Here is a 115343-nt window from a genome sequence, read left to right as displayed (position 1 = left end):
CACCCGGGTACGCGGCCACCTGCGCCTGGAGGACGTCACCTTCGGCTACCCGGGCAGCGACACCGCCGCCCTCGCCGGGATCACCCTCGACGTGCCCGCCGGCACCAGCCTCGCCCTGGTCGGCGAGACCGGCTCCGGCAAGAGCACCCTCGCCGGGCTGATCAGCCGACTGCACGACCCGAGCGCCGGCCGGATCACCGTCGACGGCATCGACCTGCGTGACCTGCGCCTGGCCGACCTGGCCGCGATCGTCGGCGTGGTCAGCCAGGAGACGTACCTGCTGCACACCACCGTCCGGGAGAACCTGCGCTACGCCCGGCCGGCGGCCACCGACACCGAGATCGAGGACGCCGCCCGCGCCGCCCAGATCCACGACCTGATCGCCGGGCTGCCCGACGGGTACGACACAGTGGTCGGCTCACGCGGCCACCGGTTCTCCGGCGGTGAGAAGCAGCGCCTCGCCATCGCCCGGACCCTGCTGCGCGACCCGCGCATCCTGGTCCTCGACGAGGCCACCAGCGCGCTGGACACCGAGACCGAACGCGCCGTACAGCGGGCCTTCGACGTACTCGCCCAGGGGCGCACCACGATCACCATCGCGCACCGGCTCTCCACGGTCCGCGACGCCGACCAGATCGCGGTGCTCGACCACGGTCGGATCGTCGAGGCCGGCACCCACGCCAGCCTGCTGGACCGCAACGGCCGCTACGCCACGCTGGCGACCTGAACGCCGGATCACAACCGTCTCGAAACCGTCTCGGAACTGTCTCGTTATGGCGCGGTCAGGTGGCGGTAGACGGTGGCCCGCGAGACTCCCAGCGCGGCGGCGATGGCGTCCACGGAGTGGGTGCCCGCCGCGTGCATGCGCCGGGCCGCCTCGACCTGCTCCCGGCCCAGAGCGGGCGGCCGTCCCGGCCGCCGACGACGGCTCGCCGCCCCGCTGGCCGCGCCCGCTGGCGTCGCCGGGGTCGCGCTCCCCAGGGTCGCGTCCGCGTCCGGCCCGGCGGCGGCGTTCGTGTGTGGCCCGGCCGAGACGTCCGTGCGCGGCCCGGCTGCGGCGTCTGCCTGTGAACCGGCAAAGGCGTCAGTGCGCGGCTCGGCTGCGGACCACGTGGGTGGGCCGGCCGCCGTGTCCGCGGGATGCGGGGCCAGCAGTCGGCGTGCGCCGTCGAGCATGTCGGCGCGCAGCACCTCGTCGGGCACGTCGGTGAAGAAGACGACCGGATCGCTGCACGCGCCCACCGCCTGGACCGCGAGAACCCGCTCGCGGCGCCCCGCGTTCGGTCCGGCGATGAGGTCGTTGGCCCGCATCGCGACCTCCATCAGGCGGTGGTACGTGTCGCCCCGACCGACCAGCGCGATGTCGTGGTAGAGCATGCCGAGCGGTCGACGATGAGCGAGTATGACGTCCACCCAGCCCTCCAGGACCGTCCACCGGGCCTGCTCGGTGGGTTGCGTCTGCGCGGCGTCGAGCAGCGTCTCCAGGTCGGCCAGCAGTGGCTCGACCAGGGCGGCGAGCAGATGCTCCTTGGCCGGAAAGTGGTACAGGATCGCGGTCTTGGTGAGCCGCAGCCGTTCGCCGATCTGGCGCAGCGAGGTGCGCTGGTAGCCGTGTTCGGCGAACAGGTCGAGCGCGGCGCGCAGGATCCGGGTGCGGGTGTCGTCCGCGGGATCGGCGGTCATGCGGCCAGCCTAGCGACGCCCTGACCGGTGGGCACGATCACCGTTGATTCCACTGACCGTCGGTCAGTACAGTGTGACGGTCGACGCACCCAACGGCAGGAGGGGTCATGCCCGTCATCTCGATCGGCAACCTGGTCAAGACGTTCGGCGCCATCCGGGCACTCGACGGTTTGGACCTGCACGTCGAGCAGGGGGAGGTGCACGGCTTCCTCGGGCCCAACGGCTCCGGAAAGTCCACCACCATCCGGATCCTGCTCGGGCTGCTCCGCCGCGACTCCGGCGACGCCCAGGTGCTCGGCGCCGATCCGTGGCGCGACGCGGTCCGCCTGCACCGCCGGCTGGCGTACGTGCCGGGCGACGTCAGCCTCTGGCCCAACCTCACCGGCGGGGAAGCCATCGACCTGCTCGGTCAACTGCGCGGCGGTCTCGACCGGCGTCGCCGCGACGAGCTGTTGCACCGCTTCGACCTGGACCCGACCCGCCGATGCCGCACCTACTCCAAGGGCAACCGGCAGAAGGTCGCCATCGTCGCCGCCTTCTCCTCCCCGGTGGAGCTGTACGTGCTCGACGAGCCGACCTCCGGCCTCGACCCCCTCATGGAGGCGGTGTTCCAGGACGAGGTCCGGCGGGTCAAGCAGGCCGGCGCCACATTGCTGCTCTCCAGCCACGTGCTCGCCGAGGTCGAGGCGCTCTGCGACCGGGTCAGCATCATCCGCGAGGGCCGTACCGTCGAATCCGGCACCCTCACCGAGCTGCGCCACCTCACCCGCACGGCGGTGACCGTCGAGACCGCCCGCCCTGTCACCGGCCTGGACGTGCTGCCCGGCGTGCACGACGTGCACGAGGTCGACGGCCGCACCCACCTGGAGGTCGAGCCCGCCCACCTCGACGAGCTGCTCGGCCAGCTCATCCGCTTCGGCGTCCGCGCGCTGACCAGCACACCACCCACCCTGGAGCAGCTCTTCCTACGCCACTACGGCGACGACCCCGCCGCTGCTGCCACGGGTGCTCCTGCCGCTGCACCGGGCTCTCCCGCCGCCGCTGCATCGGGCGCTCCGACCGTCGGTTCCTTGGACGCCGATGTGCAGGCTGACGCCCCGCAGGGCGGTGCCCGGTGAGCGCCCTCACCGGCACGACCCGGCTGGCCCGGCTCGTGCTGCGCCGCGACCGGATCCGCCTCGCCATCTGGATCCTCGGCACGCCCCTGCTCGGCTACGCCCTCGCCGGCAGCGTCGCCGGCATCTACCCGGACCAGGAGGCCCGGCTGGGTTACGCCACCACCTCGGCGTCCAGCCTGGTCGCCCGCGCCTTCAACGGCCCCATCCACGGCACCGACCTCGGTGCCGTGGTGGTCGCCGAGACGTACGTGACGCTGGCCCTGATCGTCGCGCTGCTGAGCACCTTCGCGGTGACCCGGCACACCCGCCAGAACGAGGAGACCGGCCGGGCCGAGCTGCTCGGCGCCAACGTGGTCGGCCGGTACGCGCCGCTCACCGCCGCGCTGCTCGTCATCGTTGTCGCGAACGCCCTGGCCGCCGTGCTGCTCGCGGTCGCGCTGGTCGGCGCTGGTCTGCCGCTCGCCGGCTCCGTCGCGGCAGCGGCCGCGATCGGCGGCGTGGGGGTCGCCTTCACCGCGATCGCCGCGGTCACCGCCCAGCTCTCCGTCACCGCACGCGGCGCCAACGCGCTCGCCGCCGCCACCGTCGGGCTCTCCTTCGTGCTGCGCGCCGCCGGAGACGTCCTCGGCGAACAAAGCGCCGACGGCACCCGCGTGCGCAGCGCCTGGCCGTCGTGGATCTCCCCACTCGGCTGGGGCAACCAGGTACGAGCCTTCGACGGTGAACGCTGGTGGGTGCTCGCCCTGCCCATCGCGCTGCTGCTCGCCGGGGTGGCGCTGGCGTACGCCCTCGCCGAGCGACGCGACCAGGGCGCCGGGCTGATCGCCCCCCGGCGCGGCCCCTCGACCGGCGCGCCGCGGCTGCTCAGCCCCACCGGGTTGGCCTGGCGGATGCAGCGCGGCACGCTGCTCGGCTGGGCGGTCGGGGTGGCCGTGCTCGGCTTCTCCATGGGCATCGCCGGCGACGAGTTCAACGACATGATCGACGCGAATCCGGCCGCCGCCGAAGCGATCAACGCGATGGGTGGCGGAGCCAACCTGATCAAGGCGTACCTGGCCGCGATGCTCGGCCTCTTCGCCCTGACCATCGGCGCGTACGTCGTGCAGGCCCTGCTCCGCGTACGTGGCGACGAAGCCGACGGGGTGCTGGAGGCCGCCCTCGCCACGGCGGTCAGCCGTACCCGCTGGCTCGGCACCCAGGTGCTCGCCGCGACGCTCGGCGCGGTCGCCCTGCTGCTCGTCGCCGGTGTGACCACCGGCCTCGGCTACGGCATCGTCACCGGAGACCCGCTCGGCCAGGCCGTCGAGCTGGGCGGCGCCGCGCTGCTGCGCCTGCCCGCCCTGCTGGTGATCGCCGGGGTGGTGACCGCGATCTTCGGGTTGCTGCCCCGCTGGTCGGTGGTGCTGTCCTGGACGGCGCTGCTGGTCTTCCTGCTCCTCGGGCAGCTCGGCGCGGTGCTGGAACTGCCCCAGGCCGCGCTCAACGTCTCGCCGTACACCCATGTGCCGGCCGTGCCCGCGGTCGACCCGGCGGCGCTTCCCCTGGTGGTGCTGGCGGCGGTGGCCGCGGCCCTGCTCGCCGTCGGTGTGGCCGCCTTCCGTCACCGCGACGTGCCGTCGTGAGCCCACGTTTCAGGCGTCCCGATGATCGTTGGCAGCTGAGCGACTCGACACGCCGACGTCAGCCCTGCTGAGCTGCCACCGATCGGTGGCGCTAGCACAGACCGGGGCGCGGCTGGCTGTTGTCCACAGACTGACTCTCGTCAACAGAGGGCTGTGTGGCGTGGTTGCGATCGGTTGGGGTGGGACGTCACGGTTCGTGATGTGAACTCGGTGCTTCGGGAATTGGTGGAGCGTGGTGGCGGGCTGCTGACGCTCGGGGTGGCCAGCCAGGTCGTGCCAACGTGGACGTTGCACCAGGCCTGCCGTAACGGTGAACTGATGCGGGTGTTGCCCGAGGTGTTCGTGGCGACGCATCTGATGGATGATCGGCGCGACGCCCCTGCCTTGAGTCGGCTCGACCCCGTCATGGGTCAGCGCGCGGCCCTCGCCTGGGCCGGGGGCTGCGGCGCGCTCAGCCACCTGAGTGCGCTCAGCGTCTGGGGGCTGCGCACGCAGGCGGTCGGTGATCTGGTGCACCTGAGCACATCGTCGAGCGCCAGCCTGCGCACCCGACCTGGACTGGTCGTGCACCGACGTCGAGGGCTCGTCTTCGAACCGCCGCAGGTGGTCGTCCGGAGGGGCCTGACGGTCACCCGTCTTGAGCAGACGCTTGTCGACTCGTGGCAGACCTTGCCGCCCGGCGAGCGGCGGGGACCCGTGATCCGGGCGGTCAACGACTGGCTGACCACACCCGAGCGGCTGTCGGTAGCCCTGGAACGCGCGCCGAAGCTGACCGACCGGGCAACGTTCCGGACACTGCTGACCAGGCTCGCCGATGACTGCCGCAGCCCGCTGGAGATCTGGGGACACGAACACGTCTTCACTGGACCGGGCATGCCAAGGTTCCACCGGCAGGTGCCTGTGCGCGTAGGGCGCACCACCATGTACCTCGACATGTTCGCCGAGCGGGAACGGGTCAACATCGAACTCGACGGGGCCACCACCCACGGCGACCCGCGCCAACGGGAGATCGACCTGCGCCGGGACGCGCTGCTGGCGACCGTCGGGATCGTTGTGGTCCGCTTCGCCCACCGCCGTCTGGTCAAGGACATCGACGCGGTGCGTCGGGAAACACTGGCTATCCTGGCGACCCGTAGGGCGGGCGCGACGATCCGAGCTGATGAGATGCTGGCCCCGTGAGTGGGCTTGCCGAGCAGGACGTGGCGCAGGTGCAGGGCTTGTGCGATCAGCGGGTGCCGGAGGGCGTACGGGACAAGGTGCGGGTGGAGTGCCAGGAGGCTCTCCGACACCTCACGATCGTCGAACGGCGGCCGCCGTGGGGAGCGAACGCTGGCCCTGAGTGGACCAGCTTCCCGATCGCACGGCTGCGATATACGAAGAAGACCGGCACGTGGCACCTGTACTGCCGAGACGGGGAGCTCCGCTTCCGCCGCTACGACCTTGCCCCACCAGCCGCCACCGTTGACGTTCTGCTCGATGAGATCAGCCGCGACCCGACCGGCGTCTTCTGGGGCTGACGGCATGGGTGTCGGCGCCAACTAGCGTGCGACTGCACCTGTTGGTACGTCCCGACCTCCTGGGTGGGACGCCCACCGTCCGCCATTGGCGCAGGCTGCGACCTGAGCTGATCATGGCCCTATGATCATCCGCTGCGGCACCGGGCTGGCCCCGGACGACCAGCGCGGATGAAGGGGTTGGCTGATGGCGAAGCACGACAGGGAATCAATGGCCAGTCGCTTCGACGCGGCCTGGAAGGCGCTCGAATCGGAACTGAAGCATCGTTGGAGGGAGCGGACCGGAGGCGGCTCCGGGCAGCAGCAAACCCCATTCAGCATGCTGACCTGGGCCCGGGACCAGAAGCTGCTCACCACCGATCAGGAGCGATTCCTGGACCGCTGCCGCAGCGTCCGCAACGCCTACACGCACGTGTCGTTCGAGGGCTACTCGGGGCCGATCGCGTCCCCGCCGCGAGAGATCGTGGAGCGCCTGGAGAAGATTCTTGGCGGCCTGCGGCATCCGCGGAAGGTCGGGGACATCGCCACCAAGGCCAGCACCTGCCTCCCGACCACGCCACTGCGCGAGGCGCTGCAGACGATGCACCGGGGCGACTTCTCCCAACTGCCCTACCGGGACGAGCGGCGCGGCTGGCTCCTCGTGACCCGGGAACAGGTCGGCCGATGGGCAGAGGCCAAGGCTGAAGCCGACGGAATGGTGCTGCTCGATCTGAGCGCAGCGGTGTTGGAACTCGCGGATCACCCAGAGGTCGGTCCGGTGCGGCCGACTCAACTCGACCCCTCGGCCACCCTCGCGAGCGCCGTGGCCGCGCTCGAGTCGGCTCTGCACCGGCCGGACGACGCCGACGGCGGTTACCCGCTGGTACTGGTGACGGACAAGGCCAACAGGGCCCCGGTGCAGGTGCTCGCCGTGGACGATCTCCCGCGGGCGTATCGCGAACTTGGCCGCTGACTCCTAATGACGCTGACTGATGGGAGAGCGCCGGGCGACGGCCCCCTGGTCACCTGGCCCTAGGATCTCTGGAATGCAGGAGGGCCGGTGGACGACGATCACGCCGTCGCAGTTCGCGCACGAGCGGGAGGCGCTGGCCCACGTCCAGGCTCTGCTACCGGACACCGAGCCCTACCGCGCCTGGTCGAACTTCACCTTCACCGCCCAGACCGGGCACCCCTACGAGGTTGACCTGCTGGTCGCAGCCCCGGGCGGGCTCTACCTCATCGAGATCAAGAGCCTGAACGGTCGGCTGATCTCCAGCGGCTCCAACTGGATCCTGCAGGGACCGTCGGGGAGCGCGACCCGTACCTTCGACAACCCGCTGCACCTGGCGGACATGAAGGCCAAGAAGCTCAAGTCCCTGCTTCAGGTCGCCGCGACCCAGCGCAAGGGGCCGCCGGTCAGGATCCCCTTCGTGCAGGCGGCGGTCTTCCTGTCGAAGCCCGGCCTGCACGTCGGCCTTTCCGAGCACCACCTGCACGGCATCTTCGGCCCGGAGCCGGCACCCGGCCACCAGCCTGGCTCGCTGCCGACGATCGGTTCGCTGCTGCAGCGGCCCCCACAGGACGAGCGCCAGCGGGTCACCAAGGAGATGTCGGCGGCGCTACCGGAGCTCCTCAAGGCGGTTGGCATCGCCCGTAGCCGCCGGCACTACCAGATCGGCGCGTGGGACCTCGAGACCCGTCCGTTCGACGTCGGCCCGACCTGGCAGGACCACCAGGCCCGGCACCGTGACCTGGAGCGGGAGCGCCGCCGGGTGCGCATCTACCTGGTCGAACGCAACGCCGTGCAGACCGAGCGGGCCAGCATCGAACGCGCCGCGAAGCGCGAGATGCTCGCGTTGCACGGCATCAACCACCCGGGCATCGTGCAGGTCGACTCGATGGAGTCGCACGAGGCCGGCCCCGCGCTGATCTTCCGGTTCGACCCCCGCTCGGTGCGCCTGGACCACTACATGGCCCAGTACGGCGACCGCCTGGACGCGCTGAGCCGGCTGGCGATGATCCGCCAGCTCGCCGAGACCGTGGCGTACGCGCATCGCCGGCGGCTGCACCACCGGGCCCTGTCGGCCCGCAGCGTGCTGGTCAGCCCGGGACGCGCCAGGAGAGGTGGCAGCGAGGACGAAGCATGGCTGATGCCCCAGCTGCAGATCAGCGACTGGCAGGCGGCGACCCGCGGCGCAGATTCCAGCGGTGGAAGCAGCGGTGACCCGGTCACCCTCTCCTCGCACGCGGCCTCGCACATCGAGCGCTCTGCGGAGGCGTACCTCGCGCCCGAGCTGACCGCGCCGAAGCCCGACGCGGTCGCGATGGACGTCTTCGGCCTCGGCGCGCTGGCGTACCTGATCCTGACCGGCCAGCCGCCGGCGGCCAAGCGCCCGGAGCTGCTCGCCCGGCTGGCCCGGGACAACGGCCTGCGGGCCGCTGCGGTCGCCGACGGCATCAGCGAGTTCGCCGATGAGCTGATCCAGGCCGCTACCGCGCCGGTGCCCACCCAACGGCTCACCACCGTCGCCGACTTCGTGGAGATGCTCCAGGTCGTCGAGGACGAGCTGACCGCCCCGCCCGCCCCCTCGGTGCACCCCGAGGAGCCGGAGCCAGAGCAGGTCGACCCTCTCGAAGCGCGTGGCGGCGACCGGGTAGGCGAGTGGAAGATCGTTCGCAGCCTCGGCACCGGCTCGACCTGCCGGGCATTCCTCGGCTTCAACGAGCGCACCCGGCGGGAGGAGGTGCTCAAGGTCGGGCTCTCCGACGAGAAGGGTGCTCGACTGGCTCATGAGGCCCGGGTGCTGGGCCCGCTCACCGACTCCCGGGTGATCCGGCTGGCCCGGCCCGAGCCGTTGCAGCTCGGCAACCGGACTGTCGTGGTGCTGGAGCACGCCGGCGACCACACCCTGGCCCGCAAACTGCGCGACGACGGCCGACTCACCGTCGACGAGCTGGAGACCTACAGCGACTACCTCTTCGGCGCCCTCGACTATCTCGAGGGTGAGGGCGTCTACCACCGCGACATCAAGCCCGACAACATAGCCATCCGGATCCGCCCCAACCGCACCAGGCAGTTGGTGCTCTTCGACTTCTCCCTGGCCGGGGTCTCGGTCAAGGAAATCAACGCCGGCACGCCGCGTTACCTCGACCCCTTCCTCGGTGCCGCCACTCGGCAGGTCTACGACAAGCACGCCGAGTGGTACGCCCTCGCGGTCACCCTGCACGAGATGGCCTCCGGCGAGCTGCCGGTCTGGGGCGACGGCGGCACCGAGCCGCAGCTCACCGAGGGCCCGCCGGTGCTGGCCGCCGAGGCGTTCGACCCGGCGATCCGCGATGAGCTGGTGGAGTTCTTCCAGCGCGCCCTGCACCGTGATCATCGCCAGCGGTTCGCCTCGCTGAAGGACCTGCGCGACGCGTGGCAGCAGGTCTTCCGCCGCTCCGACGCCAGCGCCCCGGTCGGCACCGACCATCCGGAGATCGCTCCCGACGGGCCGGACGTCGAGGGCGCCGAAGCGGCCCGCGACGAGGCGGCCACGAGGGCCACCCGGGCCACCGCGTTGGAGGCCGCCGGCCTCACCCCGCGCGCGGTCTCCGCCGCGCACCGGCTGGAGGCCACCACCGTCGGCGACCTGCTCGCCGTGGCCAACAAGCTCGCGCACCTGCCCGGCCTCGGCGCGAAGACCCGGCAGGAGCTGCAGCGCCGGGTCAAGGAGTGGCGCGGCCGGCTGGGGGAGCGGGAGACCATTCCCACCACGCCCGCCGCCCGCAAGGCCGCGACGGAGGAGGTCGCCGCCGAGGCCGCAGCCGGGGACGGTGACCCCGATCTGGTACGCGTCGGCCTGGACGCGATCGCCACGCTGCTCGTCCCGGCCAGCCGTAACCCCAACGACGTCGAGGCCACCAGGCTGGCGCTGCACCTGCCCGACGCTGCCGGCGCCCTGCCGGACCTGCCGTTGTGGCCGCAGCACCCGCAGGTGGCGAAGCCGCTGGGTGTCACCCCTGCCCGGGTCGCGCAGATTCTCGGCAAGCAGCGCAAACGCTGGGACGAGATCCCGGTGGTCGGCAGCGTGCGTACTCAGATCATCGAGTTGTTGCGCGACGGCGGCCGGGTGATGGGCGTCGCCGAGCTGGCCGCGGCGCTGCTGAGCAGTCGCGGCTCGGTGCGCACCGGGGATGCGCTGCGTCTCGCGGTGGCGGTCGCCGCGGTGCGGGCCGCCGTGGAGGTCGACGCGCTCGCCGAGGAGCCGCGCCTGCTGCTGCGCCGGCACGCCCGCGCTGACATTAACGGCAAGCCGCATCCGCGCGGGGACCGACTGCTGGTCGCGCTGGAGGCCGGTGAGGACGACGCGCCGGACACCCCGGCGGCGCCGGCCCTGCTGGACTACGCCGACGCGCTCGGCAAGGCCGCCGACAGACTCGCCGCCAGCGAGGTGCTGCCCAGCCCGGCGACGGTGCTGCGTACCCTCGCGGCGGTGACCGCGCCCGGCGGGGCGGCCGACGCCTTCGACGAGCGGCGGAGGGTGCTGCTCGCCGCGGTGGCCTCGGAGCGGGCCGCCGCGACCGCGCGCCTGGAGCTCTACCCACGCGACCTCGATCCGGTACGGGCGCTGCGGCTGGCCCAGGCCGGCGTGGTGCCCCCGGCCAGCGAGGGGCGGCGTGGGCTCACCCCGACGCAGGTCGCCGACCGGGTGAGCGCCCGCTTCCCGGAGCTGGATCCGCTGCCCCCGCATCCGAAGCTGGACCGGCTGCTCGCCGAGGCCGGCTTCGAGCTGCGCTGGGACCGCGACAGGTACGTGCCACCGCCGCCGCGAGCCGCCTCGTCGTCGGTGTCGATCCTGCAGCGGCGGCCGTCGATGACCGCCGCGCCGAGCCGGTGGACGGCCGAGTCGCCGGAGTTGGCGGCGGCGATGCGGGCCGAGGAGCGACTGACCGGCGTGCGGTCCGCCGGCGGGTTCCGGGCACTGACGGTACGACTGTCCCGGTACGCGCTGGCCCGGGAGGAGCTGGTCCGGCGCTTCGACGCCCGGCCGGTCAACGTGGCGGCCCGCTTCCTCGACCACCTGCACGCGCTGGTCGACGCCAGGCCGAAGCCGACCTGGGAGACGGTGCTCGGTGCGGACATCGCCGAGGAGGGCTCCCGGGCGGCAATCAAGCTCGGGGAGTACGTCGAACAGGCGTGGCAGCTCACCGTGCCGTCGCTGCACGCCTCGTTGTCGACCGCGACTGGGCCGGTGCTACTGCACGACGCGGCGGTGCTGGCGCGGTACCGGGCAATGGACCGGCTCTACGAACTGGCCGACGCGGCGCGCGGTGGGGTGGGGGGCGTGTGGGTGCTCTGCCCGATGGAGGATCCGGCGCTGCTGCCCAAGTTGGACGGTGCGGTGGTGCGGGTGGGCGACAACGAGTGGATCGGCTTGCCGGACGCCTGGGTGGTCAACGCCCACCGCAGCGAAGTTGCCGTCTGACGGACGGAACTACTGATCCAGCCGGGCAGCCACCTCGGTCCCCAGCGGCCAGGAGTCGGTGCACATCCGTTCGGCCAGGCAGGAGAGGCTGAACGTTAGCGGCCAGGAGGCCGCGTACCTGAGGTCCGGTGGCAGCATCTTCGCTGGTTCCTGCGGGTCCCAGGTGAGAATTGGCGCAAGATCCACGAGCATCACCTCGCCCACATAGGGGCGCTCGGCACGCCGAACGGAGCGACCGAGCACGCGGTCGCCGCTGACGTTGAGGAGGGTGATGGCGCAGAACTCGGGCGTGGCACCGCGGCTGAGCCAGCGACCGTAGCCCAGGAGGTCAGTGTCCTCGATCTCGGCCGGCTCTACGTTGCACTCCTCCTGCAGCTCACGCTCGGCGCCGTTGCGAATAATCTCCTGGAGCGTCGGGGCAGCCGACGGCGGCGGCACGTCCTGCGGTTCGAGTGCGCCCGAGCCGGAGGGGGCCAGGAGCCCGGGGCTGCCCACGTTGTCTTTGGTCTGGGCCACGACGAGTAGCCGGCCGTCTGTGGTGAAGGCCAGGGTGGAAACTCCGATGACGTTGGCGAGTCGGCTGCTTTTCAGGTTCCGCAGCCGACCGCGGCGGTCCACGATGAGATCACGCCCGCGTAGTGCGAGGCTTCGCCGACCGGCCTCGTGCACGTCGTACGGAGCGAGCACGTTGCTGCAGAAGAAGTCGAAGTACTGGGCGCGTCGCAGGGTGACGCCGCAGTCCTCATGCTCTCCGGGCAGGTCCGAGCCCAGCCCCAGCACAGCGGCGTTGTGCATCACCGACCGCCGGGCATGTCGGGCCAGGAAGTCGAACGACCAGGATTTCAGGTCCTGGTGCAGCACGTAGTCGGTGATGACGGGGTCGACCGGGACGGGCTGCTGCCGCAGCCGAATGCTCTCTGTCGCCATGACGATGCCGGTCTGCCGGCCGCTCTCCAGCAAGCGGCCCAGGTGGGCCGCCTGCTCGGCAATGTCGCGATAGGTGTCGCCCTCGCGCGCCTGAAAGCGCACCACCCTGGCTCGCTGCCGGTTGGCGCGGATCTCCAGGGCCGCGACCAGGGCGCCGGCCGTGGCGGCCACGATGCTCACCACCACGGGCGGGTTGTCGAGCGCGGTGGATGCGCCCAGAGCGGCCAGCAGGGCACCGGCTGTGGTGAGCCGGTACCGCCACAGCCTGCGATGCCAGATGGTCATTGTCGTCCTGACTCTTCTCCACGTCGCCAGCACTTGGCACCACCTTCGGCCTGACCCGGCATAGGCACCTGCAGGGTATCGGCGGCACCAAGCTGAACAATGGGCTCGGATCGATGGTCGGGGGGGCCTGTGCCGCCGGGCTGATTGTGATCGCCAGCGGGTTCAACGACGCGTCGAGCAGCGAGGGTGCGCTCGCGCAACCGGCATGCGCTCGCGTTGGCCGGGCGGAGGCCGGCGAGTTGGATGTAGACCTCGCGCCTGGCGGTCGCCTCGCCGCGCCGATTGAGGACGTAGCCGGTCAGCCAGATCCAGCCGTGGTACGTCGGCTGGGCGGACACCGACACGACGCGGAAGGTCAGGGCGCGGTGCCCGGCGAACTGCACCGAGGCCCGGCCGTCGACGATCAGCAGGTCGCCGGGGGAGGGGCGCGCGGTCACCAGTGGCCGGAGTTCGGTGGCCGGCACTCCCGCGCGTGCAGGGCCTGCCAGTCGCGCAGCGCCCGCTTGATCCGGTCGTTCTCCTGGCTGAGCAGCCGTACCGTCTCGTTGAGCATGGCCAGTTCATCCGACACCCGGGCCTGGAACTCGCGTACCTCATCGGGGTCGACGCCGCGCCGGCACGCGGCGAACTCGCGGGTCCGCACCTCGTGCGGCGTCAACCGGCCTGGGTAGCCGGCGGGGTAGGGCTGGCCACCTCGATACACCTGAGCCACGACGATCCTCTCTGAGGGCAGGCGGTAGCGCGGAAGGTCCTGGTGATGGGGTCTGGAAGGGCGGGCCGTCCGCTCGGGGGCCGCGGGCGACCCGCCCGCTCCGCCCCCGCAGCCCAATTCGGCGGTACGACAGCAGAGCAGTCCGGTGGGTCGGGACGGGCACACGCACCCGCCCCGACCAGGGGATGAGCCGAACTCGTTGCCACGCGAGGAGCGGCTCCGAATCAACATAGCTAGACATGTCAGATGAGTCAACGCTGCTTGTTAGGCGCGTCGCGTTGTGATCAAATCGGATTGCCACGCGAGGAGTGCCATGCGAGAAGTGCCGGACTACTGGCGCATCGCCGATGATGTGATCGCCGACGTCAGGTCGAAGAAGTTGAAGCCCGGGGACAAGCTGCCCTCGATCGTTGAGCTGCGTGCTCGCTACGACGTCAGCCACGGGACGGTGCAGATGGCCTACGCCCGGCTGGAGGCGCTGCGGGTTATCCGGAGGCAGCAGGGCAAGGGCGTCTTCGTGACCGACCCAAAGACCTGGATGCGGGAGCCGTAGGTAGCGACCTGTCAGCCGAAACGGGCCTTACGGGTAACACCGTCACACGAGCGGGACGACTAGAGTCGGCGCGTGATCGACCGGAAACTGCTCTTGTCCGACCTGCAGAAGCAGGTCAAGAACCTGGAAAAGGACCTGCGGGAGCAGGTCGAGTCGGTCGAGGAGGTGCGCCTCCGTCTGCGTGGCGAATACGACCACGCCTTCAAGGTCGGCCGCACCGCCGCCACCTGGGCTGCCTGGCGCGATGAGCGGGTCACTCAGGCCGCTGTCGCCTGGGTGCTCGGCACGGTCTTCGTGCGCTTCTGCGAGGACAACGGCCTGCTGCCCGACCCCTACCTGGCTGGCCCGGGGGACCGTCTGGTCCTCGCTGAGGAGGCCGAGGCACAGTTCTTCCGCGACCAGCCCGACAAGACCCTCCGCGACTGGCTGCACCAGGGCTTCGACGCCATCGCCAGCACGCAGGCCGGCAAGTCGCTCTTCGACAAGCGGCACAACCCGCTGTACCAGATCCCGCTGTCCCACGACGAGGCCAAGAACCTGATCGCCTTCTGGCGTCGGCGTGGCGAGGCCGGCGGACTGGTCCAGGACTTCACCGACCCGGAGTGGGACACCCGCTTCCTCGGTGACCTCTACCAGGACCTCTCCGAAGCCGCACGCAAGACCTACGCCCTACTCCAGACCCCGGAGTTCGTCGAAGAGTTCATCCTCGACCTGACCCTCACCCCGGCGATCGCCGAGTTCGGCCACGACGTGGTCAAGATGATCGACCCTACCTGCGGCTCAGGCCACTTCGTCCTCGGTGCCTTCCAGCGGCTGCTGAAGGAGTGGGAGCAGCAAGCCCCCAACCGCGACCCCCACGAGCGGGTACGCCTCGCCCTTGATGCTGTCCACGGCGTGGACATCAACCCTTTCGCGGTAGCCATCGCCCGCTTCCGCCTCCTGGTCGCCGCGCTGGGGGCATGCGACTTCAAGAGCCTCGCCGACAGCGCTGGGTACGCCTTCCCGCTCCACTTGGCGGTCGGTGACACCCTCATCAAGCACCGGCAGCTCGACCTCTTCGGCGGTGCGGACGAGTTGGCCGACTTCCGTTACGCCACCGAGGACGGGCAGGACTATCCCGGCATTCTCGAAGAGGGCCGCTACCACGTCGTGGTCGGTAATCCGCCCTACATTACTGTCAAGGATAAGCGCCTCAACGACCTCTATCGCGCCATCTATTCCGCCTGCCACATGCAGTACGCCCTCTCGGTGCCCTTCGCCCAGCGCTTCTTTCAGCTGGCGATACCGGCCGATTCGGACGGTAGGAGTGCGGGTATGGTCGGCCAAATCACCGCTAACTCGTTCATGAAGCGTGAGTTCGGTAGAAAACTAATTGAACACGTCTTTGGCCAAGAGGTTGACTTGACGCAAGTCATCGATACCTCCGGTGCATACATTCCAGGGCACGGCACACCGACGGTGATCCTGGTGGGTCGCAACCGCAAACGTAACCGCGGTGCAACCGTGCGAAGTGTGCTCGGCATTCGGGGGGAGCCCAGCGCTCCCGCCGACCCGAGCAGAGGACTTGTCTGGCAAGCCATCGTTTCCCAGATTGACCAGGTTGACTCTGAGTCAGAGTGGGTCAGCGTTGCGGACACTCCGCGGGAGCGTCTGGCGGCCTACCCGTGGAGTCTGAGCGGTGGCGGCGCTGTAAACGTCTTGCAGCACATCGTCAGCGCATCCGAGCAGCTCCTGGCCGGGGTCATCAGCTCGACCGGGTTCATGGCGGTTACACGTGCCGATGACGTGTACCTGGTCGAGCGGTCCCTCGGGCGGCGACTGGCGGCCGAGACCCGGATTGCTCCTTTCACCACCGGCACATCCCTTCGTGACTTTAGTAACGACCCCGAAAGCGATGTCGTTTTCCCATACTCCGCCGATGGTCGGACTCCAGCGATTGGAGAAGCCGCGCGGCGGGTTCTTTGGACCTGCCGAGCGCAGCTGCGCACGCGTCAGGCCCTTTCTGGGACTCAGGAAGATCGAGGGCTTTCTTGGTTCGAATATTCCGATTTCCATCCTTCGAGATGGTCCGCTTCGATGAAGATATCCTTCGCGGTTGTTGCGACACATAACCATTTTGTTTTGGATCGCGGTGGGAAGGTCTTCAACCGGCACGCCCCGGTGATCAAGTTGCCGGAGGTGGCGTCGGAGGAAGATCATCTACGGCTGCTTGGGTTGCTCAATAGTTCAACTGCCTGCTTCTGGCTTAAGCAGGTCAGCCACGACAAGGGAATTCGTGGTGAGGGCGGCGGCTTCACGAGTGATGACTGGGAACGGTTCTACGAATTCACCGGCACCAAGCTGCAAGAGTTTCCACTTCCCCCGGCGTACCCACTAGAACTGGGCCGGAAGATTGACGGCCTGGCGCAGCGGCTCGCCACGGTGACCCCGACGGCCGTCGCGGCCGCCGGAGCGCCCACCCGTGAGTGGCTAGCTGCCGCTCGCGACGACTGGCACTCGATTCGCGCGCGGATGATCTCCTTGCAGGAGGAGTTGGACTGGCAGGTCTACTCGCTCTACGGGCTGCTGGACGAGGAGTTGACCGCCACGGCCGGCTCGGTGCCGCAGTTGAAGCTGGGGGAGCGGGCGTTCGAGATTGTTCTTGCTCGCAAGATGGCCGCCGGTGAGGCGGAGACGCAGTGGTTTGAGCGACACAAGTCGACGCCGATCACGGAGTTGCCGGCGCACTGGTCGGACGAGTACAAGGCGGTCGTGGAGCGGCGGATCGCGGTCATTGAGGGCAACCGCAACATCGGGCTGATCGAGCGGCCGGAGTGTAAGCGGCGTTGGGCCACCGACGGTTGGGAGGTCATGCAGCAGAAGGCGCTGCGCGACTGGCTGTTGGACCGGTGTGAGGCGCGGGAGTTTTGGTACCAACACGTCGATGGCCTCGAACAGCCGCGCCCGCTGACCACCGCCCAGCTCGCCGACGAGCTGCGCCGCGACGGCGACGTGCTCACCGTCGCCGGCATCTACGCGCCCGGTCAGGATCTCGGCAAGGTGATCGCCGACCTGGTCGCCGACGAGCACGTGCCGCACCTGGCCGCGTTGCGCTACAAGGACACCGGCCTGTCCAAGCGCGCCGACTGGGAGCAGGTGTGGGACCTGCAGCGGCAGGAGGACGCGCTGCCCGACGAGGCGGCGAAGCGAGAGTTCCGCAAGCAGATCCCGGTGCCGCCGAAATACACCTCTGCGGACTTCCTCAAGACCAGCTACTGGCGGCACCGGGGCAAGCTCGACGTGCCCAAGGAGCGGTTCGTGTCGTACCCGGGTGCCAGCCGCGACGGTGACCCGTCGCTGCTGGTCGGTTGGGCTGGCTGGGACCACCGCGAGCAGGCCCAGGCCCTGGCCACCCTGATCGTGGCGCGGGAGCAGGAGGACGGCTGGGCCGACGACCGGCTGCTGCCGCTGGTCGCGGGGCTGCGGGAGATCCTTCCCTGGGTACGCCAGTGGCACGGCGAGTTCGACCCGGAGTGGGGTGCCTCGCCGGCGGACATCTACGACGGGTTCCTCTCCGAGACCACCAACCGCCTGCACCTCACCGACGAGGCGCTCACGTCGTGGCGCCCGGCGAAGGCGACCCGCGGCCGCAGAGCGAAGCAGTGACCAGAGCAGAGGGCGTCGCTGTCCACCCTTCCCGCACGTCAGGAGCCGATAATGGATAACGAGATTCAGCTGATCAGTGACGGCGACGGGCTGGCGGTCATCGGGCATCCGACGGCTGTCGAACGTTTCCTCGTCTCCGAGGGGCTGCCGTCGAAGGACCTCGGACTGCCTCGGCTCGGGTCTGTCCTCAGCACCGGGGCTGCAGCCGCACAGGCAGGCTCCGAGATTGCCGCCCACTCGGGTCGCTGGGTGCAGCTGACCAAGGAATCCGCGCAGATCGTCCACAAATACGGACTGATGCAGAGCAAGACGCCGGGCGTCAGTCATGCGATGGTGGGGAATCCCGGCTCGATCAAGTCATGGCTCCAGATCTCGAAGGCGCCGGGAGCGATTGCGGGCAACCCGGCGATGCTAGCCGGCGCTGCGGGGATCATGGCGCAGCTCGCCATGCAGCAGAGCATGAAGGAAATCACCGACTATCTCGCCACGATCGACGAGAAGGTCGACGATGTGCTCCGCGCCCAGAAGGACGCCGTGTTGGCCCGCATGATCGGAGTCGGCTTCGTCATCGAGGAGGCCATGACCATCCGAGAGGCGAGGGGCCGGGTCGACGAGGTCACCTGGTCGAAGGTGCAGGGCGCACCGGCGACGATCGCAGAAACCCAGGCGTACGCGTTGCGTCAACTCGACGCGCTCGCGGAGAAGCTGGAGCGCAAGACCACGATCGGTGACCTCGCCAAGGCGGCCAGGGAAGCAGAGTCCAAGGGACAGGAGTGGCTCGTCGTCCTGGCTCGCTGCTTCCAGCTGCAGGACGCGATCGCCGTGCTCGAACTCGACCGGGTGCTGGACGCGTCGCCGGAGGAGTTGGACGGGCATCGCCTCGGGCTGAGGACTGCCCGGCAGAACCGGCTGGAACTCATCTCCCGGTGCACCGAGCGCCTGCTGGCCCGCATGGACGCGGCCGCGGGCAGAGCCAACGCCAAGGTGCTGCTGAATCCGATGGACTCCCCGGCTGTGGTGAAGTCGAGCAACCATGTCTCGATCGCCATCGTCGAGTTCCACGGGCGGCTCGGAATCGAGGGCGATCGACAGTCATCAGAGGCGAGACGATGGACGGACGCGGCCAAGGAGGTGAGGGACCAGGCGCTCGACACGGGAGCAGACGGCGTTGGTGCCGCCAAGCGCCTTGGCAACGAGACCCTCGGCCGAGCCAAGTGGGCGACGGGCAAGCTCTCCAGCCGGATCGCCGAGCGAACGCTCCGTCGGCGCGGGGACGACGAGGAACGCGACGAGAAAGCCTGAGTAGGCGTGACAGAGGCCGGCTCATCTTGCCGGCCTGCCCGCACTGGCCGACCGGAGCAGGAAACGATCGGCTCGTAGATCGATTGACGAAAACGGATGCTGAGGGCCGACCGCTCACCTTGATTTCCCTTTGGCGCCTTGTCGGGTGTCACCCCGACACGTAGAAGTGTTTCCATGAGGGTTCCTCGCCCGGGTGGTGACAATAATCAATGGGAGGCGCGCGCCGTTGAGCTGTTCACGGACCGCGAGACCGAGGCGCAGGCGTTCAAGTCCACGTTGGCGAGTTTTCGGCGGCTGATCGACCAGGACGACGAGCTGGGTACCGAACGGCGCAATGTCGTCACCTTCCACGGCCTCGGCGGCATCGGTAAGACGGCGCTGTCGGAGCGACTGGAGGCGTGGGTCGAGCGCGACCTGCCACTCGTCAACGGCTGGGGCCCCCCGCCATCCACGAAGGTGGACGCGGTCGTCCGCTTCGATCTGCACGCCTCCGCCGGCCAGGTCGACATGACGGCACTGCTGCTCGCCCTGCGCACGGGCGTGGCAAGCATTCGCCGCCGGTGGCCGCTGTTCGATCTTGCGTTCGCGGCGTACTGGTCCGCCGTGCGCCCCGGCGATCCCCTGCCGAGCATCGACAGCCGCAGCGAGTACGCCGAGGTCGTCGCCGACACGACCAGCAACATCCTCAACGATCTCGGATCGGTGGGCGAGTACGTCACCGGCACTCCCGTCGGCCTCGGCGTGTGGGGAGTGCGCAAGATCGTCGGTGTCCTGCGCAGGCGGAGGGACATCCGGCTCGGCGTTGAGTCGTACACCGGCTTCGAGGACTTTCTCCTGCGCTGCGCGGACGAACCCAGCCCCACCGAGTCGCGGCCCGCGCTCGCCTGTGAGATCGCGGCGCTCCTGTCCTGGGAGCTGGCGAGGATGACACCGTCCCCGCTCGTGGCGGTGTTCATCGACACCACCGAGCGCCTCACGCTGGACCCGAGAAGAGTGGCCGAAAGCCATTTGAATAGGCTGATCCACCGCTCGCCCAACGTCCTGTTCGTGCTGACCGGGCGCTACGAGCTGGACTGGCACCGGGAGAGCCGGACCGACCTGCTCCATCGGGGCCCGTGGACCTGGCCCGGCCTGGTTGCGGGAGCGCAGAAGTCACCGCGACAGCACTCCGTCGATGATCTCTCACCAGCCGACGCGCGGACGTTCATCGAGCGTGCCCGGCGTCAGCTCGACCTGCCGATGAGTGACGAGGTGATCGAGGAACTGGTCCGATCGTCGGCCGGGCTGCCGCAGTATCTCGAACTCGCCCGCCAGGTGGCAATCTCCATCAAGCAGGCGGGTCAGGGCCGCATGGTTCAGATCGCCGACGTGGCGGGAGGGCTCGGCTCGCTGGTGATGCGCGTCCTCGACGACATTCCGGCCGACGAGCAGCGGGCGATCCGCGCCGCCTGCCTGTTCCGCGTCTTCGACACGGCACTCATCGCGGCGGCCGCCGACGTCGACCACGGGTGCGCCGAACGTGCCGTGACCCGTCCCATGATCGAACGGCACGACAGCGGACGGTTCCCGTACCGCCTGCACGACGCAGTGCGAGAGGCCATCCGCCGCACCGACCACCAGGTCACCGGCGGCTGGTCCGAGCGCGACTGGGAGTTGGCCGCCACTCGCGCCGCGGTGGCGGCGCGGCAGATGCACGATGACGCCAAGGCAATAGAGGAGAACACCGGGGTCCTCGATGCGATCGGCATCGCCATCGAACTGGTGTGCGAGCAGAACACGACCCTTGAGCCCTCGCGAAGTCCCTCCTACGCGGACTGGCTGTCCAGCGCTGTGGTCTTCAGCCCTGCCGTGCAGGGCCTGAGCACCCGGGTGCCAGCCGGGAGCAGGACCGAGTACGGCCGGCACGTCCTGAACTTCATCACCGCCAAATCGCTCGACACGGCCGTCGAGGAACGACTGCGGCTCCTGCGGGAGATCTCCCGCGCAGATCATCCGTTGCGCCAAGTCGCTCACCGGCATCTCGGCTACACCCTGAAGTCGCAGTGCCGCTGGGAAGAGGCGCTGGCGGTTTTCGACGAGCTTGTCGAGGAGGAGCCGTCTGAACTCCACCTCGGGCAGCGACCGCAGGCCCTGAGCACGGCGCGCCGATTCGTCGATGCCCGAGACGTCGCCGTGGGCCTTCGGGTCCGAGCCTTGATTACTCGTAGCCAGGAGTATGCACACGGTCGGCCTCGTCGGTACTTCGAGGAGATCGGCGAGAAGATGTTGAAGCTGCGGCGCTCCGGGCGCCAGCGTGAGTACCTCGAGGAATTCGGGCTCTACCTCGAACGTCGGGCTCTCCTGCATGACGACCTCGACGTCGAGGAGGTCAACAACTTCCGCGACGACGCCGAGCTGGCCGGCCATACCGTCGCTACCCGGTGCGCTCTGCTGGCCACGGTTCTTCTACACCGATCCGACCCGACGGAAGCGTCCATCCTGCTCGACCGGCTCAAGAGCCTCGATCAGGCGTCCGGGCTCACCGGCGCGATCGGCTTCCGATACGCGTTGGCGGAGTTCTGCGACGCGCGACTCGCCGACGACTGGGACCGGTTGGCAGCGTTGCGGCAGGAGATCGACCGAGTACCCATCCGTACCCGCCCGTGGGTTCCGGTCGAGTGCTTCCTTGAATCGGTCGGCCTGCCCGTACGTCCCGTGCCGACCCAGTGGACCGAGCCGTACGACGTCGTCCGTCGGCGATGGGAGGACCACCTACGCGCCTACCTGACCCGCCACGGGTCATAGATCTGCTGAGGGTGGAGAGGACGGGGTGGGCATGATGGGCAGCGGAGCAGGCGGACGAGCCGACGGCGGAACGAGGCTTGGACGACCAGGGGCCTTTCCTGACACCGCCTACATCAGGGAGCGGATGAGGAGGTGGTTCGCCTCAGTGGCGTTCCAGTCGTAGGGACGCCCCGTCACCCCGGCTGCGGTCAGTTGCTCGCGGCTCTGCCGTGCGATGACGGGCAGGTTCTCGACGATCACCTGCATCATTCCTGGTACGTCGTACAGGACCGAGGCGAGCGCCCGGTGCTGCACCAGGACGGCCCAGCCTGCCTCCGCGTCGTGAAGGAAGTGCGGGAAGGTGGGATTGTCGCGAGTGAGGACGTTGCAGATGCTGAGGACCTTGAGCGGGTCTTGAGGAAGGTCCTGGAGGACCCCCGAGGTCACGTTCAACATGGACTCGTTGCCGCCGCCGGAAACCGAGATGACGACGTAGTCTGCCGGCCCGAACGGGACTCCGACGCCGACCCCCATGACGAACGGATCGAGTTCGGTGTACCGCAGACCGATCTTGGTGAGGGCATTCTTCACCTGTTCGAGTTGTTGACGTGCCAGATCCAGCAGGTGGTCCATCGGTGATCCTTCGTAGACAGGGCAGAGGTTGGTTACGTGGTCAGCGGTCCAGAATCCGTTGTGCCGCCGCCTTCACCTCTGAAGAGATCGCGTATCCGGCATCCAGGACGTCGATTGCACATTTCATCCGAACGTCGCCGATCCGCACGGCACCACTGACATTGCCGACCACCTGCTGGTTCACGGCGTGATCGGGCAGGGCCAGCACCGCGACCGAGTAGACCTCCTGAGCGACTTCGGTCGGCGGGGGCGCCAACATCATGTCGGTCGTGTCGGCCAAGCCGACCTTGTCGCGCAGTTGGGTGTCCCAGATGTTGACGAACAGGGCGATGGCGGCGATGAGGGCCGCGTCTCCTGCCGAGCGTGCTTCTCGACAGACGGCGGCGAGCCATTGCCACGGGCGATCGATGCCCGTCTGGCCGGTCTCGTGGATGTTCCTCATCGCTGTTTCCAGATCCGCTGGGCCGCCGCCGGCGCGCGACACCGCCAGTGCTGTCCGCCGCATGCTCGCGTCGTTGCCGACCACCACGAGAAAGTCTTGAACGACTCGCCGGGCGACGTCCAGATCATCCCGGGTCGCCGACGGGGGCGGCGGTGGTAAAACCCTTGCGGTCTGCTTGTCTTTCCTGCCGAACAAACCCATCCATTCCTCCAGGCGTGTGGAGTCCTCTCCGAGCACGAATACTGAGCAGGTTTGCCCAGCTCCGAAGGCCCCTGACCTGGCCAGCTCGGACAGATCAGGGGCAGCTATGGCTCGGCTGTTCAGGAACAGGTTCCCCATTGACAGTTGTGGCCCGAGGGCTTCCGCCTGAGCCCTTCAGCCTCCTTGCACCACGCGCACTTCGATCTGCCTGCCTTGACGCATGCACAGCCCACGTTTGCCTCCTGTTTCACTTGGTGGCGCGTCACCCGCGCCAGTTCTTCTCGAAGACCAGCCGCCACGCCTGCTTCGTGTCGGCTTCGCCTGCCTGCCCTCGACGCGTCACGCTTCAGTACCGGTCGGCCCCGGTGAGAAGTTGCTCAAGGCGGTCGGCGGTCGAGGTCACGAGCGCCAGTGGCCGTTCGAACTCGTTGATGTTCAGGTTGAGCAGCGGCACGGCGTGGCGGAACGTCACCATGTCGCCCACGACGGACATCCCACCGCAGACCGTGTTTCCAATCTCGAGCAGCGCCTGCACCACGTTGACCGAGTGCAACTCCCCGAAGGGCGACTCGATCTGCACCCACTCCTCGGAGCCGTCCGCCAGGGTGACATGGCAGAGCAGCACCACCTGCGAACGGAGGTTCCCGGTCTCGAAGACGAGCTTGATCAGGTCTTGCTGGTCATCGGAAATCTTGTAATTCGACCGTACGTAGGATTTGAGGTCGGCCCAAGTCGCCATGTTGACCCTCCTATGCCGTTCTTGGCGGAGAAGGCGCATGCGTCAGAACTAATTGCTCGGTCGCACCGGCCTTCTGCCCATCGTCCGGGCAAAAGTGAGTGCACTCCACTTACAGGGAAACCGCAACCCCTGATTCACGCGCTATACAAGATCTGTCAATTCGACGACGACTTTCGGACGAAATTGCGTTGGAGCTTCGGGTGGCTCAATCGGCCGCTCGGTTGCCGTCGTCCGGACATTGCGGCTCTCCATCCCCATTGTGGCTGGATTGGCCGCGGTCGCGGGGCCGACCCGAGGTCAGCCGTTCGTAGAACGCGCGGCAGCGATTTTTCCAGTCCAATTCCGCCTCGCTCGTCAGGCAGCGCGTGAGCAGGGAACACACGCCGTCGACCACCTCGGGATCGGTGATGCGCTGCTCGTACGTCTCGAGGGTTTCGGCCAGCCGGCGGCGGGCACCGGACTCGACAAGTTCGAGCGTGGCCATCGCGCGAACGGCGGCGGGCAGATCGATGTCGACCAGCGCCGGGATGAGGCGTCTGGCGACGCCGACGTCAGCGGCCCGGTTCGCCACCGAGATGCAGTGCGCGAAGAAGTCCGGATCGGCGGGCCGGGGTGCGTAGAGCTGCGGTAGCAGCTCGATCGCGAGTCGCTGTACGCCCTGCTCCATGCTGGACATCAGCGCGATGATGATCTCCTCGTCTGCGGCACGGTGCGCGGCGAGCACGCGGATCGCCTGCTTACGGGCGATCTTGTTCTCGAACTCGTCGACCGCGATTTCAGCGCCGACCAGTAGTTCGGACCGGCTGAGCCGAGTGCGCTCATTGAACAGCCGGACCACCGCAGCCCGCTTGTTGCGCTCCTCCATCTGGCGTAGGGCCAGTTCCGTCAGTCTGGACAGCTGACTCTTGAAGCGGTCCTTGAAGCCTCCGTAAGAGAACGGGACGATGGTCAGCCGTCGCTCTGACTCCACCTCGCTGAGGATGTCGACAAGCTTCTGCTTGTCGGGGTCGAGGATTCCGGCAGCCTCTCTGGTGAGAGTCTTGTACACCTGGTAGGTCCGATCCAGGCAGAAGACCAGGGTCGGCTTCCCGATGGCCAGCGCCTCCCGCAGCTCCGTCCTCCAAGTGATCTCTCCGTACGCCTCGACGATGACGAACACGCACACATGTGCGTGCTGCACGGTGTCGCGCGAGTTGGTCTCCCAGCTTGCCTGCGCATGGTTGACGTGCAGGATGTCTCCGGACAGGTAGTGCCAGACCTCCGCGTCAAAGCCGTTGGCGACGTGGATGAAGTCCTCGCGGTAGCGCTCTGTGTCGTGGGCGCCGCACAACATGATCCGTAGCATCAGCCCACCGCCCACTTCACTACGCGCCGATGCGGAACTCGAACAGCGCCGCGGGGATGAAGTTCCACGAGAACTCCCTTCTGCTCTACATGTCCACACCGGATTTGGCGCAGCACTTCGCATCGCTTCTGGACGGAGCTCGAGGACGCTGAGGCGGCTGGCCGATGGCCTGCCCATCGGCCAGCGCAGCTGCGGTAGTGGCAGCGCGGGTCGCACACAGTGACCGGATCACGAGGGGCGACCGTCGGCTTGTGGCTGATCGGCGGCGTGGGAATGCAAAGTCTTGTCAGCTTCGTGACGCCCTGTCAATGACATGTACCGGACAGTGCCTCTGCCGATCGTTCATTGCCCCGGACGGTTCGTGTGAAGGGGTACGCCTGTTCGTACCAGAGCCCGTGGCGGTGTGGACCCGCTCCACACCCAGGGCGGATGCGATCAGCACCTCCCTCGGTACGGTATGCAGCATGTCTTCGCCCACCCCCGCGCCGCTGCTCCGGGACTACATCGACATCCCGGAGCGCACGAGCATGAGCGATTTCGTGCTCAAGCTTGCCGACAGTGTCGCCGACGCCGATGCCACCCTCCGCGACTACGTCGTCACGGACCGGCTGGTCGGCAACTTCGACGAGGCGCTCGGGTTGATCCGTTCTGCGGTCGAGGGACACGCCTCCAAGGCCGCCTATCTGCACGGCTCCTTCGGCTCCGGCAAGTCGCACTTCATGGCCGTGCTGCATGCGCTGCTGCGCGGCGAGCCCGCTGCCCGTGGCCGCGACGAGTTGGCCCCGTTGGTCGCCAAGCACAGCGTCTGGCTGGACGGCCGCAAGTTCCTGCTGGTGCCGTACCACCTGCTCGACGCGCGCTCGCTGGAGCAGCGGGTGCTCGGCGGCTACGTCGACCGGGTCCGCGCCCTGCACCCCGAGGCGCCCATCCCGGCGGTGCACCGCACCGATGCGTTGCTGGAGCAGGCCGCCTCGCTGCGCGAGAAGATCGGCGACAAGCAGTTCATCGACGGCCTGCCCGGCGGGGACGTCGAGGACGAGTGGGGCGAGAGCGAGACGTTCTGGACGTCCGAGCGGCTGGACCAGGCGTTCGCCGGCGCGTACTCCGACGAGCTGCGCCGCAAGCTCGTCAACGACCTGCTGACCAGCTGGAACAAGGGCTTCTTCAGCAACGCCCGGGAGGACGCCGAGGCGTTCGTCTCGCTCGACCGGGGCCTGACCGAGATCAGCCGGCACGCCAAGGAACTCGGCTACCACGGCCTGATCCTCTTCCTCGACGAGCTGATCCTCTGGCTGGCCAACTCCATCGGCGACCAGCAGTTCGTCTCCCGGGAAATCCAGAAGATCACCAACTTCGTCGAGGGCGGCGACACCCGCCGGCCGATCCCGGTGGTCAGCTTCATCGCCCGCCAGCGCGACCTGCGCGAACTCGTCGGTGAGGAGGTCACCGGCGCCAACGAGCTGAGCTACCAGGACACGCTCAACCTGGCCAGCGGCCGCTTCGACGTCATCAAGCTGGAGGATCGCAACCTTCCCGAGATCGCCCGCCGCCGGCTGCTCAAACCCCGCGACACCACGGCCGGCGAGGCGATCGGCAGGGCCTTCGACGCCACCACCAAGGTACGGCGGGAGGTCTTCGACACCCTGCTCGGCACCGACTCGGGCAGCGGCGCCGACATCGACGCCTTCCGGTCGACGTACCCGTTCAGCCCGGCGTTCCTTTCCACGCTGGTGCACGTCTCCAGCGCGCTGCAGCGCTCCCGCACCGCGCTCAAGCTGATGCGGCAGCTGCTGGTCGACCGCCGCGACACCCTGCGCCTCGGTCAGCTCGTCCCGCTCGGCGACCTTTATGACGTGATCAGCGGCGGCGGCGACCAGCCCTTCACCGAGAAGCTCAAGGCCGAGTTCGAGATGGCCCAGAAGCTCTACGACCTGAAGCTGCGCCCCTACCTGCTCGGCCAGTACGACCTCACCGACGACGACCTGGACGCCGTCCGACGCGGCGACGCACAGCCCGCCGAGATGGTCGGGCGTATCCGGGCCTTCACGGGCGACGATCGGCTGATCAAGACGTTGCTGCTCGCCGCCCTGGCCCCCAGCGTTCCGGCGCTGCGCAACCTCACCGCCCGACGCCTCTCGGCGCTCAACCACGGGAGCATCACCAGCCCGATCCCCGGGGGCGAGGTCGCCCAGGTCAACCGGAAGCTCGCCGACTGGGCCGGCCGGTTCGCCGAGATCCGCATCGGCGAGGGCGACGACCCGATCGTGTCGCTGGAGCTGGTCGGCGTGGACGTCGACAGCGTCCTCGCCACCGCCAAGCACTACGACAACGAGGGTGCTCGCAAGCACATCGTCCAGCGGCTGCTCTGGCAGCAGCTCGGCGTGCCGTGGAGCGACTCGTTCTTCGCCGAGGCGGGGCTGACCTGGCGGGGGAGTCGTCGCACGGTCGAGCTGGTCTACGGCAACGTCCGCGACCCGCACGACATCCGGGACGAGGCGTTCCACCCGAACGACCCGGCCGGCTGGCGGATGATCATCGACTACCCGTTCGACGACGGCAGCCACGGCCCGGCCGACGACCGGCAGCGCGTGCAGGAGCTTTCCAGCCGGATGAGCCCCCGCACCGTTTGCTGGATCCCCGCCGCGCTGACCATCGAACGCCGTACCGAGCTGGGCAAGCTCGTCATCATCGACAAGCTTCTCGAAGGGCAGCGCTTCGACAGCCACGCCGAGCACCTCAACCCCGACGACCGGCGCCGGGCGCACGCCGCGCTGACCAACCAGCGCAGCGCGCTGCTGGCCAAGATGCAGGCCGTGCTGCGCCAGGCGTACGGGTTGGCCGGCAAGCAGCCCACCGACGTGCAGCTCGGATTCGACGACCACCTCCAGTCCCTCACCCGCGCCCTGGAGCCGAAGCTGCCCATGGGCGCCACCTTTAACGACGCGCTGCGCAGCATCGGCGACCAGATGCTCGGCCAGCAGTTCCCGGCCCACCCGGACTTCGACCCCGACCGCAAGGGCGAGGCCGTACGTCTGCCTGACGTCAAGGTCGTCCTCGACCACGTCCGGCGGGCCGTCGAGTCACCGGAGGGACGCGTCGAGGTCGAGCGGGCAAACCGGCAGACCCTGCGCCGGATCGCCAACCCGCTTCAGCTCGGCACCATGCACGAGGCGGCGTTCGTCATCGAGGGGCAGTGGACCCAGCACTTTCACCGCCGGGCCGCCGCCGAGGGCATCACGGGCGACCTGCGGGTGGCCGACCTCCTGCGCTGGATCGACGACCCGAGCCCTCGGGGTCTCGACCCGATCGTCGCGCAGCTGGTGGTGGCGACCTTCGCCGAGCAGACCGACCGTGCGTTCCACCTGCACGGCAGCGAGGTGATCCCCGCTCCGGAGCTAGGCAGGATCACCGCCGATCACACGCTGCGCGAGCAGCGTCTGCCAGGCGAGGAGGACTGGGACATCGCCCGTGCCCGGTCCGCCGCGGTTTTCGGAGTTCAGCCGCTCGCCCTGCGCCGGGGTCGGCTGGTGGCGATGTTCGGCCGGGACCTGGTCACCAGTGCGACTCGTCATCGTGAAGCCGCTCACGGGTTGGTCGCTCGCCTACAACAGCACGCCAGCTGGCTGAAGATCGATCAGGAGTCCGGCCGGCTCGCCACGGCCAGGGCCGCCGCTGACCTGTTGGAGACGCTGGTCAACGGACGGTCGGCGGTGGAGGCGGTCGAACGGCTCGCCCGCGCGGAACTCGCCGGCCCCGCCGACCGCACCGGTCGGAGCATCAGCAGCGCTTCGCAGGTGTCGGCGGCGTTGGCCGCCGCGCCCTGGGACACCTTCGAGATCGTGGCTGGTCTGCCTGAGCCGCACGCGGCCGAAGCGGCTGCGATCTTCGCCGAGCTGCGCCGGGTGGCGCAGGCTGACGAGCTGACCTCGCCACTCGCCCCGGCCCTGCGCCGCGCCCAAGGCGACGCGACCGCACTGTTGCGTCGCGCCACCCGCAAGCCGGAAATCGTTTACGTGCCCGGACGTGACGAGGGCAAGGACGAAATCGTCCAACCGCGCCGCCCGATCGACGAGGAGACGCCTCGGATTCCAGAGGGCGAGGTCGGCAAGCCGAGTGGGCGGATCTCGGTGGCGGCCGGCGACCTCGACCGAGCCGTGGAGCAACTGCGTGCCTTCGCCGCTGACCAGGGTGACGCGACCATCGAGGTGACCTGGAGAATCGTGTCGTGACTCAGGCACCTGCCGCCGCTCAGGCGCTGCGGATCAACCCGGTGGCGCTGCGGCAGAAGGTGGCGCAGCAGCTCGAACGGCACCGCAACGGCGACGCGTACCCGGTGATGGTCGTGCGGGCCGAACCGGCGTGGCCGCACGACCCCATGGTGCTGCTGCCCGATGGACGTCCGATCCGGGTCGTGCCGTGCGTGTCGCCGCTCGCCGTCTGGGAGCACCTCGTCGCCGAGCGGGGCGACGAGGTGCTGGTGCTGCTCACCGACGTCCCGGAGTCTGTGCTGCACCACGGCGTGCGGAGCCGGATCTTCCGGCAGCGGGTCATCACCGTCGAGCCGTGGGACCTGGTTGTCGACGCGTTCGGCGCGCAGGTGCCGGACAGCGCGCTGGAACGCGAATCGTGGGCCGGTGTGGCGCTGCTCGACGCGATGCCGCCGGCCGGCTGGCCGAAGCTCACCACCCGTGTGTTGACCCGGGACGTCGCGCTGCGGCACCTCGCCGCGGTGCGTCTCGGCCTCGATCATCGGGGCGAGGCCCCGGACGACCTCGATGTGACGACCCTGCTGCGCTGGAGCGCGGAACCGGGCGCCGTCGAGGCGTACAGGTTGCTGCGGGAGGCCGAACGGGACGGGCTCGCCCGTTGGCTGGTGGAGCAGTTCGGCCGACCGGCCAAGGCGTTGTTCGCGCTTATCGCGGCCGGACACGGCGCGGAAGCCCTGCCGCTGGGCCTGGTCTGCGACGCGCTCTGGAGTACTGACAGCGCCGACGCGGTACGCGCCCAGGGGCGCGTCGACCAGTACTTCGGCAACCTCAACGACGATGCGACAGTGCGCGGATTCGCGGCGGCCGCCGTGCAGGTGGTCAGCGCGCTGCTCAGCGCACCGGTGCCGGAGGTGCAGCGACAGGGGCACGCCGTCCTCGACCGCGCCGAGCAACTGCTCATCCAGTTCAACGCGGTCAGCAGCGCCGGCCACAGCCCGATCCTGCGGACCGGGTTCACCCGGCGGATCGCCGCCGCCGCCCAGGCGCTGCTCGCCGCTTTGCGTGACCCGGCGAACCCGGTGCTCGACCAGGCCGTCGAGCACCTCGCCGAGCACCGGCTCGCCGACATCGAAGGCGAGCGGGTTCGCCGCATCGAGATGGCGCAGCGGCTCGTCCGCTGGTTGGGCACGGCGGTGGCAGCGCCGGAGAGTGTCGCGGACGGCGTGGACCGGCAGATAGCCGAATGGGGCTGGGTGGACCTCGCCCTCAACCACGTGTGGGCGGGCGAGGACGCCCACCCGGAGCTGCAGCACGCGTTCCGGGAGATCCACGAGCGGGCGCACCAACGTCGCCGCGACCTCGACGGAGCCTTCGCCGGCCGGCTGGCTGCCTGGGCCACCGCGGGCCCCGGCAACGACGGTGGCCTGCTGACTGTGGAAAACCTGCTCCCGCGGGTGATCGACCCGCTGATCCGCGCGGACCGGCCGGTGCTGCTCGTCGTGCTCGACGGCATGAGCGCCGCGGTCGCCGTGCAACTGGCCGATCAGCTGTCCCCGCACTGGGTGGAGTACGACCCGCTCGCCGGGTCCGGCGCGGGCCAGCGGCGAGGGATCGTGGCCGCCCTGCCCACGCTGACCGCGGTTTCCCGTACGTCGCTCTTCGCTGGCGCGCTGCGAGGCGGCAAGCAGGAGCACGAGATCAGGCTCTTCGCCGACGGCCGGTGGGGCAGAGACTCTCGGATCTTCCACAAGGGCCCGGCGCGCGGCGGAGCGGGGGAGGTGCTGGCCGGCGGACTGGCTGAGGCGGTGTCTGGTTCGGCACCCGTCGTCGCCGTCGTGATCAATACGGTGGACGACTCCCTGGCGTACGGTCGGGAGGGCAACGAGGCCGGCTGGCAGCTCGATGACCTCGGCTTCCTGCGGAGCCTGCTCGACCAGGCCCGTTCCTCCGGGCGGGCGGTCGTCATCACCAGCGACCACGGCCACGTGCTTGAGCGGGGCGGCGAGCACGTCAAGGCGCTCGACGCCGCCTCCGCGCGGCACCGCACCGGCCCAGGGCCCGCCGGTCCCGGCGAGGTCGAGCTGACCGGCCCCCGCGTCGTCGCGGACGGCAACCGCATCATCGCGTTGTGGGATCCACTGCTGCGGTACCGCCCGAGCAAGGCCGGCTACCACGGAGGTGCCTCGCTCGCCGAGGTGACCATTCCGTTGCTGGCCTACCTGCTGCCCAACGTGACCGAGCCGCCGGTCGACTGGGCACCCGTCGAGGAGCGCCGGCCGGACTGGTGGGAGCCGACGACTGCCGCGCCGGTGCCGGTTGCCCCGGCGCGGCAGACGCCCGTACCGAAGGCACGCCGGAAGGCGCCCGCGGCCGCAGGTGAGGCGCTGTTCGACGTACCCGAAAGCACCACGGTGCCCGCAGCGGCGCCGGCTGCTGGCGCCGGTGACCTGGTGGACGCGTTGCTCGCCACCGAGCTGTTCGAGGCGCAGCACGGCCTGACCCCGCGCCGGTTGGAGGTCAAGAAGATTCAGGCGGCGCTGCGGGCGCTGGTGGACGCCAAGGGCGTGCTGCCGGTGGCCGTGCTGGCCCAGCGGGCCGGCGAGGTGCCGGCTCGTGCCACCGGATTCGCCACCACCCTGCAGCGGATCTTCAACGTGGACAACTACCCGGTGCTGTCGCTGACCGACAACAATCGGACCGTCCGGCTGGACATCCGCCTGCTGCGGGAGCAGTTTCGGCTGTCCGGAGGGTCTTCGTGAGTGCGGTCAGCCCGGCCCGCCGGCGTGAGGTGATCGACGCACTTCGGCGAGGTGCGGTGCCGTCGGCCGGACTGGATCTTTTCGCCGTGGGGCTGGACCGGTTCGGCGCCGCGATTGGGGCGGACCTGGACACCGTCGCCGCCGGCGGTTCCGTCTTCAAAGCGGTCCGTGGTGAGTACGGATCCGGAAAGACGTTCTTCACCCGGTGGATCGCCGAGCGGGCGAAACGGGCCAACCTCGCGACCGCGGAGGTGCAGGTCTCGGAGAACGAGACGCCGCTGCACAAGCTCGAGACGGTCTACCGCCGACTCACCGAGCGGCTCACCACCTCGACGTTCTCGGCCAGTGCCCTGCGACCGGTGGTGGACGGATGGTTCTACGCGTTGGAAGAAGACGTCCTGGCAGCGGGGGACGTCGCGCCCGATGACACCTCCGCCCTCGACCGAGCGGTTGAGGGCCTGCTCGACCAGCGCCTCGCAACGGTCAGCCGAAGCGCCCCCGCCTTCGCCGCGGCGCTTCGCGGCTACCGGGCCGCCACCGCACTGGGCGACTCGGCCACCGCTGACGCGGTTCTCGCCTGGCTCGGCGGACAGCCGCACGTCGCCGCCGCCGCTCGGCGGGTCGCCGGCGTCCGTGGCGACCTCGACCACTTCGCGGCACTGAGCTTCCTGCAGGGCCTGCTCGCGGTGCTGCGTGACAGCGGGCACCCCGGTCTGTTGCTGGTACTCGACGAGGTGGAGACGCTGCAACGGGTCCGGTCGGACGCCCGCGACAAGGCGCTGAACGCGCTGAGGCAGCTCATCGACGAGGTGCACTCGGGGCGGTTCCCGGGGCTGTATCTGGTCATCACGGGCACCCCGGCCTTCTACGACGGCCCGCAGGGCGTGCAGCGGCTCGCACCGCTGGCCCAGCGGCTCGCCGTCGACTTCACCACCGATCCGCGCTTCGACAACCCGCGCGCGGTGCAGATTCGCCTGCCGGGTTTCACCGTCGACTCGCTCGTCGAGTTGGGCGGTCGGGTCCGCGACCTGTACGCGGACGGATCGGCGGCGCCGGAGCGGGTGTCCGCGCTGGTTGACGATGCGTACCTCGATGCCCTGGCCCGTGCGGTCGCCGGCGGGTTGGGCGGCAAGGTGGGGGTGGCGCCGCGCCTGTTCCTCAAGAAGCTGGTGGGGGAGGTGCTCGACCGGGTGGACCAGTTCCCCGAGTTCGATCCCCGGCAGCACTACGCCCCGACCCTGTCGACGACCGAGATGACCGACGTCGAGCGCAACGCGAACAGCGCCGACGAGATCGCGCTCGAGCTGTAAGGGCTTGTCGAATCATGACGAGTGGTGCGGAGCTGCTGCATCCGGTTGTGCTGCACCACGTGGTGAACTCCCTGCAGTGGCCTGCGCTGCGACCGCTGCAGGAAGCGGCCGTGCGTCCGCTGCTCGACGGGGAGGACGCCCTGCTGCTGGCGCCTACCGCAGGCGGTAAGACCGAAGCGGCGGTGTTCCCGCTGTTGTCCCGGATGGCGCAGGAGAACTGGTCGGGCACCTCGCTCATCTACGTCTGTCCGCTGAAGGCCCTGCTCAACAATCTGCTGCCTCGACTGGAGACCTACACCGGCTGGCTCGGCCGCCGGACGGCGCTCTGGCACGGCGACGTGACGATGGGGCGGCGGCGGGCGATCCTCCGTGACCGGCCCGACGTCCTGCTGACCACCCCGGAGTCGCTGGAGTCGATGCTGGTCAGCGCCGCGGTCGACCATGACTCGTTCTTCGGCCAGCTCCGGGCGGTCGTGGTGGACGAGGTGCACGCGTTCGCCGGCGACGACCGAGGCTGGCACCTGCTCGCCGTTCTCGAACGTATCGGCCGCGTGGCGGGACGGCCGATACAGCGAATCGGTCTCTCCGCGACCGTCGGTAACCCGAACGAGCTGTTGAGCTGGTTGCAGGGCTCGGGCCGGGGTCAGCGGGCGGCGCGGGTGGTGGCGTCCGACCTGGGCGCAACGCCGAGCACCGGGCGGCCGGCAGTGCCGGCCGGTGAGGTCGAGCTGGACTACGTGGGATCGGTGCACAACGCTGCCAAGGTCATCGCGTCGCTGCACCAGGGACAGAAGCGCCTGGTCTTCTGCGATTCCCGAGCGCTGGTCGAGGACCTCGGCCAACGACTGCGTGCGCTCAACGTGACGACGTTCCTCTCCCACGCGTCACTCTCGGTCGACGAGCGGCGGCGAGCTGAAGAGGCGTTCGCGCAGGAGCGGGACTGCGTCATCGTCGCCACCAGCACCCTCGAACTCGGCATCGACGTGGGTGACCTTGACCGGGTCATCCAAATCAATGCTCCGCGCAGCGTCGCCGCGTTTCTCCAGCGCATCGGCCGGACCGGTCGACGGCCCGGCAGCAGCCGCAACTGTCTGTTCCTCGCATTGGACGGTGAAGGGCTGCTGCACGCCGCCGGGCTGCTGCACCTCTGGGCGCAGGGCTGGGTCGAAGCCGTCGACCCGCCGCCCGAGCCACGACACATCGTCGCCCAGCAGATGCTCGCGCTGTCGCTGCAACAACACCGGGTCGGTGACCACCTTTGGCCGCGGGAGTGGAACGGGTTGGCGCCCTTCGACAAGACCGCCGACGTGATCGTGCGCCATCTCGTCGAACACGGCTACCTCGATACCGACTCCGGGATGCTTTTCATCGGGCCCGAAGCAGAACTGCGCTTCGGGCGCCGGCACTTCATGGACATGCTCGCGGTGTTCACCGCTGCGCCGCAGTTCACCGTGCTCTCCGGTCGGACCGAGATCGGTCGTACTGATCCCGCGCTGCTGACCGCAAAGGTGTTCGGTCCCCGGCTGCTGCTGCTCGCCGGCCGAAGCTGGCGGGTCACCTACATCGACTGGAAGCGCCGCCGTTGCTTCGTCGAGCCGGCCGAGGGCGGGGGAAAGGCGCTCTGGATGACCAGCGGTTCCCCCCAGGGGCTGTCGTACCGGATGGTCCGGGCGATGCGTGATGTGCTGCTCGGCGCCGACCCGCCGGTTGCCCTGACGGGCCGGGCGAAGACGAGACTGGCCGATCTGCGGGATGACGCGACGTCTGTCATCCATCCCGCGGGGACGGTGGTTGCCAGGGAAAATGACGGTGAGGTGCGGTGGTGGACCTGGGCCGGCTTCCGTGCCAATGCGACGCTGATCGCCACGCTCAGCGAACTCGCCGACCCGACCCAACGATATGACGACGCGTCGATCCGGCTGCGGGCGGACCTGGATGGTCGGACGGTACGGGCGGCAATGACAGATGCGGTGGAGCGGGTCTGTCTACCGGACGTCAGCGACAAGGCACTTACCGGTCTCAAATTCAGCGCTGCCCTGCCGGAGCGCCTCGCTGTCGCTACTCTTGCCGCCCGGTTGGCGGATGTCCCCGCGGCACGGGCGGTGCTCGCCGAACCCGCCCGAGTGACGTACCTCCCCGCTACCTGATCCCGGAACGCCGCAAGAGCCCGCACCCAACCACCCACCATCAAGTGATCATGAAGGGGATGAATCAGGGGCCGAGCGAGTCTGTTGGGGTGGGATGGAGGGGGAGGGGGTCGCGTCGGTGGGGTGGTCGGCGTGGTGGCTGAGGAGTTCGTTGATCCAGCGTGCGGCGTCCTGCTGGGCGGTGAGCATGTGGTCGCGGGCGTCGGTGATGTCCTGGTCAGCTGTCTCATCGACGTGTTCGCTCAGGATCGCCGTCCACCGACGGCTCAGCTCCTCGGCGTACCTGGCCTGCCGGAGCTGCTCGTCGAACTGGTACTCCAGCTTGACCAGCCGGTCGATGTGCGGCTTGAGTGCCGGCAGGATCCGCTCGTCGAGCCGGACGGCGGCGTCGGGTCGGCAGGTGATGACGACCTCGCCCCGCCTGTAGCGCCAAACGGGGTCGTCGGCGAGCGCCCGCTGCAACGCCACCTCCAGGTCCGCTGCCCGGTTCGGCGGCAGGTCCCGGGCGGCGTCGGCGGCGAGCCGGGTCAGCCGCTGGATCGCGTTCGGTTGGAAGTACTGCACGTACCAGCTCAGCACCTCTGACCGCAGGCTCGCCGGTGACGACCAGGCGAACGTGGCGCGGATGTAGAACGAGTAGACGTATCCGCGTGCCGGGACCGCGATCAGCCGGGGTGCGTCGCGTTGTTCGACGAGTGGACCGGACGGCGACGGCGCGGCAGCGGAGCCGACGGGCGCCTCGTCCTGGAGCGCGGCGACCAGCCGATCCCAGCTACGCGTCCACCACCGCCAGGCGCGCACACCGGCGTCGCGGGCGATGGTCAACCCTCGTACGCCCCGGCGTCGCCACTGGTCCGCGGGCCTCGGCCTCCCGTCGGGGGCGTCCGTCATGGCACCCCTCCACGGTCACGGATCCGCGTTTCACGCTAACAACCGGTGACCGATTTGCCTGCCGCCACGCCGTCACCGAGCAGACGGCATATCGACACGAACCAGGCCATGCGCCGTCGGCGCCGGCCCGCTCCTCACCAAGGCGGTGCCGTCCTGACCGCTGCCCAACCCCGCCGTCAGCGGCAGTGGCGGCGAAATCTCACGGTGGGTGACGGCGCCTGGAGGTGGATGCTCTGAGCAGCGCTATGACTCTGGGGTATGAATATGACTCTGAGGTATACCGCACTCACGGGTGACACCGCTCCCGCGCCGGATCGCGCCTCCCTCCCGGGGCGGGCACGAGGTTGGTGGCCCGGCGGTGCGGGCGGGTGCCACCCGCACCCGCCCGCACCGCCGGTCATCCGGTCAGTGCGTCGCGGGCGGGATGCTCTGCTCGTACTGGAAGACGTTGTGCGGGTCGTACTTCGCCTTGATCTTGCGCAGCCGGGGGAAGTTGTGCCCCCAGTAGGCCTTCTCCCATTCGGCCATGCCGATGTTCGGCACGTTGACGTAGGCGCCGTCCACGTAGGGCCGCAGCGCCTGGCTGAACTCGGCGATCCAGGTCTGGGCGATCGGGGTGATGGCATCGTCGCTGTCGGGTTCGCCGCGGGTGCCCCAGCCGACGCCGGGCTCCGAGTAGAAGAGCGCGTCGCGGTGCGGGAACGCCGAGCCGCCAAATGGCTCCTGTCGTTGCGCCCCGCGGCCGAAGGCCTGGGTGAAGAAGTTGCTGTCGGGCGAGGGCGCCTTCTCCATGAACTCACGGACGATGCTGACCGCCTTCTCCGGGAACGGTTCGCGGGTGAACTGGGAGAAGAACTTCCACTTCGCCGGCTCGTCCTCGTTCGGGATCTGGAAGCCGGCGTAGACGTCACCCCAGCCGCCGATCTGCACGGTGACCGTGGGGCTGCCGATCGACAGGATCGGCGCCAGCAGCTTCCTGGCCTCTGCCTCGGACCCCTCGGCGAGCACCGCGAACAGCAGGATCTCATCCGGGTGGACCTCGACCTGGGTGCCGAGGCGGGGGTCGGTGAAGGGTGCGACCCGCTGCCAGGCGTCGAAGACCTCGTGCAGATCGCCGAGACCGGGCCAGGTCACCTGCAGGTAGGCGACGCTGGTGAGCGGCGCGACCTTGTAGGTCAGGGAAGTGACGATCCCGAAGTTGCCGTTGCCCGCTCCGCGCAGCGCCCAGAGCAGGTCCGAGTGGTTCCACGGGTCCACTTCGAGCACCTTCGCGCCGTCGGCGCCCGCCGCCACGACGATCTCCGCACCGATCAGGTTGTCGCAGGCCATCCCGAGATAGCGGGTGAGGAAGCCGAAGCCGCCGCCGAGGGTGGCGCCGGAGAGGCCCACGGTCCCCTCCGTGCCGGTCGTCGCCGCGAGGTCGTGCTCCCCGAGGGCGGTCACCGCCTCCGACTGGTTGAGCCCCGCGCCGACCTTCGCCGTGCGGGTGGCGGTGTCGATGTGGACGTCCTTCAGCTCGCTGACGTCGATCACGATGCCGTTGTCGACGTTCGACCAGCCTTCCAGGTTGTGCCGGCCACTGCGTACCCGCAGTGCGACGTTGTGCTGCCGCGCCCAGGTGAGCGCGTTGACCACGTCCTGGGTCTCCTGAGCGAAGACGATGACCAGCGGATAGTGCACGAACAGCTCGTCCCAGCCGAGGCTCGCCTCCGCGTAGTTGGGGCTCTGCGGGCGGACGATCCGGCCGGTCAGCTGTGCCGGCGGGAACTTCGTGTCGGAGGGCCACCCGGGACCGTCGGCCGCGACGGCCGAGCTGCCGGCGATCACGCTCGGGATAGCGACCGCTCCGGCGCCGACGGCCGTCGCCCTGAGCAGATCACGACGGGAAAGGTCGCGCATGATCCGAATCCTCTCGATTGGTGACACGCCAGAAAAACGAATCGAGAGGGAAATTTCCTCTCATCTGGCGCAAACCAACCGTAATGCCCGAGGCTTCCTGGCAGATCTGAGAACTTGTCACGGAACCCGGTCGGGTGATCCGGAGACGGGTCAGTTCGGGGCGGGCTGGTCCAGGATGGCGCTGAACCGCTCCTCGGCAAGGTCCAGCTGGCCGAAGATGTGCCGCTTCACCGCGGGCGACAACGGGGTGTCCGGCCGGCCGATCAGGTCCCGGAACAGCGGCACCAGCGGCCGGTACTTCCGGGCCGACGAGATCACCTTCGGCCCGATCGTGTGGATCACGCCCACCCCGTTGTCGGTGAAGTCCGACACCTTGATCACCCGGGCCCAGGGCTCCCGGTCCAGACTGACCGCCAGATGCTCCCGGTACTGCGCGTTGCGGTCACGCTCGGGGTCGTACACCGGATTGGTGACCGCGGCGACCAGGGTGGCCACCCGTGGCCCGAACCGCGCGGCGAGCGCGGCCAGCGCGGCCCCGGTCGGGTCGGTGCCCTGGTCGCCGTCGGCCAGCTCGACCGGGTGGTCCTCCACCGCGTCGTGCAGCAGACCGGCGACGATCACGTCCACGTCCCGCACCTGGTAGTGGTGCATCAGCCTGATCGCCACCCGCAGCAGGTGGTTCAGGTACGGCTCGCGGACGCGTCGATCGTCGCGGTGCAGTTCGGCGGCGAGGTCGAGCGCGGCGGTCAACCGCGCCCGGGCGGCGTCGTCGAACTGCTGGACCTCCAACCGGAAACGTTCCAGCAGGCCCGGTTCCCCGTGGATCTCGGTGATCGCGTGCATCGGCATGCTGCCCAGGTGCGGCGGGAAGTCCATGCGTCACTTATAGCCGATCTTCACCACATCGATGAGCCCGTACGTCGCCGACCCGACCGCGATTCGCGGGCGTGCCGAGCCGTCAGATCGGCAGCCGGTCGGCGCCGGCGAGCGGGCCCACCAGGAGAGGGACCAGCGGCGCCGGCAGGACGGGGTCGCGGCGCAGGGTGGGCGTCCAACCCGCGTCCGCGGCCAGGTCGGGGTCATGGGTCGCGTTGTACGCCGCCAGCAGGTCGACCGGTCGCGCCGCGCCACCGCCCTGGCGGACCCAGGAGCCTCGCTCGGTCAGCGCGGTGCCGCCCCAGTCGTAGAGCAGGTCCGCCGGGTCGACCGCCGCGTCCAGTGTGAAGAAGTTGTTCTGCGCGTAGATCGCCGACTGGACACCGACGCCCAGCGCGTACTGGAAGTCGTCCCCACCGAGTCGGTAGTGGTTGTTGTAGATGTCGACCTGACCGAAACGCACCCGGGGCAGCCGTTGCAGGACGCCGTCGAAGAGGTTGTGGTGCAGGGTGACCCGCAGCCGGCCCACGTCCGGGCCGACGGTGTTGGACGAGCCGATCAACAGCAGCTTGTCCCGACCGGTGAAGCGGTTCCAGGAGGCGGTGACCAGGCTGGCGGTGTGTGTGACGTCCAGCGACCCGTCGTGCACCTGGTACGGCCGACCGAAGTACACCGGCTGGGCGCTGTCCGGGTTGTCGCCGTCGGTGAAGGTGTTGTGGTCGACCCAGACGTTCTCGCTCCGGCGTACCGAAATCTGGTCGTACTGGCTGTTCCAGTTGCCTGCCTCGCCGTCGGTCGGCGACCAGGCGGGGAAGCAGTCCCGGGCGTCGACGAGGGTCAGATTGCGGACGATGACGTTCGACGCCCGGTCGATCATGAGGGTGAGGCCGGTCAGTCGAGCGCCGCGCAGCCCGATGATCGTGGTGTTCGGCCCGACGTTGATCTGGGTCTGCCGGGTCTGGTTGGTCACCGAGCGCACCCGAGCCTCCTCCAGCGGCCCGCTCGGTGGCACCCGTCCCCACACCGCCGGGTCGTACGCGGCCAGGTAGGCGTCCAACCGGTAGGCCGGGTCGGCCAGGTCGGCACAGCTCAGCGGCGTGCCACCGGGTCCTTCGAAGCCATCGATGGCGCCGTCGACGTAGATGAGCTTCGGGGTGGCGTCGGCGGCGTTGCCAGCGTTGTCGCCGCCCAGCGCGGCGACCAGCTCCGCCCGGTTGTGGACCACCCGGGTCCGCTCGGGGGTGGCCGCCGAGCCCCCGGTGGTGCCGGGGCCGTCGGCTGCCCAACCGTCCCGCTCGGCCAGCGTCTGCCGGCCGAGGTGGTCGGCCAACCAGGAGAGCCGGTCGGCGGACGGGACGTCCGGACGGGCGGCGGCCGCGGCCGGGGCGGCGCCGAGAAGAAGGGCGACCACTGTGGCGCCGCCGAGGATTCTGCGCATCGACTCACTCCATTCGTTGGTGGTGGAGGTCCGTCCCAGGTAGGTCTGCCGCTATCCGGCCAGCTCGGCGCGGTAGGCGGCGGACGCCCACGGCACCCCCAGTTCGCTCGGCAGCGCCCCCCGCTCGGCCGACCGGCGCAACACGTCGACGACTCCCCGCAGGTGGCGGACCCGCTCCCCGCCCTCGCCGAGGGTGATCACCAGCTCGCCGTCGAGCAGCCGGGGCTCCGGCGCGGGCCGCAACGCGTCCAGCAGCGCGGTGAACGGCGCGGTACGGGCCAGCGGTGCGATCAGTGGCACGCCCACCGGGTCGACCCGGTGGGCGAGCAGGTTCTCCAGCAGCCCCAACCGCCCCGGCACCCGGCGGGTCACCACGTCCCCGGGCAGACGCAGCCGGTCGGTCGGGTACTCCAGCACCGCCTGCCCCGTCGTACCGGTCACCACCACCTCGCCCGCCACGAACTCCTCGGCGGCCAGGGTCACCGCCACCAGCACCGGCGGCCCGGCGCGGAACCGGACCCGCAGCACGGCCGTGTCCTCCACCTCGATCGGCCGGACCCGGTAGCGTTCCACCTCGATCGCGACCGGCCACGGCGTCGCCCCGGCGAGCGCCTCGGCGATCGCCAGGCACTGCATCACCGCGTGCGCGAGCGGGTTGGCGAGCGCGCCGTCCAGCACCGGTCGGCCGTCCACACTCCGTCGACCGGCCCAGGGGGAGCGGGCGTAGTAGGCGTCCGGCCGTTGCCAGGCGGCGATGGTGGAGATGCCGGTGACAGTGCCCAGCCGGCCGGCGGCCAGCGCGTCGGTCAGCGCGGTGAGAGCCGCCGAGCCGAGCGCCTGGAAGCCGACCTGGGCCACCCGGCCGGCGGCGGTGAGGGCCCAGGTCAGCTCCTCGTGCTCGGCCAACGACAGCACCGGCGGCTTCTCCAGCAGCAGATCCGCGCCGGTGGCCAGGGCGTCGCGGGCGATCGCCAGATGGGTGTGCGGTGGCGTGCAGATCACCACCACCTCCGGCCGGGTGGCCGCGAGCATCGCCCGGTGGTCGGTGAACACCGCCACCCCGGGCGGCACCGGGGCGGCCGGGTCGTCCTCCACCGGTCGGACGTCGACGAGGGCGACCAACCGCAGCCGACCGGCGGCGTGCAGGGGCGCGATCACCCGCCGGTGCCAGCGACCGTGCCCGTTCGCCCCGATCACCGCCACCCGGGGCGGCGGGGTTGTCCCGCTCACCGCCGACCGGTCCGGGTCGACCCGGTCACCGTGCACCGGCCAGGGTTGCCTCGACGCCGTGCCGCTCCAACGCGGTGAGCCAGGCGATCACGTCGGCGCGGACCTCGTCGTCCTCAGCCACCTCCACCGGGATGACGTCGCGCAGCGCGAAGACCGCGTCGACCGCGCCCGCCGGGCTCTGCGCCCCGGCGTCCAGCGCGGCCCGGATCGGCCCGGCCAGCGGGTCCTGGAGCGGCAACGGCCGGCCGTCGTCGGCGTACCCCAGCGCGAAGCGCAACCAGGACGCCACAACCAGCGCGCCCCAGCGCGCGGACCGCCCGGTCGCGCGCAGGTCGGCGATGGTGTGCAGGACGCGCTGCGGCAGCTTCTGGGAGCCGTCGATCGCCACCTGGAGGGTGCGGTGGTGGATCGCCGGGTTACCGAACCGGGCGAGGGCCTGCTCGCCGTAGTCGACCACCCGCACCCCGTCCGGTGGGGTGAAGCTGGCCGCCACGTCCTCGGCGACCAGCCGGCGCAGCACCTCACGCAGGTGCGGGATCTCCAGCGCGTCGGCGATCGTCTCCCGACCGGCCAAGGCTCCGAGGTACGCGATGGCGGAGTGCACCCCGTTGAGGGCGCGCAGCTTCAACCGCTCCCACGGGCCGGCGTCGTCGGTGAGCACCGCCCCGGCGAACTCCCAGCCGGGCCGACCGCCGGGGAAATCGTCCTCGATCACCCACTGCGCGTACGGCTCGGCGGCCACCGCGGCCAGGTCGGTCACGCCGAGCGCCCGCCGGGCCGCCTCGATCGTCTCCGGAGTGCTGGCCGGCACGATCCGGTCCACCATGGTGCCCGGGCAGGTGACGTTGCCGGCCACCCACTCGACCAGCCCGGTGGGCACCGCGCCGGCCCGGCTGACCGCCTGGTCGAGCATGCCGCGCAGTCGTCGACCGTTGGCCGGCAGGTTGTCGCAGCTCACCAGGGCCACCGGCCCGGCGTCCGCGGCGGCCCGGGCGGCCAGCCCGCGCAGCAGCAGCCCCGGCACCGTGGTCGGCGGTCCGCCGCCGGCCAGGTCCGCGGCGAGCGCCGAGTCCGGGGACAGTCGGCCGGTCACCGGGTCGAGTTGGTACGCCTTCTCGGTGACGGTCAGGGTCACCACGCGGACCGCCGGGTCGGCGAGCAGCGCCACCACGGCGTCCGGGTCGCTGGGCGCGTGCCGGACACCGCTCAGGGCGCCCACCACCCGGGTGGAGCTGCCGGCCGCGGAGAGGGCGCTGACGCTGAACAGATTGTCCTGCGCGGCGATCGCCTCGACCACGGCGGTGCTGCGCGGGGCAACGGCCATGATGCCCCAGTCACCGCCGGCCGCGCCGACCGCCGCCTCGGTGAAGACGGCCTGGTGGGCCCGGTGGAACGCGCCCAACCCCAGGTGTACGACGCCGGTCGGCACGGTGCCCGGCCGGATCAGCGGGCGGGCCTCGGCGGGCAGCCGGCGCAGCATGCCCAGGCCGAGCCGGGAGCCGACGGTCACCGCCATGCCGGACCGTCCGGGAAGCGGAACTCGGCGATCGACGCGGGCTTCATGGTGGCGCTGTAACCGGGCCGTTCGGGCAGCAGGTAGCGGCCACCGCGGGTCCGCACCGGATCGACAAAATGTTCGTGCAGATGGTCGACGTACTCGATCATCCGACCGTCCAGACCGGTGCCCACCCGCAGGTAGTCGAAGATCGCCAGGTGCTGGACGTACTCGCAGAGGCCCACGCCGCCGGCGTGCGGGCAGACCGGCACGCCGAACTTCGCCGCCAGCAGCAGCTCGGCCAGGACCTCGTTGACGCCACCGACCCGGCAGGCGTCGACCTGCATCACCCCGATCGCCTCGGCCTGGAGCAGCTGTTTGAAGATCACTCGGTTGGCGGCCACCTCCCCGGTGGCCACCCGACAGCGGCCGGCGGTCAACTCGGTCACCGCGCGGGCGATCCGGGCGTGCCCGAGGATGTCGTCGGCGTGGGTGGGCTCCTCGATCCAGTACGGGTCCACCTCGGCCAGCGCCGCCATCGCGGTGATCGCCTCGTCGACGTCCCAGACCTGGTTGGCGTCCATCATCAACAGCGCGTCCGGGCCGATTTCCTCCCGGATGATCCGGGCCCGCCGCAGATCGTCGGCGAGCGGGCCGCCGACCTTCATCTTCATCGCCCGCCAGCCGTCGGCGTACGCCTGCCGGGTCAGCGCCCGCACCTTGTCGTCGGGGTAGCCGAGCCACCCGACCGAGGTGGTGTACGAAGGGAAACCACTCTGCTCGAGTTCCGCGAGCCGGCCATCCCCTCCGATTAATCCCTTGTCGAGGATGGCGGCCGCCTCGTCCGGGGTGAGCGCGTCGGTGATGTGCCGGAAGTCGACGCTGGCCACGAGATCCTCGGTGGGCAGGTCGGCGAGGAAGCGCCACATCGGCTTGCCGGCCAGTGTGGCCCGCAGGTCCCACACCGCGTTGACCAGCGCGCCGGTGGCCATGTGGATGACGCCCTTCTCCGGGCCCAGCCAGCGCAGCTGCACGTCGGCGCTGAGCGAGCGCCAGAACGCCACCGGCTCGGCCGTGATCTCCTCGATGGTGCGCCCCTGGACGTGGTGGGCCAGGGCGCGCACCGCCGCGCAGGTGATCTCGTTGCCCCGGCCGTTGGTGAAGGTGAACCCGGCGCCGGTCGCGCCGGCGTCGGTGCCCAGCTCCACGTACGTCGCCGAGTAGTCGCCACGGTTGATCGCGTCGGAGCCGTCGCCCCGGGCGGCGGTGGGGAACCGCACGTCGTGCACCTCGACGGAGGTGATGGTGACGGTCATTGCTGGTGTCCTCCGAAGTTGAAGACCCGCTTGGGCAGCCGGTACGCCAGGTCGACGATGGTCTCGGCGGCCTCGTCCATCGGCAGCCGGTGCTCGGCGACCAGCCGGGCCAGGAAGCCGGCGTCCACCCGGCGGGCCACGTCGTGGCGTACCGGGATGGAACAGAACGCCCGGGTGTCGTCGACGAACCCGGTGGTGTTGTAGAAGCCGGCGCTCTCGGTCACCGTCTCCCGGAACCGGCGCAGCACCTCCGGGGAGTCCAGGAACCACCAGGGCGCGCCGAGCAGCAGCGCGGCGTACCCGCCCGCGAGGGGTGCCAACTCGCGGGTGAAGGTGTCCTCGTCGAGGGTGTAGAGCACAAGTCGCAGCCGGGGGTCGTTGCCGTAGCGCTCCAGCAGCGGCGCGAGCGCGTGCACGTACTCGGTGGCCTGAGGGATGTCGCCGCCGACGTCGCGGCCGTGCCGGGCGTGCAGCCACCGGTTGTGGTTGCGCACCGCGCCGGGGTGCAGCTGCATGACCAGGCCGTCGTCGAGCGACATCCGGGCGAACTCCACGAGCATGTGCGCCCGGAACGCCTCCGCGTCGGCGGCGTCGGCCTCGCCGCGCCGGCCCCGGTCGTAGAGCCGCTCGGCCTCGGCCGGGGTCAGGTCCAGCGTGCGCGCCGTGGGGTGGCCGTGGTCGGAGGAGGTGGCGCCGGCGGCGATGAACGCGGCGCGTCGAGCCCGCAGCGCGGCCAGGTAGCCGGCGTACGTGCCGGTGTCCTCACCGGCCCGGTCGCCGAGACGGTCCACGTTGGTCGACCAACCCTCGAACTCCATGTCCACCACGTCGTCCGGGCGGAACGTGGTGACCACCCGGCCGCCCGGCCCGCCCCACCCGTCGGCGGCGAGCTTGGCGTGCTGCGCGAGGTCGTCCAGCGGCGACTCGGTGGTGGCGAGGACCTCGATGTTGAACCGCTCGAACAGCGCGCGGGGCCGGAAGTCCGGCTCGGCGAGCCGGGCCGCGATCTCGTCGTAGAGGGTGTCGGCGGTGGCCGGACCGAGCGGGGTGTGCACCCCGAACACGGTGCGGAAGGTCTGCTCCAGCCAGAGTCGCGACGGGGTGCCCCGGAACAGGTGCCAGTGCGCGGCGAAGCGTCGCCAGATCACCCGGCCGTCGGTCTCCACCGGGCTGCCGTCGCGGGTGGGCACACCCAGGTCGGACGGGGGGACGCCCTGGCTGAGCAGCATCCGGGTCAGGTAGTGGTCGGGCACGATGAGCAGCTGCGCCGGGTCCGGGAAGGGTCGGTCCTCGGCCAGCAGGGCGGGGTCGACGTGCCCGTGCGGCGAGATGATGGGCTGCTCCGCCGCCAGGGCGTACAGCTCCCGGGCCAGCGCGCGCTGGCCCGGCTCGGGCGGCAAGAGCAGGTCGGTGTGGTCGAACGTGGGCACGGAGTGGGACTCCTCGTCTCCTGTGTCAGCGGGGGGTGAGCAGGTCGGCGACGCGAACGGGTTGGCCGGTCTCGAAGGACCGGTTGGCGGCCAGACCGGTGAGCAGTGCCAACGCGCCGTCGTCTGCGGTCGCGGCGCGGCCCAACGGGTCGGGTTGACCGCCGAGGAGGACCCCGGTCATCCGGGCGTCCGCGCCGCCGTGCCCGTGCCGACTGCGACCCTCCACCGGGATCTGCCGGGGCGGGGCCCAGAACGGGCGCAGGGTAAGCGTCGCACCGCCGCCCTCGGCCGGCGCCTCGGCACCGTGCAGGGCGGCGCCCTTGACCGCGCCGGCGGTGCCCCGGTCGACGAAGTCGTTCTCGGCCACGTCCAGCTCCAGTCGGCCCCGGCTGCCGTTGACCATCACCCGGTAGCCCTCCCAGGGCGCGTACGCGGTGAGGTGGTAGGTCATGGTGGCGCCGGTGGAGTAGCGGGCCAGCACCGCCATGTCGTCCTCGATGCTCACCCCGGGCGCGAAGACGTTGCGGTCGCGCTGGTAGCCGTCCTCGGCCTCGGCGTCGAGGTACAGCTCGCGCAACCGGGGATGCGCGTCCAGCCGCAGCGCGAACGGGTCGTCGGCGGCGGCGGGGGAGCCGTGCGCCCGGTCGTAGTCTCGGGCGTAGCCGTGCCGGCGACCGTCCTGCCCGTAGAAGAAGAGTCGGCCGGCCGCGTACACCTCGACGGGCGTGGCGGCCAGCCACCAGTTGACCAGGTCGAAGTGGTGGCTGGCCTTGTGCACCATCAGCCCGCCGGAGGTGGCCTTGTCGCGGTGCCAGCGGCGGAAGTAGTCGGCGCCGTGGCGGACGTCCAGCAGCCACTCGAAGTGCACCGAGCCGATCTCGCCGACCGCGCCCTCGGCGAGTAGCCGGCGAACCTGTTCGTGCAGCGGGTTGTAGCGGTAGTTGAAGGCGACAGTCACCCGCCCACCGGTCTCGGTGACCGTGTCCAGGATCCGCCGGCAGCGGGCCACGTCCACCGTCATCGGTTTCTCGGTGACGACCTCCCGGCCGGCGCGCAGCGCGGCCACCACGTACTCGTCGTGGGTGACGTCCACGCTGGTGACCAGGACAACGTCGACGCGCTCTTTGTCCAGCATGGCCGCGAAGTCACCGGCCGGGTACGTGGGCACCGGGCGGTGACCCAGCTCGCCGAGCCAGCGGTTGTGCGCGTCCATCCGGGCCCGGTTGACGTCGGCGAAGGCGACCAGCTCGGTGGTGTCGGCGTGGTCGAGCACCAGCGCCCGGACGAACATCTCGGCCCGCGCGCCGGTGCCCACGACGGCGTACCGGACTCGGCCGGCGGCTCTCGGTGACATGCGGTCGCCTCCCGTGATGCTGCAAAGGTTTGCAATGAAGTAATCACGATCGATCCGTTCGCGTCAACGACGACGGCGGGATCAGCGTCATTTGTCAGCGTTTGGGGGTTGACTGGTGACCAAGGGGAGCCTGGGTGCAACGAAGCCGTAATCATTGACCGTTGACACTGGCGCAACCGTTTGCATTAATGGGCCACACCTGCGTGACCGCCACCACATCGGACGAAGGGGCCGCCGTGCCAGTCACCATCCGGGACGTCGCCCGGGCGTCCGGTGTGCACATCTCCACCGTGTCCCGCACCTTCTCCGCTCCACACCTGGTCAACCCGGAGACCCGGGTCCGGGTGCTGGCCTGCGCGGAGGACCTGGGCTATCGGCCCAACCGCGCCGCCCGAGCCCTGATCACCGGGCGGACGCACAACATCGGGCTGATCATCGCGGACATCGCGAACCCGTTCTTCCCGCCGCTGATCAAAGCGGCGGAGAGTCAGGCCCGGCACCGCGACTACCACGTCTTCGTGGCCGACACCAACGAGGACCCGACCGCCGAGGAAGAACTGGTCCACGCGCTGGCCAAGCAGGTGGACGGGGTGCTGCTGTGCAGCCCTCGGATGAGCAACAGCCTGATCGAGCAGCTCAGCCGCGAGGTGCCACTGGTCGTGGTGAACCGCCAGGTGACCGGCCTGCCCTGCGTGCTGATGGACGTCGGGCAGGGCGCCCGCTCGGCGATCGAGCACCTGGTCGGCCTGGGGCACCGCAACATCGCGCTGCTCGGTGGCCCGCGCAGCTCGTGGACCAACCGGGAGATGCGCCGCGCCGCCGGCGCGGCCGCCCGAGCCGGTGGCGCGGAGCTGACCATGCTCGGCCCCAACGCGCCCACCGAGGTCGGCGGCTCCGCCGTCGCCGAGCAGGTGCGACGCAGTGGCGTGTCGGCAGTGCTCGCCTACAACGACCTGATGGCGATCGGCCTGATCGAAGGGCTGGACGCGCTCGGGGTCCGGGTGCCGCAGGAGGTGAGCGTCGTCGGGGTCGACGACATCACCCTGAGCCGGCTGACCCGCCCCAAACTGACGACGGTGGCCACACCCACCGGGGCCGCCGGCCGGACGGCCGTCGACATGCTGCTGCAACAGGACATCGAGTCCCCGCGCGGTGCGCGGGGGTCCGGTGCCGGCACGGCGCTCGGCGTCCGTCGTACCACCGCACAGGTAATGCTCCAGACCGACCTGGTCATCCGCGACTCGACCGGCCCGGGCCCGTACGCCCGACCGGCACGTCCCCTGGCCGCACCACGTGGCCCGGGCCCGCATTGCCCTGCGGGCCCGGGCATCCCGACTGCGGCCACCGGTGACGCCGTCGCCTCCTAATGCCGAGGAGTGAGCGCACATGCACCCCGCAACGCCCCCCACCACTGACGCGCCCGTCGGGCGCGCCCACCGTACCCCGCTGCCTCGGCGACGCCTGCTGCGTGGCCTGCTCGCCGTGACGGTCGCCGCACCGCTGATGTTCGGCGCCGCCGCCTGCGGCGACGACGGTGGCGGCGCCGCCGACCCGAACGCGCCGGTCAAGCTCTCCATCTTCTGGTGGGGCGGCGACGCCAGGGCCAAGCTGACCGAGGACGCCCTCGCGCTCTACACCAAGAAGCACCCGAACGTGACTTTCGAGAAGACCTGGCAGGCCAACCAGGGCTACTTCGACAAGCTGGCCACGCTCACCGCCGGCGGCAACCCGCCGGACCTGTTTCAGATCGACGACAACTACCTGGCCGAGTACGCGGCCCGCAACACCACGCTGGACCTGACCTCGTACCAGAAGTCCGGAAAGCTGGATACCTCCAAGTTCCCCGAGAGCCTCTGGCAGTACGGCGTGGTCGACGGCAAGCTCGCCGGTCTGGCCGCTGGGGAGAACACCCAGGGCCTGGTCTACAACAAGACGCTGTTGACCAAGCACAACCTGCCCGAGCCGACCACCGGAATGTCGTGGGAGGAGCACATCGCCTGGGCCGAGCAGGTCACCGCCAAGACCAAGGTCCCCGGCACCCAGGACCCGAGCGCCGACTACAAGGCGTTCTGGGTCTGGCTCCGGCAGCAGGGCAAGGACCTCTACAAGGGCTCCGAGCTGGGCTTCACCGCCGAGGACGTGACCAAGTGGTTCGACCTGTGGAAGGGCGCCCGGGACCGCAAGGCCACCCCGACCGCCGACGTCATCCACGAGGGCAACTCCAGCGACATCACCAAGCAGTTGGTCGTCACCGGCAAGTCGGCGACCTCCTGGGTCTGGGCCAACCAGATGCCGGACCTGAAGAAGAACACCAAGGACGAGCTGGGGGTCATCGCCTACCCCGGTGACCCGAGCGCGCAGTGGGCCCGGGCCTCGATGTACTGGTCGGTGTTCAAGGGCAGCAAGAACAAGGACGTCGCGGTCGACGTGATCAACTTCCTGAACAACGACCAGGAGGCGGTCAAGCTGCTCGGCACCGACCGCGGTCTGCCGTCCAACCAGGACCTGCGCCGCGTGGTCAGCGACGACACCACCGACCCGGCCATGAAGCAGTCCATCGCCGTCGAGGCGGAGCTGACCCAGAAGTTCGGCAAGTCACCGCAGGTGCCGATCAAGGGACACAGCAAGGTGCGTTCCGAGCTGATCAAGGCTGCCGAGAACGCCCAGTACGGCCGGGCCACCACCGCCGAGGCCGCCACCCAGTTCATCGAGGCGTGCAAGTCCGCCATCGCCTGACGCCGTCAAGGCGAGGAGAGGAGCTGTTCGTGGCGTTGACCACGGCACCCGACCCGACCCGACGCGGCCCCGGATCCGACCGGGCCCACGCTGAGAGGCGTGGGCCCGGACGCTTCCGGCACAGCGAAGGTCTGGCGGGGTACGTCTTCCTGTCGCCGTGGCTCATCGGCCTGATGGGTGTCACGGCAATCCCCATGCTGCTGTCGCTCTACCTGAGCTTCACCAACTACGACATCCTCACGCCCTTCTCCGAGGTGGAGTGGGTGGGGCTGGCCAACTACGAACGTATGTTCACCGCCGACCCGTCGTACTGGCACGCGGTGCGGGTCACTCTGACCTTCGCGCTGATCGCCGTACCGCTGAAGCTGGCCGCAGCCCTCGGCGTGGCGCTGCTGCTCAACCGCGCCTGGCGCGGCGTCGGGCTGTTCCGCGGGTTGTTCTACCTGCCGTCCCTGCTCGGCGGCAGCGTCGCGCTGGCCATCGTCTGGGTCAACATGTTCAACCGCGACGGCGCGTTCAACTCGCTGCTGAGCCTCTTCGGCATCACCGGGAAACCGTGGGTCAACGACCCCGACTGGGCCCTGGAAACCCTGATGGTGCTGGCCATCTGGCAGTTCGGCGCACCGATGGTGATCTTCCTGGCCGGGCTCAAGCAGGTGCCCACCGAGCTGTACGAGGCCGCGTCGGTCGACGGGGCCGGCCGGTTCCGCCAGTTCCGCAACGTCACCCTGCCGATGCTCTCCCCGGTCATCTTCTTCAACCTGGTGCTGGAGACCATCAACGGCTTCCAGGGCTTCACCGCCGCGTTCGTGCTCAGCAACGGCACCGGCGGCCCGGTCGACTCCACCCTGATGTACACGCTGAACCTCTACATCACCGGCTTCACCGACCTCAACATGGGCTACGCCTCGGCGATGGCCTGGGTGTTCCTGCTCGCCATCGCGGTCATCACCGCGATCTTCTTCAGCACCGGACGGTTCTGGGTGCACTACTCCGACGGGGAGGACCGGTGATGGTGACGGTGACCCCGACGACCGCAGCGCCGACCGCAGCGCCGCCGACCGCGCGCCGACGGCCCGGCGGACGGCCCGTGCTGCGGCTGGTGATCCTGGTGGCGATCGTCGTCGTGGTGCTCTACCCGCTGATCTGGATGGTGGGCACCTCGCTGAAGTCCCAGGAGGAGATCGTCAACAACGTCGGGCTGCTGCCCGAGCGTTTCACCCCGGGCAACTACACCGCCGGGTGGTCCAACTTCGACGTCAGCTTCGGCCGGTTCTTCCTCAACAGCGCCATGGTCAGCCTGCTCACCGTCGTCGGCAACGGGCTCTCCTGCCTGCTGGCCGCGTACGCCTTCGCCCGGCTGCGGTTCCGGCTGCGCGGCATGTGGTTCGCCGTCATGATCGGCACACTGCTGCTGCCCCAGCACGTGCTGATCGTTCCGCAGTACATCCTGTTCCGCACGCTCGGGCTGGTCGGCGGTGAGTGGCCCTACCTGCCGCTGCTCATCCCGCAGTTCCTGGCCACCGAGGCGTTCTTCGTCTTCCTCATGGTGCAGTTCATGCGGGGCGTCCCCCGGGAGCTGGACGAGGCGGCCCGCATCGACGGCGCCGGCCCGTTCGGCATCTTCCGGCACATCATCCTGCCGCTGAGCCGCCCGGCGCTGGTCACCACGGCGATCTTCTCGTTCATCTGGACGTGGAACGACTTCTTCCGCCAACTGGTCTTCCTGTCCCAGTTGGAGGACTACACCGTTCCGGTCGCCCTGACCCTGTTCATCGACTCGACCAGCCAGAGCGCGGTCGGCCCGATGTTCGCCATGTCGGTGCTGTCGCTGCTGCCGGTCTTCCTGTTCTTCGTCGCGTTCCAGCGGATGCTCGTCGAGGGGATCAACACCAGTGGCATCAAGGGCTGAACCCGCCGACACCGGCGGGCGGCGGGACTGGCGCGACGTCGCCCGCGACGCCGCCGACCTGGCACTGCTGGGCATCCTGTTGACCCTCGCGGCGGTGCCTCTGCTCACCGCCGCCGCGGCGGCGGGCACGGCCAGCGCGGCGGTGCACGACTGGACGCGTACCGGCAGTTGGCCGTCGGCGCGCACGACAGTGCGCCGGTTCGGCCGCGCGGTGCTGCCCGGTGTGCCGGTCAGCCTGCTTGCGCTCGCCGGCGCCGCGCTGCTCGCCGCCGACCTGGCGGCGCTGGCCACCGGCCGGGTGCCGGGCGGCACGGCTGCGCTGCTCGTGACGGCGCTGATCGCGGCCGGCCTGGCCGGTTACGCCGGGCTGGTCGTCGTCGAGGTGGGCGGCAACGGGGGCGGGCAGTGGCGGGCTTCGGCCCGCTCCGCCGCCCGCGCCTGCCTCGACGTGCCCACCCGCTGGGCGGCGCTCACCGGGGTCGTCGCGCTGGCCGGGCTGCTCACCGTCCTGGTCACCCCGGTCGCGGTGCCGATCCTCGCCGGCTACACAGTGGCCGCCCTGCACGCCGTCACCGTCCGCCGGCCGGTCCCGGTCGCCGTCGCCCGCCGGGAGATACCGTGAGCGGGGATCCGGTGCGGCTGACGGTCGGGGCCACGGAGGTGGCCGAGTACGTGCTCGACCCGGCGTTGGACGCGCGGCATGGGCCCCGACCGTACCTGCACCCGGTACGCACGCTCGCCGGAACGGTGGTCACCGACGCGCTCCCCGCCGACCACGTGTGGCACCTCGGCGCGTCCCTCGCGATGCAGGACGTCGACGGCAGCAACCTCTGGGGCGGGCGCACCTACGTCCGCGACGTCGGCTACACCTGGCGGGACGACCACGGCGTCATCGCGCACACCGGCGAGGTCGAACGGTCCCCGGGCCGGTACGCGCACGATCTCCAGTGGCGCGACCGGGCCGGCGGGGTGCTGCTGACCGAGCGGAGGTGGCTGGCCGCATCGGTGGTCGCGCCGGACGCCTGGCGGCTCGATGTGGAGTCCGTTCTCGTCGCCCCGGACGACCGGGAGATCAGGCTGGGCAGCCCGGCCACCAACGGCCGCCCGGGCGGGGCCGGCTACGGCGGGTTCTTCTGGCGAGCCGGCGCCGACGGCGAACCGGCGGTGTTCACCGCCGACGCGGCCGGGGAGGAAACGGTCAACGGCAGTGCGGCGCCGTGGCTCGCGCTGACCGGCGTCGGGTCGGGCGGCGGGGCGTACACCCTGGTCTTCGCGGGCCTCGGCCGCGACGACCGGTGGTTCGTGCGGACCGGGATGTATCCGGGAGTCTGTGTGGCGTTCGCGTTCGACCGCCCGGCGGTGGTGCCGGCCGGTGGGAGCCGGCACGGCCGGTACCAGGTGTGGGTGGCCGACGGGACCCTCGACCGGGACGCCGTACCGGCCCTGGTAGCGACGGTGCCGTGACCACGCCGAGCCCGCCGCCCTCGTTGATCATGGAGTTATTGCCATGACACGCCGGGCGGAGTGGCAATAACTTCATGATCAACGGGACGAGGGGCTGCTGGTGCGGGTTGGTAGGGCGGCGGTGACTCGGATGGCCTTGACGATCGCCGGGATGGAGCCGATCAACAGCACCAGCCCCCAGATGATCGCGATGATCGCGAAGACCAGCGCCGCCACGTCGTCGACGATGCTGACCAGGATCACCGGCACCAGGTTGTGCAGGAACTCCAGCACGACCGTGCACAGCACTGTGGTGAGGATCAGCAGGACGAGGCCCTTGTTCTGCAGGAAGCGCGGCTGGGCCAGCACCAGCATCCCCGCCCACACCAGCTTGAGCAGCAGCACCAGCCCGAGCAGCACCGCCGCCTCGCCGACCGGGAAGAACCCCCACAGCGCCAGGTACGCCAGGGTGCCGAACGGAACGGCCAGGAACAGCGACACCATGATGGACAGCTCCACGAACGCGACGACCAGCGCGACCAGCCCGACGATGATCAGGATGATCGAGAAGATCAGACTGGCGACGCCCTGCACCCGGCCCTGCACGCGCTCGGGCAGCAGCAGGCCCAGGCAGAACAGCCCGGTGCTCCAGACCGCCACCGCGTCGATCAACGCCAGGTAGCCGGTGCCCCGGCCGGACGGCTCGCTGACACCGGACACGTCGTCGATCTCCACGTCCAGCGCGCCGGCACTGTCCGCGAGGGCCGCACCGGCGTCGCCGCCGCCGAGCAGCAGCCCGGCGCCGAGTTCCACCCCGATCGCCAGGACGATGGCGAGCATGGCCAGCAGCAGGAACGGTTTGCGCAGATCACCCACGGCGGCACCTTCCTCTCAGTCCGGGTCGGGTCAGGACGTGGCCACGACGACCGTGCAGCCGCCCAGGCCGGGGCAGACCAGGCCCACCTCGGTGGCCTGGTCGACGGCGATCTTCGCCACCGCGCCGGTGCCGTCGGCCGCCGGCTCGACCTCGTCGCGGATGGTGAGGTCGGCGTCGCCGGGTGCCGGGGCGACGACCGTGAACCGCGCCGCGCTGCGCAGCACCAGGGTGCGCAGCCCGCCGGGGTCCGCGACGCGCACCACGCAGCTGCCGGAGAACGCCAGCCGACCCGTCTCGTCGGCGCAGTCGGCGCTGACCGTCGCCGGGTCCACGGCGGACCGCTTGCCGCCCAGTGCACCCAACCGGTCAACGAACCCGTGCCGGGCCCCGGGATCACCCTGGTCGTCGCGGCCCGCGCCGACCGCGACCACGAACAGCGCCACCAGCAGGACGGCGAACAGCCCCAGCAACGCCTTCTGCCGACCACTCATCGCGCCACGGCCTGCGTCACGATCTCGGTGAACCGGATCGTGTCCACCCCGGCGAAGTAGGAGTTCGTGCCCTGCGTCTTGCCGACCACCAGCAGCGTCACCTGGTGGGGGCCCTTGGCGAGCCGGACCGTGCCGACGTCCAGGAACTCCGTCTTGCGCACCGTCGGCGTGAAGCCGAGGAACGTGCCGCCGACCTGGTTGCCGTCGATGGCGAAGACGGTGTTGGCGTAGTCGAGGGCCGTGGTGCGTACCGCGGCGAAACGCCAGGTGCCGTCGGCCGGGATCTGCACCGTCACGGTGACCTGATCGCCGATCGCCAGCCCCGTGAAGAAGAGCTGCTTGTCCCCGGACCAGGTCACCCCACAGCAGTTGGGCTGCGCGCCCACGGCCGCCTTGCTGTTCTGCGGCGACTTGATCACCGCACCCTCCACCAGGCTCTCCGCCTCGACGGTGACCACCCGCGGCTCGCCGGGGGCCGGCTCGCCGTCGCGGGTCAGCAACACCACCCCCACGGCGACCACCACCAGCACCAACGCCGCGGCGGCGGCGATCCACAACCACGGGGTACGCCGTGGCGGCGCGACCGCCCGCACCTCGTACGTGACCCGGCCGCTGGAGCGGGAGCTCTCCTCCGGCGCCGTGTTCGCCGAGTACGCGAACCCGGTCATGTCGTAGCGGCGGGGCGGGGTTCCGGCCGGCACGGCGAGCTTGACCAGGAACGACACCGAGCCCTGGCCGGGTACCACCCGTTGGGGTTCGGCGACGGTGAACCACGCCCGCTGGGAGCCGTCACCGGGTGCCACGTCGAACACCACGGTGTCCGGCGCGTTGCCCGGATTGGAGACGGTGAAGGTCAGCTCGCCGCTGTTGCGCGGGTCGACTGTGAACTGCTCGGCGGCGGCGACGACCGCCCACTCGGTGGTCATGACGACTCCTCTTCCAGGACGATCTCGACAGTGGCCGAGGCGGGCTTCTCCGCCTCGACGATGCGGGTGATCACGGCGAGCTGACCGGCGGCGGCAACCGGTATCCGCACCACGACGTGGAAGGCCCGCTCGGCGGGCTCGTCGATGGCGAAGCCCGACATCCCGGTGGCCAGCTCCAGGGCGCGGCGCATTCCGTAGGGGGTGCCGCGCCAGCGGGCCAGCAGGGCCGCGTTGGCCACCAGGTCGCGCAGCCGGCCCACCGGCAGCGGCAACGGGGTGTCCGGCCGGGGCGAGGCCACCACGTGGTCCATGGCCACCCAGCGGGTCAACCGCACGACCAGCCCGTCCGGCGCCCGGTACGGGTCGAACAGCGCGTCCACCTCGGCGAGGATCGCCTCGTCCGGGGCGTGCAGCCCTTCCATCACGTCCAGCAGCGCCCAGAGCACGCTGCCCGGCACGCAGGCCCGCTGGTAGGCGGCGGGCAGCAGCCGCTCAATCGCCGAGCGTCGCATCCTGGCGCACCACCTCGATGTCGTGCTCGCCGGAGCAGAGCAGCCAGGTATCGGGGACGGTCACCACGTCGGCGGTGGCCTGGTTGGCACTGGGCGTCCAGGTGACCGCGTCGGCGCTGCGGTGCACGCCGCGTTCGCCGCTGGCCAGGATCAACCGCTCCGCCGCGCCAGCGCCGCCGGCTGTCGTGCTGGCGGCCGTCGGGCCGCTCACCGCGATGGCGTCGACCGGCACGAACCGGGTCCGGTCCCGCAACGGCAACCCGCAGTTGACCGACACCGCCTGCCACTGCGGCTGGGCGGCCAGGGTGTCCAGCCGCAGCACCCCGCCGCTCTGCGTGGCCGCCACCGCCTGCTGGCCGGTGAACGCGAGGTCCCGGCAGGTGCCGCCGAGCCACCCGGCCTGCATCGACTGCCACTTCACGTCGGACTCGAACAGCCGGGTGCGGTGGCAGCCCTGGCCGGGCTTCTTCGGGTCCGGTTCGCCCGCGCCGCTCCACAGCAGGGTGGCCGGGCCGTCGTACTGCACGGCGAGGACCCGGTTGTCCACGTTGGCCAGACCGACGTGGGTGAAGCTGCCGGGTCGGCCGCCGCTGGTCGACAGGTACACCCCGAAACTGGCCTGGGCGGCCACCGCCACCCCCGGCGCGCCCCGCTCGGAGACGAACGTGCGGACCGCGTAGAAGCCCCGGTCGGCGTCGGACGGGTCGACCAGGATCTGCAACGGCACCGCCCCGGGCAGCAGCGACACCTCGTACAGGCCGGTGTCGGTGGCCACCAGCAGTGCGCCCGCGCCGTCGCGGTCCAGCCAGGCCACGTCGGAGATCCGCGAGTCCAGGTCGGTGAGCAGCGACCACGTCTCGCCCAGGTCGCTGCTCAGATGCACCCGGGAGCCGCCCGAGGCGCGCAGCGTCACCACGGCCACCGAGCCGGGACGAGCGACGATGCCCGGTCGCACCGGCGCGGGCGCGGGTGCCACCCGCAGCACCGTCTCGTCGTCGAAGCGACCGGCCGGTTCCCAGCCCGCGCCGCCGTTGCTGGAGCGGAACAGCACCGGGCCGCGCCCGGCGTACCAGGTGCGCGGCTGGTACTGGTCCACGGCGAGGGCGCGGACGTCGGCGTCGGGGGCCTCGTCGACCACGAACCGCACCGACTCGACGTAGCGCACCCCCGGCTCGGCGTGCTCCAGCAGCCGGTACACGTTGGACGCCCGCAGCGGCTCGCCGAACGGCCAGCCGGTCGGGTTGAGCGCGGTCGGCAGCGGACTCAACGTCTGGTGCAGCCGATCGTGGATGCGACGACGGACCGCGTCCACATCCTCCTCGCGGCGGACCACCACCCGGGCCCGCACTGACACCGCCTTGAACCGCGCCCAGGTGGCCCGGGAGCGGATGCCGACCATCCGGCGTTCCTCCAGGTCCGCCTCGACCCGGTGGCGCGCCTCGGGCACCTCGTGCTCGCGCAGCACCGCCACCGGCAGCCGACCGCCCGGTCGGGCAGCCGCCGGCACGTACGGCACCAGCACCACCTCGACCTCGCCCGGCCGGGCGAAGCTGTACACCGCCGCGCGGGTGAACGCCCGCGCCCGCGCCACCGCGCCGGAGCTGGTCGCGAGGACCTCGAAGTCGCGGGCGGTGACCGCCCGCTGCTGGGCGAAGAACTCGTACGGACCGCGCAGCAGCACCGACTCCAGCGCCTCCATCTCCCGGCCGCCGGCCGCCGGGGCGGGGTTGTCCACGCGTACCCCGGGTAGTGGGTCGCGCAGGCTGGTCAGCGTGCCCGCCGCCACGTTGCCGGTGGGCCCGCCACCGGCGCGGTACCAGAGCCGGATCTGCCGTCCGGCCGGCGGCACCGCCGCGACGGTCACCGGCGGTACGGTGCTCGTCGGCGTGGCCGCGTCGGCCGTGGCCTCGCCGTGGGTCGCCCCGGCGGGGGGTCGCAGGTCGAGGGCCGGGGCGAAGATGACAGTGCCGGAGCAGCGGTCGACCAGGTACGCCTTGGCCTGCGGACCGAGCCCGGCGAAGCTGTCCACCGGCTGCCAGATCTCGAACGTGCGGCCGTCGTGCTCGCGGGCCGCCGCGCCCAGCTCGACAGTGCCGGCCGGCACCTCCACCCCGAGCAGCAGGTCCAGCGCCTCGGCGGTGTGTGTCAGCGGCGCGTGCGTCGCGCGCAGCACCTGCCCCGGCTGGCCGGTGCCCACCCCGAGCAACTCCGCCTCGATCGGTTCGCAGTGGTGCATCCGTACCGTCACCGACGTCTCGTCGGCGGGCAGCAGCGTCGGCTCGGTGGTGACGAACACGACCGGCCGAGGGTCCGCGCCCCGGGCCGCGGCGACCCGCAGCCCGGCCGGGATCCGGACCGCACCGCGGTCGGTGCCGGTACGGGTGAACCGGACGTCCGCCCAGGCCGCGGTCGGCGCGTGCCGGGTGACCCCGAGCAGATTCAGAAACGAGACGTACGCCTTCTCCGGCAACTGGTTCAACCGGTAGATCATCACCTCGGTGAGGTGCGCGAACGTCTCCACCAGCGCCATGCCGGGGTCGTGCGCGGACAGGTCGGTCCACGCCGGGCAGGACTGGCGGATCCGTTCCCGGGCCTCGGTGACCAGGTCGAGGAAACCGCGATCGTCCAGATGCGGCACGGGCAGCGTCATGACGCTCCTCCCTGGGCGGGCTCGTCGACCGGGAGCAGATCCACTGAGAAGACCAGTTGCCCGGGTGTCAGGCTGGCCCGCACCCGGTAGTCCAACCGGATCACCAACCGCCACGCGTCGTCCGCGTCCGGCCCGGCGTCCACGTCGATCACCTCGACCCGGGGCTCCCACCGGGCGATGGCCTGCCGGACGTAGTGGATGGCCAGACCGGCAGTGGTGTCATCGTTGGGCGCGAAGACCAACCGGTGCAGCCGGGAGCCGTACCCGGGTCGCATCAACCGCTCGCCCGGCGTGGTCGACAGGAGCAGGAACAGCGCCTGCCGTACGCTCTCGTCGCCCTCGGTCATCGCCAGGCCGCCGGCCGCGGTGAGCGCCAACCCGCCGGTGCGGCCGGCGTCGAAGCCGGCGCCGACGAAGCGGAAGGCCCTCATCGGTCCGCCCCCAGGAACTGCTGGCGAGGGTCGCGCACCGTGTGCTTGACCAGCCCCGGCGGTGTGCCGTTGGTGAACCCCTCCAGGTGCGACAGCACCACCCGGTGCCCGTCGACGCGGACCCAGTCGCTGTAGCCGACCCGGACGGTCAGCGTCGTCGTGCACGGCTTGATGGTCGGGCCGTAGTTCGGGCAGGCAACGATTGTGCGTCCCTCCGGGTCGTCATCGACGAGCACGGGCACACCGGTGACGGTCACCCACTGCCGCGAGGGTCGGTTCTCGACCCGGCCGTCGTGATCGCAGGTGATCACGGAGTCACTGTGGATCCAGCGCATCAGCCGCCTCCTTTGTGGTGGGCGCGGGCGAGCGAACGGGCCTGCTCCGCCGCGGTGGTCGGGTCCTCGGTCGAGTCGGCGTGCAGGAAGTCCACGCTGCGGGCGCGCACCACCATGGCCCGGCCGGGTGCGGAGACCACCAGGTCGGACGCCGCGTGCAGGATGGCCAGGTCGGGGGTCAGCTCCAGGAAGCTGCCGCCCTCGGTGCCCAGCCGCAGACTGCGCCGCACGTCGTCGACGACGATCGACTGCCCGCCGGCCGTGCGCATCGTCCAGCGGCGGGCCTTTCCGTCGTCGATGCCCGCGTCGTACGGCTCGACGGCGCCGAACAGCGAACCGAGCACGATGCCCGAGGCCGGCTCGCCGCCGGGCAGCACCACCAGCACGGTGTCACCCGGATCGGGCAGCGCCACCAGACCCTTGCCCGGTCCCGCCCCGGGGCACAGCACGGCGAGCCAGCCGGCGTCCAGCTCCCCGTACGCCGGCAGGGTCAACCGGACCCGCCCCAGCCCGTCCGGGTCGGCGACGTCGGTGACGCTGCCGAGGGTGACCACCGCGCCGCCGGTCGGGGTCGCCGGGGTGGCCGGCGGCACCGTGGAGAAACGGGTCAGGTGCCCGTTGCCGTCCACCGTGTGCACCACCTCGGTCAGCACGTACGTCCCGGAAACCGGGTCGGGCACCCCGCCGAGGTCGACGCGGCGGCCCGGCCGTAGCGCCGGATCGCCCTCGGCCACCCCCTCGGCCGTGACCAGCGCCGCCGCCCGGGTGTCCAGCCGGGCCTGGGCCAGCGCCGCCAACTCGTCGTCGCTGCGGCCGGGCTGATCCACGGCGGTGCGAACGCCGCCGGCACCCACGTCGGTCGGGTCCGGCCGGTCGTCGACGGGTCGGCCGCAGCGCGCCTCGTCGACCTGCTGGCTGATCACCTCGGCCCGCTGCGGGTGCCAGCCCAGGGCCGCGCTGGCACCGCTGGCCTGGTCGGTGTTGGTGGACAGCCGTAGGGTGTGCACGCCCGCGCCGAGCGTCAACGCGATCGGCTCCCCGTAGCCGGCGAGGGTGATCAGCCGGACGCCGCCACCGTCGGCGGCCAGGTGCAGCCCGGCCCGGCCGGCCACCTCGCGCAGCAGCTCCAGATCGCTGTGCCGGTGCTGGAGCAGCCGCTCCAACCGAGGGCCGTCGACATCGGCGGTCACCGCCAGACCCACCGCACCGCACAGCTCCCGGGCCAGCTCGACGGCGGTCACCGAGGTGAAGACCCGCAACCCCTGCCGCTTGCGCAGCCGGTGCAGCGGGTCGTACGCCCGCAGCCGCAGCACCGCCGCCCCGTCGGCGGCGTACTCCACCTCCACGCAGGTGACCTCACCGGTGAACAGGGCGTCCGCGTGGTCGGCGAGCCGTACGTCCAGCGCCGTGCCGGGGCGCACCGCCGGGTCGAACGCGCCGCTCCCGGCGGTGGTGGCGAGGACCAGCTCGGCCTGGGTGGGCTGGTTGAGCCGGGCCGCCACCCGCAGTGCGCGGACCCGCTGACGAGCCGCGCCCACCAGCTCGACGCCGTCGAGCAGGACGATCAACGCCCGGGGCGCAACGCTGGTCATGGCGTACCTCCCAGGTTGCCGGACGCGCTCGGCGCCGCGGCGGTCGGGCCGGTCGCCGCGTTCCACGGCGCGTCGGCGATCGAGGCGCCCAGGTACGACGCTCCCGCGCCCACCACACCCGCCACCGCCCGCGCCAACCCGGTCGCCGAACCGGTGCCGGCGCTCGGTGGCACGGCGAGGGTGGTGCCGGCCGGCACGGCCAGGGGATCGGTGATCCGGTTGTGTTCGGCCAGCAGCCGCCAGCGCAGCGGCGAACCCAGCGCGTCGTTGGCCAGCAGATCGAAACGCACACCGGAGCGACCCGGCTCGGCAGCGCCGTCACCGGCGGCGATCACCGCGCTGCCCGGCGCGGCGGTCGGGGTGCTCGCGGCGGCCAACTCCTCGGCGAAGCCGGCCTCGGCCTGATCGGCCGTCTCGGCGGCGCGGACCAGCTTCAGCCGCAGCCAGGACCGCCGGGGCGACCCGGTGCCGGTGAACGCGTCGAACCGTTCCGCCACCGCGATGATCACACCCGGAACGTTCCAGGTCTTGCCCCAGACCAACCGGACCAACGGCGGCCGCAGCCAACCGTGCTCGGCCGTGGAGTTCTCCGCGAGCATCCACAGCGGACGGGTGAGCACCCGGACATCGGCCGGACGTAGTTGCGCCTCCACGAAATCGACGTCGAAGAGCAGGTCGAGCACCAGCTCGGTACGGCCACCGCCGGTGAAGACCAGCGGATCGTCGGCCAGACCGGACCCGGTGAGCTGTCCGCCGCCGGCACCCCGCTGCCGTACGCCGGCGAGCCGGGTCACCTGCACGGTCTCCGGGTTGAGCAGGCAGTCCACCCGAACGCCTGAGGAGTCGATGAGGAAGGCGACGCGTTCCATCAGTCACCCGCCTGTTCCCGGTCCAGTCGGGTCAGCTGGACGGTGTCCACCGCCGCGCCGGCGACCGACCACAGTGTGGTGTCGTCCGGCAGGGCCGGCCACGGGTCGACGCTCCGCGCCGCCGCGTTGGGCGGTCCGTCGATGCCCGTCGCTCGTCCGCCGCCGGGCGTTCCCGTCCCGGCGTCGCGAAGCGCGGCCGGGTGTCCGGGTGGTGCCGGTTCGCCGGGCAGGGCCAGCCAGGGGCCACCGCCCGCGAGGCGATCCAGGTCGCCGCGCGCAGAGGCCGACGGGTCTCCGGCGCTCGTCGCCGTCGAACCGGTCCAGGACGCGTCGGCCCCTCCCCGGTTCGGCCCGTTCAGAAGGTGGTGCACAGCCACTGCGTCCACTGGTGACGTCCGGGTCGCGCTCGGTGCATCGCCACGCAGATGCCCGCTCTGGTCCTCCCTGGGCGAGGGCTGACCGTCCGAGTCGCCCCGGAACCCGTCGCGACCACCCGAGAGCCGGTCGGCGGTGGGTCGTACGGGGGGCGAGCCGGTGGAACGCCCGTGGTCAACCTCGCCGGACCACCGTGTGTCCACTGGCGGGTGTGAGGTGGTTCGGGTGGCTTCGGCTTCGGCCTCAGCCTGGTACGGGCGGCTGCTCGACGAACTGTGCGGCCCGAAGACCATGGAGCGGACCGGCTGTCGGCGGCCGTCCGTCCGGGCCAGCCCGCTCGCGTCGAGGGCCGTGGTGTCGGAGGCCGGGGTGTCGAGGGCTGTGGTGGCGCCGCGGGCCGCCCGGCCCACCGGCGGCACCGCCGCCCCCGGTCCCGCCGGCCAGGTCGAACCGGCTGGCGGGGTCGAGGGGTCCGGCCAGGTGGATCCGGCCGGCGGGGTCGTCAGGTCCGAGCTGGACGAAGGCGTCCGGTCGCCGGCAGCACCGGTCCCCGTACCGTCGGGCTGGTCACCAGCCCGCGACGAGCGGCCCGACCTGCCGGTTCGGCCCTCGGCCTGCGACCTCGTCGGCCCCTTGTCCCCGCTCGCACCGGGACCACCCACGTCCCCCTCGTTGCCGGACCTGCCGGACCTGCCGAGCCCGCCGGACCTGCCGGACCTGCCGAGCCCGCCGGACCTGTCGGGCTCGCCGGACCTGGCGTTCGTGACCGGGTCCGCATCGTCGGCGTCGACAAGACCGGTCGATTCGCCCTGCCCGCCGCTCCGGGCCCCTGCCTCGGCGTTGCCGGTCGGGGACGGGTCAAGATCCAGGTCGTGCAGCAGACCGGGCGCGTGGGCGGCGACCAGGTCCAGCCAGTGCCGCGGCGGCTCCCCGAAACGGCGTGGTGTCGCCTCGGGTGTCTGCGACGGCTGCGGAAGGTGGCCGGCGGGCTCGACCCGCCCGGCGAGGCGCTGCACCGCCCCGGCCGCCGAGCGCAGCCGGCCGGCCAGCCAGCTACGCGGGCGTCGGCGCGGTGGCACCGCCGGTCTCCAGCTCCAGGCCCTCGTAGCGCAGGGTCAGCGAGGCGATGGCGATCTCGTGGCTGAGGGTGTTGAGGTGTGCCCCGCGCCACCGGGTCGGCCAGGCGTCGATCAGGTTCCAGCGCAGCACCTCGGCCGTCCCGACCGAGTCGAGCAGCACCACCGAGACGTTGCGTCGGTTGAGGGTGCCCTGGGCGGTGGCGTTCACCCAGTCCCACAACTCGCGGGAGGCGGTGAGGCCGAAATGCAGCGTCACCGGCTCGTACTCGGCCTGACCGGGCACCATCCGCATCCGACCCAGGCCGTGCTCCCGGTACGGCTGCCCGGGGATGTTCACCTCCAACCCGGTCATCTCGGTGAAGTGGCCGTTGGTGACGCCGTTGATGAGCAGTCGGAAGTTGTACGCCCGGTACGGGTCGACCGGGGCCCCGGGTTGCGGGGTGGCGGTGGTGGGCATGTCAGCCTCCGATCGTCTCGGTCTCGGTGCCGCCGGCCCACTGGCTCAGCTTGAACACCACGAACTCGGCGGGCTTGACGACCGCGATGCCGATGTGGGCGATCACCATGCCCGCGTCGCGGACGTCCGGTGGGTTGGTCTCCTCGTCGCACTTGACGAAGAACGCCTCCTCGGGGCTGCGTCCCAGCAGCGCGCCGTCCCGCCAGACCCGGGTGAGGAACGCCCCGATGTCGCGCCGGATCGAACGCCAGAGGGTGAAGTCGTTGGGCTCGAACACCATCCAACGGGTGCCGTTGGCGATGGCCTGCTCGATGGCGATGCTGAGGCGTCGGACGTTGAGGTAGCGCCACTCGCTGGCCTCGGCGGCGAGCGTACGGGCGCCCCACACGCGGATGCCCTCGCCAGCGAAGTAGCGGATCACGTTGACACCCTTGGGGTTGAGGACGTCGTGTTCCGGTCGGGTGACCAGGTAGCCCAGGTCGACGGCGCCGCGCACCGGCTCGTTGGCCGGTGCCTTGTGCACCCCGCGCAGGGCGTCGGTGCGGGCCCAGATGCCGGCCAGGTGCCCGCTCGGCGGGGTGAGTTCCAACTCCCCGCTGATCGGGTCGCGCACCCGCAGCCAGGGGTAGTAGAACGCGCCGAACTCGGACTGTCGCGGCCGGTAGGCGGCCCCCTCGTGGCCGCCGGAGCCACCCGGCTGGGCCGGACCGCCGCCGGGACCGCCGGCCGCGCCGCCGCCCGTACCCTCGGCGGGCTTGGGGGGTTTGCCGGAGGACGGCGTGGCGACCCGGGTCAACGCGGAGATATCGTCGATGTCGGGTGCCGGGTCGCAGATCGCGACCATGGTGCGGGTGCGCTCGGCCATGCTGAGCAGCGCCTCGTGGGACACCACGTCGTGGAAACCGGGCGCGGCGATGATGGAGATCTCGTCGACGGCCTCCAGCAGTTGCAGACCGCCGCGCCGCTGCCCGGTGCCGGTGATCGCGCCACCCTCGCCGACGTTGACCACCCAGCAGCGGGCACCCCCGTTGTCCAGGAAGCCGAAGACCGCCCGGGCCAGCGGGGTGCTCTCCACCCGCTCCCCACCGGCGAAGAGCCGCAGGAACTCCGTCCAGTTGTTGACCGGCACCGCCTTGCCCAGGTGGGCGGAGCGGTCCGGGGCGACGCCGACGAAGGCGGCGATGCTGGTGCTCGCCGGCCCGATCGGTCGGGCGCCGCTGGGGACCTCCTCGACATAGATGCCGGGGGAGAAGTAACTGGGCATCGGTCCTCCTGTGCCTGTGGGTGTCAGTGGGTCGGTGGCGCGCAGACGATGACGATGTCGTCCTCGGCCGGGTCGACGTCGGCGGTGAGGACGAGCCCGCGTCCGGTCAGCCGCAGCCGGACCGGGCTCGGATGCTCGGGGTCGTGCGGGACGCCGACGATCAGGAACCGGCCCTCGGTGTCGGTGCGGGTGGCGGACCCGGTGCCGGGCAGTTCGACCCGCATCGCGGCCAGTGGCTGCTCCTGGGGGCCGACCACCCGCCCACTGAGGCTGCGTACGTCGAGTTGCCGCAACCGCAGCGGTTGCAGCACCGGCGGCGCGGCCGGAGTCGGGTGGTCCACCTGCGCCGCCACGTCGATCAGCAGCGCCGGTCGGGGCGCCGTGCCGAAGGCCGCCCACAGTGGTGGATCGCCGGCCTCCAGCACGACCGGGTAGCTGCCGTCGCTGGTCGCGGCGGTGAGCACCCGGTCCAGCCGGGGCAACCCGGCCGGACCGGTGACGCAGAGCAGGTGGCGGACAGTGAACCGGTACGGTTCGCGGACCGCGCCGCTGGAGCGGGTCTGCCGGGCCGGGCGCAGCTCCATCGGCCAGAGGGTGAGCCCGTCGGCGTCGTCGCACGCGCGGGGCGGGCCGACCGGGACCGGTTCCCCCGCCGCGCTGGTCACCCAGGCGACCAGCGCGGCGGTGGCGGTCTCGATCGGTCCGCGCCCGTGGGTGGTCATCGCGGCGGCGTCCCCTGGATCCGGTACGCGATGGCCTCGTTCCACACGTGCGGGTAGACGCCGATCTCGAAGTACCGGGTGAAGCGGTTGATCGGCGCGTTGGTGTGGTCGTGGTAGAGCAGCCACACCGGCGCGATGGTGAACAGGACGTAGTTGGCCAGGACGAGGGGGATGTAGAGCGGCCCGAGCAGGCGGCCCTGGAAGATGTGCACGTCCTCGTGCCGCTGGATGCCGGAGCTGGAGCCGGCGCAGACGGTGCCGATGGTGGTGGCGTAGCGGGGTGAGACCCCCTCCACCACGCTGACCCGACCGCTGTTCAGTGACGTTGGCCGGTCCAGTGAGTGCCCGAAGATCAGGTGCACGGTCAGGTAGATGGCGCCGACGACAGTGTTGAGCAGACTCCAGGTGTGGTCGACGACGAAGAGGAAGATGCCGCGGGCGTCCGAGGCGTACACCCCGGCGGAGGCCACCGACCAGCCGAAGACCGCGCCGACCACCAGGCCCACGACGGCGCCGATCAGCAGCCCGATCGAGCCACCGGCGAGGAAGCCGAGCAGGGCGGCGAAGGCGACCTGGATGGCTGCGCTGAGAATTCCGAAGACCATGACGACACCCCTCAGACCCAGGAACGGAAGACTCGGGGCTCACGACCGCTCGCGACCTGGGTCGGCGTCGCCTGTCGGTTGCCGGGCGGGAACTGGTTGACGCCGAGCGCGGCGGAGAAGATGACCAGCGCGTTGAAGAACGCGATGATCCACTTCTCGCCGCCGGCGTCGTCGGCGAATGCCGCTGTCACGTAGGACAGCAGCAGCGCGATGGCGATGGCGATCCACTTGCGGAGCTTGTCGCCGCTCGGGCCGATCAGCCCGCCGATGACGTTGGTGGCCAGCAGGGTGGCGGCGCTCGCGCCGGCGATGGTCCCCAGGGCTGCCCAGGTGAAGAGATCGTTCATGACGATCCCCCTTCTGCGATGGTGCGACCGGGATGTGGTGGTGGTGAGGTCCGGTGCCCTGCGGGGAGCACCGGGGCCGGTCGCCGTCGTTTCGGGGGCGGCCGGGGCCGGGCGTGGCCGGCTGAGCCGGCCACCAGATGGATCAGCCGGGCCCCGGGGCGCCGGCGGGCGGGCCCGGCGGCGGGGTCGGACCGGGCGCAGCCGGCGCCGCGGGGTGACGGCGGCGAGCCAGGAGTACGCCCACCGCGGCGAGCAGCAGCAGGAGGAGGACACCGCCGACGACCAGCAGCCAGGGGAATCCGCCGTCGTCCTGCTCGCCGGCGGCAACCGGCGAGGTGGACGGTCGTGGTGGCGCCTCGGCCACGGCCCGCAGCTCGGCTGGTTTCTCCTGGTTGGGATCGACCTTCCAACTGACCGAACGGCCGTTGACGGTGCCATTGCTATCGATCACTCGGCCGGGAAATGTCACCGAGATCTCGAACGACATGAGCTTGAGGAACGCCTGCTGGTTTTGCGGATTCTGTTCCGCAACCTTTCCGCCATATTTCTTGGGATCGAGCGGCAGCGTGAAGCGGTACAGGTCGCCGTCCCTGACCAGTTTCACGCTCTCGGTGTCGAAACCAGCCAGCGGCGCCTTGCGGTAACTGATCTGGGAGCCGTAGAAAGTGGCGTCCTGGTAAAGGGTTTCCTCGCCCGCCGGTAGGGCGGGGATGTTCTGCCGCAACTCCGCGAAGGCGACCGGAAGGTTTTTGTTACGACCGCTCAGCACGGACTTCTGGGCCGTCAGCAGGAGCTGCCCGTCGACAGTGTCGTCGGCGTTGACTGTCAACCCCATGTTGAGTTGCATGCAGCCGCTCAACGCGGCGAGAAGAAGGAGGCACACCGCGACGCGGAGTGCCCTACCGCGGTTGACTCTCCTGTTCATGGGCTCAGTGTGTGTGATCGCTTTCACCATCAGCAGTCAGCGATCGGTCACAACGAAGTCGCCGATTGTACCGGCGCACTGTCGCCTTTGATTAGCCCCGACGGCGATCCGAATGACTATTCTGGAGCTTTGGGGCCACGACGGTTCCCCGTCGGCCGTAGTCTGGTCGGATGAGAATTGTCGCGTGCGTCCTGCTGGTAGATCCCGACGGGCGGCTGCTCTTGCAACTGCGCGACGGCGACGCGACGCACCACCCGAACGTGTGGGGGCTGCCCGGCGGCCACGGCGAACCGGGGGAGACGCCGGAGCAGACCGCCGAGCGGGAGTTGTTGGAGGAGACCGGCCTGCGGGCCGACGGGCCACTGCACCCGGTCGCCGTGCAGTCGCTGCCCGAGCTGGCCCGGGTGAAGCACTACTTCCTCGGCAGCACCAGGGCTCGGCAGGAGGACGTGGTGCTCGGCGAGGGCGCGGCGATGCTCTTCGTCCCCGGTGCCGAGGTGCTCAACGGTCGTCAGTGGACGCCGGGCACCGTTGAGGTGTTGACCAAGTTCCTCGCCTCACCGGAGTACGCCGCAATGGCCACCGGCCGGATCGCCGGGCCAGCTCAGCCCGCCGGCGGTCTCCAGTCCGCGTAGCGGGCCATGCTGCGCAGCGCCACCCGGCCCGGGGTGAGCCGCAACGCGACGGTCCGCATCGCGAAGGCAATCGGGTTGTGCAGCTGCTGTCCGAACCGCCCTGCGACGTAGGAGGCACGGGCGACGGACTGGCTGCGTGGTCGACGCTGCGCGTCGTACGCGGCCAGGGCGGCGGGCACTCCCTCGGCGCCGCCGGCGCAGACCGCGCCGAGCACCACAGCGTCCTCGATGGCCTGCCCGGCGCCCTGCCCGAGGTTGGGTGTCATCGGATGGGCGGCGTCGCCGAGCAGCGCCACCCGGCCCCGCACGTACGAGGGCAGCGGCTTGGCCAGGTAGTGGATGTCGTTGCGGAGCACGGCATCGGGTGGGGTCGCCGCGAGAAGCGCCGGGATGGGGTCGTGCCAGTCGCCGAAGCGCTCCCGCACGGCCGCCAGCTCGTCGGGGGCGTGACCGCCCGGCGGGGCGTTCAGCGCGCCGTACCAGTAGAGCTGGCCGTCGCCGATCGGCACCATGCCGAACTCGGCCCCCGGCCCCCAGGTGATGGCGGCCGGGATCGGATCGGGAAAGGCGATGGCCGCCCGCCACGTCGTCGATCCGGCGTACACCGGGCCGGGGTGTTGCGGCCAGAGCTGGGCGCGGACCCGGCTGCGCAGGCTGTCGGCGCCGACCACCAGATCGGCGCTGAGGGTATGTGCGCCGTCCGGGCCCTGATAGTGCACCTCGGCGCGGTCCGGGCTGGACTCGACGTGCTGCACCGTGGCGTTGGTGTGCAGGGACGAGGCCGGCAGGGCCTCGCGCAGCGTGCGGTGCAGCGTGGCCCGGTGCACGCCGAGCGCAGTGGTGCCCAGCTGCCTGATCATCTCCGAGGCGTCGATCCGGGACAACCATCGCCCGTGGCGGTTGCGGATCCCGCCGGGTGCCCCGCCGTGTCCACCTTGGCGCAGGGCCGGGCCGAGACCGAGGGCGTCCACCCCGCGTACCGCGTTGGACATCAGGCTCAGGCCGGCACCGACCTCGCGCATCTCGGGGGCGCGCTCCAGCACGGTGACCCGCCACCCGTGCCGGTGCAGGGCGAGCGCCGCGCTCAACCCGCCGATGCCGGCGCCCACCACCACCGCGTGTGAGTCGTCCATGTCGATCCTCCTTCTACATCTGTAGAAGAGTGATACTACCTGCGGACCACCGGAAGAGAGGAGTGCCATGACGGCGCGGGCGAACAGGATCGCGACGCTGACCGACGCGGCCATCGAACTGATCGCCGACGGTGGCATGCGAGCCCTGACCCACCGGGCGGTCGACGGCCGCGCCGAAATGCCGCCGGGCACCACCTCCGCGTACCTGCGGACCCGACAGGCGCTGATCGAGGCGGTCGTCGGACGGCTCGCCGAACGGGACCGGGCCGACCTGGCCGCGTACGACCTGCCGACCGGCCCGCCACCCCCGACCCCTGCCCCCCGGCTCGACAGCGGCGACCTCGACGCGCTCGCCGCCGGCGTCGCCGAGGTGCTCGACCGCTGGTTGAGCACCGGACGCAGCCGGAGCCTCGCCCGCTACGCCTGCCTGCTGGAGGCGGTGCACAGGCCCGAGCTGCGCGGCATCCTGCAACACGGCACCGGCCTGCGGGTGCAGGCCCGGGACCTGCTGACCCGGGCCGGGGCCACCGACCCCGACCGGCAGGGCGACCAGTTCGTGGCGTTCGTGGACGGGCTGCTCTTCGACCGACTGGCCGGCGCGGGCGCGCTCAGCGCCCCACCGCCCGGCACCGCGGCCAGCCGGGCCGACCTGAGCGCCGCCGTCCGTACGCTGCTGCGCGCCCTCACCGGAAGCTGACCCGACCGGCGCCGTTCGGCGAGCGGGTCGGCGGCCCTGTCGTGCACGGGTCCGGCAGCGCGCGGACCCGACGGTGGCCGGCTCTGGTGGCGTGCGGGCCCGCTGCTGTGCGGGCCTGACGGTGGCCGGGCCTGGTGGTGGTGTGCGGGCCTGGCTGCGTGCGGGCGCGTCGGCGCGCTGGCACTCGGCTGGCCGGAAGCAGCCCGGTGATCAGGTCCGACGCGTGATGGGAGACGATCGCCCCGGGATGCCGTGGGCCGCCGGCATGTGCCGCGGACCGGTCCTTTGGACCTGATTCGTTTACGGCATCAGCTCCAAAGGGAGCGGACGGCGTGCTGCGGTGGGCCGGCGGCGTGGCGTCGGACCTTTGGCGGTGTGCCGTCGTGAGCTGGTGGTGTCTGTCGTGACCTGACAACGCCGCGCCGCGCCGCGCCGTGCCGCGCCGGTGGTGTGGTGTGGTGTCGCGGGTTGGCGGCGTGCCGGCGTGCGCTGGTGGCGGGTGTGGTGAGCTGGCGGCCTGGCGTCGGGTCGGGGTGGCGGGCCGGGGTGGCGGGCCGGTCGGCGTGGGTGGGAGAGGTTGGGAATGGTGCGGTTCAGCGGCCTGCGGACGGCCGGCGGGCGGCTGCGGCACGGCTGGCGGCCGGTGCTGGAGGCGACCGTCGCGGCGACCGTGGCATGGCTGTTGGCTACCCGGTTGCTCGGGCACCCGCAGCCCTTCTTCGCGCCGGCCGCCGCGCTTATCGTCCTCGGGCAGGCCCGGGGGCAGCGCATCCGCCGGGCCGTCGAGGTCATCCTCGGTGTCGCCGCCGGGGTGCTCGTCGCGGACCTGGTGGTGCAGGCGCTCGGCCCGGGCAGCACCTGGACGGTGTTCACCGTCATCCTGCTCACCGTCCTCCTCGCGGTGGCCTTCGGCGCCACCGGCGTGACGCTGGTGCAGGCGGCGGTCTCCGCGCTCTACCTCGTGGTGGTCGCACCGCCGGACGGCTCGTTGGTGCCGTTCCGCTTCGTCGACGCGCTGGTCGGCGGCGCGGTCGCCCTCGCGGCCAGCCTGCTGGTCGACGCCCGGCATCCGCTGGCGCCGCTGGTCGCCGAGGTACGGCGGACCTTCGACGAGTTGGCCGGGCTGCTCGGCGGGATCGCCGACGCGTTGGACGACCGCGACGAGCCGGCGGCGGTCGCCGCGCTGAGGCAGGCGCGGGGGATGGACGCCCGGGTGGACGGGCTGCGCGACGGTGTGCTGGCCGCCGGTGAGGCGCTGCGGCTCAACGTCCGCCGACGTCGGCACATCGGTCGGCTGCGCTCGGTGGACGAGTCGATCCGGCAGATCGACTACGCGGTCCGCAACGTCCGGGTGCTGGCCCGTGCGGGCGTGACCCTCAGCCGGCTGCATACTCCGGCCCCGCCCGAGCTGGGCGCCGCCCTGCGGTCACTGGCCGAGGCGGTCCGTCAGGCCGGTGCCGCCCTCGCCGCGGACCTGGACGGGCAGGAGGAGACCGCCGACCGGCACGCCACCCGGGCCGACGAGTCGGCGTTGGCCGCGGTGCACGCCGCCGGGCAGCTCTTCGGTCCCACGCAGACCCTCCCCTTAGCGATGATCATCGGTCAGGTCCGGGCCACGGCCATCGACCTGCTGCGGGGCGTCAACCCGGAGGACGACGCCGCCGTCCTCGCCCGCGTCGACGACGCCCTCGGCCTCCCGCCGGTCTGACGGCTGCACCGCTCAACGGTGGTTCCCCGCCCGTGGAGGACGGGCGGTGAGCCAGGCGACGGCGGAATCGCGGATCGGGGCGGGGATGTCGTGGCCACCGGGGAACTCCTGGTACGTCACGTCGTAACCGAGATTGTGCAGGCGGGGGACGAGACGGCGGCTGCACACGTCGATGGGCAGCACCCGGTCGTCGACGCCGTGCGAGATGAAGATCCGTGGCTGGCCGTGGGTGACCGGTGGCGCGGCGAAACCGGGGGAGAAGGCCAGCACCGTGTCAACCAGATCCCCGTTCGCCAGGCCCAACGACAGCGCGTACGAGGCGCCGTCGGAGAAGCCGCCGACCGTCACGTCGGCCACCAGGTAGGTGTCGAAGACGGTCGCCAACAGCCCGTCGATGCGCCCCACGTCCGCACCGAAGCCACCGGCGATCAGGTCCCAACTGGCCGCTGACGAGTCCGGGGCGACCAGCAGCAGGTGCTGCGCGTCCGCCACCGGCAACAGCAGGTCCAGCCCCTGTTGCGCCGAACCGCCCGCACCGTGCAGGAGCAGCACCAACCGGTACGCCGAACCGTCGGTCGCGGGCTCCGGGGCGTACCCCAGGGCCAGCCGGTCACCGTCGGGGCCGGTCATCGGCACCAGCCCGGTGCGGCCCGACGCCACCGGCGGGTGGCGGCGGGCGGTCAACCGGCCGTCCCGAGGGCTCGGCGCCGGGTCCCAGTGCGACGGCGCGGAGTCGGACACGGGTCGGCGCTCCTTACGGTGGACGAAAGGTCCGACGCGGTTACCCGGCCCGTACGGGGTTAACCGTCAGTGTGCTCGACCGAACGTCGACTCAGGCGCTGGCCCGCGCCACCAGGGCGGACGGGAAGAGGGTCACCGGAGCCGCCGGGCGCCCGTCCAGCAGGGCGGTGGCCGCGGCGGCGGCGATCCGCCCCACCGGATGACTCGCCGTGGTCAGCGCCGGGGCGGTCATCCCGGCCAACGGGATGTCGTCGAAGCCGGCCACCGCGACGTCCGCGGGCACCCGCGCACCGGCGTCCCGCAGGCCCGCGATCACCCCGAGCGCGGTGTCGTCGCTGATCGCGTAGATCGCGTCGATGTCCGGCCAGCGGCGCAGCGCCTCGCCGGCCGCTGCCCGGCCACGCGGCGCCCTGAAGTCCCCAGGAAGTATCCGCTCCGGTAGGCCGGCCTCGGCCATCAGTCGGCGGTACGTCTGCACCGGGCGTTGCGCGCAGGGCAGCCACCGGGGGCCGGTCACCATGGCGATCCGGCGGCGACCCGAGGCGTACAGATGGCGCAGCACCGCTTCGGAACCGGCGGCGTTGTCGACGTCGAACGACGGCACTGTCGCCGAGCCGATGCCGATCGAGACCACCCGACCGCGCTGCGACCGCGGCACCGCCTCCAGCAGTTCCTCGGTGGTGTTGACCAGGATCACCCCGCATACGCTGCGATCCCCGTCGAGTTGGTCGAGGCTGCGGGGGTCGCCGAACGGCAGCCAGTACAGCGCCACCCCGACACCGGCGGGCGTGCACACCCGAGCGGCAGCGCCGACCACCTGGTGCACGTACGGGTCGTCCAGCACCCCGGCGCTGGTGCCCAGAACGGCCACCACCAGGCGTACGCCGCCCCCGCCGCTGACCAGCGCCCGGGCGGCCGGGTTGGGCACGTAGCCGAGCTGGTCGACGGCTGCCGTGACCTGTTTCCGGGCGGCCGGCGAGGCGAACCCCGTGCCGGCGATCACCCGCGACGCCGTGGACCGGGACACCCCGGCGACCCGGGCCACGTCCTCGAGAGTTGCCGGTCGCTGTGCCGCTGTCGTCATCGTCGCCTCCTGCGGCGGCCCGTCCGGTCGGGCCAACGCCTGCTCACATCATGCCCCGGCCCGAGCAGCAGCGGTAAGGGGCGGTTCCCGGTTGTGGTGGTAGCGCTCTCAGGTGTGCGATCGTGCCAGGAGATCACCCCGAGAAAGAGGACCTACCCTCGTGAGCGCCCCCACCAGTCGACCCGTAGCCCCGGGCACCGCATCGCCGACCCTGCGGACGGTGCGGCTCGCCCGCAACGGCGTCGCCGTCACCTTCACCCTCAACGGGCTCGCCGTCGGCAGCTGGTTCTCCCGCGTCCCGGCGGTCCGGGAGGCGTTGGACCTCTCCGCCGGCCGACTCGGGTTGCTGCTACTGGCGATGAGCGTCGGCGCGCTGCTGGCCATGCCCACCTCCGGCCTGCTCGCCCAGCGATTCGGTGCGGCCCGCACCGTGACGATGGCCACCGTGCTGGTCGCGGTCGGCCTGACCGTGGCGGGGCTGGGTGCCACGATGACCGGGTCGTTCGCCATCGTCGCCCTGGGACTGGTCGCCCTCGGCTACGGCTCCGGCGCCTGCGACGTGGCGATGAACGTCGAGGGCGCGGCGGTGGAACGGCGGCTGGGCCGTACGATCATGCCCCGGTTCCACGCCGGGTGGAGCCTCGGTTCGGTGGCCGGAGCGGCGCTCGGCGCCGGGGCTGCCCGGTTCGACGTCTCGGTCGGCGCGCATCTCGTCGCGGTGGCGGTGGTCGTGTTGACCGGCACCGCGCTCGCCGCCCGGACGTTCCTGCCCGTGGGCAGCGATCACAACGGCGACCCGGCGGACGCCACCCCGGCCGCCCGTCGCCGGGCGCAACTCGCCGCCTGGCGGGAGCCGCGCACCCTGTTGATCGGGCTGTTCGTGCTGGTAGCGGCGTTCACCGAGGGTGCGGCCAACGACTGGCTGGCCGTCGCGTTCATCGATGGACGGGACCTGAGCGAGGCCGCCGGCGCGGCGGTCTTCGCGGTCTTCGTGGTGGGCATGACCGTCGGACGCACCGTCGGCACCATCGCGCTGGACCGGTGGGGTCGGGTGCCCGTGCTCAGCGGCACCATCGGCCTCGCCGTGGTGGGCGCCGGCCTGGCCGTGCTGGCGGGCTCCGGGCCGGTGGCCGTCATCGGCGTCGCCCTGTGGGGTCTGGGTGCGTCGCTGGGCTTCCCGGTCGGGATGAGCGCGGCGGCCGACGACGAGGCGCACGCGGCGGTGCGGGTGAGCGTGGTCGCGGTGATCGGCTACACCGCGTTCCTCGGTGGCCCGCCGTTGCTGGGGCTGGTCGGCGACGAGGTCGGCACACTACGCGCGCTGCTGGCGGTGCCGTTGCTGCTGCTGCCGACCCTGCTGCTGGTGCCGGTGCTGCGTCCGCCGCACTCCGCTGAAACTGCTCCGTCGGTAGTTAAAAACTAACCCATTTCGCCGCCGGGCGGTATCGGGTGCGCGGCCTACTGCGCCGCGCACCCGCACTGGTTACGGTCGCCCGATGCCAACCGATGAGATCACCGCCGCCGCGGCGGGCACCTGGACCCTGGGCGACCGCACCGTGCACCGGATGGGCTTCGGCTCCATGCGGATCACCGCGAACCCGGACCCCGACCGGGCCGTCGCCCTGCTACGCCGCGCCGTGGAGCTGGGCGTCAACCACATCGACACTGCCGCGTTCTACGTCTCGCCCGGCGGCACCCTGCGCGTCGGCACCGGCCCGGCCCGCTACGCCACCGAGCTGATCCGCGCGGCGCTCGCCCCGTACCCGGAGGACCTGGTGATCGCCACCAAGGTCGGTTTCGGGTACGACCCGGAGGCGGGCTTCACCGAGGCGCTCACCCCGGCGCAGTTGCGGGCCCAGGTGGAGGAGAACCTTCGCCGGCTCGGCCGCGACCAACTCGACGTGGTGAACCTGCGCCTCGGCCGGGGGCCGGGTGCGGTGCCGGTGGCCGACCGGTTCGGCGCGCTCGCCGAGTTGCGGACCGCCGGGCTGATCCGGCACCTCGGGCTCTCCAACGTCCGGCCGGAACAGCTGGACGAGGTGGCGGGCATCGCTCCGGTGGTCTGCGTGCAGAACAACTACGGGGTGAACGCCTACCGGGAGCAGGACGCGCTCGTCCGGCTCTGCGGTGAGCGGGGCATCGCCTACGTGCCGTTCTTCGCGCTGGCCGGCACCGGACGGGAGACGGGCGCGAGCACCGCGCAGGACGAGGCCGTGGAGGCGGTCGCCCGCGCCCACGGCGTCACCCCGCAGCAGGTACGCCTCGCCTGGACCCTGCACCAGGGCCCCCACGTGCTCGCCATCCCCGGCACCTCGGACCCGGAGCACCTGGCGCAGAACGTCGCCGCTGGAACCCTACGCCTGACCCCGGAAGACCTGACCCGCCTGCACTGATCGTCTTACCCCGTCACCGCTCAGGCCCGCACGACGTGCACCACAATCTCCTGACCGTCGCCCACAGTGCCGGAGAACCCCTCCGACAACGCGTCCACAACCGTCAGCTGGAGCGCGAGGGTCTCGTGCGCGATGAGCTTCTGATGCGTGGAGATCGCCGCCGCGACGTCCGCGGGGGCGGCGATCGACACCGTGATCCGGTCGGAGACCTCGAAGTCGGCGTCGCGGCGGGCCTGCTGGATGATCCGGACGACGTCGCGTGCGACGCCCTCGGCTGCCAGCTCGGGGGTGATCTCGGTGTCCAACGCGATCGTCGTGCCGCGCTGGGACTCCACCACCCAACCGGTGCGCGGCACCTCCGTGATCAGGATGTCGTCCAGGCTCACCTCGACCTGCGCACCGTCGACCGACAGTGGGTACGTCCCGTTCGCCCGGACGCCGTCGACCAGCTCCCGGGGGGCCACGGCGGCAATCGCCTTCGCGACGTGCTGGGTGCGGTTGCCGAACCGGCGGCCCAGGGTCCGGAAGTTCGCCTTGACCTGCACGTCGATGACCCCGCTCTGGGGATCGAGCGGCTGGAGGACCTTCACGTTCAACTCGTCGCCGATGTCGTCCAGCAACGCCTGCGGGAGAACGGTGCCGGCCGGCAGCCCCACGAGCGCCCGGCTCAACGGCTGACGGATCCGCAGGCTGCTCGCCTTACGCGCGGACCGCCCCGCCTCCGCCAACGCCCGCGCCGTGGCCACCTGGGCCGACAACTCCGTGCTGATCAGTGTGGTGTCGGGTGTGGGCCAGGTCGCCAGGTGCACCGACTCCGGAGCCGACTCGGCACCGCGCCGGACGACCTGCTGCCACACCTCCTCCGTGACGAAGGGAATGAACGGCGCCAGTAGCCGCGTGAGGATGTCGAGGCACTCGTACAGGGTGGTGAGGGCGTCGGGGTCGCCCTCCCAGAAACGCTGCCGCGACCGCCGTACGTACCAGTTCGACAGGTCGTCGATGAAGTCGGCGAGCAGTCGACCGGCGCGCGCCGTGTCGTAGTTCTGCAGCCGTTCGTCAACGGCGGCCGCGAGGGCGTGGACCTCGCCGACGATCCACCGGTCCAACACCGGTCGCTGGGCGACCGGCTGCGCCAGATGCGGCGCCCACGTCGAGTTCGCCGCGTAGAGGGAGAAGAACGCCGCGGTGTTCCAGTAGGTCATCAACACCTTGCGGACGATCTCGTCGAGCGGGCCGGGCCCGATCCGGCGCGGCGACCACGGTGAGCCGGAGCACGCCATGAACCAGCGCACCGCGTCGGCGCCGTGCGTGTCCATCAACGGGATCGGCAGCAGGATGTTGCCCAGGTGTTTGCTCATCTTGCGGCCGTCCTCGGCCAGGATGTGCCCGAGGCAGACGACGTTCTCGTACGGGGACCGGTCGAAGACGAGCGTGCCCACCGCCATCAGCGTGTAGAACCACCCCCGCGTCTGATCGATCGCCTCGCAGATGTACTGGGCCGGGTAGGTGCGCTCGAAGATCTCCTTGCTGCCCGGCACGTGGGGGTAGCCCAACGACGCGAACGGCATCGCCCCGGAGTCGTACCAGGCGTCGATCACCTCGGGGACGCGGGTGGCGATCTGGCCGCAGTCCGGGCAGGCGAAGGTGATCTCGTCGACGTACGGGCGGTGCGGATCCAGCTCGGACAGGTCGGCGCCGGCCAGCTCCCCGAGCTCCGTGCGGGAACCGACAGCTGTCACGTGGTTGTCCGGGCATCGCCACAGCGGCAGCGGGGTGCCCCAGTACCGGGCGCGGGACACCGCCCAGTCGATGTTGTTCTTCAGCCAGTCGCCGTAGCGGCCGTGTTTGATGTGCTCCGGGAACCAGTTGGTGTTCTCGTTCTCCCGCGTCAGCTCGTCGCGGACCTCGGTCGTCCGGATGTACCAGGATGGCTGCGCGTAGTACATCAGCGGCGTGTGGCACCGCCAGCAGTGCGGGTAGGGGTGCTCGAACGGTTCGTGCCGGAACAACCGACCAGACTTCCTCAGGCGGTCGATGAGCAACGCGTCGGCGTCCTTGAAGAACACCCCACCGACCAGGTCGATGCCGTCGTTGAACCGCCCGTTCGGGGCGACCGGGTTGACCAGCGGCAACCCGTACGCGCGGCAGACGGCGAGGTCGTCCGCGCCGAAGGCCGGTGCCTGGTGCACCAGGCCGGTGCCGTCCTCGGTCGTGACGTACTCCGCGAGAACCACCCGGTGCGCGTCCGGGATGTCCACCAGGTCGAACGGCCGCTCATACCGCAGACCCTCAAGGGCCGACCCGGGAACGGTCGCCAGGATCTCCGCCTCGTCACCGAGGACCCGCTGGGTCAGCGGTTCGGCGACGACGAACGTGCCCTGCCCGGTGCGGGCGACGGCGTACGTCACAGCGGGATGTACGGCGACGGCGGTGTTGGACACCAGGGTCCACGGGGTGGTGGTCCAGACCAGCAGGTCGACGCCGGTGTGGCCGGCCACGTCCCCGTGCAACGGAAACCGCACGTACACGGAGGGGTCGGTGACGGTCTCGTACCCCTGTGCCACCTCGTGGTCGGAGAGGGTCGTGCCGTCGCGGGTGCAGTACGGCGCGACCCGGAAGTCCTCCACCAGTCGCCCGCCGTCGTGGATCTGCTTCAGTGACCACCAGACGCTGTCCACGTACTCCGGGGACATGGTCTGGTACGGATGCTCCAGGTCGATCCAGTAACCCATACGTTCGCTGAGCTGGACGAACTCGTCCACGTGCCGCAGCACCGACGTGCGGCACAGGGCGTTGAACTCCGCGACGCCCATCTTCTCGATGTCGGGCTTGCCGCTGAGCCCCAGTTCCTTCTCCACCGCGAGCTCAACGGGCAGGCCGTGGCAGTCCCACCCGGCACGGCGCGGCACCGAGAAGCCCCGCATCGTCCGGTACCGGGGAAAGAGGTCCTTGAAGACCCGCGCCTCGATGTGGTGGGTGCCCGGCGTGCCGTTGGCGGTCGGCGGCCCCTCGTAGAACACCCACGGCGGACCGTCGGCCGTCTGCTCCAGACTCCGGTTGAACACGTTGTTTGCCTGCCACCACTCGATGACCGCACGGTCAATCCCACCAAGGTCGATCTTGGTGGGCAGTGGCACGAATGGTGACTTCAACGGACCGTCCGGCACCGACGTTCTCCCTACACTCCACGTCCGCTCGCGCGGGCATCAGCTCACTGCCCACGCGGGGACGAAGTGCCGGGCGTATGGCCAGGACTCCGCGGTACCACCCCGCTTGCGCCTCAATGGTGCGGGCGCCGCTCAATTTCGCGACGTGACGTACCGCTACGTCCGGTTCTACTGGGGCGGCGGAGCTGCCCGTTCTTCCGGAGGCTCCCCGGTGATGGCCGGATCGGTGCCGATGCCGCCCAGCATAGCTGTCCGTGCGCGGAGCTCGTGGCCGGAGCGCTAGGCGTGCAGCCAGACGCGGAGTGGGCCGGTGGTGGTGAAGCCGGCGGAGAGCGCCGGCGTCAGGTCCGCTGTGGTTTCGTAGCCGACCAGCGGTGCGTCGGGCACTGTGGCGCACACCGCGCGCCAGATGTCCGGGGAGTTGTCGGTGCGGGTGAACAGGTTGGAGACGCCGTATGGGCCGTCGCCGCTGAGCACCGCCCCACCGATGATCACGCCCCGGTCGTCGCGGCGGGCGAGAACCCGTACCCGGGGGTCGGCCAGGAGCGCGGGGCGGAACAGGTCCCCACCGCCGTGGGCCGCCGCCCAGGCCGCCAGCTCGTCGGGTGTGGTGACCGGGGCCAGCGGTGTGTCGACAGGTGGTGCCGACGGTGGCCGGTGGATCCACTGGGCGTCGAAGAGCACCCGGAACCCGTACCGGGCCAGGTCGAGGTCGGCGAAGCTGTCCTTCACCGACGCGCCGGGCCCCGCGTCGATCCGGGCCAGCAGGGCCTCGGCGTTGACGCCCGGCCGCACTGTGACCGCGTCCGGGTACCACTGTGGCGAACGGTGGGGGACCGACCAGGCGTCGGCGTCGGTACGGCCGGCCAACCCCTGGCAGCCGCAGACGATGTCGCACCATTCGGCGTTGTTGCGCGCCGCCGTCCGCATGTCCTCCAGCACGTCGGGCAGCCTAGCCAGAGTCAGCGGAGTCGAGTGAGCAGGATCCGGCCGCCCTCGTAGACGCCGCCGTCGATGGCGATGACTCTGTCGTCGGCGTACCGCAGCGCGACTGTGACATCCTGCGGCGCCACGCCGAAGTGCTTGGTGAGGGTGCTGTGGCCGTGGACGAGGACGTTGCCCCCGAGCGTGCGCAGCATCAGCGACACCGGATCGTCGGGTTTCGCCGACCCGACGTCACGAAAGGCGCCCCGATCGCTCATCCGGCCACAGAAGTCCAGCCACACCGAGGGGTCGCTGGAGCCGAGAGCAGTGGTGACTGCCGCGTTCACTGTGGCCACACTGGATCCGAGTTCCAGGTACCGGGCGGTGTCGGAGTGCACGAGCAGGAACCCGTCGACGACCGCGACCGCAGGCAGCTGCGACATCCACTCGAGATGCTGTGGCGTCAGCTGGTGCAGGTCCTTCTCACGTCCGCCGAATCGGGCCCAGCCACCGCGAAACCCGCCGGGCTCGTCCCAGCCGGCGACGGGCATGGTGCCGAACCGGTGCGCGGCGAGCAACTGCGCCTCGTGGTTACCCAACAACGCCCCGACGTGGCCGCCCGCCGCACGTGCGGCGACGGCTAGCCGCTGGATGTCGTCGATGACGCCGATACCGTCCGGGCCGCGATCGACGTAGTCGCCGAGCAGCCACAACCGCGCCCCACTCCTGGACCAGCGCCCCGTGTGGTCGACGAGCCCGGCCTCGCGAAGTGACTCCCAGAACTCGGACCGGTGACCGTGGATGTCCGCCGCCACGTACAGCGGCGTCATGCCACTGCCGCCAGCTCACCCAAGTGAATCGCCGCATGCCAGTACGGCTCATGGTTTGGGACGGTCATGACAGCTCCTCCTCGGTCCGATCCGCGGTCCGGTCCATCAGCACGTCCCGACCCTCGGGAAGCTGAAAGGTGATCGGCACGACCACACCATAAGCGGCGGTGGCGGCGAGGGCGGGCCGCGACGTCGCCGATTCCGCATCGCTCGAAGCACCGCGGAGACCTGGGTAGCTCAGGGGGCGTAGACCAGGTCCATCGTGTCGATGTGCCCGGACCAGCGCAGGTCGAGGCGCCAGCAACCGGCCTGCGGCAGGTCGATGATCGACGGGCCGGGACCGCCGGCGACCTCCCGGATCACCCGGGTGTCGGTGCCGTCCAGCCTCGCGGTGATCACCAGGGTTGCCGGTGCGGTCGGGTCGGGCGAGGTCGTGGCGGCGCGGGCCACCCAGAGGATCTTGTTGTTCGACCCGTCCGTCCGGACCTGCCGCAGGGGATGGGCGAACAGCACCGCCACGATGTCACCCTTCGCGCCGAAGACGTGCGGAACCCGCGCGTCCCCGCTGAACCCGGCGTCCGCCCAGTCGGGCAGGGACCCCGTCTCGACGCGCGCCGCGCAGGCGGTCTCGGTGCTCGCCGTGGTGGCCGCCCCCGCCGTCGGCGCCGCGCCGCTGGTGGTGGCCGTGCACCCCGCCAGCAGGACCACCGAGGATGCCAGCATCAACCTGCCCCAGGAACCCATCTCGCCCCTTCCGGTACGCGCCGAGGACTCGTCGCACCTTTCCGACACCGCCCGGGCCCGCCGGGTTCCTAGTGCTCTGACCGGGAACGTTTACCGGGTTGACGGCGGCGAGGCCAGAGGGGACAGACCCTTACGGGCGCGTGTGAGGATGTCTAGGTGGAACAGACACTGGGTCGGCAGGCGGCCTCGGACGCGGTCAGCGACCAGGGATGGCGGTATTTGCTGGGCGCGTTGCGCACGTCGGTCCCCGTCGGCTCATTGGTCCAGGCAACCGAGGCGGCGGCGCGTGCGGTGGCGGCGTGCGGTAGCGACGCCGACGGGCACCTACGCGCTGATATCCGACCAGACCGGGTCGTCCTGACCCTGCAGTCGGCGGATCGGGCGTCGCTCACCGCTTGCGATATCGACCTTGCGCATCGGATTTCCGCCGCCATGCGGAACGTCGGGCTACGGACGGAGCCTGAGATTGGTACGGGAGCTTCGCGGTCGGTGCAGCTCGTGGAGATCGCTGTCGACGCGCTCGACATCGCAGCGGTCCGGCCGTTCTGGAAGGCCGTGCTGGGCTACACGGACGAGGCGGGAGCCGACGGTCCCAGGGATCCGATCGTCGACCCGGTCGGGCAGGGGCCGGCGATGTGGTTTCAGCAGATGGATCAGCCACGCCCGGACCGGAATCGCATCCACTTCGACATCTGCGTCCCGCACGACGAGGCACCACGACGGATCGAAGCCGCGCTGGCGGCCGGCGGCCGACTTGTATCCGCGTCCCATGCTCCCGCCTTCTGGGTTCTCGCCGATATCGAGGGTAACGAGGCTTGTGTGACGACCTGGCAGGGCCGAGACGACTCGTAGACCGGGCTGACCGTCAGCGCTCCGCTCGGCTGTCGATGCGTTCGTCAGACAAATTCGCTGTCCGTGGTCGGAGCGTACTGGTACACAACCGAGGTGCAGAACATGTTGGATTTTCCTGAGGTCCTGCGGCTGATCGAAGACCGCTCGGCCGCGGTCCGCGCCGCGATCGCGTCCGCCCCCGACCTTGACGTCCAGGTCCCGACCTGTCCGGACTGGACGCTGCGCGAACTGGCACAGCATCTCGGCGACGGCCGCCGGCGTCAGGCCGCCATCATCGCGGCGGGCCCGGGCGCCGAGCCCCCGGCGAGGACGGACCCGAAGGGCGCCCCGACCGCACCCCGGGACCGCGAAACCCTGGACGCCTGGCTCGCCGAGTCGACCGAGCTCATGCTCGATGCGATGCGCGCGGCCGGCCCGGACCGCGGCTGCTGGACCTGGTGGGGCCGCTCGCAGGCCCCGCAGACCAGCGGAGCCGTGGCCCGGCACCAGATCCAGGAGTTGGCCGTCCACACCTACGACGCCCAGCTCACCCAGGGGGCCACGCAGCCGCTGCCGACGGACGTCGCGGTCGAGGGCGTCGACGAGTTCCTGACGACTGTCGCGGCGACGACAGTCCCCTGGCCGTTCAAGCCGGCGACCATCGACCTGCACACGGCCGAGGGCCGCTCCTGGCGCCTGACCCTCAACGCCGACGGCGTCCGTTGCGACGACCTCGCTGCCGACGCGGAGCCGGGCGACATGGCGATGCGAGGCGCAGCGAGCGAACTGGTCCTCTACTTCTACGACCGCGTCCCGCTCGACGACCTGGAGACCACCGGCGACACCCAGCCGATGGAGCAGCTCGCGGACTGGGACCCGAACGCGTACTAGCCCAGTGAGCGCGCGATCTCGATCGCCTCGGCCTTGGTGAGGGTGCCCTCGAGCCGGTAGCTCACGTCGTTGTCCTGCCAGATCAGGGTCGAGGCGGCCAGTCGGGCGGTCTCCCTGCGGATCTCGCCCGCCCGGTCCACGTAGGACAACGCGTGTGGGCCGTCGACCCAGATGGCGAAGTCGCCGTTCACGTGAACCCAGTTCGCGCCCGGCGGGGTGACCTCCTTGTGAAAGGCCAGGTCGAGGTGACCGTCGAACGCGTCGACGCGCAGCGCGCCCCCGTCGTAGAGCAGCGTCGCCACCCGGTACCGGCCCGTGGCGTCCGGGTCGGCCACCAGCACCCGCTCCGGCGTGCCCAGCATCGTCGGCAGGCGGATCGGGAACCGCACCGCCCGTTGCGCCTCGTCCAGGGCGACGGTCCGCTGCCCGGGCAACGGCGACGCGGTGCCGGAGGGCTGCGTCGGGGCGGGCGAGGTGGCGATGCTGACCCCGGCGAAGCGCAGCAGCCCCGTGACGACGTCGGCGATCGCGGCCCGCGTCGGCGGCAACAGCGCCACCAGCAGGGCGATGAGCGCCACCGCGGCGAGCGACCGCCACCGACGCCGTCGTGGCGCGGGCGTGCCGAGTCGTACGCGGACGCGGGCGGTCACGTCGGGCGGATCGGGGGTGTCCAGCCAGGCGGACAGGTCGCGCAGTTCCCGTTCGAGGTCACCCATGCCGGACCTCCTCACGGTCGAGCAGGCCGCGAAGCTTCGCCAGCGCCCGGGACGTCCGCGACTTCACAGTGCCTCGGGGCCAACCCAGAGCCGCCACCGTCTCCTCCTCGGTGAGATCGAGGAAGAACCGGCAGACGATCACCTCACGGTCCCGTACCGGCAACTGTCGCAGGGCCTGCACCAGCGACGCCCGGCGCTCCCCGGCGAGGACCGCGCCGACCGCGTCGTCCTCGGCGATCTCGGACGTCGGGTCCGCTGCCGCCGCCCGCAGGACGAGCCCGTCGCGCCGGCCACGGGAGCGGTGCAGGTTGCGGGTCTCGTTCGCGACGATGGCGAGCAGCCACGACCGGAAGGACGCGTCACCCCGGTAACGGGACAGCTTCCGGTACGCCTTCACGAACGCCTCCTGGATGACGTCCTCGGAGTCCGAGCCCGCGCCGAGCAGCACCGCGGTCCGGTACGCGGACGCGGTGTGCCGGGCGACCAGGAGGTTGTACGCCTCCAGGTCACCTGCCCGAGCGCGGGTGACGAGCGCCTCGTCGTCCAGGGGAGCCTCCGTTCGGATCACACTCATGACACCGCCCACCCGCCGCGGGTTCCACAGGATTTCCCGACGCAGGTCAGCTCTCTCCCATCCGGCGTGCAGCGTATTGCCAGGAACCGGTGCTGCACTGGAGGGACGTCGAGGAGAGGGGCGGGGCATGAGCTGGTTCAACCGCCGGTCACGGGGTGCCGAGGCGACCCCGACGAAGCTGGACCGGGAGGCGACCCGCGACGACCTCGCGGCGCTGGAGGCGTTCGTGGCCACTCGGCGCGGGGTGGAGTTCTACCTGGAACCGGAGACGACGGCGACGGACACCACTGTGGTGGCGATCGCCCACGACGGCGAGTGGATCCGCCGCCGTACCGGAACGCCCCGCGCGGCCGGGGGCATCGCCCGCAAGCACGCGGTGCCGCTGTACGAGGCGGCGCGCACCGGCTACCCGGAGCGGATGCGGACCTGGAGCCGGGCCCACCCGGAACGCCACGCCCGCTGATCGGGGCGTCGAGCGGTGTCGGTCGTCGCGCGTGGCGTGTTCGGTCCCGGGCGTGTGTCGTTCGGCGCCTTTAGAGCTGAATCGTTGGCGACATCGCCGTACGTCCGGACCTGAAGCCGAGACGCGGACCGGAAGCCGAGGCGGCTGAATCGTCTACGACATCAGCTCCAAAGGGGCCGCGTGAACACTCCGCCCCCGGCCACGGGCCACTCCGCGAGGCCGGTCAATCAGTCCGCCCAGCCGCCGTTGCGGCGAGAGGCATCACCCGCACGCCGATATTTTCGCAGGTCAATGTGGTGGGCGTGGTCGGATGGTGGTGGGGTCCGCGTTGACCGGCGGCGCGGCGGTGTGGCAGCATTCGCGGCCTGACGGCAGTGAAGGAAGTCGGTGCGAATCCGACGCGGTCCCGCCACTGTCACCGGGGAGCGATCCCCCCTCGTGAGTCACGGCCGTGTGTCTGCGGTTGGAAGGCCGGGGGAGAGCGTCGATCCGGAAGCCAGGATACTTCGGCCGTCGGGACGTACCCCAGGGCGTGGACACCCGAGGAGGACCCGATGACGCACGGCGTCTCATTCATCGACGATTGTCGTCGTATTGCGCTCCAGGCAGCGCATTCCAAGGACACCGGCCACCGGCACCGCTGAGCTGATCGCCCGGCGCTGACCGGCCCCGACCCATGCGTCGGTGTGCCGTTCGCTCGGGCCGTCGTACCGGCTGACGCCGTACCCACCCGAATCGCCCCGGTCGCCCCCGTGAGGGCCCAGGGCGTCACTTTCCGGAGCCTGCCGTGCGCATCCTGCTGCTGTCCACCGCCGACACCGACCTGCTGGCCGCCCGCGCCAGCGGCGCCGACTACCGGCTCGCCAACCCCGCGCGGGTCGCCGCCGACGAGGTGCCCGCCCTGCTCGACGGGGTCGCCCTCGTCGTCGTACGCCTGCTCGGCGGTCGGCAGGCGTGGCCGGACGGCCTCGCCGCGGTGCTCGCCACCGGCGTGCCGACGGTCGTGCTCGGCGGCGAGGCGCTGCCCGACGCGGAGCTGATGGCCATCTCCACAGTGCCGTCCGGGGTGGTCACCCAGTCGCTGGCGTACCTGGTGGAGGGCGGTCCGGACAACCTGGGGCAGTTGGCCCGGTTCCTCTCCGACACGGTGCTGCTCACCGGGGAGGGGTTCGCCGCACCCGCGCCCACCCCGGCGTACGGCGTGCACGGCGAACACCCCGCCGACCCGGATCGGCCCACGGTGGGGATCGTCTTCTACCGGGCGCACGCCCTCGCCGGCAACACCGACTTCGTCGACGTGCTCGCGGACGCGGTCCGCAAAGCGGGCGGCAACCCGCTGCCGATCTTCTGCGGCTCGCTGCGCGGGCTGACCGCGGGCGCCGGCCCACTCGGACTCTTCGCCCGCTGTGACGCGCTGCTGGTCACGGTGCTCGCGGCCGGCGGCGCGGTCGCCGCGGACGCCTCCGGTGGCGGCGACGAGGACGCCTGGGACGTCGGTGCGCTGGCCGCCCTGGACGTGCCGGTCATCCAGGCGCTCTGCCTCACCAGCACCCGCGCGCAGTGGGCCGACAGCGACGCCGGCCTGTCCCCTCTGGATGCCGCCATGCAGGTGGCCATCCCCGAGTTCGACGGCCGGATCGTCACCGTGCCGTTCTCGTTCAAGCAGATCGACGCCGACGGGCTCTCGGTCTACGCCGCCGATCCCGAGCGGGCCGCCCGGGTCGCCGGGCTCGCGGTGCGCCACGCCCGGCTGCGGTACGTGCCGCACGCCGACAAGCGGGTCGCCGTGGTGCTCAGCTCGTACCCCACCAAGCACTCCCGGGTCGGCAACGCCGTCGGGTTGGACACCCCGGCCTCGGCGGTCCGGCTGTTCGCCGCGCTGGTTGAGGCCGGCTACGACCTGGGTGACGCGCCACCGCCCGACGACGGCGACGCGCTGATCCACGCGCTGATCGCCGCCGGTGGTCACGACGTGGAGTGGCTCACCCCGGAACAGTTGGCCGCCGCCGAGGCCCGGATACCGGGACCGACGTACCGGCGCTGGTTCGACGAGGTCCCGGCCGAGCTGCGCGGGCGGATGCGGGAGCACTGGGGTGAGCCGCCGGGCGAGCTGTACACCGAGGGCGGCGACATCGTGCTCGCGGGGCTGCGCTTCGGCAACGTGGTGCTGCTGATCCAGCCGCCCCGCGGTTTCGGGGAGAACCCGATCGCCATCTACCACGACCCGGACCTGCCGCCCAGCCACCACTACCTGGCCGCGTACCGCTGGCTGACCGCACCGGTCGCGGACGGCGGCTTCGGCGCGGACGCCGTGGTGCACCTCGGTAAGCACGGCACCCTGGAGTGGCTGCCCGGCAAGGGCCTCGGCCTGGCCGAGGACTGCGCGCCCGACGCGGTCCTCGGCGACCTGCCGCTGGTGTACCCGTTCATCGTCAACGACCCCGGCGAGGGCACCCAGGCCAAGCGGCGGGCGCACGCCGTGGTCGTCGACCACCTGGTCCCGCCGATGGCCCGCGCCGAGACCTACGGCGACCTGGCCAAACTGGAACAACTGCTCGACGAGTACGCGACAGTGCAGGCCCTCGATCCGGCCAAGGTGCCCACCGTACGGGCCCAGATCTGGGACCTGGTGCGCGCCGCCGAGCTGCACCACGACCTGCACGCCGAGGCGATGCCCGACGCGGACGACTTCGACGACTTCGTGCTGCACCTCGACGGGTACCTGTGCGAGGTCAAGGATGTGCAGATCCGCGACGGGCTGCACATCCTCGCCGACGCGCCCACCGGTGAGCCCCGGGTCAACCTGGTCCTGGCGGTGCTGCGCGCACCACAGATCTGGGGCGGCGCCCGGGCCCTGCCCGGCCTGCGACAGGCCCTCGCCGTCGCGTACTCCCTCGACGAGCAGGAGCTGCTCGCGTCGCCGGGACAGCGACTGGCACTGCCTGCGGCGCTGACCGACGTGGTGGACGGGCCGGCCGGCACCGCCGCCGACGCGATCGACCTCATCGAGGCCCTCGCGCGGCGGCTGGTCGTGGGCATGGAGACCCTGGACTGGGCAGTGGACACGGTTGACGCCGTGGTGACCGAGGTGACCGGTCGGTCGATCCCGGACGTCGCCGCGGTCCTGCACTTCGCCGCCACCGAGCTGGTGCCCCGACTGGACCGGACCACCGACGAGCTGACCAACACACTCGGGGCGCTGGACGGGAGGTTCGTGCCGCCCGGCCCGTCCGGCTCACCCACCCGCGGCCTTGTCAACGTGCTGCCCACCGGCCGCAACTTCTACTCCGTCGACCCGAAGGCCATCCCCAGCCGCAACGCCTGGGACGTCGGGGTGGCCCTCGCCGACTCGCTGCTGGCCCGGCACCTCGCCGACACCGGGGCGTACCCCCGCTCGGTGGGGTTGACAGTGTGGGGCACCAGCGCGATGCGGACCCAGGGCGACGACATCGCCGAGGTGCTCGCGCTGCTGGGCTGCCGGCCGGTCTGGGACGACCGGTCCCGGCGGGTGACCGGCATCGAGGTGGTGCCGACCGCCGAGCTGGGCCGCCCGCGCGTCGACGTCACAGTGCGCATCTCAGGGTTCTTCCGCGACGCGTTTCCGCACGTGGTGGCGCTGCTCGACGACGCCGTCCGGCGGGTCGCCGCCCTGGACGAACCGGCCGAGGAGAACTACCTGCGGGCGCACGTCGCCGCCGACCTCGCCGAGCACGGCGACGAGCGGCGGGCCACCGCCCGGATCTTCGGCTCCAAGCCCGGCGCGTACGGCGCTGGGCTGCTGCCCCTGATCGACGCCCGGACCTGGCGCAGCGACGCCGACCTGGCCGAGGTGTACGCGGTGTGGGGCGGATACGCGTACGGCCGGGGCCTGGACGGGCGGGAGGCGCGCGCCGACATGGAGCGCTCGTTCGCCCGGATCGCGGTGGCGGTGAAGAACCAGGACACCCGCGAGCACGACATCGTCGACTCCGACGACTACTTCCAGTACCACGGCGGGATGGTGGCGATGGTCCGCCACCTCACCGGCACGTCACCGCAGGCGTACGTGGGTGACTCGGCGATGCCGCACGACGTGCGTACCCGCACGCTGGGTGAGGAGACCCGGCGGGTGTTCCGGGCCCGGGTGGTCAACCCCAAGTGGATCGCCGCGATGCGCCGGCACGGCTACAAGGGCGCGTTCGAGCTGGCGGCCACAGTGGACTACCTGTTCGGCTACGACGCCACCGCCGGTGTGGTCGACGACTGGATGTACGAGCACCTGGCCGCCGCGTACCTCTTCGACGAGACCACCCGGGAGTTCCTGGAGCAGTCCAACCCGTGGGCGTTGCGCGGCATCACCGAGCGGCTGTTGGAGGCCGCTGACCGGGGGCTGTGGGCCAAGCCGGAGCCGGCCACCCTCGACCGGCTGCGCGACACGTACCTGGCCAGCGAGGGCGACCTGGAGGACCGGGTGTGAACGCGAGGAGTGAGCCGGTTTTGCGAGCCCCGCAGTCGCGAACGAAAGAAGGCCCAGTGACGACCTACCCGTTCAGCGCGGTGCTTGGCATGGCCGACATGCGGCTGGCGTTGCTGCTCAACGCGGTCTCCCCGGCGATCGGCGGGGTCCTGGTCCGGGGTGAGAAGGGGACCGCCAAGTCCACCGCCGTGCGGGCTCTCGCCGCGCTGCTGCCCCCGGTGCGCCGGGTGGCCGGCTGCCGGTTCGGCTGTGATCCGGCCGAGCCCGACCCGGCCTGCCCGGACGGCCCGCACCCGGCCGACGCCGCCGCCGAGACCCGTCCGGCCCGCCTCGTCGAGCTGCCGGTGGGCGCCGCCGAGGACCGGGTGGTCGGCGCGCTGGATCTGGAGAAGGCGATCGGCGAGGGGGTACGCGCCTTCGAGCCGGGCCTGCTGGCCGCCGCGCACCGGGGTGTGCTCTACGTCGACGAGGTCAACCTGCTGCACGACCACCTCGTCGACCTGCTGCTCGACGCGGCGGCGATGGGCCGCAGCCACGTCGAGCGGGAGGGCGTCTCGGTCAGCCACGCGGCCCGGTTCCTGCTGGTCGGCACGATGAACCCGGAGGAGGGGGAACTGCGCCCGCAGCTGCTCGACCGGTTCGGGCTCACAGTGGAGGTGGGCGCCAGCCGGGACCCCGAGATCAGGGTCGAGGTGGTCCGCCGCCGGCTGGCCGCCGACGCGGACCCGGCCGGCTTCGCCGCCCGCTGGGCCGACGCCGACGCGGAGATCGCCGACCAGGTGGCCGCCGCCCGCCGCCGACTTCCCGGGGTACGACTGCCGGACGCCGCGTTACGGCAGATCGCCGAGGTGTGTGCGGCGTTCGACGTGGACGGGATGCGGGCCGACATCGTCACCGCCCGGACCGCCCTCGCCCACGCCGCCTGGCACGGCCGGGACCGGGTCACCATCGACGACGTCCGGGTGGCCGCCCGGCTGGCCCTGCCGCACCGCCGCCGCCGCGACCCGTTCGACACCCCCGGGCTGGACGAGAAGCGCCTCGACGAGGCGTTGCAGCGCGCTCAGGACGCCCACCCCGACGACCCGGACGACGCCGGCCCCGACGACAGTGGCCCGGACGACAGTGGCCCGGACGGCGGCCCCCCGCGGGGCGGTGGCCCGGCCGGTGACGGCGGCCCGAACGGGGGCGGACCAAGCGCCGGCGGGCCGCAGGGCGGCGACGGCGTCGACCACTGTGAACCCGGGTCGGCCGGACACTCGGCGGCGGGTGACGGCGCTGGCCCGCAGGGACGCACCGACGGCCCGGACGGCACCGACGGCTGGTCGCAGCGCCAGCCGGGCGACCGGGGTAACGACGACGGCTGGCCGCAGCACCAAACGGGTGACCGGGGCGGCGACGGCCAGAACTCGCGCCCGCGCGGTGGCCGGCAGTCGGCGACCGGTGCCGACGACCCGACCGGCGGCGGGGAGTCCCAGCCGGTGGCCGTACCCCGGGGTGGGCTGAAGGCGCGGGTGCTCACCGCGCCCGGCCTGGGTGACGGGGTGCCGGGTCGACGGTCGCGGGCCCGCACCGGGCGGGGCCGCACCACCGGCGCCCGGGTGCCGGCGGGTCGGGTGAGCGCGCTGCACCTGCCGGCCACGATCCGCGCCGCCGCACCGCACCAGGCGGCCCGGGGCCGGCTCACCGGTCCGCTGCGGCTGCGCCGGGACGACCTGCGCGAGGCGGTTCGTGAGGGGCGCGAGGGCAATTTGGTGTTGTTCGTGGTGGACGCGAGCGGCTCGATGGGTGCCCGGCAGCGGATGACCACGGTGAAGGACGCGGTGCTCGCCCTGCTCACCGACGCGTACCAGCGGCGGGACAAGGTCGCGGTGATCGCGTTCCGGGGTGCCGGCGCCCGGACCCTGCTGCCGGCGACCTCGTCGGTGCTGGCCGCCTCGACCCGGCTGGCCGAGCTGCCCACCGGTGGGCGTACGCCGCTGGCCGAGGGCCTGCTCGCCGCGGCGGACCTGTTGCGGGTGGAGCGCCTGCGCGACCCGAAGCGCCGCCCGCTGGTCCTCATCGTCACCGACGGCCGGGCCACCGCCGGCACCCGCCCGCTGGACCGGGCGGCAGCGGCGGCCGCCGTCCTGGCCGCCACGGGGGCTCCGTGCGTGGTCGTCGACTGCGAATCCGGCCCGGTCCGCCTGCACCTGGCCGCCCGCCTGGCCGCCCAGCTGAAGGCCCCCCGAACCCCCCTGGAAGCCCTCACCCACCCCCACCCCCATCCCCGCGATCTTGCACTTCCTGTCGCGGCATAGAGGGCGAAGCGCGCATATGACCAACAGAAACTGCAAGATCGCGGGAGTGTCCGCGGGACGGGGGACAGGCTGATGCCGCAGGGACAACCGAGTTCGGTGCCCGCTGACGGGTTGACGACCCGGCAGCGGCGGCACCGGCCACTGCTGATCGTCCACACCGGACAGATGAAGGGGAAGTCGACGGCAGCCTTCGGGCTGGCGTTGCGGGCCTGGACGGCCGGGCTGCCGGTCGGGGTGTTCCAGTTCGTCAAGAGCGCCAAGTGGCGGGTCGGGGAGGAGAACGCCTTCCGGGCGCTCGGCGAGGTGCACGAACGCACCGGCCAGGGCGCGCCGGTGGCCTGGCACAAGATGGGCGAGGGCTGGTCCTGGATTCAGCGCGGCGGCGACGCCGACCACGCCGCCGACGCCCTGGAGGGCTGGCGGCAGATCCAGCGTGACCTGGCCGCCGAGCGCTACGGGCTGTACGTGCTGGACGAGTTCACCTACCCGATGAAGTGGGGCTGGGTGGACGTCGACGAGGTCGTCGCCACCCTGACCGAGCGCCCCGGCTTCCAACACGTCGTGATCACCGGTCGGGACGCCGACCCGCGCCTGGTCGCCGCCGCCGACCTGGTCGCGGAGCTGACCAAGGTCAAGCACCCGATGGACGCCGGCCAGAAGGGCCAGAAGGGCATCGAGTGGTGAGCGCGCACCTGTCGCTGCCCCGGGTGGTGGTCGCCGCCCCGGCCAGCGGCCACGGCAAGACCACCGTGGCCACCGGGCTGCTCGCCGCGCTGCGCCGACGGGGCCTCACGGTCAGCCCACACAAGGTCGGCCCCGACTACATCGACCCCGGCTACCACGCCCTCGCCGCCGGGCGGCCCGGGCGCAACCTTGACCCGTTCCTGGTCGGGGCCGACCGGATCGCCCCCCTGCTGCGACACGGCGCGAGCGTCCCCACGCCCGCCGACATTGCCGTGGTCGAGGGCGTCATGGGCCTGCACGACGGCGCGGTGGGCCGCCGTGACTACGCCTCCACCGCGCACGTCGCCCGGCTGATCGAGGCACCCGTGCTGCTGGTGCTGGACACCACCGCGCAGGGCCGGTCGGCCGCCGCGCTCACTCTCGGCATGGCCGCGTTCGACACTGCGGTACGGATCGGCGGGGTGATCCTCAACCGGGTCGGCTCACCCCGGCACGAGACCCTGCTGCGCGACGCCCTCGCCGAGGTGGGCGTACCGGTGCTCGGGGCGGTCACCCGCGCCGCCGAGGTGGCCGCGCCGGCCCGGCACCTCGGACTGGTGCCGGTCGCCGAGCGGGCACCCGAATCCGTAGCGATCGTCACCGCGCTCGCCGAGCTGGTCGAGGCCACAGTGGACCTCGACGCCGTGCTCGCCCTGGCCCGGAGCGCCCCGCCGCTGACCACCCTGGCGTGGGACCCGGTCGCCGCCGTCGGCGGGTCGGCCGGCATCGAGCGACCACGGGTCGCCCTCGCCGGCGGTCCGGCCTTCACCTTCTCGTACGCGGAGACCGCCGAACTGCTCACCGCGGCCGGCGCGGACGTCGTCACCGTCGACCCGCTACGCGACCCGGCGCTGCCCACCGGCACCCGGGCGGTCGTGATCGGCGGCGGCTTCCCCGAGGCGTACGCCCAGAGGCTTGCCGACAACACCGGGCTCCGCGCCGAACTGGCTGACTTCGACGGGCCGATCGTGGCCGAGTGCGCCGGACTGCTCTACCTCGGGCGGTCCCTGGACGGCGTACCGATGTGCGGCCGGCTGGACCTGACCACCCGGATGACCGACCGGCTCACCCTCGGCTACCGGGAGGCCCTCGCCGTCACCGACTCCCCGGTGGCGCGCGCCGGCGAGCCGGTACGCGGCCACGAGTTCCACCGCACCACCACCGACCCGGGGCACGGCGACGCACCGGCGTGGCGCTGGAACGACACCGAGCACGGCTTCGTCGCCGGCGGGGTGCACGCGTCCTACCTGCACACCCACTGGGCCGGCCAACCGAAGGCGGCCCGTCGGCTGGTCGAGGCGTGCCGATGAACGCCGACGCCACACTCACCGGGGTCGGCGTCGGCCCGGGCGACCCGGAACTGCTCACCGTCAAGGCGGTGCGGCTGCTGCGCGAGGCCGACCTGGTCTTCGTACCCGTGATGGCGGACCGGGTCGCGCCCGCCGGTGCGGCCTCGCCGGGTGCGGACGCCGGGCGGGCCGAGGCGACAGTGCGCACCCACGTCACGGCGGAGCGGCTGCGCCGGCTGCCGTTCGCGCTGGACGACCGGGGTGGGGTCACCGCGCGCCGGGCGGCCGCCTGGGACGACGCCGCCCGGGTGGTGGTCGAGGCGATCGACGCGGGCGCACGGTCCCTCGCGTTCGCCACCATCGGCGACCCCAACGTCTACTCCACCTTCGGTTACCTGGCCCAGAGCGTCCGCGCGCTGCGCCCGGCGGTGCGGGTGGCGACAGTGCCCGGCGTCACCGCCATGCAGGAGCTGGCGGCCCGCAGCGGCACCCCGCTCTGCGAGGGACGCGAACCGCTCACCCTGCTGCCGGCCACCGCCGGCCTGGCGCTCTTCGCCGACGCCCTCGCCGGGCCGGGCACCGTGGTCGCCTACAAGGGCTGGCGACGGCACCCGGAACTGCTCGCCGAGCTGCGTCGGCAGGGCCGCCTCGCCGACGCGGTGCTCGGACGCAGCCTGGGGCTCCCCGGTGAACGCATCGGGCCGGTCGACGACACCGAGCACGACCTGCCGTACCTGTCGACGCTGCTGGTTCCGGCCCGCCGCGAGCACCGAGGAGGAAAGCTGTGACCAGCGACGGCAAGGTGTGGTTCGTCGGAGCCGGCCCGGGGGCGGCGGACCTGCTGACAGTGCGGGCCGCCAGGGTCATCGCCGAGGCGGACATCGTCATCTGGGCGGCCAGCCTGGTGCACGCCGACGTGCTCGACCACGCCCGCCCCGGCGCGGAGATCGTCGACTCGTCGCAGCTGCCCATCGAGGGGGTGCTGCCGCTCTACCGGCGCGCCGCGGAGCAGGGGCTGAGCGTGGCCCGGATCCACTCCGGAGACCCGGCGCTGTGGGGCGCGGTGCAGGAGCAACTGGACGTGTGCCGGGCGCTCGACCTGGCCGTCGAGATCGTGCCCGGGGTGTCCTCGTTCACCGCCGTCGCGGCGATCGTCGGACGCGAGCTGACAGTGCCCGAGGTGGCCCAGTCGGTCATCCTCACCCGCCTCGAAGGCGGCAAGACCCCGATGCCGCCCGGCGAGCGGGTCCGCGACTTCGCCCGGCACGGCACCACCATGGCGCTGTTCCTCTCCGCCGCCCGCTCCGGGCAGGTGCAGGCCGAGCTGCTGGCCGGCGGCTACCCGGAGGACACCCCGGCCGTGGTGGCGTACCAGGCGACCTGGCCCGACGAACTGGTGGTGCGCTGCACGGTCGGCACCCTGGAGGCGACGGTCAAACAGCACAAGCTGTGGAAACACACCCTCTTCCTGGTCGGCCTGGCCCTCGCCGCCGAAGGCACCCGCTCGCACCTCTACCACCCCGGGCACTTCCACACCTTCCGCCGGGCCGAGCCGGCCGCCCGCGCCGAGCTGCGCCGCCAGGCAAGCGCCCGCACCGGGGGGACAGCCACACCATGACGTACGCCGAGCCGCCGCTGCGCGAGCCGGACCTGCCGCGCACCGCGAAGGTCCGGCCCACCGCGCTGCGCACCGGCTGGACCACCGGCGCGTGCGCGACGGCGGCGGCCAAGGCCGCGGTCACCGCGCTGGTCACCGGCACCACCCAGCAGGAGGTGGAGATCGGGCTGCCCGCCGGACGTCGGGTGCGCTTCCCGGTGGAGCGCTGCGAGGTGACCGGCGCCCCACCGCTCCGGGCCGAGGCGGTGGTGGTCAAGGACGCCGGGGACGACCCGGACGTCACCCACGGCGCCGAGCTGACCGCCACAGTGAACTGGACCGACGTGCCCGGCCTGCGGCTGGCCGGTGGTGCCGGCGTCGGCACCGTCACCAAACCCGGCCTCGGGCTCGCGGTCGGCGGGCCAGCGATCAACGACACCCCCCGCCGGATGATCGGCGAGGCGGTGGCCGAGGTGGTGGACCTCAGCGAGGTCGGGGTCCGGGTGGTGATCAGCGTGCCCCGGGGCGAGATCATGGCCCGCAAGACCACCAACCGTCGGCTCGGCATCCTCGGCGGCATCTCGATCCTCGGCACCACCGGGATCGTCCGCCCGTTCTCCACCGCGTCGTGGCGGGCCAGCGTCGTGCAGGCCGTGCACGTGATGGCCGCCCAGGGCGAGCCGACAGTGGTGCTCTGCACCGGCGGGCGTACCGAGCGGGCCGCCCGCGCGCTCCTGCCCGACCTGCCCGAGGTCTGCTTCGTCGAGGTCGGCGACTTCACCGGGGCCGCCGTGACCGCCGCCGTGGGTGACGCGATGACCGGGGTGGTCTTCGTCGGCATGGCCGGCAAGCTCGCCAAACTCGCGGCCGGCATCCTGATGACCCACTACACCCGCTCCAAGGTGGACCTCTCCCTGCTCGGCGCGGTGACCGCCGAGGCCGGCGGCGACCCGTCGCTCGTCGCCGCCGTGACCGAGGCGAACACCGGGCGGCACGCGTACGAGCTGTGGGAGGCCGCCGGGCTGCTCGCCCCGGCCGGCGACCTGCTCTGCCAGCGGGTCCGCCAGGTGCTGCGGCGCTTCGCCGGGCCGGCTGTCACAGTGGACGTGGCGATGGTCGACTTCGCCGGAGCGCACGTCGTCGCCTCGTCCGGCCGGTGGCCCCGATGACGCGGATGGCCTCGGTGACGCCTGTGGCCCCGGTGACCGCCGTGACAGTGGTCGGTCTGGACGCGGCGGGCGCACCGCCGCACCCCGCGCTCGCCCCGGTGCTGGCCGCCGCCGGGCTGGTGGTCGGGGCCGCCCGGCACCTGGCCGCCGTGCCCCTACCGGCCGGCGCGGACACCATCACCCTCGGGCCGCTAGCCCCCGCCCTGCGCCGCCTCGCCGAGGCCGTCGCCGCCGGGGTGCCGGCCGTGGTGCTGGCCAGCGGCGATCCCGGCCTGTTCGGCATCGTCCGACGGCTGCGCGAGGCCGGGCTGCCGCTGCGGGTGGTGCCGGCGGTGTCCAGTGTGGCCGCCGCGTTCGCCCGCGCCGGGCTGCCCTGGGACGGCGCCGCCGTGGTCACCGCGCACGGGCGCGACCCCCGAGCCGCAGTGAACGCCTGCCGGGCGCTGCCACTGGTCGCGGTGCTCACCGCGCCCGGCGCCGGCGCGGCCGAGCTGGGCGCCGGCCTGATCGGCTGGTCCCGCCGCCTGCTGGTCGCCGAGCACCTGGGCACCGCCGCCGAACGGATCCGCGCGGTGACCCCCGAACAGGCCGCCGCCGAGACCTGGGCCGACCCGCACGTCCTGCTCAGCCTCGCCGATCCCGTACCGGCCGGGTCCGCCCACGCCGACGCGGTTCCCAAGAGGGGAGCGGCCGGCGGGATGCGCGCCGACAACCAGCCCGCCGCCGCGCCGGCCGGCGGCTGGGCGCTGCCGGAGGCCCGGTACGCCCACCGCGACTCCATGATCACGAAGTCGGAGGTGCGCGCCCTCGTCGTCGCCCGGCTGCGCCCCCGACTGGGCCGGCTGATCTGGGACATCGGGGCGGGCAGCGGCTCGGTCGGCATCGAGTGCGCGCTGCTCGGCGCGGCCGTGCTCGCCGTCGAACAGGACCCCGAGGCCGTTGCCACCATCCAGGCCAATGCCGCCGCGCACGCCGTGCACGTCCGGCTGGTTGCCGGACGTGCCCCGGCGGCGCTGGCCGACCTCCCCGAACCCGACGCGGTCTTCGTCGGCGGTGGCGGCGTCGACGTCCTCACCGCCGTGGTGGCCCGCCAACCCGAGCGGGTGGTGCTCACCCTGGCCGCACTGGACCGGGTCGCACCGGCCGTGGGTCTGCTGCGCGCCGCCGGCTACACGGTCGAGGGCAGCCAGCTCTCCGCCGCCCGCCTCGCCGACCTGCCCGGCGGGTCGATCCGCCTCGCGGCCACCAACCCGGTGGTCGTCCTCACCGGGGAGCGCCAGTGACCGACCAGAGCCCGCCCGCCCGGATCGGCCTGGTGGCGGCCACCGCCGCCGGCCGCCGGCACGCCGACACCCTGACCGCCGCCTGGCCGCACGCCCGGCTGGTCGAGGCGCAGACCGTCGCCGACGCGCTGCGGACCGCCTGGGCCGGCTGTGACGCGGTCATCGCGTTCCTGGCCACCGGGGCGGTGGTGCGGATCGTCGCGCCGCTGCTCGACGACAAGCGCACCGACCCGGCGGTGGTGGTCGTCGACGAGGCGGCCCGGCACGCCGTGGCGCTGCTCGGTGGGCACGCCGGCGGGGCCAATGCGCTCGCCGAACAGGTCGCCGCCCTGCTGGACGCCCGACCGGTGATCACCACCGCCACCGACGCGGTCGACCTGCCGGGGCTGGACACCCTCGGCTGGCCCGTCCAGGGCGCTGTCGCCGCGGTGTCCCGGGCCATCCTGGACGGCGAGCCGGTCCGGCTGATCGCCGACGCCGACTGGCCACTGCCCGCCCTGCCCCCGAACGTGCGCGCCGCCGACGAGGACCCGACGGACGACGGGTACCGGCTGCTGGTCACCGACCGGGTGGTGCCGTCCGACGAGCGGACCGCCGTGCTGCGGCCGCCGTCGCTGGTCGCCGGCGTGGGCGCGAGTCGGGGCGTACCCGCCGCCGAGGTGGCGGAGCTGCTGCACCGGGTGCTGGCCGACGCCGGTCTCGACCCGGCGAGCCTGCGCTGCCTGGCCACCGCCGACATCAAGGCCGACGAGGCGGGCATCCGCAGCACCGTCGACGCGCTCGGCGTACCCCTGGTGACCTGGCCGGCGACGCGGCTGGCGGCGGTCGACGTGCCGCACCCCAGCGAGGTGGTCCGCGCCGCGGTCGGCACGCCGAGCGTGGCGGAGGCCGCGGCCCTGCTCGGCCCGGACGGTCGGGTCGACGACGCGACGCTGCTGGTGGGGAAGACCGCGACGGCGATGGCCACCGTGGCGGTGGCCCGGCACGCGCCACGCGGCCGGCTGGCCGTCGTCGGCCTCGGGCCGGGCGCCGCCGACCTGCGCACCCCCCGCGCGGTGGCCGAGCTACGTCGCGCCGCCGTGGTGGTCGGCCTCGACCAGTACCTCGATCAGGTCCGCGACGTGCTCCGCCCGGGAACCCGGGTGCTCTCCACCGGGTTGGGCGCTGAGGAGGCGCGGGCGCGCGCCGCCGTCGCCGAGGCCGCCGCCGGCCGGGCGGTCGCGCTGATCGGCTCCGGCGACGCCGGGGTGTACGCGATGGCCAGCCCCGCCCTGGAGTACGCCGACGAGCGCATCGACGTGGTGGGCGTGCCCGGCGTCACCGCCGCCCTCGCCGCCGGGGCGCTGCTCGGCGCGCCGCTCGGCCACGACCACGCCTACCTGAGCCTGTCCGATCTGCACACCCCGTGGGACGTCATCGAGCGGCGGGTGACCGCCGCCGCCGAGGGTGACTTCGTGACGCTCTTCTACAACCCGCGTAGTCGGGCCCGCGACTGGCAGCTCGGCAAGGCGCTCGGCATCCTCGCCGCGCACCGGTCACCGGACACCCCGGTGGGCGTGGTGCGCAACGCCAGCCGCCCCGGCGAGCGGGTGCACCTCGCCACAGTGGCCACGCTCGACCCGGCCATCGTCGACATGTACAGCGTCGTGGTCGTCGGCAGCAGCGACACCCGGCTGGTCGCCGGCCGGATGGTCACACCCCGGGGGTACCGGTGGCGTTCGTGACGATCGACGCCTGCCAGGGCTGCGGCGCCTGCCTGCTCACCTGCCCCACGCACGCGATCCGACCGGTCGCCGGTGGCCTCACGGTCCGCGCCGACCGGTGCACCGGCTGCCTGGAGTGCCTGGAGATCTGCCCGGTCGACGCGATCCGCGTCGTCGAGCCCGACCCCTGTGAAGGAGCCCGATGAGCCGGGTGGTGCACCCCATCGAGGCCGAGTCGTACCGCATCCTGCGCGAGCGCGTCGACCTGTCGCACCTGCCGCCGCTGAGCCGCGCGGTGACCGAGCGGGTGGTGCACGCCAGCGCCGACCTCGCGTACGTCGACGACCTCGTGTGCGACGAGGCAGCCCTGGAGTCGGGGCTGGCGGCGCTGCGCGCCGGGGCGCCAGTGGTCGCCGACGTGGCGATGGTCGCCGCCGGCATCACCCGGGCCGGCCTGGAACTGGTCTGCCCGGTCGCCGAGCCGGCCGCCGCCGCGCTGGGCCGCTCGGCCGGCATCACCCGCTCGGCGGCGGCCGTCCGGATCGCAGTGGAACGGGTCGGGACCGGAGCGGTCTGGGTGGTCGGCTGCGCGCCCACCGCGCTCGTCGAACTGCTCAGCCTGGACGCCGCACCGGCGCTCGTCGTCGGCCTGCCGGTCGGCTTCGTGGGCGCCGCCGAGTCGAAGGCGGCGTTGCGGGCCAGTGGCCTGCCCGCCGTGTCCAACGTGGGGGAGAAGGGTGGCTCGGCGGTCGCCGCCGCCGCCCTCAACGCCCTGCTCTACGTCGAGGAGAAGTCATGACCGGGTTGGTCATCGTCGGGCACGGCACGCGCAGCGCGGCCGGGGTCGAGCAGTTCGCCGCTCTCGTCGAACGGGTCCGAGGTCGCGGCGACATCGGCGACGTCGAGGGCGGCTTCATCGAGCTGTCCCGCCCACCGCTGACCGACGCGGTCGGCGCGCTCGTCGCCAGCGGGCACCGGGCGCTGGTGGCGCTGCCGCTGGTGCTCACCGGCGCCGGTCACGGCAAGGGCGACATCCCCGCCGCGATGGCCCGGGAGCAGCAGCGCCACCCCGGTCTGAGCTACCGCTACGGCCGCCCGCTCGGCCCCCACCCGCTGCTGCACGAAGCCCTCGAACAGCGCATCGACGCCGCACTGGCCGGTGCCGACCGGGCCGGCACGGAGCCGGCCGGCGCCGACCGGGCCGGCACGTGGGTGGCGTTGATCGGGCGGGGGTCCACCGACCCGGACGCTAACGCCGAGGTCGCCAAGGTCGCCCGGCTGCTCTGGGAGGGACGCGGCTACGCGGGCGTGGAGCCGGGGTTCATCTCCCTGGCGCAGCCGTCGGTGCCGGCCGTGCTGGAGCGCCTGCGCCGCCTCGGCGCGCGGCGGATCGTGGTGGCGCCGTACTTCCTGTTCGCCGGGGTTCTACCGGACCGGATCGTCGCCCAGTCGGCGGAGTTCGCCGCCGCCCACCCCGACCTGGACGTCCGGGTCGCCGAGGTGATCGGCGACTGTGACGCCCTCGCCGACCTCGTCCTGGAGCGGTACGCCGAGGCGCTGGGCGGGGACATCCGGATGAACTGCGACACCTGCGCGTACCGGGTGTTGATGCCCGGCTTCGCGGACAAGGTGGGTCGCCCGCAACGCCCGCACGACCACCCCGACGACCCGGTCGGCCACCATCACCATCACGGGCACGATCACCACGACCACGCACACCACGTCCATGGCTCGGTCGCCGTGGTCGGCGGCGGGCCGGGGCCCGACGACCTGATCACGGTACGCGGAAAGGCGCTGCTCGACGCGGCGGACGTCGTGGTGGTCGACCGCCTCGCCCCGCAGGGGCTGCTCGCCGGGCTGCGCCCCGACGTGCTGGTGGTCGACGCCGCGAAGGTGCCCCGTGGTCCGTCGATGGCCCAGGAGGCGATCAACGAGGCCCTGGTGTCGCACGCCCGCGCCGGTCGCCGGGTGGTTCGGCTCAAGGGTGGTGACCCGTACGTCTTCGGGCGCGGCCACGAGGAGGTGCAGGCCTGCACGGCGGCCGGCGTCCCGGTGACCGTGGTGCCCGGGGTGAGCAGCGCGCTCGCCGCACCGGCCCTCGCCGGCGTGCCGGTGACCCACCGGGGCGTGGCGCACGACGTCACAGTCGTGTCGGGGCACCTGCCGCCCGGGCACCCCGACTCGCTCGTCGACTGGGCGGCGCTGGCCCGGGCCCGGGGCACCGCCGTGCTGCTGATGGCCGTCGACACCATCGCCAAGATCGCGACCGTGCTGATCGAGCACGGTCGTGCCCCGGAGAGCCCGGTGCTGGCGGTGCAGGACGCCGGGCTGCCCGGTCAGCGATCGGTGCGCGCCCGGCTGGACGAGATCGGCGTAGTCGCCGCCCGGGAGGGCGTAGGCCCGCCCGCCGTCTTCGTCCTCGGCCCGGTGGTAGCCCTCACCACCACCGGGCCGACGGGATGACGACTACTCGCTGCGGGCGGTCTCCGGCCCGGTGATGCGTTCCAGCAGCGGCAGGGTGGAGGCGATGACGCCGAGGCAGGCTGCCAACCCGACCACGACGATCACGTAGAAGCCCGGCTCCGGCGCGACGAGGGCGTAGTCCATCTGCGCTCGTAGGAACAGGTGGGCGGCGAGCAGGCCCATGCCGATGGCGACGGCGGCGACGGCGAGCATCGGCACGGCGCTCTCCAACGCCACCACCCGACGCAGAACCCGCACCGGAGCGCCGCTGAGGCGCAGCAGGCTGAACGGGCGTCGGCGTTCGGTGAGACCGCCGATGACGCTGACCGCGAGACTGCACCCACCGAGCGCGAGACTGGCGATGATGACCACGTTGGCCAGTTGCTCCCAGCCGCGCAGCGTGTTCGCGAAGTCCGACTCGAAGTCGCCGGGCACGTTCGGCCCGACCCAGAAGGTCGGGAAGGCGACCTCCAGCACGGTACGGGTGCGCTCGATGGCGGCTGCGGAGCCGTCCGTGCCGACGACGACCGAGACCACCGGCAGCCGCTGGAGGTCGTCGAGCGTGATCGACGCCGCGCGCCACTCCGTCGCGGACGACGCCGACTCCCGCCACCGGCTCAGACCCATCGGTACCTCGATGACGGTGGCGCCCTGGGCGCACCGGCCGTACGCGTTCGGGAGGTCGGCGCAGGCGATCACCCCGCCCTCCCCGCCGCTGTTGATGTCCGGGGCTTCTCGGATCGCGGTCGCGGAGCGCACCCCGGTGATCGCGTGCAGCTCGGCGAAGAGCGTGTCGGGCACCGACGTCGTCTTCTCGTCGAAGACTGTGGTCACGGTGCCCGCGTCGGTCGAGCCGGTGGGCGCCGGGCCGCGGTTGGCGACGATCGTGGTGATCACGCCGACGGACACGCTCGTGACGAAGAGCGCGAGCATGATGCCGCTGATCGCCCGAAAGCCGGCCTTCGGGTTGTCGGCGAGGCGTCGCGCGGCGATGAGCGTGGCCGGGCGGTTGGCGTACCGGGCCATCACCCGGGCGCCGACCATCGTCAACCACGGGCCGGCGAAAACCAGGCCGACCATGATGAGCAGCAGCCCGGGCAGGAACACCGCGGCCTGGCCGTCGGACGTCTCGGGCCGGAAGCCGATGGCGAAGAGCAGTACGGCGACGCCGAGCATCATCGGGATCAGCCGGTACGCGCGCGGCGCCCGGGGAGTGACCCGCCGGGTGACGCCCAGCGGCGAGATCCGGACCCGGCGCAGCGAGACCTGGGCCGCCAGCGCCGCGCCGGCCGGGACGCCGAGCGCCACCAGCAGGACGTCCAGCACCCCCAGGGACATGTCGCTGGGGAAGAACGGCATGCCGGTGAACGGGATGGCCGCGAGCGGGTCGCGGAAGGCGTAGAACAGTCCGAATCCGACGGCGGTGCCGGCGACGGCGGCGGCGGCCGCCTCCACCGCGGCGACCATCGAGATCTGCCGGGGTGTCGCGCCGACCAGGCGCATCGCGGCGAAGCGCTGCTCCCGGCGGGCGGCACTGAGCCGGGTGGCGGTGCCGATGAAGATCAGCACCGGGAACAGCAACCCGCCGGCAATCACGCCCAGGATCAGGTTCACAGTGGCCTCGGGGAGGGCGGGGGTCTCGCCGACGCTGGTGACCTGCCTGACGTTGGGCAGTTTGGCGACGTCGTCGGGTCTGCCGCCCACGATGACGAGCAAAGTGTCGGGTGAGGGAAGCGTGGCCGGGCCGATGGTGCCGAGATCACGCCCCGGGTAGCGGTTGCCCAGGTGGTCGGCGGGGTGGGCGGCTAGCAGTTCCCGCATCGCGGGTGAGGCGTAGTACTCCCCGGGACCGGGGGTCGCCGGGATGCCGACCGGGGTGGGCGCGGTCGAGCCGCTGGCGGCGACGTCGATCCGGGTGATCTGCATGCCCCGGAAGTAGTCCTCCCGGGTCGACCACCACAGCGGATCGGCGTCGCCGCCCGCGGAGGCGCTGGGATACACCGAGGCGTACCGGGTGAGCTGGGAGTTGACCGCGTTGACCCCGGCGAGGGTGGTCAGTAGAAGCCCACTACCGACCGCGACGGCGGCGGCGATGACGACCAGGCGGGTGAGCGCCTCACGACCGCCGGCCACGGCGAGGCGGAGCCCGAAGCGGATCACGAGGCGATCCGGTCCGGCGCGTTCACGCGCCCGTCGCGGACCATGACCTCGCGGTCGGCGTACGCCGCGATCCTCGGCTCGTGGGTGACCAGGATGACTGTGGTGCCCTGCTCGCGGGCGGCGCCGACCAGCAGGTCCATCACCTGCTCGCCGGTGAGCGAGTCGAGCGCGCCGGTCGGCTCGTCGGCGAAGAGCACCTGCGGCTCGGCGACCAGGCCGCGAGCCAGGGCGACCCGTTGCGCCTGCCCGCCGGAGAGCTCACCCGAGCGCCGCTGCTCCAGGCCGTCCAGCCCGAGGCGCGCGAACCAGTCGTACGCCCTGGGCAGCGCCTGCTTGCGGCGTACGCCGCTGAGCAGGAGCGGCAGCGCGACGTTCTCCACAGCGGTCAGCTCGGGGACGAGTTGACCGAACTGGAACACGAAACCGAACCGGTCCCGGCGCAGGCTGCTGCGTTCGGTCTCGGCCATGGCGTGCACCCGGGCCCCGTCGAAGAGGATCTCGCCGGAGTCGGGCACCAGGATGCCGGCCAGGCAGTGCAACAGGGTGGACTTGCCCGAGCCGCTGGGGCCCATGACGGCGAGGATCTCGCCCGCCTCAACGGCGACGCTGGCGCCGCGCAGGGCGGGGGTCTGACCGAAGGAGAACCCGACGTCGCGCGCTTCGATCACGACGCTCACGGCCGCACCTCTTTCCGCAGGGCGTCCAGTCGGGCGCCGGTCATCTCGATCCATCGGAGGTCCGCCTCCAGGTGATAGAGGCCGTGGTCGGCGAGCAGCGCGTCGACCAGGCTGCCGGCGCGCTTGATCTCGGTCAGCTCACGCATCCGGTGCAGGTGCGCGCTGCGCTGCGTGTCGAGGTATTCGGCGGCCGGGCGGTCCAGCATCAGCGCGAGCACGACCTTGGCGAAGAGCACCGTCTGGAGGTGCGGTTCCGGGTCGACGGGTTGGGTCAGCCACTGCTCGACCTCGGTCGCGCCGACGTCGGTGATGATGTAGCGCTTGCGGTCGGGGCCGGAACCGGGGGCGACGTCGCTGATCACCACTTTGCCGTCGCGGGCGAGTCGGCTGAGGGTGGAGTAGACCTGGCCGAACGGCAGTGGCTTGCCCCGGCCGAAGAAGGCGTCGTAGTCGCGCTTCAGGTCGTAACCGTGGCTGGGCTCGCGTTCGAGGAGGCCGAGAAGGGTCAGTGGCACGCTCATGCCAGCAGACTACACCGAGGGTATACCTCGCGTATATACCCTCGGTGTGTTCGTGGGGAACGCCTGGCCAGGCGTCGCTGGGGATGAGTCCGGCGGCGCGGCTGGTGTGCGGTCAGCCGGTCAGGGCGCGGGCCACTGCGTAGCCGGCGGTGGCCGCGGCGAGCCCGGCAGCCACGCTGCCGAGCACGTTGGCCAGCGCGAGGAGTCGATGACCGCCAGTGGTCAGCCGCAGCGTCTCGTAGCTGAAGGTGGAGTAGGTGGTCAGCGCGCCGCAGAACCCGGTGCCGAGCAACGCGCTGACCGCCGGGCCGGCCGGCCACCCGACCAGGACGCCGAGCAGCAACGACCCGGCCACGTTGACGAGCAGCGTGCCCCAGGGGAACACCGAGCCGTGCCGGGACTGCACGGCCCGGTCGGTGAGGTAGCGCAGCGGCGCGCCGACGGCCGCGCCCAGGGCGATGAGCAGCACGGTCATCGGGTCGCCCGACGTAGCAGCCCGGCGGTGACGGCGTCGCCCAGGGCGACCGCGACGAGTGCCCCGAGCACCGTCGCGGCGAGGTACGCCAGCGCCGTGCCCGGTGCGCCCACGACGATCGCCTGCTGGACGTCGACCGCGTAGGTGGAGAAGGTGGTGAACCCGCCGAGCACCCCGACCCCGAGGAACGGGCGAGCCAGCGGCGGTCCACCGTCGAGGTGCCCGAGCACCGCCATCAGCACGCCGATCAGCAGGCAGCCGAACGTGTTGATGGTGAACGTGGCCCAAGCGAAGCCGGTCGGCGGGTGCGGAACGGCGTGTTGCAGGCCGGCTCGGGCCAGCGCGCCGAGCACCCCGCCGGCCGCGATCGCGGCGAGGACCGTCGCGGGGCGCGCGGTCAGCTCGCGGCGGTCGGCGGGGACGCGCAGGTCGACGTCGGGGTCGGTACGCGGCTCGAACGGCTCTGGCACGGCTCCTCAGCGTAGTGCGGCGACGTCGGCGTCAGCGCACCGCCGGCCACCGGCGTCAGCGCACCGCCGGCCACCGGCGTCAGCGCATCGTCGGCGAGGGCGACGTCAGCGCACCGCCGCGACGACGGCGTCCGGGCCGCCTCGCCAGACCGTGCCGACCTCGCTGAAGCCCGCCGCGGTGAGCGCGGCCAGGTGCCAGGAGACCGGCGGGTTCCACTCGGGGCTGTGCCCGGTCGGGTAGATGGCGTGTCGCTGAGCGACCAGTGGGGCGAGCGCCGGGTCGGCGCCGGCCCGCTCCCACCAGTCCGACCAGGACAGCGTCGAGCCGGCGGCGTACCGGGCGTTGCGCCGGTCCCGGGCTCGGTCCATCAGCCGCTTGGTCAGCTCAGGCAGGGTGTCGTCGGGCATGTGGTCGGCGTTGACGAAGACGCCGCCCGGTCGCAGCACGTCGCGCAGTTCGGCGTAGAGCTGCCCGAGCCGGTCGGCCGGCAGCCAGTGCAGTGCGGTGGCGGTGAGCACGGCGTCGTACTCCTGGTGGGGGAGCGTGGAGCGCCACTCCGGGGTGCCGAGGTCGGCCGTGACGATGGTGGCCCGGTCGGCCAGCGAGGCGGCGGCGATGGCGAGCAGCGCCGGGTCGAGGTCGACCAGTGTCGGCTCCGCGGCGGGGAAGCGCGCCAGCGTCCGCAGCGAGATGCTGCCGGTGCCGCCGGCCAGGTCGAGCACCCGCGGCGGCCGGCCGTCGAGGACCGCGTCGACGGTGTCGAGCATGGCGGTGAACCGGTGCTCCCGGTCCGGGAGGTAGGCCTCCTGCTGACGGTCCCAGCTCTCCTGCCAGGCCCAGGGATCCACAATGTAAGGACTCATAGCGATCAGGCTAGTTACGGCACGAGCGTATTGTCCAGACCTTGTTGCACATCTTTTGCAATTGCAGGACGATGGCGGGGCGATGATCAGAGCAACGCCGGGCGGGCATCCGCCCGGCCCGGCGTCCTCCTCCCGGCGAGGTCAGACCGGGGCGTCCACCAGGCTCGCGTCGGCCCGGGCCGGCTCGTCGCGGCGGGCCAGCCGCAGCGCGCCGAGGAGTACGCCCAGACCGATGAGGGTGAGTGCGGCCCCGGCCCAGATCGGCGAGGTGTAGCCGAGTCCGGCGGCGATGGTCACCCCGCCGATCCACGCGCCCAACGCGTTGCCGAGGTTGAACGCGGCGATGTTCGCCCCGGACGCCAGGGTCGGCGCCTGGTGGGCGTACCGCATGATCCGCATTTGCAGCGGCGGCACTGTGGCGAAGCCGAACCCGCCCATCAGCACCAGCGCGACGATGGTCAGCACCGGGTTCGTGGCGGTCAGCGCGAAGCCGACGAGCACCACGGTGAGCACCGCCAGGACGGTGACCAGGGTGCGCGACAGTGATTTGTCCGCCGCCCGTCCGCCGAGCAGGTTGCCCGCGAAGAGCCCCACGCCGAAGAGGACCAGCAGCCACGGCACGGTGCTGGTGGCGAAGCCGCTGACCTCGGTGAGCGTGTAGGCGATGTAGGTGAACGCGCCGAACATCCCACCGAAGCCCAGGACGGTGATCACCAGGGAGAGCCAGACCTGCGGGTGGGTGAAGGCCCGCAACTCGCCGCGCAGCCCGCCGGCCGGGCGGTCGGCGTTGGCGGTCTCGCCGGCCGGGATGAGCAGGGCCAGCCCGATCAGGGCCACCACCCCGATGGCGGTGATCGCCCAGAACGTCGACCGCCAGCCGAAGTGCTGCCCGAGGAAGGTGCCGAACGGCACGCCGAGCACGTTGGCGATGGTCAGGCCGGCGAACATCATGGCGATGGCGCCCGCCCGACGGGCCGGTGCGACCAGGCCGGCGGCGACCACCGCGCCGATGCCGAAGAACGCCCCGTGGCAGAGCGCGGCGACGATCCGGCCGGCCATCATCACGGCGTAGTCGCCGGCGACCGCGGAGAGCAGGTTGCCGATGATGAAGAGCACCATCAGGCCGAGCAGCACCGGTTTGCGCGGCAGTCGGGTGACCGCCGCGGTGAGGGCGACCCCGCCGACGGCCACGCTGAGCGCGTAGCCGGAGATCAACCAGCCGGCCACCGGTTCGGTGACAGCGAAGTCGGCGGCCACCTCGGGCAGCAGCCCCATGATCACGAACTCGGTGAGCCCGATGCCGAAGGCGCCGATGGCCAGCGCGATCAGGCCGGGCGGCAGGGACTTTGGGCGTACGGACATGGTCTTCCCATCGGGAGGGGGCAGATATGCGGCGCGTGCAACTACGCGCGCCGACAACGAAATACTTGCACGCGCTTCATATCGGCGCAAGCGTGGTAACCTGGGGTCCGTTCAGATCACACCGAGGAGGCCGGCATGGGCATCGCCGACGACGCGGTCGAGATCCGCGCGCAGGGCTGGCGCACCCTCGCCGCCCTGCACGGGCTGATCGAGACATCCCTGGAGCGGGCGCTACAGGCCGGTCACGGCCTCTCCGTCGTCGAGTACACGGTGCTCGACGCGCTCTCCCGCCAGGACGGCTGGCACATGCGGATGAGCCAGCTCGCCCGCGCCGCCGCGCTCTCCGGCAGCGCCACCACCCGGCTGGTCACCCGCCTCGAACAGCGGGGGCTGCTCACCCGCATCCTCTGCGCCGACGACCGGCGCGGCATCTACACCGAGCTGACCCCGGCCGGCTCCGAGCTGCTCGCCCAGACCCGACCGACCCACGACCGGGTGCTCACCGACGCGCTCGCCCAGGCGGAGGCCACCCCCGAGCTGGCGCCGCTGGTCGACGCCCTGCACCGGCTGCCGGCCGCCCGCTGACCGCCCCGCCAACCCCGGCGACGGCGGGCGTACGGTACCCGCAGCCCCACCGGGACCGCCGCGCCAAGGAGGCAGCCGATGCAGGACCGCACCCCTCGTCCCGAGGAGCTGGAGCCGATCGAGCGCGCCGGCATCGACGAGCTGCGCGCCCTGCAACGCGACCGACTGCGCTGGTCGTTGCGGCACGCGTACGACAACGTGCCGCACTACCGACGGGCGTTCGACGCGGCCGGGGTGCACCCCGATGACTGCCGGGATCTCGACGACCTGGCGCGCTTCCCGTTCACCGGCAAGGCGGAGCTACGGGAGAACTACCCGTTCGGCATGTTCGCCGTACCCCGGGAGCAGGTCGCCCGCCTGCACGCCTCCTCCGGCACCACCGGTCGGCCGACCGTGGTCGGCTACACCCGCGACGACCTGCGCACCTGGGCGCGGCTGATGGCCCGCTCGATCCGCGCCTCCGGCGGTCGCCCCGGCGACCGGGTACACGTCGCCTACGGCTACGGGCTCTTCACCGGAGGCCTGGGCGCGCACTACGGAGCCGAGGAGCTGGGCTGCACGGTCATCCCGGTCTCCGGGGGCATGACCGAGCGTCAGGTCATGCTGATCCGCGACTTCGAACCCGAGGTCATCATGGTCACGCCCAGCTACCTGCTGGCCATCGTCGACGAGATGCGCCGCCAGGGCATCGACCCACGGGCCACCTCACTGCAGGTGGGCATCTTCGGCGCCGAGCCGTGGACCGAGGACATGCGCCGCGAGATCGAGCAGCAACTGGACATCCACGCCGTCGACATCTACGGGCTCTCCGAGGTGATGGGCCCCGGCGTGGCGACCGAGTGCGTCGAGACCAAGGACGGGCTGCACCTCTGGGAGGACCACTTCTACCCGGAGATCATCGACCCGGTCACCGGGGCGGTGCTGCCCGACGGCGAGCGGGGTGAGCTGGTGTTGACCTCCCTGACCAAGGAGGCGATGCCGGTCGTGCGCTACCGCACCCGCGACCTGACCCGGCTGCTGCCCGGCACCGCCCGCCCGATGCGCCGGATCGAGAAGATCACCGGCCGCACCGACGACATGATGATCCTGCGAGGGGTGAACATCTTCCCCACCCAGATCGAGGAGCTGATCCTGCGCACCCCGCAGCTCTCGCCGCACTTCCAGTGCGTCCTCGATCGGGACGGCCGGCTGGACACCCTCACGGTGCGGGTGGAGCGGCGAGCCGACGTCGACCTGGACGCCGCCGAGCGGGCCGGCGGCACGCTGGTTCAGCTGGTGAAGAACACCATCGGCGTGAGCGTGGCGGTCGACGTCCTCGCCCCCGACACTGTGGAACGGTCGATGGGCAAGATGCGCCGCATCGTCGACCAGCGGCCGTCCGCCTGACCGCTGCCCGACGTTGCGGGCCCTCCGGTGTGGCAGTGGTCGACATAGGATCCTGCCCATGCGCGTGCTGGTGGTCTCCGCTCCGCTCGTCGGGCACGTCTTCCCGCTGGTGCCGCTCGCGGTCGCCCTACGCGACGCCGGCCACGACGTGCTGGTGGCCACCGGCGGCGGAGCCCTGGCCGCCGCCGACGCCGGTCTGGCGGTGCACGACATCGCGCCGGGCTTCGACTTCGGCCGGATCGCGCTGCGGGTCTTTCCCTGTCATCCGCTGATCGCGCGGGCGGAAATGGCCGGCACCGCCGGCACCCGGGGCGCCGGCCTGCTGTTCGGCGCGCTCAACGACCAGCTCACCGACCCGGTGGTCGCGCTGGCCACCCGGTGGCGGCCGGATCTGGTGCTTCACGAGCCGTTCGCGGTCGCCGGTGCGGTGGCCGCCGCGCGGCTCGACGTGCCGGCCGTACGCCAGGAGAACGCCCTCTTCGACGGCCGGGACCTGGTCCGCGCCACCGTCGCCCGACTCGGCGCGGCGCTGCGCCGCCACGGCCTCACCGAGCTGCCCGCGCCGGCCGCCGCCCTCGCCGTGGCCCCACCCAGCGTTGCCACGCAGGGCGGCTGGCCGATGCGCTACACGTCCTACGTCGGCGGCGGGGAACTGCCGGCCTGGTTGCGCGAGCCGGGTGAGCGCCAGCGGATCCTGGTCACCCGCAGCACCCTCACCGGCCCCGGCGACCGCGGGCCGATGCCCGCAGTGGTGGCCGCCGCAGCCGAGGTGGACGCCGAGATCGTGCTGGTCCGCCCCGACGAACGGTCGGCCCGCTCGGTGCCCGGCAACGTGCGGGTGGTCGACTGGATCCCGCTCGACGAGGCGTTGCCGGCGAGCGCGGCGCTGGTGCACCACGGTGGGGCGGGCAGTGCCCTCGGCGCCCTCGCCGCCGGCCTGCCCCAGCTGGCCACCACGGGTCCGGGGGACCGGCGGCACAACGCCGAACTGGTGGCCCGCCGGGGCGCCGGCCTGGCGCTGCGCCCCCGGGACATCACCGCGCGGGCACTGACCCAGCTGCTCACCGACGAGCACCTGCGTACCGCTGCCGCGCAGGTCAGCCGCGAGATCGCCGCGATGCCGCCACCGGCGGACCTGGTCGCGCGGCTGACGGCACTGGTCTGACGCCCACCCCGCGTGGCCACCCCGGATGGGCAGTCGACTGCGGCAGGATGACCGGATGCGACACGTCGTGCTGTTCCACTCCGTGTACGGGCTGCGACCCGCAGTGCGCGCCGCCGCCGACCGGTTGCGGGCCGCCGGGCACCAGGTCAGCACCCCCGACCTGTACGGCGTCCCGGCCACCGACACCGTCGAGGAGGGCTTCGCGCTACTCGACAAGATCGGCCAGGAGGTGGTGCTGGACCGGGCCCGCGACGCGCTGCGTGACCTGCCACCGGAGACAGTGCTCGCCGGCTTCTCGATGGGCGCCGGGGTGGCCGGGGCGCTGCTGGCCGAACGCCCCGACACCGCCGGCCTGCTCCTGCTGCACGGCACCGGCGGCGCCCCGGGCACGGTCCGATCCGGGTTGCCGGTGCAGCTGCACCTCGCCGACCCCGACCCGTACGACGCGCCGGACGAGGTCGACGAATGGCAGCAGGCCATGACCGACGCCGACGCCGATCTGACGGTCTTCCGCTATCCCGGCGTGGGTCACCTGTTCACCGACCCGGACCTGGCCGAGTACTCCCCGGACGCCACCGCGGCGGCCTGGCCGCGCGTGCTGGCCTTCCTGGCCGCCCGCTGAGCGCCCGTCCCGTGCTCGCCGACCACACCGGATGGTCGGTCGCGCGGGCTCGGGTCAGGTGCACAGAGGCTGGGTGGGGCACCCTACGGCTTCAGCACGATCTTGCCTCGCGCATGGCGGGACTCACTCAGCTCGTGGGCGGCGGCCGCCTCTTCCAGAGAGAACACGGCCGCGACCGGCACTGTGAAACGACTCCGCTCGGCGAGTTCGCCGGCCGCGGCGATTCCTTCGAGTGCCGGTGTGTCCGCGCCGGGGCCAGAGCCGCGCGACAGGTGTACGCCGTAGGCCGCGGCGTTGATGTCGGCGATGCTCACCACCCTGTCCGGGCTCGCGACCAGGCCGACCAGGTCGGGCATGGAACCAGAGCCGGCACAGTCGAGTACGACATCCACCCCGCCGGGCGACAGAGTGTGGACCCGCTCGGCCAGCCTGGGGCCGTAGGTGGTCGGGATCGCCCCGAGCGAGGCGACGAACTCATGGTTGCGGTCGCTGGCCGTGCCGATGACGGCCGCCCCGCGAGCGACCGCGAGCTGGATCGCTGTCGTACCGACCCCGCCGGCCGCGCCCTCGATCAACAGCGTGGTGCCGTCCTTGACGCCCAACCGGTCGAGCACTCGGGTGGCCGTCTCGATGTTGCCCGCCGCGCCGCCGGCCTGCTCCCAGCTCAGGGCGGTCGGCTTCCGCGCCCACGCGGCCAGGACGGCGTATTCGGCGTTCGCTCCGCCCATCTGGGCGTAGTCGGTGATGCCGAAAACCTCATCGCCTACCCGAGCCGTTGTCACCCCGTCACCGATCTCATCCACCACTCCGGCAGCGTCGACACCGGGCACGTGCGGCAGGCGGAGCGGAATCCACTCCTGGAATCGGCCGGCGCGAACGTACGTGTCGGCCGGATTGACACCCGAGGCCCGAACCGCCACCCGTACCTGGCCGGGTCCGGCGTGCGGTTCCGGTGCCTCCGAGACCTCAAGGACACTCGCGGAACCGTACTTCGAAAATTGCAAAGCCCTCATGCACACGGACGCTAACGCACGCCGCTGTCCGCCTCGCTAAAGTGAGAGCCGTGACCGATCGTTTGCCTCACGCTCTTCGCTCCGACGCCCTGGACAACCGCGAGCGCATCCTCGACGCCGCCCGCGCGGTCTTCGCCGTTGAGGGCCTGGACGTGCCGATGCGGGAGGTTGCCCGGCGCGCCGGGGTTGCACCCGCCACCCTGTACCGCCGATTTCCGACCAAGGAGATGCTGGTCACCGAGGCATTCACAGAACAGATGTATGCGTGTCGCGGCGTTGTCGACGAGGGCCTTGCCGATCCGGATCCATGGCACGGTTTCTGTCTCGTGATCGAGAAAATGTGTGAACTGCACGCACTCGACCGAGGCTTTACCGCAGCTCTTATGTCGACCTTTCCCAAGGCAGTTGATTTCGAGGCGCGCCGTGAATACGCGCTCAGAGCGATTGACGAACTGGCCCGCCGTGCGAAGGAAGCGGGTCGCCTTCGCCCGGACTTCGTCCTGGACGACGTCATCCTCGTGCTCATGGCCAACAGCGGTATCCAGGTGACCTCGCCGACCGCTCAGGTCAGCGCCTCCCGGCGCTTCGCCGCGCTCGCCATCTCGGCATTCCAAGCCTCCCCGGATGTCTCGCCGCTCCCGCCCGTGGCGCGGTTGGCGCCCCCGGCGTCGGTACCCAGACGCGGCCAGGTGGGCTAGCACCCCCGGCGACCCAGCCGGCCGGGACCGCCGCGTCGATCATGTTCCGGGCGAGGTGGGGTTTGGTCGCGAAGCCGACCCAGCCGCGTCGGGCGAGCCGCTGATCGTGCTCAGCGGACGCTGGCGCCGATGCGCGGGGGCGTGGCGGTGCCGTGCACCCGCTTGGCGTGGCTGGCGAACAGCCGGGGCGCGATGATCGGCATGAGCAGTCGGGCCGGCAGCGGAGCGTGCGCCAGCACTGCTTTCACCACCTCCGGGTCGCCCTCGTACATGGCCAGGCCGAAGGCCAGCGGGAGCTGCTTCTTCGGGGACTTGCTCATGCCGTGCTCGCCGAGCTGCATCCACTCCCGGGCGGTGACGTGCCGTTGCGCCAGCGGCAGGATCTCGCTCTCCTCCAGGGCCATGTGCTCGATCAGCGCGGCGCGTAGCTGCTCCAGGGCGTCCGCGAGTTGCTCACCGCCGCGTGCGGTGCGGCGCCACCGGGGGAGGAGGGCGACCACCGCCGCGTGGGCGTCCTCGATGGCGTGGTGCTGCGCCTCCATGGTGGGGACGATCGCCGCGGCCTCCGCGCCGCCGCGCTCCAGCAGCCGGGGCCAGAGCAGCAGGTCCTCGCCCTCGTGGTGCAGGTGCAGGATGTGGCAGAGCATCTCGGCGTGGGCGCCGACGACCTCCGCGCGCGTGGCGTCGCCCGGGGTGACGTCGCGGACGAGCTGCGGCAGCAGGCTGAACTCGCGACGGAGCGCCGAGTGCGCCATGTACATGTCGCGTACGTCTGCCATGGCTTCGCGGTGGTTCTGGTTCACGGTGACCTTTCCGAGGATCAACTGGCACAGATCTGTTGATCATGCTCGGTGCCACTTGGAACCGGCTTGGAATCCGCCACCCGTGACGGTCAGCAGGCCATCGCCGCCGTCGCCTCGGCCAGCCAGTGCGGCGACTCCCACCGGCGGGCCACCCGGGCGGCGAGGGTGAAGTGCCGGGTCGCCTCCTCGGTGCGTCCCA

At 71.7% G+C, this 115343-nt stretch carries 98 protein-coding genes and 1 riboswitch (2 of these 99 running past the window's edge); of the genes, 46 read left to right on the top strand and 52 right to left on the bottom strand.

Annotated features, from left to right (window positions below):
- Positions 1-727: the 3' end of an ABC transporter ATP-binding protein gene (locus FB453_RS07870; protein WP_186718105.1), read on the top strand. The gene continues 1052 nt to the left of window position 1, outside the view; only the last 727 of its 1779 coding nucleotides appear in the window; its start codon lies off the left edge, out of view; it ends in the stop codon at positions 725-727.
- 44 nt (positions 728-771) lie between these two features.
- On the opposite strand, the gene FB453_RS07865 is transcribed toward FB453_RS07870, so the two are convergent.
- Positions 772-1683 carry a TetR family transcriptional regulator gene (locus tag FB453_RS07865; protein ID WP_145788695.1) on the bottom strand — a complete coding sequence of 304 codons (912 nt, stop codon included), beginning with the start codon at positions 1681-1683 and terminating at the stop codon, positions 772-774.
- A 107-nt stretch (positions 1684-1790) separates the two neighbouring features.
- On the opposite strand from FB453_RS07865, the gene FB453_RS07860 reads away from it, so the two are divergent.
- The 6 genes from FB453_RS07860 (at position 1791) to pglW (ending at position 11384) form a co-directional block, all read left to right on the top strand.
- The gene (locus tag FB453_RS07860; protein WP_145788693.1) at positions 1791-2801 is read left to right on the top strand and encodes an ABC transporter ATP-binding protein; all 1011 of its coding nucleotides are present in this window, start codon (positions 1791-1793) and stop codon (positions 2799-2801) included.
- Positions 2798-4423: an ABC-2 transporter permease gene (locus FB453_RS07855; RefSeq protein ID WP_145788691.1), complete on the top strand. Its 1626-nt coding sequence runs from the start codon at positions 2798-2800 to the stop codon at positions 4421-4423. The genes FB453_RS07860 and FB453_RS07855 overlap by 4 nt, the downstream gene beginning before the upstream one ends.
- Positions 4424-4624: 201 nt before the next feature.
- The gene (locus FB453_RS07850; protein ID WP_145788689.1) at positions 4625-5602 is read left to right on the top strand and encodes a DUF559 domain-containing protein; all 978 of its coding nucleotides are present in this window, start codon (positions 4625-4627) and stop codon (positions 5600-5602) included.
- A complete protein-coding gene (locus tag FB453_RS07845) occupies positions 5599-5940 on the top strand; it encodes a DUF3024 domain-containing protein (protein WP_222431328.1) in 342 nt (113 codons plus the stop codon). Before FB453_RS07850 ends, FB453_RS07845 begins: the two co-directional genes overlap by 4 nt.
- A 184-nt stretch (positions 5941-6124) precedes the next feature.
- A complete protein-coding gene (locus tag FB453_RS07840; protein WP_145788687.1) occupies positions 6125-6889 on the top strand; it encodes a CBS domain-containing protein in 765 nt (254 codons plus the stop codon).
- Between the two features lie 73 nt (positions 6890-6962).
- Entirely contained in the window at positions 6963-11384 is a 4422-nt protein-coding gene (gene pglW, locus FB453_RS07835) for a BREX system serine/threonine kinase PglW (protein WP_145788685.1), read from the top strand.
- Positions 11385-11393: 9 nt separating this feature from the next.
- Here pglW and FB453_RS07830 read toward each other — a convergent pair whose 3' ends face one another.
- The 3 genes from FB453_RS07830 to FB453_RS07820 are packed head-to-tail and all read right to left on the bottom strand — an operon-like array spanning position 11394 to position 13308.
- Positions 11394-12596 (bottom strand): hypothetical protein, encoded by a 1203-nt coding sequence (locus tag FB453_RS07830; protein WP_145788684.1) that lies wholly within the window; start codon positions 12594-12596, stop codon positions 11394-11396.
- On the bottom strand, positions 12593-13033 hold the full coding sequence (locus FB453_RS34810) for a hypothetical protein (protein ID WP_486480201.1): 441 nt from the start codon (positions 13031-13033) through the stop codon (positions 12593-12595). Before FB453_RS34810 ends, FB453_RS07830 begins: the two co-directional genes overlap by 4 nt.
- Positions 13030-13308, bottom strand: coding sequence for a DivIVA domain-containing protein (locus tag FB453_RS07820; protein ID WP_486480200.1), 279 nt, complete (start codon positions 13306-13308; stop codon positions 13030-13032). The genes FB453_RS34810 and FB453_RS07820 overlap by 4 nt, the downstream gene beginning before the upstream one ends.
- 313 nt (positions 13309-13621) lie before the next feature.
- Here FB453_RS07820 and FB453_RS07815 point away from each other — a divergent pair, with 313 nt between their 5' ends.
- From FB453_RS07815 to FB453_RS07800, 4 genes are all read left to right on the top strand, one after another.
- Positions 13622-13861, top strand: a complete 240-nt coding sequence (locus FB453_RS07815) for a winged helix-turn-helix domain-containing protein (protein ID WP_089020718.1) — start codon at positions 13622-13624, stop codon at positions 13859-13861.
- Positions 13862-13933: 72 nt separating this feature from the next.
- Positions 13934-17506: a BREX-2 system adenine-specific DNA-methyltransferase PglX gene (gene pglX / locus FB453_RS07810; RefSeq protein ID WP_145788682.1), complete on the top strand. Its 3573-nt coding sequence runs from the start codon at positions 13934-13936 to the stop codon at positions 17504-17506.
- A gap of 51 nt (positions 17507-17557) precedes the next feature.
- Positions 17558-18808: a hypothetical protein gene (locus FB453_RS07805; protein WP_145788680.1), complete on the top strand. Its 1251-nt coding sequence runs from the start codon at positions 17558-17560 to the stop codon at positions 18806-18808.
- Between the two features lie 174 nt (positions 18809-18982).
- Positions 18983-21592, top strand: coding sequence for a hypothetical protein (locus tag FB453_RS07800; RefSeq protein WP_145788678.1), 2610 nt, complete (start codon positions 18983-18985; stop codon positions 21590-21592).
- Positions 21593-21700: 108 nt separating this feature from the next.
- On the opposite strand, the gene FB453_RS07795 is transcribed toward FB453_RS07800, so the two are convergent.
- The 4 genes from FB453_RS07795 to FB453_RS07780 form a co-directional block, all read right to left on the bottom strand.
- Entirely contained in the window at positions 21701-22204 is a 504-nt protein-coding gene (locus FB453_RS07795) for a hypothetical protein (protein WP_145788676.1), read from the bottom strand.
- A 40-nt stretch (positions 22205-22244) separates the two neighbouring features.
- Positions 22245-22847, bottom strand: coding sequence for a hypothetical protein (locus FB453_RS07790; protein ID WP_145788674.1), 603 nt, complete (start codon positions 22845-22847; stop codon positions 22245-22247).
- Positions 22848-23193: 346 nt separating this feature from the next.
- The gene (locus tag FB453_RS07785) at positions 23194-23586 is read right to left on the bottom strand and encodes a hypothetical protein (protein ID WP_145788672.1); all 393 of its coding nucleotides are present in this window, start codon (positions 23584-23586) and stop codon (positions 23194-23196) included.
- Between the two features lie 205 nt (positions 23587-23791).
- Entirely contained in the window at positions 23792-24931 is a 1140-nt protein-coding gene (locus FB453_RS07780; protein ID WP_145788670.1) for a hypothetical protein, read from the bottom strand.
- Between the two features lie 464 nt (positions 24932-25395).
- Between FB453_RS07780 and pglY the strand changes: the two genes are divergently transcribed.
- From pglY to FB453_RS07760, 4 genes are read left to right on the top strand one after another with little or no spacing between them, the layout of a single operon-like run.
- A complete protein-coding gene (gene pglY, locus FB453_RS07775) occupies positions 25396-29160 on the top strand; it encodes a BREX-2 system ATPase PglY (protein WP_145788668.1) in 3765 nt (1254 codons plus the stop codon).
- Entirely contained in the window at positions 29157-31898 is a 2742-nt protein-coding gene (gene pglZ / locus FB453_RS07770) for a BREX-2 system phosphatase PglZ (RefSeq protein WP_145788667.1), read from the top strand. The genes pglY and pglZ overlap by 4 nt, the downstream gene beginning before the upstream one ends.
- The gene (gene brxD / locus FB453_RS07765; protein WP_145788665.1) at positions 31895-33208 is read left to right on the top strand and encodes a BREX system ATP-binding protein BrxD; all 1314 of its coding nucleotides are present in this window, start codon (positions 31895-31897) and stop codon (positions 33206-33208) included. Before pglZ ends, brxD begins: the two co-directional genes overlap by 4 nt.
- A gap of 14 nt (positions 33209-33222) precedes the next feature.
- On the top strand, positions 33223-35355 hold the full coding sequence (locus FB453_RS07760; protein WP_145788664.1) for a DEAD/DEAH box helicase: 2133 nt from the start codon (positions 33223-33225) through the stop codon (positions 35353-35355).
- 48 nt (positions 35356-35403) lie between these two features.
- On the opposite strand, the gene FB453_RS07755 is transcribed toward FB453_RS07760, so the two are convergent.
- The 9 genes from FB453_RS07755 to FB453_RS07715 form a co-directional block, all read right to left on the bottom strand.
- A complete protein-coding gene (locus FB453_RS07755) occupies positions 35404-36246 on the bottom strand; it encodes a hypothetical protein (RefSeq protein WP_145788662.1) in 843 nt (280 codons plus the stop codon).
- A gap of 405 nt (positions 36247-36651) precedes the next feature.
- On the bottom strand, positions 36652-38145 hold the full coding sequence (locus FB453_RS07750) for an FAD-binding oxidoreductase (RefSeq protein WP_145788661.1): 1494 nt from the start codon (positions 38143-38145) through the stop codon (positions 36652-36654).
- Positions 38146-38295: 150 nt separating this feature from the next.
- The gene (locus FB453_RS07745; RefSeq protein WP_145788659.1) at positions 38296-39021 is read right to left on the bottom strand and encodes an HD domain-containing protein; all 726 of its coding nucleotides are present in this window, start codon (positions 39019-39021) and stop codon (positions 38296-38298) included.
- Between the two features lie 82 nt (positions 39022-39103).
- Positions 39104-40459, bottom strand: a complete 1356-nt coding sequence (locus tag FB453_RS07740) for a polysaccharide lyase family 1 protein (RefSeq protein WP_145788657.1) — start codon at positions 40457-40459, stop codon at positions 39104-39106.
- Positions 40460-40510: 51 nt separating this feature from the next.
- Entirely contained in the window at positions 40511-41689 is a 1179-nt protein-coding gene (locus FB453_RS07735) for a Gfo/Idh/MocA family protein (protein WP_112590310.1), read from the bottom strand.
- Between the two features lie 25 nt (positions 41690-41714).
- On the bottom strand, positions 41715-43205 hold the full coding sequence (locus tag FB453_RS07730; RefSeq protein ID WP_145788655.1) for a mannitol dehydrogenase family protein: 1491 nt from the start codon (positions 43203-43205) through the stop codon (positions 41715-41717).
- Positions 43196-44500: an enolase C-terminal domain-like protein gene (locus tag FB453_RS07725; protein WP_145788654.1), complete on the bottom strand. Its 1305-nt coding sequence runs from the start codon at positions 44498-44500 to the stop codon at positions 43196-43198. Before FB453_RS07725 ends, FB453_RS07730 begins: the two co-directional genes overlap by 10 nt.
- Positions 44497-45930, bottom strand: a complete 1434-nt coding sequence (gene uxaC / locus FB453_RS07720) for a glucuronate isomerase (protein WP_145788652.1) — start codon at positions 45928-45930, stop codon at positions 44497-44499. The genes FB453_RS07725 and uxaC overlap by 4 nt, the downstream gene beginning before the upstream one ends.
- Before the next feature lie 25 nt (positions 45931-45955).
- Positions 45956-47284: a Gfo/Idh/MocA family protein gene (locus FB453_RS07715; protein WP_145788651.1), complete on the bottom strand. Its 1329-nt coding sequence runs from the start codon at positions 47282-47284 to the stop codon at positions 45956-45958.
- Positions 47285-47520: 236 nt separating this feature from the next.
- Between FB453_RS07715 and FB453_RS07710 the strand changes: the two genes are divergently transcribed.
- The 6 genes from FB453_RS07710 to FB453_RS07685 are packed head-to-tail and all read left to right on the top strand — an operon-like array spanning position 47521 to position 53396.
- A complete protein-coding gene (locus FB453_RS07710) occupies positions 47521-48651 on the top strand; it encodes a LacI family DNA-binding transcriptional regulator (RefSeq protein WP_145788649.1) in 1131 nt (376 codons plus the stop codon).
- A 19-nt stretch (positions 48652-48670) separates the two neighbouring features.
- The gene (locus FB453_RS07705; protein WP_145788648.1) at positions 48671-50020 is read left to right on the top strand and encodes an extracellular solute-binding protein; all 1350 of its coding nucleotides are present in this window, start codon (positions 48671-48673) and stop codon (positions 50018-50020) included.
- Positions 50021-50049: 29 nt separating this feature from the next.
- Positions 50050-51033 (top strand): carbohydrate ABC transporter permease, encoded by a 984-nt coding sequence (locus FB453_RS07700; protein ID WP_091398524.1) that lies wholly within the window; start codon positions 50050-50052, stop codon positions 51031-51033.
- A complete protein-coding gene (locus FB453_RS07695) occupies positions 51033-51932 on the top strand; it encodes a carbohydrate ABC transporter permease (protein ID WP_145788646.1) in 900 nt (299 codons plus the stop codon). Before FB453_RS07700 ends, FB453_RS07695 begins: the two co-directional genes overlap by 1 nt.
- Complete coding sequence (locus FB453_RS07690; RefSeq protein WP_145788644.1) at positions 51916-52554, top strand: hypothetical protein; 639 nt, start codon at positions 51916-51918, stop codon at positions 52552-52554. The genes FB453_RS07695 and FB453_RS07690 overlap by 17 nt, the downstream gene beginning before the upstream one ends.
- Positions 52551-53396 (top strand): DUF6807 domain-containing protein, encoded by an 846-nt coding sequence (locus FB453_RS07685; protein ID WP_145788642.1) that lies wholly within the window; start codon positions 52551-52553, stop codon positions 53394-53396. Before FB453_RS07690 ends, FB453_RS07685 begins: the two co-directional genes overlap by 4 nt.
- A gap of 78 nt (positions 53397-53474) precedes the next feature.
- Here FB453_RS07685 and FB453_RS07680 read toward each other — a convergent pair whose 3' ends face one another.
- The 16 genes from FB453_RS07680 to FB453_RS07600 all read right to left on the bottom strand — a co-directional run bounded on the left by FB453_RS07680 (position 53475) and on the right by FB453_RS07600 (position 67766).
- A complete protein-coding gene (locus FB453_RS07680) occupies positions 53475-54251 on the bottom strand; it encodes a hypothetical protein (RefSeq protein WP_145788640.1) in 777 nt (258 codons plus the stop codon).
- A gap of 30 nt (positions 54252-54281) precedes the next feature.
- The gene (locus tag FB453_RS07675; RefSeq protein ID WP_145788639.1) at positions 54282-54743 is read right to left on the bottom strand and encodes a hypothetical protein; all 462 of its coding nucleotides are present in this window, start codon (positions 54741-54743) and stop codon (positions 54282-54284) included.
- Positions 54740-55669, bottom strand: coding sequence for a hypothetical protein (locus FB453_RS07670; RefSeq protein ID WP_145788637.1), 930 nt, complete (start codon positions 55667-55669; stop codon positions 54740-54742). Before FB453_RS07670 ends, FB453_RS07675 begins: the two co-directional genes overlap by 4 nt.
- Positions 55666-56181, bottom strand: a complete 516-nt coding sequence (locus FB453_RS07665; RefSeq protein ID WP_145788635.1) for a phage tail protein — start codon at positions 56179-56181, stop codon at positions 55666-55668. Before FB453_RS07665 ends, FB453_RS07670 begins: the two co-directional genes overlap by 4 nt.
- On the bottom strand, positions 56162-58831 hold the full coding sequence (locus FB453_RS07660) for a putative baseplate assembly protein (protein ID WP_145788633.1): 2670 nt from the start codon (positions 58829-58831) through the stop codon (positions 56162-56164). The genes FB453_RS07665 and FB453_RS07660 overlap by 20 nt, the downstream gene beginning before the upstream one ends.
- Positions 58828-59262 carry a GPW/gp25 family protein gene (locus tag FB453_RS07655; RefSeq protein WP_091398499.1) on the bottom strand — a complete coding sequence of 145 codons (435 nt, stop codon included), beginning with the start codon at positions 59260-59262 and terminating at the stop codon, positions 58828-58830. The genes FB453_RS07660 and FB453_RS07655 overlap by 4 nt, the downstream gene beginning before the upstream one ends.
- The gene (locus FB453_RS07650) at positions 59259-59597 is read right to left on the bottom strand and encodes a hypothetical protein (protein WP_112590209.1); all 339 of its coding nucleotides are present in this window, start codon (positions 59595-59597) and stop codon (positions 59259-59261) included. Before FB453_RS07650 ends, FB453_RS07655 begins: the two co-directional genes overlap by 4 nt.
- The gene (locus FB453_RS07645) at positions 59597-61189 is read right to left on the bottom strand and encodes a contractile injection system protein, VgrG/Pvc8 family (RefSeq protein WP_145788632.1); all 1593 of its coding nucleotides are present in this window, start codon (positions 61187-61189) and stop codon (positions 59597-59599) included. Before FB453_RS07645 ends, FB453_RS07650 begins: the two co-directional genes overlap by 1 nt.
- Positions 61186-62058, bottom strand: a complete 873-nt coding sequence (locus FB453_RS07640) for a CIS tube protein (protein ID WP_145788630.1) — start codon at positions 62056-62058, stop codon at positions 61186-61188. The genes FB453_RS07645 and FB453_RS07640 overlap by 4 nt, the downstream gene beginning before the upstream one ends.
- Positions 62058-63512, bottom strand: a complete 1455-nt coding sequence (locus FB453_RS34085; RefSeq protein WP_186718103.1) for a hypothetical protein — start codon at positions 63510-63512, stop codon at positions 62058-62060. Before FB453_RS34085 ends, FB453_RS07640 begins: the two co-directional genes overlap by 1 nt.
- Positions 63487-63969, bottom strand: a complete 483-nt coding sequence (locus FB453_RS07625; protein WP_030327509.1) for a phage tail protein — start codon at positions 63967-63969, stop codon at positions 63487-63489. The genes FB453_RS34085 and FB453_RS07625 overlap by 26 nt, the downstream gene beginning before the upstream one ends.
- A gap of 1 nt (position 63970) precedes the next feature.
- A complete protein-coding gene (locus tag FB453_RS07620) occupies positions 63971-65233 on the bottom strand; it encodes a phage tail sheath family protein (protein WP_112590216.1) in 1263 nt (420 codons plus the stop codon).
- A gap of 23 nt (positions 65234-65256) precedes the next feature.
- Complete coding sequence (locus tag FB453_RS07615) at positions 65257-65955, bottom strand: carboxypeptidase-like regulatory domain-containing protein (RefSeq protein ID WP_145788627.1); 699 nt, start codon at positions 65953-65955, stop codon at positions 65257-65259.
- On the bottom strand, positions 65952-66560 hold the full coding sequence (locus FB453_RS07610; protein ID WP_145788625.1) for a glycine zipper family protein: 609 nt from the start codon (positions 66558-66560) through the stop codon (positions 65952-65954). The genes FB453_RS07615 and FB453_RS07610 overlap by 4 nt, the downstream gene beginning before the upstream one ends.
- Positions 66561-66571: 11 nt before the next feature.
- Positions 66572-66907 (bottom strand): hypothetical protein, encoded by a 336-nt coding sequence (locus FB453_RS07605; protein ID WP_112590221.1) that lies wholly within the window; start codon positions 66905-66907, stop codon positions 66572-66574.
- A gap of 142 nt (positions 66908-67049) precedes the next feature.
- A complete protein-coding gene (locus FB453_RS07600; protein WP_486480199.1) occupies positions 67050-67766 on the bottom strand; it encodes an LppM family (lipo)protein in 717 nt (238 codons plus the stop codon).
- Between the two features lie 236 nt (positions 67767-68002).
- Here FB453_RS07600 and FB453_RS07595 point away from each other — a divergent pair, with 236 nt between their 5' ends.
- A complete protein-coding gene (locus tag FB453_RS07595) occupies positions 68003-68467 on the top strand; it encodes an NUDIX domain-containing protein (protein ID WP_145788623.1) in 465 nt (154 codons plus the stop codon).
- Here FB453_RS07595 and FB453_RS07590 read toward each other — a convergent pair.
- Complete coding sequence (locus tag FB453_RS07590) at positions 68437-69600, bottom strand: FAD-dependent oxidoreductase (protein WP_145788621.1); 1164 nt, start codon at positions 69598-69600, stop codon at positions 68437-68439. The genes FB453_RS07595 and FB453_RS07590 overlap by 31 nt on opposite strands.
- Positions 69601-69667: 67 nt before the next feature.
- On the opposite strand from FB453_RS07590, the gene FB453_RS07585 reads away from it, so the two are divergent.
- Positions 69668-70297, top strand: a complete 630-nt coding sequence (locus FB453_RS07585) for a TetR/AcrR family transcriptional regulator (protein WP_112590229.1) — start codon at positions 69668-69670, stop codon at positions 70295-70297.
- Positions 70298-70880: 583 nt separating this feature from the next.
- Positions 70881-72005 carry an FUSC family protein gene (locus FB453_RS07580; RefSeq protein WP_112727187.1) on the top strand — a complete coding sequence of 375 codons (1125 nt, stop codon included), beginning with the start codon at positions 70881-70883 and terminating at the stop codon, positions 72003-72005.
- A gap of 12 nt (positions 72006-72017) precedes the next feature.
- Here the strand turns inward: FB453_RS07580 and FB453_RS07575 are convergent, their stop codons facing one another.
- A complete protein-coding gene (locus tag FB453_RS07575) occupies positions 72018-72746 on the bottom strand; it encodes an alpha/beta hydrolase family protein (RefSeq protein ID WP_145788619.1) in 729 nt (242 codons plus the stop codon).
- A gap of 91 nt (positions 72747-72837) precedes the next feature.
- The gene (locus FB453_RS07570) at positions 72838-73830 is read right to left on the bottom strand and encodes a LacI family DNA-binding transcriptional regulator (RefSeq protein WP_145788617.1); all 993 of its coding nucleotides are present in this window, start codon (positions 73828-73830) and stop codon (positions 72838-72840) included.
- Positions 73831-73990: 160 nt separating this feature from the next.
- On the opposite strand from FB453_RS07570, the gene FB453_RS07565 reads away from it, so the two are divergent.
- Entirely contained in the window at positions 73991-75253 is a 1263-nt protein-coding gene (locus FB453_RS07565) for an MFS transporter (protein ID WP_145788614.1), read from the top strand.
- Between the two features lie 73 nt (positions 75254-75326).
- Positions 75327-76223 carry an aldo/keto reductase gene (locus FB453_RS07560; protein ID WP_145788612.1) on the top strand — a complete coding sequence of 299 codons (897 nt, stop codon included), beginning with the start codon at positions 75327-75329 and terminating at the stop codon, positions 76221-76223.
- Positions 76224-76243: 20 nt separating this feature from the next.
- Here the strand turns inward: FB453_RS07560 and ileS are convergent, their stop codons facing one another.
- From ileS to FB453_RS07540, 4 genes are all read right to left on the bottom strand, one after another.
- Positions 76244-79390 (bottom strand): isoleucine--tRNA ligase, encoded by a 3147-nt coding sequence (gene ileS / locus FB453_RS07555; protein ID WP_486480198.1) that lies wholly within the window; start codon positions 79388-79390, stop codon positions 76244-76246.
- Between the two features lie 279 nt (positions 79391-79669).
- Positions 79670-80332 (bottom strand): hypothetical protein, encoded by a 663-nt coding sequence (locus FB453_RS07550; protein WP_222431327.1) that lies wholly within the window; start codon positions 80330-80332, stop codon positions 79670-79672.
- A 20-nt stretch (positions 80333-80352) separates the two neighbouring features.
- A complete protein-coding gene (locus FB453_RS07545; RefSeq protein ID WP_145788610.1) occupies positions 80353-81144 on the bottom strand; it encodes a metallophosphoesterase in 792 nt (263 codons plus the stop codon).
- A gap of 237 nt (positions 81145-81381) precedes the next feature.
- On the bottom strand, positions 81382-81867 hold the full coding sequence (locus FB453_RS07540) for a hypothetical protein (RefSeq protein ID WP_486480197.1): 486 nt from the start codon (positions 81865-81867) through the stop codon (positions 81382-81384).
- Positions 81868-82044: 177 nt separating this feature from the next.
- Between FB453_RS07540 and FB453_RS07535 the strand changes: the two genes are divergently transcribed.
- Both FB453_RS07535 and FB453_RS07530 read left to right on the top strand, forming a co-directional pair.
- A complete protein-coding gene (locus tag FB453_RS07535; protein ID WP_145788606.1) occupies positions 82045-82740 on the top strand; it encodes a VOC family protein in 696 nt (231 codons plus the stop codon).
- Positions 82741-82842: 102 nt separating this feature from the next.
- Positions 82843-83610 carry a maleylpyruvate isomerase N-terminal domain-containing protein gene (locus tag FB453_RS07530; protein WP_486480196.1) on the top strand — a complete coding sequence of 256 codons (768 nt, stop codon included), beginning with the start codon at positions 82843-82845 and terminating at the stop codon, positions 83608-83610.
- Here FB453_RS07530 and FB453_RS07525 read toward each other — a convergent pair.
- Positions 83607-84326 (bottom strand): hypothetical protein, encoded by a 720-nt coding sequence (locus tag FB453_RS07525; RefSeq protein WP_145788602.1) that lies wholly within the window; start codon positions 84324-84326, stop codon positions 83607-83609. The two genes, FB453_RS07530 and FB453_RS07525, sit on opposite strands and share 4 nt — an antisense overlap.
- Positions 84319-84900, bottom strand: coding sequence for an RNA polymerase sigma factor (locus FB453_RS07520; RefSeq protein WP_112588106.1), 582 nt, complete (start codon positions 84898-84900; stop codon positions 84319-84321). The genes FB453_RS07525 and FB453_RS07520 overlap by 8 nt, the downstream gene beginning before the upstream one ends.
- A 127-nt stretch (positions 84901-85027) precedes the next feature.
- Between FB453_RS07520 and FB453_RS07515 the strand changes: the two genes are divergently transcribed.
- The 13 genes from FB453_RS07515 to cobA all read left to right on the top strand — a co-directional run bounded on the left by FB453_RS07515 (position 85028) and on the right by cobA (position 102343).
- The gene (locus FB453_RS07515) at positions 85028-85363 is read left to right on the top strand and encodes a hypothetical protein (protein ID WP_112673090.1); all 336 of its coding nucleotides are present in this window, start codon (positions 85028-85030) and stop codon (positions 85361-85363) included.
- A gap of 352 nt (positions 85364-85715) precedes the next feature.
- A riboswitch (cobalamin riboswitch) is annotated at positions 85716-85892 on the top strand.
- Between the two features lie 258 nt (positions 85893-86150).
- Entirely contained in the window at positions 86151-89819 is a 3669-nt protein-coding gene (gene cobN, locus FB453_RS07510; RefSeq protein ID WP_145788600.1) for a cobaltochelatase subunit CobN, read from the top strand.
- A complete protein-coding gene (locus tag FB453_RS07505; protein ID WP_486480195.1) occupies positions 89816-92116 on the top strand; it encodes a magnesium chelatase subunit D family protein in 2301 nt (766 codons plus the stop codon). The genes cobN and FB453_RS07505 overlap by 4 nt, the downstream gene beginning before the upstream one ends.
- Positions 92117-92188: 72 nt before the next feature.
- Complete coding sequence (gene cobO, locus FB453_RS07500) at positions 92189-92800, top strand: cob(I)yrinic acid a,c-diamide adenosyltransferase (RefSeq protein WP_145788598.1); 612 nt, start codon at positions 92189-92191, stop codon at positions 92798-92800.
- Complete coding sequence (locus FB453_RS07495; RefSeq protein ID WP_145788596.1) at positions 92794-94149, top strand: cobyrinic acid a,c-diamide synthase CobB; 1356 nt, start codon at positions 92794-92796, stop codon at positions 94147-94149. The genes cobO and FB453_RS07495 overlap by 7 nt, the downstream gene beginning before the upstream one ends.
- A complete protein-coding gene (gene cobI, locus FB453_RS07490) occupies positions 94146-94916 on the top strand; it encodes a precorrin-2 C(20)-methyltransferase (protein ID WP_145788594.1) in 771 nt (256 codons plus the stop codon). The genes FB453_RS07495 and cobI overlap by 4 nt, the downstream gene beginning before the upstream one ends.
- Complete coding sequence (gene cobM, locus FB453_RS07485) at positions 94913-95746, top strand: precorrin-4 C(11)-methyltransferase (RefSeq protein ID WP_145788592.1); 834 nt, start codon at positions 94913-94915, stop codon at positions 95744-95746. The genes cobI and cobM overlap by 4 nt, the downstream gene beginning before the upstream one ends.
- Positions 95743-96894, top strand: coding sequence for a cobalt-precorrin-5B (C(1))-methyltransferase (locus FB453_RS07480; RefSeq protein WP_145788590.1), 1152 nt, complete (start codon positions 95743-95745; stop codon positions 96892-96894). The genes cobM and FB453_RS07480 overlap by 4 nt, the downstream gene beginning before the upstream one ends.
- Positions 96891-98177, top strand: coding sequence for a precorrin-6y C5,15-methyltransferase (decarboxylating) subunit CbiE (gene cbiE / locus FB453_RS07475; RefSeq protein ID WP_145788588.1), 1287 nt, complete (start codon positions 96891-96893; stop codon positions 98175-98177). The genes FB453_RS07480 and cbiE overlap by 4 nt, the downstream gene beginning before the upstream one ends.
- A complete protein-coding gene (cobJ, locus tag FB453_RS07470; protein WP_145788584.1) occupies positions 98174-99901 on the top strand; it encodes a precorrin-3B C(17)-methyltransferase in 1728 nt (575 codons plus the stop codon). The genes cbiE and cobJ overlap by 4 nt, the downstream gene beginning before the upstream one ends.
- Positions 99889-100086, top strand: coding sequence for a DUF362 domain-containing protein (locus tag FB453_RS07465; RefSeq protein ID WP_112601048.1), 198 nt, complete (start codon positions 99889-99891; stop codon positions 100084-100086). Before cobJ ends, FB453_RS07465 begins: the two co-directional genes overlap by 13 nt.
- A complete protein-coding gene (locus tag FB453_RS07460; protein ID WP_145788582.1) occupies positions 100083-100679 on the top strand; it encodes a precorrin-8X methylmutase in 597 nt (198 codons plus the stop codon). Before FB453_RS07465 ends, FB453_RS07460 begins: the two co-directional genes overlap by 4 nt.
- Positions 100676-102343: a uroporphyrinogen-III C-methyltransferase gene (cobA, locus tag FB453_RS07455; protein WP_145788581.1), complete on the top strand. Its 1668-nt coding sequence runs from the start codon at positions 100676-100678 to the stop codon at positions 102341-102343. The genes FB453_RS07460 and cobA overlap by 4 nt, the downstream gene beginning before the upstream one ends.
- A gap of 3 nt (positions 102344-102346) precedes the next feature.
- Here cobA and FB453_RS07450 read toward each other — a convergent pair whose 3' ends face one another.
- The 7 genes from FB453_RS07450 to FB453_RS07420 all read right to left on the bottom strand — a co-directional run bounded on the left by FB453_RS07450 (position 102347) and on the right by FB453_RS07420 (position 108872).
- The gene (locus FB453_RS07450; RefSeq protein ID WP_145788578.1) at positions 102347-104503 is read right to left on the bottom strand and encodes an FtsX-like permease family protein; all 2157 of its coding nucleotides are present in this window, start codon (positions 104501-104503) and stop codon (positions 102347-102349) included.
- Positions 104500-105180 carry an ABC transporter ATP-binding protein gene (locus FB453_RS07445; protein ID WP_145788576.1) on the bottom strand — a complete coding sequence of 227 codons (681 nt, stop codon included), beginning with the start codon at positions 105178-105180 and terminating at the stop codon, positions 104500-104502. The genes FB453_RS07450 and FB453_RS07445 overlap by 4 nt, the downstream gene beginning before the upstream one ends.
- Positions 105177-105701: a PadR family transcriptional regulator gene (locus FB453_RS07440; protein ID WP_091398392.1), complete on the bottom strand. Its 525-nt coding sequence runs from the start codon at positions 105699-105701 to the stop codon at positions 105177-105179. Before FB453_RS07440 ends, FB453_RS07445 begins: the two co-directional genes overlap by 4 nt.
- A 112-nt stretch (positions 105702-105813) precedes the next feature.
- Entirely contained in the window at positions 105814-106176 is a 363-nt protein-coding gene (gene crcB, locus FB453_RS07435) for a fluoride efflux transporter CrcB (RefSeq protein WP_112588055.1), read from the bottom strand.
- A complete protein-coding gene (locus FB453_RS07430) occupies positions 106173-106646 on the bottom strand; it encodes a FluC/FEX family fluoride channel (RefSeq protein WP_145788574.1) in 474 nt (157 codons plus the stop codon). Before FB453_RS07430 ends, crcB begins: the two co-directional genes overlap by 4 nt.
- Before the next feature lie 105 nt (positions 106647-106751).
- Positions 106752-107510, bottom strand: coding sequence for a class I SAM-dependent methyltransferase (locus tag FB453_RS07425; RefSeq protein ID WP_145788572.1), 759 nt, complete (start codon positions 107508-107510; stop codon positions 106752-106754).
- A 141-nt stretch (positions 107511-107651) separates the two neighbouring features.
- Positions 107652-108872, bottom strand: coding sequence for an MFS transporter (locus FB453_RS07420; RefSeq protein WP_486480194.1), 1221 nt, complete (start codon positions 108870-108872; stop codon positions 107652-107654).
- Between the two features lie 135 nt (positions 108873-109007).
- Between FB453_RS07420 and FB453_RS07415 the strand changes: the two genes are divergently transcribed.
- From FB453_RS07415 to FB453_RS07400, 4 genes are all read left to right on the top strand, one after another.
- Positions 109008-109457, top strand: coding sequence for a MarR family winged helix-turn-helix transcriptional regulator (locus FB453_RS07415; protein WP_145788570.1), 450 nt, complete (start codon positions 109008-109010; stop codon positions 109455-109457).
- A gap of 78 nt (positions 109458-109535) precedes the next feature.
- Positions 109536-110843 carry a phenylacetate--CoA ligase PaaK gene (gene paaK / locus FB453_RS07410; RefSeq protein WP_145788568.1) on the top strand — a complete coding sequence of 436 codons (1308 nt, stop codon included), beginning with the start codon at positions 109536-109538 and terminating at the stop codon, positions 110841-110843.
- A 58-nt stretch (positions 110844-110901) separates the two neighbouring features.
- Positions 110902-112008, top strand: coding sequence for a nucleotide disphospho-sugar-binding domain-containing protein (locus FB453_RS07405; RefSeq protein WP_145788565.1), 1107 nt, complete (start codon positions 110902-110904; stop codon positions 112006-112008).
- A 55-nt stretch (positions 112009-112063) separates the two neighbouring features.
- The gene (locus FB453_RS07400; protein ID WP_145788563.1) at positions 112064-112630 is read left to right on the top strand and encodes a dienelactone hydrolase family protein; all 567 of its coding nucleotides are present in this window, start codon (positions 112064-112066) and stop codon (positions 112628-112630) included.
- Between the two features lie 83 nt (positions 112631-112713).
- On the opposite strand, the gene FB453_RS07395 is transcribed toward FB453_RS07400, so the two are convergent.
- Entirely contained in the window at positions 112714-113643 is a 930-nt protein-coding gene (locus tag FB453_RS07395; protein WP_145788561.1) for an NADP-dependent oxidoreductase, read from the bottom strand.
- Positions 113644-113693: 50 nt separating this feature from the next.
- Here FB453_RS07395 and FB453_RS07390 point away from each other — a divergent pair, with 50 nt between their 5' ends.
- Positions 113694-114341 (top strand): TetR/AcrR family transcriptional regulator, encoded by a 648-nt coding sequence (locus FB453_RS07390; protein ID WP_145788559.1) that lies wholly within the window; start codon positions 113694-113696, stop codon positions 114339-114341.
- Positions 114342-114451: 110 nt separating this feature from the next.
- On the opposite strand, the gene FB453_RS07385 is transcribed toward FB453_RS07390, so the two are convergent.
- Complete coding sequence (locus FB453_RS07385) at positions 114452-115120, bottom strand: hemerythrin domain-containing protein (protein ID WP_486480193.1); 669 nt, start codon at positions 115118-115120, stop codon at positions 114452-114454.
- Positions 115121-115233: 113 nt separating this feature from the next.
- A protein-coding gene (locus tag FB453_RS07380) for a BTAD domain-containing putative transcriptional regulator (RefSeq protein ID WP_222431326.1) crosses the window boundary here: on the bottom strand, positions 115234-115343 show its final stretch. It continues 3175 nt past the right edge of the window; the window shows 110 of its 3285 coding nt (coding positions 3176-3285); its start codon lies off the right edge, out of view; its stop codon occupies positions 115234-115236.

Source organism: Micromonospora sp. CNZ322, assembly GCF_007827755.1.
This window is presented reverse-complemented; position numbering and strand designations above follow the sequence as displayed.

Coding starts and splice junctions, on each gene's coding strand:
- FB453_RS07860 (WP_145788693.1), top strand. CDS start 1,791: ATGCCCGTCATCTCGATCGGCAACCTGGTCAAGACGTTCGGCGCCATC.
- FB453_RS07805 (WP_145788680.1), top strand. CDS start 17,558: ATGGATAACGAGATTCAGCTGATCAGTGACGGCGACGGGCTGGCGGTC.
- cobI (WP_145788594.1), top strand. CDS start 94,146: ATGAACGCCGACGCCACACTCACCGGGGTCGGCGTCGGCCCGGGCGAC.
- pglW (WP_145788685.1), top strand. CDS start 6,963: ATGCAGGAGGGCCGGTGGACGACGATCACGCCGTCGCAGTTCGCGCAC.
- FB453_RS07480 (WP_145788590.1), top strand. CDS start 95,743: ATGACGTACGCCGAGCCGCCGCTGCGCGAGCCGGACCTGCCGCGCACC.
- FB453_RS07660 (WP_145788633.1), bottom strand. CDS start 58,831: ATGACGCTGCCCGTGCCGCATCTGGACGATCGCGGTTTCCTCGACCTG.
- FB453_RS07520 (WP_112588106.1), bottom strand. CDS start 84,900: ATGAGTGTGATCCGAACGGAGGCTCCCCTGGACGACGAGGCGCTCGTC.
- FB453_RS07590 (WP_145788621.1), bottom strand. CDS start 69,600: ATGGACGACTCACACGCGGTGGTGGTGGGCGCCGGCATCGGCGGGTTG.
- FB453_RS07560 (WP_145788612.1), top strand. CDS start 75,327: ATGCCAACCGATGAGATCACCGCCGCCGCGGCGGGCACCTGGACCCTG.
- cobO (WP_145788598.1), top strand. CDS start 92,189: ATGCCGCAGGGACAACCGAGTTCGGTGCCCGCTGACGGGTTGACGACC.
- FB453_RS07570 (WP_145788617.1), bottom strand. CDS start 73,830: ATGACGACAGCGGCACAGCGACCGGCAACTCTCGAGGACGTGGCCCGG.
- paaK (WP_145788568.1), top strand. CDS start 109,536: ATGCAGGACCGCACCCCTCGTCCCGAGGAGCTGGAGCCGATCGAGCGC.
- FB453_RS07540 (WP_486480197.1), bottom strand. CDS start 81,867: ATGCTGGCATCCTCGGTGGTCCTGCTGGCGGGGTGCACGGCCACCACC.
- FB453_RS07800 (WP_145788678.1), top strand. CDS start 18,983: ATGAGGGTTCCTCGCCCGGGTGGTGACAATAATCAATGGGAGGCGCGC.
- FB453_RS07745 (WP_145788659.1), bottom strand. CDS start 39,021: ATGGACTTCCCGCCGCACCTGGGCAGCATGCCGATGCACGCGATCACC.
- FB453_RS07715 (WP_145788651.1), bottom strand. CDS start 47,284: ATGTCACCGAGAGCCGCCGGCCGAGTCCGGTACGCCGTCGTGGGCACC.
- FB453_RS07705 (WP_145788648.1), top strand. CDS start 48,671: ATGCACCCCGCAACGCCCCCCACCACTGACGCGCCCGTCGGGCGCGCC.
- FB453_RS07440 (WP_091398392.1), bottom strand. CDS start 105,701: ATGAGCGTGCCACTGACCCTTCTCGGCCTCCTCGAACGCGAGCCCAGC.
- FB453_RS07865 (WP_145788695.1), bottom strand. CDS start 1,683: ATGACCGCCGATCCCGCGGACGACACCCGCACCCGGATCCTGCGCGCC.
- FB453_RS07675 (WP_145788639.1), bottom strand. CDS start 54,743: ATGAGTGGTCGGCAGAAGGCGTTGCTGGGGCTGTTCGCCGTCCTGCTG.
- FB453_RS07730 (WP_145788655.1), bottom strand. CDS start 43,205: ATGGCGGTGACCGTCGGCTCCCGGCTCGGCCTGGGCATGCTGCGCCGG.
- FB453_RS07640 (WP_145788630.1), bottom strand. CDS start 62,058: ATGGAACGCGTCGCCTTCCTCATCGACTCCTCAGGCGTTCGGGTGGAC.
- FB453_RS07415 (WP_145788570.1), top strand. CDS start 109,008: ATGGGCATCGCCGACGACGCGGTCGAGATCCGCGCGCAGGGCTGGCGC.
- FB453_RS07830 (WP_145788684.1), bottom strand. CDS start 12,596: ATGACCATCTGGCATCGCAGGCTGTGGCGGTACCGGCTCACCACAGCC.
- FB453_RS07595 (WP_145788623.1), top strand. CDS start 68,003: ATGAGAATTGTCGCGTGCGTCCTGCTGGTAGATCCCGACGGGCGGCTG.
- FB453_RS07725 (WP_145788654.1), bottom strand. CDS start 44,500: ATGACCGTCACCATCACCTCCGTCGAGGTGCACGACGTGCGGTTCCCC.
- FB453_RS07585 (WP_112590229.1), top strand. CDS start 69,668: ATGACGGCGCGGGCGAACAGGATCGCGACGCTGACCGACGCGGCCATC.
- FB453_RS07790 (WP_145788674.1), bottom strand. CDS start 22,847: ATGGGTTTGTTCGGCAGGAAAGACAAGCAGACCGCAAGGGTTTTACCA.
- FB453_RS07840 (WP_145788687.1), top strand. CDS start 6,125: ATGGCGAAGCACGACAGGGAATCAATGGCCAGTCGCTTCGACGCGGCC.
- FB453_RS07740 (WP_145788657.1), bottom strand. CDS start 40,459: ATGCGCAGAATCCTCGGCGGCGCCACAGTGGTCGCCCTTCTTCTCGGC.
- FB453_RS07620 (WP_112590216.1), bottom strand. CDS start 65,233: ATGCCCAGTTACTTCTCCCCCGGCATCTATGTCGAGGAGGTCCCCAGC.
- FB453_RS07755 (WP_145788662.1), bottom strand. CDS start 36,246: ATGACGGACGCCCCCGACGGGAGGCCGAGGCCCGCGGACCAGTGGCGA.
- pglY (WP_145788668.1), top strand. CDS start 25,396: ATGTCTTCGCCCACCCCCGCGCCGCTGCTCCGGGACTACATCGACATC.
- FB453_RS07650 (WP_112590209.1), bottom strand. CDS start 59,597: ATGCGCTGGATCCACAGTGACTCCGTGATCACCTGCGATCACGACGGC.
- FB453_RS07515 (WP_112673090.1), top strand. CDS start 85,028: ATGAGCTGGTTCAACCGCCGGTCACGGGGTGCCGAGGCGACCCCGACG.
- FB453_RS07615 (WP_145788627.1), bottom strand. CDS start 65,955: ATGACCACCCACGGGCGCGGACCGATCGAGACCGCCACCGCCGCGCTG.
- FB453_RS07580 (WP_112727187.1), top strand. CDS start 70,881: ATGGTGCGGTTCAGCGGCCTGCGGACGGCCGGCGGGCGGCTGCGGCAC.
- FB453_RS07395 (WP_145788561.1), bottom strand. CDS start 113,643: ATGAGGGCTTTGCAATTTTCGAAGTACGGTTCCGCGAGTGTCCTTGAG.
- FB453_RS07400 (WP_145788563.1), top strand. CDS start 112,064: ATGCGACACGTCGTGCTGTTCCACTCCGTGTACGGGCTGCGACCCGCA.
- FB453_RS07750 (WP_145788661.1), bottom strand. CDS start 38,145: ATGCGCGACCTTTCCCGTCGTGATCTGCTCAGGGCGACGGCCGTCGGC.
- FB453_RS07385 (WP_486480193.1), bottom strand. CDS start 115,120: ATGGCAGACGTACGCGACATGTACATGGCGCACTCGGCGCTCCGTCGC.
- FB453_RS07760 (WP_145788664.1), top strand. CDS start 33,223: ATGACGAGTGGTGCGGAGCTGCTGCATCCGGTTGTGCTGCACCACGTG.
- FB453_RS07425 (WP_145788572.1), bottom strand. CDS start 107,510: ATGAGTCCTTACATTGTGGATCCCTGGGCCTGGCAGGAGAGCTGGGAC.
- FB453_RS07780 (WP_145788670.1), bottom strand. CDS start 24,931: ATGCTACGGATCATGTTGTGCGGCGCCCACGACACAGAGCGCTACCGC.
- FB453_RS07795 (WP_145788676.1), bottom strand. CDS start 22,204: ATGGACCACCTGCTGGATCTGGCACGTCAACAACTCGAACAGGTGAAG.
- FB453_RS07785 (WP_145788672.1), bottom strand. CDS start 23,586: ATGGCGACTTGGGCCGACCTCAAATCCTACGTACGGTCGAATTACAAG.
- FB453_RS07405 (WP_145788565.1), top strand. CDS start 110,902: ATGCGCGTGCTGGTGGTCTCCGCTCCGCTCGTCGGGCACGTCTTCCCG.
- FB453_RS07530 (WP_486480196.1), top strand. CDS start 82,843: ATGTTGGATTTTCCTGAGGTCCTGCGGCTGATCGAAGACCGCTCGGCC.
- FB453_RS07670 (WP_145788637.1), bottom strand. CDS start 55,669: ATGACCACCGAGTGGGCGGTCGTCGCCGCCGCCGAGCAGTTCACAGTC.
- FB453_RS07545 (WP_145788610.1), bottom strand. CDS start 81,144: ATGACGCCGCTGTACGTGGCGGCGGACATCCACGGTCACCGGTCCGAG.
- FB453_RS07525 (WP_145788602.1), bottom strand. CDS start 84,326: ATGGGTGACCTCGAACGGGAACTGCGCGACCTGTCCGCCTGGCTGGAC.
- FB453_RS07665 (WP_145788635.1), bottom strand. CDS start 56,181: ATGCGACGCTCGGCGATTGAGCGGCTGCTGCCCGCCGCCTACCAGCGG.
- cbiE (WP_145788588.1), top strand. CDS start 96,891: ATGACGCGGATGGCCTCGGTGACGCCTGTGGCCCCGGTGACCGCCGTG.
- FB453_RS07625 (WP_030327509.1), bottom strand. CDS start 63,969: ATGCCCACCACCGCCACCCCGCAACCCGGGGCCCCGGTCGACCCGTAC.
- FB453_RS07605 (WP_112590221.1), bottom strand. CDS start 66,907: ATGAACGATCTCTTCACCTGGGCAGCCCTGGGGACCATCGCCGGCGCG.
- FB453_RS07420 (WP_486480194.1), bottom strand. CDS start 108,872: ATGTCCGTACGCCCAAAGTCCCTGCCGCCCGGCCTGATCGCGCTGGCC.
- FB453_RS07460 (WP_145788582.1), top strand. CDS start 100,083: ATGAGCCGGGTGGTGCACCCCATCGAGGCCGAGTCGTACCGCATCCTG.
- crcB (WP_112588055.1), bottom strand. CDS start 106,176: ATGACCGTGCTGCTCATCGCCCTGGGCGCGGCCGTCGGCGCGCCGCTG.
- FB453_RS07695 (WP_145788646.1), top strand. CDS start 51,033: ATGGTGACGGTGACCCCGACGACCGCAGCGCCGACCGCAGCGCCGCCG.
- FB453_RS07645 (WP_145788632.1), bottom strand. CDS start 61,189: ATGACCAGCGTTGCGCCCCGGGCGTTGATCGTCCTGCTCGACGGCGTC.
- FB453_RS07815 (WP_089020718.1), top strand. CDS start 13,622: ATGCGAGAAGTGCCGGACTACTGGCGCATCGCCGATGATGTGATCGCC.
- cobA (WP_145788581.1), top strand. CDS start 100,676: ATGACCGGGTTGGTCATCGTCGGGCACGGCACGCGCAGCGCGGCCGGG.
- FB453_RS07655 (WP_091398499.1), bottom strand. CDS start 59,262: ATGAGGGCCTTCCGCTTCGTCGGCGCCGGCTTCGACGCCGGCCGCACC.
- FB453_RS07610 (WP_145788625.1), bottom strand. CDS start 66,560: ATGGTCTTCGGAATTCTCAGCGCAGCCATCCAGGTCGCCTTCGCCGCC.